We start from the raw sequence: 115,343 nt of genomic DNA, 5'->3' as shown, positions 1-115,343 counted from the left end.
AGAAAGTATTGGCAATACCGCCGCCAACAATTAACTGGTCACAAAGTGTAGATAAAGAATTTAAAACGTCGAGTTTAGTAGAGACTTTAGAACCTGCAACAATTGCTACCATCGGCTTTTCAGGTGTTTTTAGTGCACGGCCCAGTGCATCCAGTTCTGCTGCAAGCAGCGGCCCTGCTGCTGCAACCTTGGCAAAGCGCGCTACACCTTCTGTAGATGCTTCTGCACGATGCGCAGTACCAAATGCATCCATAACAAAGACATCACACAATGCAGCGTATTTTTGTGCCAGCTCAGGATTATTCTTCTTTTCACCTGCATTGAAACGTACATTTTCCAGTAAAACTACCTGGCCGGCCTGAACTTGAACGCCATCCAAGTACTCTGTAACCAACTGGACTTCCTGACCCAGTGCCTGAGACAGATAAGCCGCAACAGGAGCGAGTGACTGTTCCGGTTTAGGTTCACCCTCTACCGGACGACCCAGATGAGAACACACTATCACTGCTGCACCTTTTTCCAGCGCAGCCTGAATTGTCGGTAATGCAGCGCGTAGACGTGCATCGCTCGTAATCTCACCATTTTTTACAGGAACGTTTAAGTCTTCACGAATAAGGACACGTTTGCCTGTCAGGTCAAGGTCAGTCATACGCTGAAAGTTCATGTAATACTCTCTTTATGTATTTAAAAATGCCATCGATTTTAAATGATTATGCTTAAAAAGGTTAGCTTCTTTTGCATAAAAGCTAACGTTTGCCAAAGATTTGTTATGATAGATAAAGCCTGTCTATTTCCGAGTACTTATGTCTTTTCATCCTGATCCGAAGATTAACCGCTTAAATGTATTAGGTGAACCCTTGGCAAGCTGTTGCTATGACCCTATTACCGGATATTTCCGTAATGGTTTTTGCCATACTGCTGCTACTGATCTGGGCCAGCATACTGTTTGTGCACAGATGACATCTGAATTTCTAAGTTTTTCTCAAAAACTGGGTAATGATCTGATTACGCCCTTACCGGAAGTAGGTTTTCCCGGACTAAAACCTGGTGACTTCTGGTGTATCTGCGTAACGCGCTGGGTTGAAGCCTATCAGGCTGATATGGCTCCGCCTGTAAAAATTCATGCCTGCCATCAGGCAGTACTCAGTTATGTACCTTTAGATATTTTAATGGATTATGCAATTTGATGAAGCAGCCTCCTCTTATTCTGGCCTCCAGTAGTGATACCCGTAAAGCGCTGTTGAATCGTTTAGGCTTGCAGTATCGATGTATTTCACCAGATATTGATGAATTACCCCAGGGTGAGACACATGCAGATGAACTTGCAAGGAGACTGGCTTTTGACAAAGCTCATATTGTTGCCAGACTTTACCCTGAAGCAGTAGTGATTGGTTCCGATCAGGTAGCATGGCGGGAACATACACCCGATGATTTTATAGGTAAGCCCTTAACAGTTGAAAAGGCAGTGCAACAGTTGCAGGTCAATTCCGGGAAAACGGTCTATTTTAGTACGGGGCTGAGTGTACAGCAGCATTCCACAGGTTTTCAGCACACACTGGTAGAGCATTATCAGGTAAAATTCCGCACATTAAATCTGGCCGAAATTGAGCGATACATCGAACTGGATCAACCACTTCACTGTGCAGGTAGCTTTAAATGTGAAAGTCTGGGCATTAGTCTGTTTGAAAAGATGACGGGTAATGACCAGACAACTTTAATGGGCCTACCCATGATTCAGCTATGCCAGATTTTGCGCCAACTCGACTTCCAGATTCCCTAGCTAATTTTTTTAATATTTACAGGTTTTTCTATGTCCCAACCTCTAGCTGTCTTAGGCGGTATAACTGCCGAACAATTTTTAAGTGAATATTGGCAAAAAAAACCGCTACTGGTCCGTAATGCCCTGCCCGAAATTATCAATATTCTTGAACCGAACGATGTTAAAGAACTTGCGCTTGAAGAAAATATTACTGCCCGTTTAATCAAGCAAAAAGATAAAGATTCTAACCAGTGGTCAGTGAAATCTTCTCCCCTGATTAAAGGCGATTTCCAGAAAATGCCAAAACTATGGACCTTGCTGGTTCAGGCGGTTGACCATTATTCATTTGACCTCGCAGCCCTATGGAAAAAATTTCCCTTTATTCCACAGTGGCGCCGTGATGATATTATGGTGTCTTATGCGCCTAAAGGCGGTTCAGTTGGCAAGCATTTTGACTTTTATGATGTATTCCTGGTGCAAGGTTACGGTCACCGTCGCTGGCAGCTTGGGCAGATGTGCGATGCAGACACGGCTTTTGTTCCAGGTCAGCCTCTTAAACTGCTACCAGATATGGAGGTAAATTTTGATGAAGTACTGGCTCCAGGTGATCTGTTATATGTTCCGCCAGGTCTGTCTCACTATGGCGTAGCAGAAGATGACTGCCTGACCTTTTCCTTTGGTTTTCGCATGCCTAATATTGCAGATATGATGGATCGTGTGAGTGATAAATTTTCTGAAGACCAGTTACTCAGAAATCCGCTAACCGATATTCTGCGTGACCAGGCTACAGCAGCAGGCGAGATTACACCTGTTGAACTTGAGTACCTTAAAACAGAACTGCTTGCCCGTCTGCAAAACTCTACTGTACTTGATGATGCTATTATCAGCTTGATGTCAGAGCCGAAGTATCCGGAGAATATTCCTGAAGCGGAAGAGATCGGTACAGGTGATCTGGAAGAAGCTTTGGATCAGGGTTACATGCTAATGCTGGAACCTGCTTCACGCCTGCTTTATACAGATGAAGACAACCAGCTACTTTTTTGGGCAAATGGTGAAGCACTATATATTTCTGAAAGCTTTGCAGCCTATTTAAAGCGCCTTGCTGATGGTGAAATTCTGGTTCTTGATCAGAATTTAAATGATGAAGAAATACTTGAAGATATCGCACAACTATTGACTGACTCTATTTTGATGCTGCTTCCACCAGAAGAAGAGCAGAACTAATATTTATTTATAAAAAATAGCCAGACCTGTTCTGGTTATTTTTTTATCTGAAAAATTATCTCAGTTATCTTCTTATATGACTGAGAATGAACAAAACTCTCATTGAGAAATATAGCCCGGCTTGGCAAGTTGAATCTATTGAAAAATATTAAAAGGAAAGCTGAATATAATGGCAAGCCCAGCACAAACAATACGTCATAAGCTCCTCAATACATTTTTCTCAAGACATTCGGTCTGGTTCCTGTGCATTCTGATCGCATTAGGTATTACCATGCTTAGGCTATTCTATGAGCCACATTATATTTATTACTTCGTTTCAGATACCTTGCTTAACAGTGTCTGGCTAATCACAGCTTTGCTCAGCCTGCTGGGTCTCTATGATGTTTTGCAGAATCGTCACTCGATCTTAAAAAACTATCCGATTATGGGCCACTTTCGCTATATCTTTGAAGATTTTCGTCCAGAGATCCGGCAGTATTTTATTGAATCGGATCATGATGCACTGCCATTTTCACGGGTACAGCGCAGTCTAGTATATCAGCGTGCGAAAAATGAAAATTCAGATAAACCCTTTGGCTCAATTTTAGATGTCTATCAGGCAGATTATCGTTTTATTACTCACTCCCTGGCACCTTGCTCACCAGCAGATCCGGCCACTTTTCGTATTCAGATTGGTAATGAGCAATGTACTCAGCCCTATAGCGCTTCAATTTTCAATATCTCTGGCATGAGTTTTGGCAGTCTCAGCGCCAATGCAATTCTGGCGTTAAATCAGGGTGCCAAGATGGGTAACTTTTACCATGACACAGGAGAAGGCAGTATCAGCCCTTATCATCTGGAAAATGGTGGCGATTTGGTCTGGCAAATTGCCAGTGGTTATTTTGGCTGCCGGACGCTTGACGGACAGTTTGATGAAGGAAAGTTTGCTAAACAGGCACAACTTGAACAGGTTAAAATGATTGAACTCAAACTTTCCCAAGGCGCCAAACCGGGTCATGGCGGTATTTTGCCAAAGCATAAAATTTCTGAAGAAATTGCCCTGATTCGGGGAGTAAGTCGTGATCGTGACTGCATCTCTCCTTCTACCCACTCTGCTTTTCGTACACCGATCCAGATGATGCACTTTCTGCAAAAATTACGTGATCTTTCTGGTGGTAAACCAGTAGGCTTTAAGCTCTGTATTGGGCATCCATGGCAATTTATGAGTATTGTAAAAGCTATGCTGGAAACCAAAATTGTACCGGATTTTATTGTAGTCGATGGCTCTGAGGGTGGTACAGGTGCAGCACCAATTGAATTTAGTGACTACATTGGTACACCTCTGCGTGAAGGCTTACGCTTTGTACATAATACCTTGGTGGGTACCGGTTTACGTGATCAGATCAAGATTGGAGCAGCGGGTAAAATCGTCAGTGCATTTGATATTGCCAGTACATTTGCACTGGGCGCAGACTGGGTGAATTCAGGTCGGGGGTTCATGTTTGCAATTGGCTGTATACAGGCACAAAGCTGCCATACCAATCAGTGCCCGGTTGGGGTAGCTACACAGGACCGTGACCGACAAAAAGCTTTACATGTGCCCACCAAAGCTGAACGGGTTTTTAATTTCCATAAAAACACTTTGCATGCCCTGGCAGATATGATAGCAGCAGCAGGCTTGCGTCATCCTTCGGAACTTGATGCACACCATCTGGCACAACGGATTAATGACCGGGAAATTAAAAATTATGCCCAGTTGCATTATTTTATGGAGGAAAATGCCCTTATTAATAACCAGCTTCAGGATAAAGAAAATTTTTATTACCGCATGTGGCAAATGGCCAGTGCTCAAAAATTCTGAACTGTAAAAAGCTGAGTACATACATTCTTCACTTGGCTAACTTGATCACCATAAAACTCTATCTGAGGAAAATACGATGAGTAACTTGCGCTGTTATAAACAAATGCCTGTATGGTCTAATAAAACCCTTCCTCAGAATTTCCGCGAGAAACATAATACTCAAGAAGGGACTTGGGCTAAATTGACAATATTGCAGGGCGAACTGGTATTTGCCATGCTATCAGAAAATGGTGAAATAATTTCTGAAGAAACTTTTAATGCTAGTCATCAACCTTCCTTAGTCTCACCTCAAGCATGGCACAAAATTGTCTCTACCAGTTCCGATATTGCCTGCCAACTTGAATTTTTCTGTGAACCTGAGCGTTACTTTGAAAAGAAATATGGACTAGTACCAACGCATTCCGAAATACGTATGGCGAGTAAAATTCTGCACAGTGCAGGTACCGCACTTGATCTTGGTTGTGGTAGTGGCCGCAATACACTTTTTCTCAGTGAAAAAGGTTTTGAGGTCGATGCATGGGATATTAATGAAGCTAGCATCAATAAGCTTAATGAAATTATTGATGCAGAGAAAATTGATCATATTCACACTGAGATACGTGACCTGAACCAGAATCCCATTATTGAAAAACGCTATAACTTTATCTTTTCAACGGTTGTGCTGATGTTTTTACAGCCCGCTACTATTCCCCGACTTATAGAAGAAATGCAAAAAGCAACTCTGCCTGAAGGTTATAATCTGATTGTTGCGGCTATGGATACACCAGACTATCCATGTAATGTTGATTTCCCCTTCACCTTTAAAGAAGGAGAGCTCATTCGTTATTATACGGGTTGGAATATCTTACAATATAATGAAGATGTTGGTGAGCTACATCGGCTCGATGAGCATGGTCGCCGGATAAAATTGCGTTTTGCTACATTACTGGCAAAAAAGCAGGCTTGAATATAAAAGCATACTATTCACTAAAAACTACAAAGCCAGATCATTACTCTGGCTTTTTCAGAAGATTATATGACGCTAAGTTTTATTAGTACTTAATGCCAGATCATGAGCTTATTTATTCATAATAGTATTTTGAAGGTCTGGCATGTAGAAATGCCGGAATCAGCCCGGTAAGTGCAGCCCGAATATCAGCCCGCTCATTAATGAGTTGATGCGAACCCTCTTCAAGCATAAGCAGGGTCTGTAACCGGAATTTTCGCCGAATAAATTCAATGTTATAACGCCAGTCTACCGTCTGGTCCAGGGCTCCCTGAGCAAGCCAGACTGGTATTCGGCAAGCCGGTCGCTGCTCCATTTCCAGCATCCACCGCGACATCGCCAGAATCCAGTCCATACCCATCATACGGGGCTGTAAGGGATCTTTTAAGCGAATAAAGCGCAGAAATTCCGGATTATGGTTATTACGCCGGAAATGTCGAGGCACTTGCCGCTTGATACGCCGGATAATACCGAGGCCAACCGGGTTATGCCACCATGCTGTTTTTGCAGGTCGAATGAGTGGAGATAAAAGCAAAATACGATCAACAATCGGATTACGGCGTTGCTCAGCATATTCGAGCAAATGATGCATCCAGATTGCGCCTCCCGTACTCTGCCCAATACCTAACCATGGTTGCGGCAACTGGTCAGCCTGACGGACATACTGATATACGGCCAGTAAAACTTGCTGATAATGATCAAAATTCTGGATATTGGCCGGCGAACCGTCACTTAAGCCATGCCCTGGCAAGTCATATGTTATTACGCTGAAGCCCTGTTCAAGTATTTCACGGATGATTGGCTGGTAAATGCCACTGTGTTCAAGATAACCATGCAGCAAACAGACCGTACCTTTAATTTCAGCAACTCTCGGTTTAAAAACCTGTACATGTAATCGAAAAAGTGGCATGGGAACATAACCCTGCCATTGGTCACAGTCCAGCAGATTTAAACCATAAAGTTTGCGATAAGCTAAAATATCAACTGAGGGCTCATACGGGCGGTTCAGATTTAATGGTTCTAGAAGCTGTGAAGTAATTTCACGGCTAGGTATAGGCAAGTCAAGCTGGGTAAGTACATTCGGATTTAAAAACGGGATATCTGACATTAAGGTACCTCCCGGCAGCCACTTGAGCCAAATAGGATATCGCGAATTGTGGCCAGCATTTCGTAATTGGCACGGCGACTGTGATCATAATTCTGCCGGCTTGGACGCCAGTCTGTTAATTTTGAAGGCATAGGTGCTTCAACCGGTATGGTTTCTATACCGTTTAGTGCAAATAAACGGCGTGTACGTGGCATATGATAAACATCCGTGATCAAGATTACTGTAGGTGCCCCACCTTTTTTCTGTAAAAGCAATGAACTGAACCGTGAATTCTCACAGGTATTCATACTGCGGTTTTCCAGTAATTTTGCTTCTACATTTCTTTCTTTTAACCAAGCCTGCATATAAGGGGCTTCTACCCCGCTTAAAACAATGGGTAAATGGTATTGTTTTTCGACTTCCAGGGTTTTCTCGAGCCGCAAGCGGGTATATTTATTCACTACAATATCTTTCTGGTTATCAGCTAAAGTCAATCCGCCACCTAAAACAACAATTGCATAAGGTTTGCTGGAACTTGCCGGATAGACTGGTTCATTTTTTTCTTTTTGTATTTGGGCAATATCTTGATAAATTTCGCTTTCTACTGTCTCTTGCTGTTCAACCGGATGTGTCATCAGGAAATCTATATATTGCTCCATTAACACCTTGTTCTCTGCGCTATTCAATTGCAGAAGCTCACGCATGTCTTCAACCGAATCGGAGACTGGCTGTTCTTGTTCCTGTCCTTTTTTATCAACAGATGGAACCAGTAATGGAATAACCGGTTGGTCGTCCTTATCGTTTTCTTCTTTTTCCTGTTCTTCAATAATAATTTTTTGCAATGCTTTATAACGGGCCTGTAGCGTAGGCAAATCCTGTGCATTCTGGTTTTGCATAGACTGCTCCATCAGTTTTAAATATGCCTGACGGGCAATCCAGAGATTTGAACCAGGCTCTAGTTCCTCATATTCGCTCAGGGCGGCCATTTCCTGACTTTTTGCTGCCACCTGGTTGACTTCTACTGGCACAAAAGTATTAAGAGCCTTGACCACCAGCTGCGAATAAAAAGGGGTATAGATAAAAACCATCAAACAGCCGAGCAGTACAAATATGCCTGCGGCAAGCTGTACTAAACGCACCATCCAATGATACTGAGCCATAAACTGTTTATTCCGTATGTGAGCAAATCTGGGCTATTTCATTATAGAGTACCGGTTCCGGCTCGAGCATGATGTTAAATTTCTGATAAACATCGTGCTGTACCGCGCCGTATGTAGCTTTGATATCTTCTAATGACGCTTCAGCATAGTTGACCAAGACCAGTGCCTGTTTTTCAAACATGCCTACCTGACCCAGACGCTTGCCCTTCCATCCTGCCTGCTCAATCAGCCAGCCGGCTGCAATCTTGGCCTGACCAGTCAACTGGGGGTAATGCGGTAGTCTCGGGAATCGCACTGCCAGTTTCTGATAAGCCTCATTACTAATCACAGGATTTTTAAAAAAACTGCCGGCATTAGGATATTGTGCCGGATCAGGTAACTTACTTTGTCGAATATGAATAACCTGCTGTTGCAGGTTTTCGGCACTCTGATCACCTGCCATAGCCAGTTTCAGATCGCCATAATTCAGCTTGAGCTGCGGTGTTTTTAATAACCTGAATGTTACATGGGTAATAATGTAGCGATTTGGCTGATCTTTAAAAATACTGTGCCGGTATGAAAAACCGCAATCTTTAGCACAGATCGAGTCAAACTGGCCAGTTTCACGGTCATATACTTGTACCGATTCAATAAAATCCCCAGCTTCTACCCCATAAGCTCCAATATTCTGTACAGGTGACGCGCCAACTCGTCCTGGAATTAAAGCCAGGTTCTGTAAGCCATACAAGCGTTTTGTGGTGGTATAGAGTACAAACTCATGCCAGACCTGACCGGCACCCACCCTCAGGCTGCGGCTTTGTTCATCTTCATCTAAATACTCAATACCTTGAATATCAATATGCATGACCAGTGCATTAATCTTTTCAGGTAGAAGCAGGTTACTGCCACCAGAAAGTATAAGAATATTCAGCTGATTCTGGATAGCATATTGAACCGCAGCCGGAATCTGCCGAGTCTGTTCAATGTGAATGTAATGGGAAGCGACACTGTTAAGCTTTAAACTGTTAAAAGGTTTAAGTTGAATATTATTTTGAATCTGAATCACATCTAAACCTTTTAAATTACTGACCAAACTGACTTTTAAATACATTTATCCAGGCATGACTGCTTGATTCACACTGATCCAGTACCCGCTCAAAACCATCAAGCCCGCCATAATACGGATCGGGTAAAGCTTGCTTGGAATATTCAGGGTCATGCTCACTCATCAGAGCAACTTTTGCACGCAGGCATGTTTCGCCATATTCAAGACCAGCTTGATGCATTACTGCTTGTATATCTTCAAGATTCTGATGATCCATTGCCAGAATCAAGTCAAAATCAAGAAAATCTTGAGTCTTTAACTGACGAGCTCTTAACGTTGAGAGATCATAACCACGTTTTTTAGCATGCTTCTGACTCCGTTGGTTAGGTGCTTTACCTGGATGATAATTACTGGTGCCAGCTGAATCAACGATTACATTTAACTGATGCTCGTCACAATAATGCCTCAGGACAATTTCCGCTGTGGGAGAGCGGCAAATATTTCCTAAACAGACACACAACACCTTATACGGCGCTTTGGACGACATAACGACCTCAAGTACAGCTTTCTTTTGAAGAGTCTTATGTTAAGTTATTTACAGGATGAATCCTATAGAACTGCAAAACAATAATGTTCAATTTTTTAAAGAATTAAGGAAAACGTATGGGTCAATTTCAGTTTCAAACCGTTCCCAATATTATTGCTGGGCTAGGCTCAATTGAGAGACTCAAGCAAATCTTGATAGAGCAGAAGTCCAAAAAACTGTTATTGGTTACCGATCCGGGAATGCTGGCTCAGCAGCTTCATCAACCTGTTTTAGATATTTTACATAGCATTGGACTTGAATATAGTATTTATGCTGATGTACAGGCTGATCCACCAGAAGACGTAGTCCTGGCAGCCGCCCGTTTTGCCCGAGAAGAAAAAGCAGACATTATTTTAGGCTTTGGTGGCGGCAGCTCTATGGACGTTGCCAAGATTATTGCCCTGCTTGCGCATCCTGAACAACAGCAAAAGCTCCAGGAGATGTATGGTGTAAATCAGGTCCAAGGCGCACGACTGAAATTAATTTTAATTCCCACCACTGCTGGTACTGGCTCCGAAGTCACGCCTATTTCGATAGTAACCACTGGGGAAACAACAAAAAGTGGAATAGTATCACCTGTGCTTTTTGCAGATACTACTATACTCGATGCAAATTTCACCCGAAATTTACCGCGTCATATTACTGCAGCGACCGGTATTGATGCGATGGTACATGCTGTCGAAGCCTATACATCTAAAATTAAAAAAAATTTCTATGCGGATTTACTCGCAGTTAAAGCGCTCCAGATTCTTTATACAAATTTAAGACCGGTACTTGAAGATGGCCAAAATATGGAAGCCCGGCAGAATATGCTGGTCGGTTCAATGCTTGCCGGGCAGGCCTTTGCCAACTCACCAGTGGGTGCGGTACATGCCTTGGCTTATCCGCTTGGTGGACACTTCCATATTTCACATGGGCATAGCAATGCTCTGGTTTTTACTGAAGTCTTAAAATTTAACCTGACTTATGCCAAGCAGCACTATGCTGAATTGATGTTACATATTGAACCTAAAAGTAGTGGCTCAGTAGAAGGCCTCAGTGATCTGTTTATTGATCATATGCAAAATTATCTGGACATCACTGGTTTACCCTTGACTTTGCAATCACTCGCAATACCTGAGCAGGCTTTAGAACAGCTGGCACAAGATGCAGTATTACAAACCCGGCTATTACAGAATAACCCCCGTGAGCTGGGTTATGAAGATGCGCTCAATATATACCGAGCCATTTATTCATGAATAAGCCTGTAATTACCGAACGCAAGCATTTTAGATTTTTCTTGCCGATTCAGACTCGCTGGGCAGATAATGATATATACGGGCACGTCAATAACGTAACCTATTATAGCTATTTTGACACGGCGGCTAATTCGCTGCTGATTCAGAAAGCAGGGTTTAATATTCATCAATCCCCTGTAATTGGGCTGGTAGTTGATTCTGCTTGCAGCTTTTTTCAGGAACTGTCTTTTCCTGAAATAATTGAGGTTGGCGTAGCAATTGAACGGATTGGCCAATCTTCTTTAACATATCGTTTAGCGATTTTTAAACAGGGTCAGCAGCAAGCATCTGCACAAGGTCACTTTGTTCATGTGCTTGTAAATCGTGAAACACGAAAAAGCACTCCCATATCTCAACAGATGCGGGAGGATCTAGCCACTTATTGTTTATAAAACAATCATGATTTTAACTGGATATTTTGCAGCTCGGCATCAAAAAGATGAATTAAACTCTGAATTGCAGGCTCCTGCTGTAGTAATTCTTTTGCACGCTGGTACGCTTTTTCCTTGCGTACCGTTTGCATGATATATGGCGTGATCTGCTCAATTTCTTTGTATTCCACTTGAAACTGTGTATCAGGCCATTGCTCTTTCATGGCTTGCTCTAAAGCATGCTGGAGCTGAGACAGCATTCCTTCATATTGTTGTGGAATTTGAAAAACTGACAGGCCATTAATCGTGCCTGTCATCAGTCCATGCTGGGCCAGCTCTTGAACGGCAGGTGATAACTCGCTATTCCTAAACCAGTATTCCCATTTGTCTACAGTCCATTCATGCTCTAACTGCTGAGGTGTTAGTGTTAGAATATCCTGAGGCATCAAGTGACCAGAGTTTTCATATTGCTGAGCGCTAATACCAGCTTTTTCCAGCTTAGTATCAGACAATTCTTCATCAGAAAAACTATGAGATACCTGCTCAATCTTTCCCCCGGTTTTAAAGGACTCGGCTACAGGTAACTCAACAAATAAATCTTCCGCAGATATGGTAGGCGCTGTTTCACTCTGGCTAAGATCTTTTGGTATATCGGATTGGGTGTTTATTGCCAGTTCTGAAATGACTAGAGCATCAGGCTCAAGAAATTTAGTATCCAAAAGATCAGCAGAAGGCGCTACCGGTTTAGGCTGAACATTTAAACCTGCCTCATCAAACCCGACCAGCCCATCAGCCGAGTTTAAATTAAAGCTCAGCATTTCATTTGCTGCTGAACTTTCCTCAGTATTACTGTCCGGAACAGCTGATTTTAGCGGTTTTTTCTCAAAAGGTTTAGAAGAGTCTGCCGTAGTTTTAGACACAGTGTCTGGCTCTGCTCCAGCGAATGATAACTCTTCAGAAATAAAATTTGTCTCAGGCTCAAGTTTCTCTGCTAAAACTGTTACCTGTGGTTCAGACGAACGAGGTGCTGTATTAACTTCTGCCGATGCTGAAAAGCTACTATCAGAAACCGCCGGTCTAGAATTGTCTATTGATATTTCATCAGGTGCCAAAGGTCGAAAAGCTAACAGCCGTAAAATACACATTTCAAAGCCCTGCTCTTGCGTAACAGACAGTTGCAGGTCAGCTCGCCCCTTACAGGCAATTTGATAATACAGTTGCAGGTCTTGCGCTGAAATCAGGCGTGAGAGCTGTAAAATTTTACGGTTAATCTCATCACTGTATTTAAGGCCTAGGTCAGGCAAATATTGTAATAGAGCCAATTCGTGTAAGGTCGAAATCAACTGATCCAGAACAAGTGAAACATCCAGTGCCTGATGTCTAAACTGTAATAAAAGCTGGCTGACCCGGGCCTGATTATTCTGATGAATGGCCAAGATCAGGTCATAGATGATAGTGCGGTCAATGAGCCCCAGCATCTCTTTGACATCCTGATGGTGTACCTCACCCTGACCATAAGCAATAGCCTGATCTGTCAGGGACAATGCATCACGTAGGGAGCCTTGGGCAGACTCACCAATTTGCCAGATGGCGTCACTATCGGCATTAATCTCTTCTTTTTGTAAAATTCGGGTTAAATGTTCAGTAATCTCATCAACTGCTAATGGTCGCAAGGTAAATTGCAGGCATCGTGAAATAACCGTAATAGGTAATTTCTGCGGATCTGTGGTAGCGAATAAAAACTTTACATGCTCTGGCGGCTCTTCGAGCGTTTTCAGGAGTGCATTAAAAGAGTGAGTAGAGAGCATATGCACTTCATCGATCAGATAAACCTTAAAGCGTCCCTGAGTCGGTGCATAAGGTACATTGTCGAGCAGTTCGCGGGTATCTTCAACTTTGGTTCTTGAAGCGGCATCAATTTCAATCAGATCAATGAAACGGCCTTCATTGACGGCTTTACAGGTAGCACATACTTCGCATGGTGTAGAAGTAACACCGGTTTCACAGTTTAAGCACTTTGCTAAAATACGCGCAATTGTTGTTTTGCCTACGCCACGTGTACCTGTAAATAAATAAGCATGATGCAGACGGCCACGTTCTAACGCATTGGTCAGCGCCCGTGACACATGGCTTTGCCCGACCAGCTCATTAAAGTTGCGTGGACGATATTTTCGCGCAAGTACTTGATACATGTATGCTCCTTTTTGCCTGTATAAGCATACTGTTTTTTTGCAGCTTAGTGAATGAGCCGATGTCATCAATTGCTTTTAAAACGATAAGTCACTACTTTGCGTTTGAATATGAAAATAATTTTTAAAACCAGATACGCTTTTACATTTATGTATATTTAAAATTTCTGTGCTTTTAAACTATCAGGCAATCTTGTGAACACATAGAATAATGGCTGCAATTCGCTCCACACCTGAATAATATGGCTGTTCGAGTTCTTCACCAAAAATGTCCGGATCGATTTCCTGCCAGTGCCATGTAAATTTTGATTGTCCTTTAAACCACTCTTCAATTCGTTCCTGTAATATGCTTTGACCATTACGGATGGCAACCCCTGTATATAAAAACAAGTGTCCATTTCTGTAAAGATGAGTAACTCCTTGCTGCACAATATCAAAAGCCAGCTGTGCACCATCCATTTTATAGCCACCATGCCGGTACTGACGCCGCTCCGAGTCTACCAGGTAAGGAGGATTGGCAATAATCAAATCATATTGCTCATGAATTTCCTGATATAAATGACTATTTACTGCACGAAACTTTTCAATGCCCGAGAATTCTGCATGAAGTTCACTTAATAATAGAGCGTATGGATTAATGTCTACCAATGTAAGTTCTGGCTGAGGGTTAAATTTTTTGGTTGTTAGAATCGCAGTGGCTGCCGTACCCGAACCCATTTCCAGAATACTGCTCACAGAGAATTGCTGTTGTTTTAGGAAACAGTCTAAATGCAAATTGAAACGGTAGGTATCAGGTCCTAAGAAAACAGCATTCTGGCTAGTTGTAGGGTAACTGCTATGGATAAAAATCTCATCATTTAAACTTGAAACACGAAATTTGCAGCGAAACAGTTGCTCCTGCTGTTCAAGCAAATCATGATATTTCAATAGTTCAAATAAAGGTGCCTTGAGATCTGCTGCATAGAACCAGCGATTCCAGCCAAAAATATCTGCTAAAGTTTCTCCTACCGCCGCATGTCTTAAGACCCGTGAATGCGTTTCTGGCGTTACACTGATAAATTGATAAGCATTAGCTTTAAGATGTTTTAACAGATCTAATAAAGCCTGCTTTTTGGTTTGTAAATCTGAAAGCTCTATGTCCATATATGTCCTTTTATATTATTTTAATTCAAGAGAACCATCCTTTCCTGCCAGTAAGTACACCATCTGCACAGCGTAAAGCTTCTTGAGTAAGTGCCCACAAACGGTAATCTCCAGTCATGGAACCCATCTGGAAATTATGAGTATAGGCAAAACTCAAATTACGCTCAGGATCACACCAGGCCGCTGAACTGTTATATCCCATGTGTCCAAAACCTTGTTGGGCGGCCTTACCCAGCGTAAAAATCCGATGATAGCCCAAACGCCAGTTCATGGGTACAGGCATAACACGGTCGCGGGCAAAGCTCTGAATACTGCTGAGCTCCTGAAAAACTTCTGGTTTAATCAAGACCTTACCTTTCCACTGTCCATGATTAGCCAGCATGGCATAAATTTTTGCCAGACTATGCGCATCAAACACACCATTGGCTGCGGGAACCAAGGCCTGCAGGCCGGCCTCATTAAAGAAGCTAAAGTTTTTCATTCCTTTAGGAACCATAGCATCTTGGAAATCTTGAGGGTTCTGTCCACTCCAGTAAAACAGCTTTTCACTGAATGATGTTTTTCTTTTTGTTTTCTTTGATATTTGATTGTTATGTTCCTTCCAGACTGGTTTAGAGGCAGCAAAAGGACGAGCTACACGCTCCAGTTCAGTCAAGGGAAGACCAAAATATGCACCATCTAACCCAAGTGGTTCTACCAGATACTGTTGCATTAACTGAGATAAAGTTTGACCGGTAACTTTCTCAAGTAGCCCACCGACCAGCCAGCCAAAGGTTAAAGCCTGATAAGCAACGCCCTCTCCTGCTGAAAAACGCGGTTTAGCCTGCTCGAACACAGTTAACATATGCTGCCACTCAAGCATTTCTGCAGCATCATTAATCAGGTTGCGGATATCATATAAACCGCTTTGATGAGACAATATATGTCGTAGCGTCAGCTTATCTTTCCCTTGCTGTGCAAATTCAGGCCAGTATCGACCAATGGGTGTGTCATAGTCCAGAAAACCTTCACTTACTAGAATATGAGCCAAAGTGGCCAATATGCCTTTTCCGGTTGAATAGCATACTGCCAGCGTATCGGCTTGCCAGTTTTCAGTTGCAGATTTTTTGCCAGTATAAATATCAACAACTTTTTTTCCTTTAAAATAAACTGCTAACCCAGCCCCTCCGCTATTTAAACGGCTGGACTGCAATCGGCTAAACAGCTTTGCTAAATCTCTGAATTCAGATTGACATTCACCCTGATAATGCTGGTGTCCATGAAGAATCCATTCTTGAATGGCTGACATATCATTACTCTTATTTTTAATCTAAATATTTTAATTCAATACTTACTATAAAAAAGCCTGAGTTATGAAACTCAGGCTTAAAACTTACAACGCTTTAATACAACCCGCAACATGGGGTTTATGCGATTTGGCATTACAAATCAGGAATACTGTATCTTGGCCTTGCTCGGCAGAGAGAAGCTCTACCCGGGAAGGTAAATACATAGGTAATTTAAAATTCACATCGGCTTCATAAGCTTCTGGTAGTTCAAGACTTGCCAGTGCCCGAGCCTTACTCCACATACCATGTGCTATTGCCTGCTTGAAACCAAATGCCTTGGCTGTAACTGCATGAATATGGATCAGGTTGAAGTCTCCTGAGACTAGAGCATAGCGGCGTCCGGTATTTTCAGAAATATCCCATTTTTCTTTCAACTGATATTCGGGTTCCTGTTCAGCCTTTACCTTTTCAGCCGCTTTTACTGTACTTTTCTGGCGAACCAGATAGGTAGTCAGCCCTTCCATCACGACCTGATTACCAGCTTTAGCAGTAGTGATAAAGTCGAATTGTATACCTTTATCATGGGGTTTAAGTTCACCAAACCTGCAAGACAACGTCAGCTCTTCACTGGTATTGATGCTACGGGTTTGACGTACCATATTGCGAATATGTACCAGCCCCAGAATTGCAAACGGGAAAGCTTCCTGCGTCATCATATGCATTTGCAGACTTTGTGAAAGTACTGCCAGATAAATTGCAGGAACCTCTCCATTATTTTTAAAGCCGCACACTTCATTGTAGGCTTTCAGATGTTTCTGATCGATCTTAAGAGAGTCCACAACATATTCAACTTGTGGCAATACTTTCTCAGCTTTAGGCTTTTTAAAAATCAGTCCCTGAATAACTTTTGGATAAGCCAGATAAGGCTTAGGTAACTGGCTAAAATGACGTGTGTGCATACTCAACCTTCATCAATATCTTTTTTATAAATAAAATTCCCTCTCCCTTGCTCAGGAAGAGGGCCAGAGAGGTTTAAATCCACCTCTCCTTTTATACTGCTCTTCCCTTTAGTGGAAAAGAGTTTTTATGAAAAATTTACGCGCCTAACAGGCTTTGTCCACAGACACGCACAACGTTGCCATTTAGGCCTGTAGATGCAGTTGAGGCAAACCATGCTATCGTTTCAGCAACATCTACCGGTAACCCCCCTTGACTCATAGAGTTCATACGGCGTCCGGCTTCACGGATTGCAAATGGTATGGCTGCGGTCATTTGAGTTTCAATAAAACCCGGGGCAACTGCATTAATGGTAATCCCATTTTTCAGCAGTGGTGCGGTAAATTTAACCAGACCGATTACGCCTGCTTTAGAGGCAGCATAGTTAGTTTGGCCCAGATTACCCGCAATACCTGATATGGAGGATACGCATACAATACGGCCATTGTTATTTAAGCCATCATTTTCCAGCAGATAGTCATTAATACGCTCTGCCGCAGACAGGTTGATATTTAGTACCATGTCCCAAAGTTCAGGCTTCATATTGGCCAGCGTCTTGTCACGGGTCACACCGGCATTATGCACAATAATATCCAGACCACCTTTTTCTGCGGAAGCTGTCTTAATTTTTTCACCTGCATCAGCTGCGGTAATATCCAGTGCCAAAACTGAACCACCAATACTTGCTGCAACCCGCTCAAGGTCAGCTTGCTGCTGTGGCACATCAAGACAAATCACATGAGCACCATCACGTGCCAGTACCTGTGCAATCGCCTCGCCAATACCACGGCTGGCACCAGTTACCAATGCCACTTTGCCATCTAAAGGTTTAGCCCAGTTAACATTTATCACTTCAGCTTTAGATACACGGATTACCTGACCAGATACATAAGCTGAACGAGGTGAAAGCAGGAAACGTAGAGTAGATTCAATATTCGCTTCAGCGCCTTCATCTACATATACAACTTGAGCGGTAATACCTTTTTTGAATTCTTTGCCAACTGACTTAATAAAGCCTTCTAATGCGCGCTGGGCAATTGCCTGTTTTACTGTTTTGGCATGCTCAGGTGTAATGCCTACTACAATCACTCTGCCAGAAGTCTGAATCTGGCGGGCAACCGGATTGAAAAATTTATACAGTTCATTTAACTGCTCAGAGTTCTGGATTCCGGAAGCATCAAATACCACTGCCTTAAACTTGGACTCTTTATCGCCAGCATTAAAAGCACTGAGGTTCAAGCCGGTCTGGGCTGCTGCCTGCTGTAGTTCAGCATTATTACCTGCATAGCTATTTGCATGGATATTGTTTAAAACCTGTGCAATTTCACCAGACAATGTGCTTGAGGGTGCTGCACCTAAAAGTACTGCTCCTTTAATAACAGGCGCAGCTGACTCAAAACGGTCCAGCTGGATTGGCGATGGTAAACCTAGATTCTTGATGACAAATTTACCAATTGGAGATTTTGCAAATACCTGGTATTGATCAGTCATGTTTATTATCTCTCATACAATTTAATTTGAATGAACCTGGAGTTCTGTTGACTTTAGAAGTAATCTCAAACAGTTATATTTCAAAGGGTCCACCGGATTCTAGCAAAATAATACTTGAGTTACTGTTTTGATGTCTTGACCTGAAAGCTCCATGCAATGTCATTGTAGTCAATTCAGGCTATTCTATAATATGTTAATGTAACACATCAGAATATCGTAAACGTGCTTGGAAAAGCCTTATGACTAAAACAACTCAAGAAAATCAGGCGGTCGAGAATTCTGCTCGGGAAAACGTGTCAAATACATCAAAAACAGCATCACGTACTGCTAAAAGTACGACCGAATCTCCCAAAGCAGTAAAATCCACTTCTAGCCGTAGCAAAAAAACTGTCTCTACTGCAGCTAAAGTTACTTCGTCTAATCCATCTTCTGTTCAACAGGATCAAAACATGAGTCAAAACACAGTTCGCCGCGTTGCAATTATTGGTGGTAATCGTATTCCATTTGCACGTTCAAATGGTCCTTACTTTACTGCATCCAATACTGATATGTTAACCGCAGCATTAAATGGCCTTGTTGAGCGTTTTAATCTGCAGGGACAGCGCATTGGTGAAGTCGTTGCTGGTGCTGTTCTGAAACATAGCCGTGACTTTAATATGACACGCGAATGTGTACTTAATACTCAACTTGCACCTGAAACACCTGCTTACGACATCCAGCAGGCATGTGGTACTGGTTTACAGGCTGCCTTTTTGGTTGCAAATAAAATTGCCTTGGGCCAGATTGATGTAGGTATTGCTGGTGGTGTAGATACCACTTCCGACGCGCCAATCGCTTTTGGGGATGGCTTGCGTAAGGCCTTACTCGAACTCAATATTGCCAAAACTGCAAAAGACCGGCTAAAAGCCTTAACTAAAATTAATGTTAAAAACCTACTGGATGCGCCTAAAAATGGTGAACCACGTACTGGCTTGTCTATGGGTGAACATCAGGCGATTACTGCGCTCGAATGGGGAATTTCTCGTACTGCACAAGATGAACTGGCTGCATCAAGCCATCATAAGCTGGCTGCAGCTTATGAAGCAGGTTTTTTTGATGACCTGATTACTCCTTTTCTCGGTATTGAACGTGACCAGAACCTTCGTCCAGATTCATCTGTCGAGAAACTGTCAAAACTGAAACCTGTTTTTGGTAAAGGTGAGACAGCTACTATGACCGCAGGCAACTCGACTCCCCTAACTGATGGTGCGTCTGTTGTATTGCTGGCATCTGAAGAATGGGCAAAAGCTAACGGTCATGAAGTATTGGCTTATTTGACCTTTACTGAAACTGCTGCTGTTGATTTTGTTAACAAGAAAGAGGGACTGCTAATGGCACCTGCTTATGCAGTTCCACGTATGCTTGAACGTGCCGGTCTGAAACTTCAGGATTTTGATTATTATGAGATTCATGAAGCTTTTGCTTCCCAGGTACTTTCTACCTTAAAAGCATGGGAAGACCCAGCTTTCTGTAAAGAGCGTTTAGGACTGGAAGCGCCACTTGGGTCAATTGATCGCTCTAAATTGAATGTTAATGGTTCCTCACTGGCAGCAGGGCATCCATTTGCAGCGACTGGCGGCCGTATTTTGGCTACTGCTGCAAAACTGATTAATCAAAAAGGTTCTGGCCGGGTACTGATTTCAATCTGTGCAGCGGGTGGACAGGGTGTTACAGCAATTGTAGAAAAATAATTTCTGCTTTGTGAATGAATACAAGAAAGCCGCTTAATGATTAAGCGGTTTTCTTGTAGTTCCTTGTCTTAAAATCATAATAGCTGGTTTCTTACCACCCTATTCTATCTAAGGCATTTAATCTGGCTTTTATATAATATTTACAATGATCTTTAATTTTAATTATCTCTAACTTTAAGATCAAAACATGATAAAAATTTGTTTAACAGCGGCCTTCCTGTCCGAGACTTATCGATAATCTGGTGCATATCCCAGCCGCATTTCGATGCGGTCATAAAACCACTGGAAGATAAAAGTATATACCAATATACATAATGTCATACCAAGGTCCAGCAGAATAGCTTGGCCCAAGCCTATATTTAAAGCATAAGCCACCATTGGAATAGTCGCGAGCATTAAACCACCTTCAAAACCAACTGCATGACAAATTCTCACCTTAACTGTTCTTTTAAGCTGATGCCTGTGTTCAAATTTTTCAAAAAAATGATTAAAAATCATATTCCAGATCACTGAAGTAATTGCCATGACCACACCAAGTGTACCTGACACTTCCATTGGTACTTCAAATAGGAAACTTAGTGCAATCGCAATGATAATTAATAAAATAATTTCATAACTCAGCGCATGGATCAGCCTGCGCTTGGACAATAACATGACTTTCACCTACAAATTTATTGATAAGTTTATTTTATGTGCATAATATTGACTAATCTAATTAGCTCCTTTCATTTTTTTTGATAGATGAATATAAATCAAGACCAGCTCACTATTTTTAAAACAGTGATTGAAACAGGTTCTTTTTCAGCAGCAGCGCGAAAGTTGGGAAAAGTCCCCTCGGCTGTAAGTATGTCAATTGCAAATCTGGAAATTGATTTAAATCTTCAACTCTTCAAACGTAATGGGCGTGAGCCTGTGCCTACCTCTCAGGCTTGGGTGCTCTATGAAAAAACTGAACAGCTACTGGTTGAGATTAATCAATGGAAACAGCATGCCTTTGCATTAAGCAATGGCCTTGAGTCCTCTTTAACCATTATAGTGGTGTCGGAGCTGCTTTATACCAATTGGACTGATTATGTCAGTATTGTTGAAAAACAGTTTCCAGAACTGCAAATTAATGTTATTTCCGCACCACAAGAAGATGCTTTGCAGATGCTGATTAATCGTAGTGCCCAGCTGGCGCTTATGTTTGAGCGTGAACAGCTGGATAGTCGGGAACAGTTTATTGAACTCAAGCGTGAAGTCATCGTACCCGTAGCTGCCTATACTCATCGCTTGGCTGCTTCTAAACAGGTAACATTTGAGGATATTTTAAAAAGCAGACAAATTGTAGTCGCGAGTCGTGATCATCTGATTAAACCTGAACTGCTTTTTTCAAAACAATACTGGCGTACCGATAATCACTACTCAGCCTGTGCCATGATCAGCCGGAATTTGGGTTGGGGAATTTTGCCCCTAGAAATTTTTAATAAGAATGCACAGCTTGCCAAAGATTTAAAGATTCTGGAAATTGCCGATTTCACCCCAAAATTTGAATATTATGTCGATCTGGTCTGGAGCCGGGAAACTGAACTGGGCGCAGCTGCACGTTTTTTAATCCAGCATCTTCGAGAAAAGCGTTTAAATGTATAAGAAATATTTTGATTATTAATTTTCACTTTAGCCTGTCAGGCTTTGTGATATAACTGATTTCACAACTATTTTAATTTTAGACTTTGATAGCAATGACACATTCAGCATTAAACCAATTAAAAAATTTGACTACCGTCGTGGCAGATACGGGCGACCTTGAAGCTATTCGCCAATTTCGTCCTCTGGATGCTACCACCAATCCTTCGTTAATCACCGCAGCAGCAGCTCAGCCGGAAAACAGGACATTAATCCAATCTGCTTTTGAACAGGCAAAGCAGGAAAACTTTACTGAAGATGCCCTGATTGAACGTACGATTGATATTTTAACAGTTAAATTGGGCGTTGAAATTTTAAAACTAGTAGAAGGTCGTGTATCTACGGAAGTTGATGCTTCTTTGTCATTTAGAACAGAAGCTACAGTTAAAAAGGCTCATGAACTGATTGAACTTTATCAGCAGTATGGTATTGATAAAAAACGGGTACTGATCAAGATTGCCTCAACCTGGGAAGGGATACAGGCTGCCAGAATACTCGAAGCGGAAGGTATTCACTGTAATCTGACCCTGCTGTTTGGCCTGCATCAGGCTCAGGCATGTGCAGATGCCAAGGTTACTTTAATTTCACCATTTGTAGGTCGGATTCTGGACTGGTACAAAAAGTCTGAAGGCGTGGAAAGCTATCCAACTGAGCGTGACCCCGGCGTGCAGTCTGTGAAAAAAATCTATTACTATTACAAACAGCAAGGGATACAGACACAAGTTATGGGTGCCAGTTTCCGCAGTATTGACCAAGTGCTAGGTCTTGCTGGATGTGACCTGCTTACTATTGCCCCTTCTTTACTGAGCCAGCTTGAAGAAAACGACCGTGAAGTTCAGACAGCTCTAAGTATTGAACAAGCAAAACAGGCCGAACTGATTGAACGCCCGGCACAGACCCCAGAGAGCTTTGCCAGTGAACTGGACAAAGACCTTATGGCTTATCAGCTGCTTCTAGGCGGTATTGATGGCTTTATTAGTGCACGTCATCAGCTCAGTATCCAGTTACGCCAAATGTTTGGTATGGATGCTGAAATTAAGCCTTAAATCTTGTTTCTCTGCATTTTTACTGACCGCTTTTGGTTATAATAACCTCAAGCGGTTTTTTATTGCAGAGCATCGCCCGTGTTTGGTATTGCTGATCTGACCACCTATATTATTGGTACGGTCTTAATTATTCTTCTTCCCGGTCCTAACTCCTTATATGTTATGTCAATTGCTTCCCGTTACGGTATTAAAGCCGGCTATCAGGGCGCTTTTGGTGTATTTGTAGGGGATGTTATTCTTATGTTTTGCACTGTACTCGGCGCAGCCTCCTTACTTTTGGCTTTTCCGTGGGTGTTTACAGTGGTGAAAGTTTTGGGAGCCTCATATTTAACCTATCTGGGATTTAAACTCCTTAAAGCGAGTATCAGTACTTGGCGTAAAGCAGTTTATAACCGCCAGGTAGAAGCTGAGTTACAGACTATTTACCGTATTCGCCCTTTTCGAACAGCTTTAACCGTTAGCCTGCTCAATCCTAAAGCCATACTCTTTTTTCTTTCTTTTTTTGTTCAGTTTATTGATCCTGATTATCCTCATCCTGCGCTCAGTTTTATGACCCTCGCTATTATTTTACAGGTGACCAGCATGAGTTATCTGACCTTACTCATTTTTTCAGGTAGAAAACTTTCAGGCTTTTTTAGGCAGAGCCCGAAAATTAGTTCTGTCAGCGTGTTTCTGGTTGGTCTTTTATTTTTCAGTTTTGGAGTCAAGCTTGCTACTAGCAGTTTAACTTGAGCACTTTCTCATATAGAGAATAATTGTTGATTCTTATCATAAATAAACGTGAAAAATACTTTAAGCACTTATCTGACGAGCGTATGATGTCTGCATTTTAAACAATTTAATATAAACATTAATAAGTCATGATGCAGAAAATCCTTGAGGACATTTCAATACCTGCCATTTTTGCAGGTTTCATTACTTTTCTGGTGGGCATTAGTGTTTCAGCAGTTCTGGTTATACAGGCTGCTCAGATTTTAGGTGCAACTTCAGAACAGATCAGTTCATGGTTCTGGGCGTTAGGTCTGGGAATTGGTATATCCGGTCTTTTCCTTTCATGGAAGTTTAAATATCCGGTAGCAACCTCTTGGTCAACTGCAGGCTTGGCACTGATCATTGCAACAGGTAGCGGATATACCCTTTACGAGGCAATTGGTGCCTTTTTCATATGTGGCCTACTTACCGCAATCTTGGGTTTTTCAGGCGTATTCAAAAAAGCCCTGTCTTATATTCCTCAAAGTCTGACCAGTGCTATGCTGGCTGGAGTATTACTCAAATTTGGTATTGCACTTTTTGCCAGTCTGCAAACTAACTGGGGGTTTATTGTTTCTATTCTCGCGATTTATATACTCAGCAAGCGCATATGGCCACGCTATAGTATTGTGCTCACTGTAATCGGTGGTATAACAGTCTGTCCCCTATTTATGGAGTTTCATACGCCGGTCATACAATGGTCGTTAGCTCAACCCGTATGGATGGCCCCTGAGTTTAGCTGGTCAGCGATTTTAGGACTGGCCTTTCCTCTTTTTGTTATCAACATGGCTTCGCAATATCTGCCGGGTATTGCCATGATACAGAGCTATGGATATAAACCGCATATTAATCAGTTGATTGGCTGGACAGGACTGTCACAAACACTACTCGCTCCTTTTGGTTGTTATAGTGTAAATATTGCAGCAATCAGTGCAGCAATCAGTCTGGATGATCAGGTTCATCCTGATCCTGCAAAACGCTATATTGCCGGTATGAGCTGTGGATTTTTTTACATTCTGGTAGGACTTTTTGCAGCCACACTGACTAGTTTACTGATGTCATTTCCACAGGTATTTATTACTGCGCTTGCCGGTATAGCCCTGTTTGGTACTATTGGTCACAACATTGCTCTAGCTTTTCATGAGATAGAGGAACGAGAAGCAGCCCTGATGACCTTTTTATTTAGTGCATCAAGTGTACAGTTTTTAGGTATCGGCTCGGCATTTTGGGGTCTGACTTTTGGTATAATCGTTATGTTGGTCTTTAAATTTAAAACCAAAATAAAAGTTACTAAAGCTCGGTACACAGCAGACTAATGACCAACACTTGAAGAAAAAAGATTAATTACCAGTACACCGCCAATAATCATACTAATACCAATGATTGCGGCGGAGTCTAAAGACTGCTTGAAAAAGAATATGCCAATAAATGCAGTCAATACAATACCGACACCACCCCATATGGCATAAGCAATACCGATAGGGATAACTTTAGTGACTTGAGATAACAGATAAAAGGATAAAATATAAAACAATACCATAGCAAAAGTCGGGCCTAATTTGGTAAAACCCTTAGATTTAACCAAAAATGTAGTACCAATGACTTCAGAGATTATGGCTATAGCTAGCAATAAATAAGAAAGAAATACTGGATTCACCCATATTTACTCATTAAAAATATTTTAGATTTCACGCACTACCACACTTTTGGCCACTTTATCATGCCATCCCTGCTTTTTAGGATCAAAAGCTATCCAGATCAGACCAATAAGAAAAACCAGAGTAGCGGGTATATAACCAATATAGCGTAATATACTTTGTCCTAAAGTGAGTTTATTTCCCGTTTTTTCATCTAGAACCTTTAAGCGCATTAACATTTTGCCAGGCGTAGCCGCAGCAAATAGCCAGAACAGTACACTATAGAATATAGGAAAAATATAATTCATGAGTATGTCAAAATATAAGTTTTGTGGCTGATCACTTAACCCGGTAGCAAAGATCAAATCAAAATCCCCTGCATAGAAAATCCATGCAGCTGGAATAATGGCTAAAAACATAATTAGAGCATCTATAATAGTGGCGCCAAATCTGACCCAAAAACCGGCATACTCATATTTATAAGACATTTAGGCATTCTCCTTATATTTCAAATTTATAAGAATATAAATAATAAGTTTTATCCTAAAGGATAAATGCCTTTTTTCAAAGAATTGCAGAATATAACAATTAGTTTTGTTATGAGGCTGCTATAAAAAAGCATCCGAAGATGCTTTTTTCTCTAAAATACTGCTAATTAAACATCTGACCAAACGCATATATAACGATCATAAGCAGAAAGGCAGATGAAGAAGTTAATAATAATTCTAAAGCGTCCATAGTCCACCTTTTTCTTTGAAGTGGTATATTTTTTATACAGCACTACTTTCTCATAATCAATAACAAAAAGTGACAATATATTTCAATTATCTTATAAAGATTCTTATATTTGCTTATTTACCACCTTAATTTTTTCATAATTTTTATAAATATCTCTATTTCTTAAACTTAATCTAAAAAAATATTTAAATTAGTCTTTATTAATTCTTACTGTCATATTGTAAATATATATGTCTATCTAAAAATAAATTACTTTTTATTTTAAAAAATCTATTTTGCTTTTATTAAAGATAATATCTCCTTTATTAAGAGCATTAAAATATTGCTCAAATTATTTTAAATTTTCTTTTTACTCCTTTGATAAAAAATTTTTCTTTGCTCTGATTTTATTTTACTTTATTACCTGGGGAGAAATGATTAAGGATTGCCTCTGCATGATCATACTTTTTCTTAGATTTCAGATTTTGATCTAAAGGACTGGATTTAATCACTTCAATTAATTTCGCTAGCCATATTACAAACTCTTGGCTATCTAAACGGTCAGGAATACAGCTAAAATCAGTTTTTCCCAAGCTATTAGATGATATAAGTTCCATTTTGCTCAGGTCTTCATAATTTATTGGTAATTTGATAAATAACTTTTTGTCTTTTTCTAGTAGTTTCAATAAAAGTGCATTCAGATCTCCCAATGGATCAAAAGAGAATCCCTTTTCTTTACTTACACTTAAATAGATATTTTTAGCTATACGCAAGTTACGGCTCATAGTAGTCCTTTTTATTTCAGAACATGAAATAAAGTTACTATGTTTAAAGGTAATAAAAAATTTAGGTTTAACGTATTGAATGCTATGAAGTGTACCTAGCGTAACTACATGGTTCTAAAAATCCATTAAAGCAATTCTTGTTTGATGCTATTGAAAGTTTAAGTGAAGAGTATAGCGTTTATGTATTCTAAATATATTGTGTAATTTAATTAATAACTAAAAGATAGATAACCTTGTTTTGTACCAAAGGTTAACTATCTTTTCAGCTAATTCATAGTCAAGAAGGATGTATAAAATAAAAATTGACTACCAATATTATGAGTAAAATAATTGCAGCTACGAGATAGGCATTGATTGTATTGAAACTCTTGATAAACTTTAAAATATTCATAATCTTTTAATTTTACATACACTTATTTGTAACCAATATTTTAACAAATGGTAAAATAATGTATCAAGCTTTTATAATTTTTAGGAGAGAGTATGGCTATTTTTTAGCCTCAAAGATATAAAAATACAATCTTTAAAATTAAAGAACCTTAAAAATTAAAGTGTATATTTTTTATCACAGAGTAGTGAATTAACTTTTTCCAAATTAAGTAGTTATAATTTCCTAATATTCTTGTTGTCAGCGATTTAATATAATAAACAAAACGATAAGCCAAACTTTTCACTTTATAAAAGGACATAATATTATGATATATCAAAATATTTTAGCACCTATTGATGGTTCTTCAGTCTCTATGGCAGCAGTAAAGCATGCGATTACACTTGCTAAAACATTTCAATGTCAGCTTTCAATTATCAGTATTGTTGCGGTTGACCCTTTCAAAGGAATTGATTTTTATAGTGCCTTACCTAATTTAAAAGATTACTATCTGGCCGCTAAGGCCGAGGCAGAAAAGCTACTAGATGAAGTAAATCAATTATGTATTGAACAGAATGTAAAGGCCGATACGCGTGTTGTTATGGGTGAAATACCGTCAGTTGGCATACTTAAAATAGCCGCAGAAGTAAAAGCTGATCTGATTGTAATGGGTTCTCATGGACATAAGGGACTACAAAAATATATGCTCGGCAGTGTAGCGCAAGAAGTTCTCACCAATACTGAAACGCAAGTGATGATTGTTAAACAGTAATATCTTAAATTATAATAATTTTTTCTAAAATCTTGCTAAGGCTATATTATTTATATTTACTATAAAATGATGCTCCGGCAGTGCAACACATCCGGAGCATCATAATTACACATAATCCACTTTATATATTAAGCATGCTGCTTAAAGTTTCAGATACGTTTTTAGATTTAACCCGTCCCTTAAGCTGCTGTAAAGTAGCCTGAACCTGAGTACGTTGCGGCTCAGCCAGTGTATACCACCGTGACAACGACTGAAGCAGACGAGAGCCTACAATCGGATTTTTCTCATCTAAATAAGCTGCGAGGTCTACTAGATAATCTACACCAAAACTCCAGGTATTGACCGGATTTGCATTTAGACCGCCGCTGACCGAACGGATCCGGTTAGGTGTACCTAAATCATAATCTGCATGGGAGGTCAAATAACGTAAAGTCTCTTCAGTGGCTTTTGGATGAGCTGCCTGCACCATAAACCATTGATCCAAAGACAAGGCTTCATCTTTAAATCGATTATAGTAATCCTGAAGTATTTCCTGTGCCTGCGGTGCATCATGCCAGACCAACACACGTAAAGCGCCCAGACGCTCAGACATATTATGCGTATTTTGATACTGCTCACCTGCCCATGCAAATGCCAGCTCGTCACCTTGACGAGCCATCATCATCAACATGATATTTTTTAGTGCACGCTCTCCCATAGCTTGAGAAAAGTCCTGCTGTAAATCAGGATTAAGTGCCTGATATGTCTCTTGCCAGAATGAACCCAATTCACGGGCCAGTTCATTCAGTAAGGCTTCACGGCGCTCCTGAATAATGACCGGATTATAATCATGATCTATACGGCTACCCAGATAGTTTTCACTCGGCACATCGAGCAGTCGCGAAGCAAGTAACGGATCTTTCTGTACCATATCTGGCAGAGTATGGCGAATAGCCTCAATATAGATGTCGACCTGATGATTATCCAGCAAAATACGCTCAAGTAAGGTCTGGGTAGCTTGCCACTGGTTAAAGCCGTTAGTTTCATGCTGAATCAGAAAAGCCAGATCAGCATCGGAATAATCAAATTTCAAATTTACTGGCGCAGAGAAATTTCGCAGCAATGAGACAACCGGTTTTTCAGGAATATGGCTAATCTCAATCGAAGCTGTATCCTGATCAAACAGATAAACCCCATCTTTTACCTGATCTACAAATAGATCCGGAGATTGCAGTGTGTACTGCTCCCCTGTTTTCTGGTTAAAAAGCGCCAACGCGACTGGAATTGGAACTGATTTCAGGTTCAGATATTTTACGTTCGGCTTTATACTTTGCTTAAAGTTTAAACGGTAGGTTTGGGTTATACTGTTATATTCACCCTGTACCTCAAGTGTTGGTGTGCCGGGCTGGTTATACCACGTCAAAAATGCAGACAGATCTACACCTGAACCGGCAGTTAGCGCTGCAATCCAGTCTTCCACAGTAACAGCTTGACCATCATGACGTTTAAAGTACTCATCTGTTCCCAGACGGAATTTTTCTTTACCCAGCAAGGTTGCCATCATACGGTTAATTTCTGCCCCCTTTTCATATACGGTGGCAGTATAAAAATTATTAATTTCCACAAAATGGTCTGGACGTGGTGGATGTGACAATGGGCCCGCATCTTCAGGAAACTGATGCGATTTCAGTACAGCCACGTCATCAATTCGCTGTACAGCAGCAGACTGTAAATCTTCAGAGAAAGACTGGTCACGGAATACAGTTAAACCTTCTTTCAAACAGAGCTGAAACCAGTCACGACAGGTAATCCGGTTACCTGTCCAGTTGTGGAAATATTCATGGGCAATCACAGATTGCACCCGCATAATTGCAGCATCTGTGGTGTACTCTTCATCGGCCAGTACACAGGAAGTATTGAAAATATTCAAACCTTTATTTTCCATAGCCCCCATATTGAACTGGCTAACCGCCACAATCATATAGTTATCGAGATCATAGGCACGGCCGTAATGCTCTTCATCCCAGCGCATAGAATGCTTCAATGCTTCCATCGCAATATGGCACTTTGGAATATCTTTCTCTATAGCATAAATCTCAAGTGCAACATCTCGTCCTTCCGAGGTCACATAACGGTCTTTCAGAACTGCCAGATCACCAATTACGCAGGCAAATAAATAACTTGGTTTCTTGGTCGGGTCCTCCCAGATCGCGTAATGACGCTCTTCACCTGCTTCTCCGGTTTCAAGCAGGTTGCCATTAGCCAGTAGAACCGGATACTTTTTATCGGCTTCAACCCGTGTAGTAAAGACAGATAAAACATCTGGGCGGTCGGGATAATAAGTAATCTTGCGAAAACCTTCTGGTTCATTCTGGGTTACAAAGAGGTTGCCGGCTTTATAAAGACCCTCAAGCTGAGTATTACTTTCCGGATGAATAATTACACTGATCTGCAATGTAACCGTATCTGGTGCGTTTGAAATAGTCAGCTGTTCAGTATCTTGGTGATAGTCATCTGCTGAAAGCAGTTGGTCATTCATTTGAATCGATTTTAATTCCAGATCACGGCCTAAAAGTATCAGGTCACCTGCCGTTTGGCGTTGCACCACAAGAATTGAGTCAACCTGCGTATAATCATCATAGACCTGAATATCTAGCTGAACACTTTCAACCAGAAAAGCAGGCTTTTGATAATCTTTCAGATAGACCGTCTGGGTATCCTGAACAGGAGGTTGTGCTGCAATATTCATAGCTATTCCTTTTTTGACCGTATATCGGATCAGATCATTTTTATCAATACTTTTATCATACGCTGAACTTTAAACATATAGATACTCTATTCAACTTATGTAAGGCATGATTCAAGCTTTTCAATTCCTGAATGTCCAGTATTTGAGTAAATGAATATATAACTGATATCGTATTTATAGAAATATCTTTCAACCTTTGAATTAAAAGACCTGAAAGAATATCTCTACAAGTTTCGGCACCTTTTTCAGACAGGCTTGATATAATTCGTGCGAGCATCAGGCGATCGATTTTTGGAAAAAACACGGCATGAGTACCCTATATTCAGTTCTGCATAAACAGCTTGATGAAAGTACACCTTGCCCGTTATGCCGCGCCTCTATGTGGTGGGTAGAAGCAGAGCAGCATGAACAGCCTGTAGAGTTTCATGAGTGCAGCTTCTGTGAACACCGGCTTTTTAAACAGCAGCAGCATACCTGTCACTGTGAAAGCTGTGGTAAGTCACGCAAAAAAATACTAAAAGAAACACGACTACAGGAACAACGTAAATATAAAAATAAACAGACTACTGAAATTGGCTTAGATCAGCTTAATTTTTTGCAAAAACTGTTTTTATTGAGCTTGCTAGACGACCGTATTCAAGAAAATGTACCTCATGATGAATACATTCATTGGGATCTGATCAAATACCAACCTATTACTCCTAACTACTTCTTTCAGAGCAGTCTGCTTAAACAGCTGGTCAAAGATCAGGTACTGGTATGCAGCGAATTTAGTGATGAGGCACAAAGCTATTATATTAATGTACGCCTTGATGGTTATTCCGAGCCAAGTTTATTCAGCATTACCCAGCAACTCCGGTACTGGTTTTTAAATAATCTGAGTTTGGGAATTCCATTTAAAAGTAGTGATGAAGTGAAAGAAGCCTTATATCTGGTACTTTATCAGGAAATTGTCTGTTTTATGCAGCACTACTGCCGTACATGGGGAATACAAATTTCGGGTAATAAAGGTTTTGCAACCTTTTGCTACCGTTTAATGGACTCTCTGGCAGTGGGCCAGATTTATTATATGATCCAGAATGCCTTGGAATACCTGCATAAGCATAAAGCCTTACAACCCCGCAATGAAAATTTTATTAATACCAACTTGCTGAAAAAAACCCTACAACAGTATCGGGAACGTGGCTTACAGGAAAAATGGGAAACCTGTACTTTACCACGCCCATCCAATATCCCCTTTAGCAAGATGAGCTATATCCTGCTGTTTAAATTCTTGGGTTATGATGATCAGATCTTTATTCAGCCAGTCTGGAAGGCTTGGAAAAAAATTGCACCACGTCTCGAATTTTACTCAACTAAACGCTGTATGTACTGTGGTTCTCATGAACTTGATGTAGATTACGATACAGCAGAATATGTCAGTCTGTTCTGTCGTCAGTGCAAACATCAGGACCACTATTTTATCCGCTAGGTATCAGCGCATCATATTTAAAGATTACATCAAGGTAAAAAATGAGCTTTACTGAACAAAAAAATACACTCCTCCAGCAGGTTATACAGGCATGGACGCGATTACAGGAACAGCAACCCTTGGTACAATGCATTACTAATAGTGTCGCTACCAATTATGCTGCGAATATTCTACTGGCAGCGGGCGCTTCACCAGCCATGATTGATAACCCTTTTGAAGCAGAAAGTTTTGCAAATGTTACATCAGCCTTGAGTATTAATTTGGGCACACCGACGACTGAACAGATGCAGGCCATGCTGATTTCAGCACAAACTGTTGATCATAAAAGTACACCTTGGGTACTGGACCCTGTAGGCTATGGACCAGTTTTAAAATGGCGCAGTAGTATGGTTGATCAGCTCTTGGCATTTAAGCCCTCAGTCATCCGGGGTAATGCCTCTGAGATCAGCGCACTCGCTGGTAAGCAGGTTGAGGCTAAAGGCGTAGACAGTACCATAAGCAGTCATACCGTTTACAGACAGGCACAATGTCTGCTTGTGCATAGTGAGTGTATTGCCATTTCTGGTGAAGCAGATTTTATTCTGTCACGCGAGCTTGGACTGGTCATACAGGTCAATGGTGGTAGCTATCTACAACCTAAGGTTACAGCCACAGGTTGTGCGCTGGGCGCACTGATTGCAGCTTATAGTGCAGTTACTACACCCACTATTGCAGCTCTGGCAGCCCACTTGCATTTTGCTATTGCCGGCAAACTGGCATATGAGAAAATTGCCAGTGTGGGTAGTTTTAATGTGGTCTTTATGGATTATATCCACACTCTCAATAGTGAAATGCTACTACAATATGCTGATTTTCAGCTGATTGATTTCTAGATAGAAATTCCGGCTAAATATCTTCATATTGCCAATTTAATTCATATATTTTTAACAGTTTACTATCTGTTTAAGATAATTTTCTTTATCCATCTCTAATAACTGTACACACAGCTGGATCTGCAGGTCATTATCTGTCTTATAATAGTCCTGCTGTGTAAGCACATGCATTAAAGCCTCTCGGACCCGCTGTTTCTGTTCATTTGTACGGCCATTGAACAGGGAAAATTCAACATATATATATGCTTGTGAACTGTCTCCTTCACCAATCAGGAAATCTTCATTGCAATAAAGACGTGCCTTAATATCATTCGGCTGGAACAGTTTACTTTCAATTAATACCTGGTTAATCCGTTTAAGCAGTTTGGGACGGTCTAACTATTCTATATTTGCGGAATATTCAACAACAACATGTGGCATAACGCTTCCTGCTGGTTCTATATATAATAACTTTTGAATTTTTCAGGTTCATTCTATAAAAAGCAGGGCCAGACGGACCTGATCATAACCCATACGTGGACTGGTCGCTTCAACAATAGGACGTAATTTAATCGAACCATCATCATTAAAGTTTTCACTGCGCTTGCTCTTTTGCAAACGTTTATAAAGTTTGCGTACCTGCTCGACCACTTCCTCTCCCGGATGGGCAACTGAAATATCGAGTCCCTGTTCTTTATGCAAGCGTGCCAGATGATTGATCACCGTCGCTGCTGTTAAACCGCGTTCCTGTGCAATATCCTGAATATCATAACCATCTTCAAATAAAGCCTTGGTTTCATCAAGCGTAGCAGAACCATAATTCGGCTTATTTCCTGCTTTGGCAATTTTTTTCTCATTGCGCTGGATTTCGGTTTCATTAAGTGTACCACCACAATGCCGGATAAAAGCCTTATGCTGCGCTGTTAAATCTGTATCGGCAAAATGGGTCTCGGCTTCTTGAGAAAGTTCCTGAAAACGGCGATCTGCTTTAATAGCTAAACTGTCCAGTTCCAAAGCCTGGTCATTAAATCCTACCAGTTTCAAGCCTTCCAGTGATTTTAGCCGGGACAATGCCACATAACCTTGACCCTTTTCAAAAGTATGGCTCAGATTAATTTCTGCGGCTTCTAAAGTCATTCCTTGGCTTTTATGGATCGTAATAGCCCAAGCCAGACGTAAAGGAATTTGCTGAAAACTTGCAATAACCTTTCCGGCTTCATTTTCAATTGACCAGGTTTCTGGGGCAACAAGCAGTGTTGTATCATCGGTCAGCTTGACTTTCGGTAACAGGCCATGTTCATCATCTTCTTCAAAACCGATCACTTCACCCAAACTGCCATTAATATAGCCCAGATCAAAATTATTTTTTACAAACATCACTTTGGCATGCTTTTTTAAAGTGAGATTTTCGGGAGCGCGCACTGATGATTTTAAAGTCTCTACCAGCTTTTCATTACCGTCACATACAGCTTCAAACTGGTGTTCGTCGCCTTCGATGGCATTCAGATGCTGGTAGTTTAAGCTGTCTACATCCATATTGTGGGTATAGAGACGGGTAAAGGTTTCTCCAATATCATGCTGTCGGGACTTTTTTAAAGCCTGAATATGCTGCGGATGAATTCGCTGGGCACGTATTGCATTTAATACCTGATTCAGGACTTCGTCGTCCTGACGATGCTGCTCGGTCAGATAACAGACGCGGAACTTGGCTTCTACCCAGGCATCAGACATAAAGCAGAATTTATCACGATTACGCTCATCATTTTTGCCAACCGGGGGGAGCTGAAAAAAATCGCCTGCTGCAATCACCTGAATACCTCCAAATGCGGCGTCAGATTCTTTGAAGTATTTCAATACCTGATTAACGAGATTGAGCTGCTTCGCATGCAACATGGAGATCTCGTCAATAATCAGCACCTGCGCATTTTCAAGATGCTCCTTGAGGTATTTGCGCTCTTTCATGCGCTTTAGATCATCATCACTTAAAAAATCTTTAATACCGATGCCTGCCCAGGTATGAATGGTCATGCCATTCATATGTGTCGCGGCAATACCGGTTGAGGCAGTAATTGCTACCGGGACTTTTCGTGCTTTCAGGTAGTTAATGTACTGGTTGAGCGTATAGGTTTTTCCTGCACCTGCCGAACCTGTCAAAAAGACATTTTCACCCGCTTTCATCAGTTTAAGTGCAGTTTCTTGTTTCATAACCCGGATCATTTCATAAGAGCGTGCATAGCTTACCGGCTTTTCACTAAAAATTAAATCTGCCTGTCATGCAACAAATTCAAGTATTTGATTTTTAAATTTTTACCTTGGACAAAAAATGGTAGGTATTTGGTAGGTGCAAAAAACACTTAATTTTTTTAATACTATGCTTAAGGTGAGGGTCACCTGTAAACAACAATGATAGAAGAAGGAATCTCTTCATGGCTTTTAAAAATATTGCAGATCAAACTAACGGTTTTTATATTCCTTGTGTATCTTTATTTGGTCCAGGCTGTGCAAAGGAAATTGGTAGCAAAGCACAAAATCTGGGTGCAAAAAAAGCTTTAATCGTGACAGATGAAGGCTTATTCAAATTTGGTGTAGCGCATACGATTGCCGGCTACCTAACCGAAGCTGGAGTAGAAAGCCACATTTTTCCAGGTGCTGAACCTAATCCGACTGATATAAATGTGCATAAAGGCGTCGAAGCATACAATGAAAATGGCTGTGACTTTATTGTATCTCTAGGCGGCGGTTCTTCACATGACTGTGCAAAAGGTATTGGGCTTGTCACTGCTGGTGGCGGTCATATCCGTGATTATGAAGGTATTGATAAAAGTACCGTACCAATGACGCCACTGATTGCAATCAATACTACGGCAGGCACAGCATCTGAAATGACCCGCTTCTGTATCATTACCAATACAGATACCCACGTTAAAATGGCAATAGTTGACTGGCGCTGTACTCCCCTGATTGCGATTGATGACCCTAAATTAATGATGGCTAAACCTGCCGGCTTGACTGCTGCCACAGGTATGGATGCCCTGACTCATGCCGTAGAAGCTTATGTCTCGACTGCAGCAAATCCGATTACAGATGCCTGTGCTGAAAAAGCAATCAGTATGATTAGCGAATGGTTGCGTCCGGCAGTCGCCAATGGTGACAATATTGAAGCCCGTGATGCCATGAGCTATGCGCAATATCTGGCTGGTATGGCGTTTAATAATGCATCTTTAGGCTATGTACATGCTATGGCACACCAGTTAGGTGGTTTCTATAACCTGCCGCACGGCGTATGTAATGCCATTTTATTACCACATGTGTGCGAATTTAACCTGATTTCCTGCCCAGACCGTTACCGGAAAATTGCAGAACTGATGGGTGTAAATACTGAAGGCTTAACAGTGACTGAAGCAGCTTACGCTGCAATTGATGCAATTCGAGAACTTTCTACCTCAATTGGTATTCCATCAGGTTTAAATGAGCTGAACGTAAAAGAAGCTGATCTGGCTATTATGGCCGAAAATGCGCAAAAAGATGCCTGTATGCTCACCAACCCACGTAAGGCAACACATGCACAGGTGGTAGAAATGTTTAAAGCGGCGATGTAAGTCAATCCTCCAATCAGTGACTTGCTGTACGTTTAAGGAATATCAGTACTTTGATATTCCTTTTTTTAGCTTATACATTTTTGAGGTCGTTTCAGGAATTGACAAAATTGCTCATTTCATCAAGCATAAGGAAAATAACAACACCTTATAATCTTTCTTATGACTTCCCCAAAAACAGCAATAAACTACCAACCAGACGTGCTAGGTGAAGGCTACCAGCAGCTGCGCCTACATGTACAAGCTCATACCTCCGGCCCGGTAATTGCGACGTTAGTCCGTAAAAAGGCCGCTCAAGCTACCCGCAAGGCTGTGCTTTATATTCATGGCTTTCTGGACTATTTTTTCCAAACTGAAATGGCAGAGCAATTTAACCAGCATGGCTTTGACTTTTACGCTGTTGATCTGCATAACTATGGCCGATCATATTTGCCTCATCAGGAACTCTACCGTGTTAAAGAGCTAGAGGAATATGATGCTGAGATCACTCAGGCACTGCTACAGATTCAGCAGGAACAGCATGATATGGTCCTGCTGGCAGGTCACTCAACTGGCGGGCTGATCAGCACTTTGTATGCAGCTCATTACCCAGAGCATCCTCTAATTAAGGCTCTGTGGCTAAACAGTCCATTTTATGATTTTAACCTGTCAGCTATTGAGAAAAAATTTGGTTTGCCGGCGCTGAGTCAGGTGGCTAAATATTTGCCTAAATTACGCTTTCCAAGTGGCTTAAACCGTTGGTATGTCCCGAGTCTGCATCAAAAGTGGTATGGTGAATGGGTTTTTGATCTGAACTGGAAACCTCAGGCTTATCCAAAGGTTGAATTAAGTTTTATCCGCGCTATTTTTGAAGCACAAAAAGAAATTCATCAGGGCATAACAATCAGGGTGCCTGTACTGGTTATGCATTCTCACCAGACTAAGAATCCGAGACGCTGGAACAAGACTGCACTCAATAGTGATGTAATTCTGAATGTCAGAGATATCAAAAAATATGCACAAAAGATTCAGGGTAAGGTAACCATTCAAACTATAAAAAATGGCTTACATGATCTGGTGCTATCACAAAAACCTGTACGTATGCAGGTCTACAGACAATTGTTTGACTGGTTAGACGAACAGGAACTTTAACAGTTTATTGCTGTATTTCCCGGTATTTCAATACTAACTGATGGGCAGGATGGCCGGCAGGCAAGAGATCGGCCAGCCGTTCAATGGCGTCAATTGCTTCCGGGACGTGGGCAATATGCTTAAGCAGTACATCGCTCTGATTCGACTGGAAAATTGCTTCACTTAAACGTGATTCAAGACAGTCACGCCAGGCACATAAAAATGGGCTTTCGGTCTTTGCTAGGAAAATTCCACGACAGGCCTGAATCGCTGTTTCAACATAACCAGCGTCGAGTGCCTGTTCAGCCTGCAAAAAATCTGCTTCAACCTGCGCCAGCAAGCGATAAGGACGCGAACCCAGCATTCCCCCCAGTACATCACGTAATTGTGACATTTCTGCTTTTAAGGTTCCCATGCTGATCTTGCGCTCACCATAGAGTGCCTGATGCAAATTATCCAGATTTAAGCCTTGAGGACATAAAGCCAAAATGGCTAAAATCTCGATTTGCCGTGGTGTAAGAACCAGCCCTTTACCATTAAAAATAACTTTTGGTACAGCAAAGGCACGAATATACAAGCGCTGTTTCTGATGTTCAATCAAAGCAGTTTGAATAATCGATGCGCAGCGTTCTGCGGCCAGCAGCCCCAGACTGTTATGATGATCCCAGGTTGTTGATAAATCAATCACTCCCAGAACCTGTCTGGAATACGGATCAATCACAGGTGCTGCATAACAGACCCAGTCATGAATAGACTCCATATAGTGCTCATTAGAGAACACACAGGAAGACTGCTGGGTTTTTAAACTTAAAGCCAGCGCGTTGGTTCCTACAAGTTCTTCACGCCATTGCCCGCCTTCAACGAAATGCACTTTTTCTGCTGCATTACGCATTTGTCCACTCGATGCTGACCAGATAATTGTACTTCCGATGTCCCCTACCGCAATCACCATGGCAGACTGTTCAGCTACATGACGTAAATCTTCAGCACAATGTTCCAGCGCAAACTTTAAGGGATTAGCAGAGCCTGGAATATATTTTAAATCTTGCAAGGGCGCAGCTACCCGGCCTTTAGGTATCTCGGCTGTAGCCGAACGCTGCCAGGAACTAAGTATACTCTGACTGAGCTTCTGGGCATTTCCAGGCGATAGACTGCTACTGTGCCTAAGCTTTTCAATGGTACTACGTTGTTGCTGCAGGTCTTGTTTTGTAAACATTTGTACATTCCTTGCAAATTGTCACTTTTTCCAACCTTTCTCCAACCTTATTTTTTATATGCTAAATAAATAGTATGCGAAAGTAGCCTTATACCAAAGCGGTATAAAAATTCGCAGCTACACAAATTAAATTATAAGCAAAGGAAGATAAACATGCGTTATGCCGATCCTAATCAACCTGGTTCAAAAGTTCAGTTCAAAGCTCAATATGACAACTTCATTGGGGGAGAATGGGTAGCTCCGGTAAAAGGAGAATACTTCGAAAATATCTCGCCAGTCGATGGCAAAGTCTTTACTAAAGTTGCCCGCTCTTCTGTTGAAGATATTGAACTTGCTCTCGATGCCGCGCATAAGGCCAAAGAGCAATGGAATCGCTCGTCACCAACAACACGCTCAAACCTGCTTCTCAAAATTGCAGATCGCCTAGAAGCCAACCTTGAACAACTCGCTGTAGCAGAAACCTGGGATAATGGCAAGCCTATCCGTGAAACCCTAGCAGCCGACATTCCACTGGCAATTGATCATTTCCGTTATTTCGCCAGCTGTATCCGTGCTCAGGAAGGCGGAATTTCTGAAATTGATGAAGATACTATTGCCTATCATTTTCATGAGCCGCTTGGTGTAGTCGGCCAGATTATTCCATGGAACTTTCCCATCCTGATGGCAGCATGGAAGATTGCACCTGCGCTAGCAGCCGGTAACTGTATCGTACTAAAACCGGCTGAACAGACACCAGTCAGTATTCTGGTCCTGGCTGAACTGATCCAGGACCTGTTGCCGGCAGGTATTCTAAACATTGTAAATGGTTATGGTGTTGAAGTAGGACGCCCGCTTGCAACCAATCCGCGTATTGCAAAAATTGCTTTCACTGGCTCAACCCAAGTGGGCCAGATGATTATGCAATATGCAACCGAAAATATTATTCCGGTTACGCTGGAGCTTGGCGGTAAGTCACCAAACCTGTTCTTTGCTGACGTTATGGATCAGCAAGATGACTATCTGGAAAAAGCTTTAGAAGGCTTCACCATGTTCGCGCTGAATCAGGGCGAAATCTGTACTTGTCCGTCACGTGCCCTGATTCAGGAGTCAATTGCTGACCAGTTCTTGGAAATGGCCGTAGAACGTGTTAAACGCATTAAGACAGGCCACCCGCTAGATACTGACACCATGATTGGTGCGCAGGCCTCTCAAGAGCAGCAGGATAAAATTTTAGGATGTATTGCTACCGGACGCGAAGAAGGTGCTCAGGTACTGGTAGGTGGTGGACAGCGTAATGAGGTGGGTCAAGGCTTCTATATTGAACCAACGATCTTCAAGGGTGATAACAGCATGAAAATTTTCCAGGAAGAAATTTTTGGTCCTGTGCTGTCGGTAACTACTTTTAAAGACTTTGATGAAGCCATTAAAATTGCCAACGACACAATCTATGGTCTAGGTGCAGGTGTCTGGTCACGTTCAGCCCATACTTCCTACCGTGCTGGCCGTGCGATTGAAGCAGGTCGTGTCTGGACTAACTGCTATCACATCTACCCTGCTCATGCTGCCTTCGGCGGATACAAGAAATCAGGAATTGGCCGTGAAAATCATAAAATGATGCTTGATCATTACCAGCAAACCAAGAACTTGCTGGTAAGCTACTCAACCAAACCAGCTGGCTTCTTCTAGGAATTCCAAATTGATTTATTTTATTTACGGCTACCTCAGGTAGCCGTAAATCTTTTCCCATATTGAACTTTTACTAATTTATAAATCTAGCAAAATAATAAAACTGCTACTCAAACAGAATGGTATATCAGGCTTGGAAGCCTGCTTTAGATCTTGGTACTAAAATTGCTTTTATGACCAGATCAAACATAATAAAAAATGGAGTACATTATGAACAATCCAAAGATTGTCGATGCAACTGCTTCTTCTACCCTGCCCACCCAAGAAGAATACTTTGCCAAACGGCAACTTAAACAAGGTGCAGTCGGCTGGCTGCTGCTGGTCGGCTTAGGTGTTGCCTATGTGATTTCAGGAGATTTCGCCGGATGGAATTTTGGCCTCGCACAAGGTGGCTGGGGCGGTATGTTTATTGCGACAGTAGTAGTGGCAGTCATGTATCTGTGCATGTGTCTCTCTATGTCAGAAATGGCCACCATGTTGCCTACCGCCGGAGGAGGCTACAGTTTTGCCCGTACCGCATTCGGACCTTTTGGCGGATATCTGACCGGTACTGCTATTCTGATTGAATACTCTATTGCACCTGCAGCCATCGCCTGTTTCATTGGTGCATATTGTGAATCATTGTTTGGTGTGGGTGGCTGGATCATTTATCTGGTGTGTTATCTGGTCTTTATGGGCATACACCTTAAAGGTGCTGGTGAGGCATTAAAAATTATTTTTGTTATTACCGCAATTGCTGCTGTGGCATTGCTAGTCTTTATTATAGCCATGATCCCGCACTTTAACAGTGCAAACCTGTTTAATATTGCAGTATCTGACAAAGCCGGTGCCAGTGCTTTCTTACCGATGGGTTATTTAGGAATATGGGCTGCCGTACCTTATGCCATCTGGTTCTTTCTGGCAGTCGAAGGTGTACCGTTAGCTGCTGAAGAAGCCAAAGACCCAACCCGCTCCTTACCCCGTGGTCTGATTGGTTCAATGCTGATACTGGCAGCATTTGCCCTGCTTATTTTGTTTTTAGGTGCTGGCGCAGCTGGAGCAAACCAGTTAAAAGACTCTGGAGCTCCCTTGGTGGATGCCCTGGTTGCCGTATATGGTGAACATACCCGGCTTGCAGGTTTTGTCAACTTTGTTGGACTGGCAGGTCTGATTGCGAGTTTTTTCTCTATCATTTATGCCTATTCTCGTCAGATTTTTGCGTTGTCCCGTGCCGGTTATCTGCCAACATCTCTCTCTTTAACCAATAAAAATAAAGCTCCCTATCTGGCAATTATCATTCCTGGAATTATTGGCTTTGCCCTGTCCCTTACTGGTGAAGGTGATTTGCTGATTCTTATGGCTGTTTTTGGTGCGACTATTTCTTATGTTCTGATGATGCTTTCACACATCAAACTGCGTCTATCTCGTCCAGATATGGATCGGCCTTATAAGACTCCAGGTGGAATAGTGACATCAGGTATTGCTTTGATACTGGCCTTAATTGCAGTCATTGCAGGTTTTCTGGTTGATCCAAAAGTCTGGTTTATAGCAGCAGGAATTTATATAGCTTTTATTGTCTATTTTCTGGTTTATAGCCGCCATCGGCTGGTACAGGGAACACCTGAAGAAGAGTTTGAAAATATCAGAAAGGCAGAACAGGAACTTTAAAAAGGGATAGATTCTTATGCGTTATCAGACCACAATCGCTCAACAGAACTATATTTTTCCAGATCTAAAGACTCTGATGGCTAAAGCTTCACCGCTACGTTCGGGAGACGAACTGGCTGGAATCGCTGCGCAAAATGCAACCGAGCGAGTCGCTGCACAAATGGCTCTCGCTGAAGTTCCATTAAAAAATTTTTTAAATGAAGTGTTGGTCAATTATGAAACTGATGAAGTAACTCGGCTAATTATTGATGAACATGATGCACAGTCTTTTTACCCGATTGCACATTTTACCGTAGGTGACTTTAGAAACTGGCTGCTCAGTGCAGAGGCAACTACTGAAAAACTGCAGGCACTAAGCCCGGGTTTAATACCAGAAATGGTGGCAGCGGTTAGTAAAATCATGAGGAATCAGGATTTAATACTAGTAGCCAGCAAATGTGAAATTATTACCCGCTTTCGTAATACCGTAGGCTTAAAGGGCCGTCTTTCTACCCGTTTACAACCAAACCATCCTACAGATGACCTGCTCGGTATTTCAGCTAGTATCTTGGATGGACTCATGTACGGCAATGGTGATGCAGTCATTGGAATTAATCCTGCGACTGACAATTTACAGAATCTTTCTGAGCTTTTAAAACTATTGGACCATATCATTCAGGATTATCAGATTCCAACCCAGTCCTGTGTATTGACCCATGTCAGTTCAGGCATTCATCTGGCCAACCAGAATGTTCCGGTTGATCTGATGTTTCAGTCGATTGCCGGTACTGAACTTGCAAATCGAGGCTTCGGAATCTCACTGGCCATGTTACAGGAAGGCTATGAAGCCGCCTTAAGCCTTAAGCGTGGGACAATAGGGCAAAATGTCATGTATTTTGAAACTGGTCAAGGAAGTGCCTTGTCCAGTAATGCTCATCACGGGGTTGACCAGCAGACCATTGAAACACGGGCCTATGCGGTTGCACGCAAGTTCAATCCTTTTTTAGTAAATACTGTAGTTGGCTTTATTGGTCCAGAATATCTGTACAATGGCAAACAGATTATCCGTGCCGGTCTGGAAGACCATTTCTGTGGCAAGCTCATGGGTTTACCTATGGGGTGTGATATTTGTTATACCAATCATGCTGATGCTGATCAGGATGATATGGACACCCTGCTGACCTTACTGGCCACAGCAGGAATCAATTTTATTATGGGAATACCGGGTTCAGATGATGTTATGCTGAACTACCAGACTACATCTTTTCATGACGCTTTATACGCTCGCCAGCTTTTAGGATTACAGCCAGCACCAGAGTTCGCTCACTGGCTGGAGCAGCAAGGAATTCTCCGTCAGCAGCACCAACAGATTGAATGGGCAAAGCAAATGCCCGAACAGTTCTCCAGACTTCTAAAATCATAAGGAGAAATGATGAAACTTTATCCGGACACCCACTATTCTGCTGCCTTGCATGAAAATGACTGGGCACAGCTCAAACGTTTTACAGATGCCCGCATTGCCTTGGGACGCGCAGGTTGTAGTATCCCCACAAATGAGCTTCTAAAATTCCAGCTAGCACATGCACAAGCTAAAGATGCCGTGTTGTGTCAGCTTAATATTCCCAAACTTCAGCAACAGCTTGAGCAGTTAGAGTTAGAACACATACATGTGCAAAGCCAAGCCAGCAATAAAGAGCTTTACTTAAAACATCCTGATCTTGGCCGGGTACTGTCTGATGAATCGCGGACATTAGTCAGAGAATATGTAACAAAGTCAGCTCAAACATTCGATGTAGTTATTGTCGCAGGCGATGGTTTGTCCGCTTTGGCAATTGAAGAAAATGCCATACCTTTTATACAGTTAATGCAGCAGGAAGTGCAACAGCAAGGCTGGTCGCTTGCACCGGTCATTCTGGCTACAGGCAGTCGGGTTGCTCTAGGGGACGAAATTGCACAAACGCTTCAGGCCAGAATGTTGATTATGCTTATTGGTGAACGTCCAGGTTTAAGTTCCCCCGACAGTATGGGCGTTTATTATACCTGGCAAGCTAAAACTGGCTGTCAGGATTCTGCCCGAAACTGTATTTCCAATATCCGCCCTGCAGGGCTCTCCCTGCATGTAGCTGCTCAACGTTTAATAGCGCTTATGCAAAAATCAGCCCGGCTTCAACTTTCAGGTGTCCATCTGAAAGATGAACATACTCTAAATACTGAAATAAAAAATCAGTCTGTAAAATAACTTTTTTGACCTCTTCAATTATTCATTAAAAATAGTGCTCTGCTTGAGCACTAATTCGCCTTAGAATATTGCCAACCGAGAATACGAATTTAAACAATGTCAAAGCAATCTGTATTTCCTAAAACTATTTACGTTGTTCAACATGTTGCCTTTGAAGATCTAGGATCACTGGAAGATCTTTTTTATCAACTGGGGTATCGTGTACGTTACTTTGAAGCTGGCGTAGATGTGCTTGAACCGGCATTCTTACATGCAGGTCTAACCATTATTCTTGGCGGCCCAATTGGTGTATATGAAACTGAAGAATATCCGTTTTTACAGATCGAGATTGATCTTTTAAAGCAGCGGCTTGCATCCGAGCTGCCTACTATCGGTATATGTTTAGGAGCACAATTGATTGCCTATGCCTTGAACGCTAAAGTCTATGCAGGCCCGCAAAAAGAAATAGGTTGGAGTACACTGCTCTTAAATGAGACAGAGGATAATCCATTAGCACCTTTAGCAAATACGCCTGTTCTGCATTGGCACGGCGATACATTTGATTTACCGGCTGGTGCTACTTTACTTGCCAGTTCTACTTTATATAAAAATCAGGCTTTTTCCCTCGGCAAAAATATTCTGGCGCTACAGTTTCATCTTGAAGTTGCCGGAGATTCTTTTGAGCCTTGGCTGGTGGGACATACCTGTGAGCTAAAGCAGGCGAAACTCTCTATCAACCAATTGCGTGCTGACCATGAGCAATATGCAAATGAGCTTGAACAGCAGTGTGCACTTGTTCTTCAAAATTTCCTGAATGGTCTTGAACAAACAGTGAATAAATAAGTTCTTCTGGCAATCTATATTTTAAGATTTTTTATAATTTAAAATATAAAAAAGCGCCCGACTAGGCGCTTTTTCAGCATAGAAAACATCTATTATTTTTTAGGTGTTGCCTGAGCTACAGAAGCTTCAGTCGTAATTTGTACAGTGATTTTATCACCAACATTCGGGACATAGCTTGCAATTCCGAAATCAGAACGCTTAAATGAAGTCGTAGCATTAAAACCAATCGATTGAGCTTTGGTCATTGGATGCTCGCCCTGCTTATTTAACACAGCATCTAGTACAACTGGTTTAGCAATTCCTTTTACCGTCAGGTTACCGGTAATTTTAAAATGCTTCTTGTCTTTTTTAGGTTCGACTTTAGTACTTTTAAAGGTAATAGTTGGATATTTTGCAACATCAAACCATTCAGCCTTAGCCAAGTGTTCATCTAAAGCTTTTACATTCGTATTCAGGCTGGAAACAGGAATAGTCACATCTACAGATGAGTTGGCAGGTTTTGCGTTATCTACCTTAATTGTACCCTGAATATCAGAAAAATTGGCATACGGTGTAGAAAAACCAAAATGGTCCCAAGAAAACACTGTAGCAGTATGTGTTGGATCAATTTTATAATCCACCGGTTTAGCCATGCTTAAACTAGTTGTAACTGCAACTGCCAGACCTAAACCAAAAACTTTTAAAGATTTCATTTTTTATAACTCACTAGAAGAATAAACATTATTGTAGAGATTGAAAAATAAATTACAGTCTTATGCTTAAAACGTACCGTCTCATATATAGAACGTATAAAAATCATCATTATGAAGAAGAATTTAAATAACTCTTCTGCTCACTTAATTTAATCTTCACAGTAACAAAGAGTTAGTAAAATTCGTATATTTTTTGTTTTTACAATTCTAATAAGATGGTTAAATGTAGTTCACCAGATTTTTTTCTTTAACTCATCTCGAACCAGTCTTTTCTATTAATTTTTATAGTCTTCTATAAATTTTTGTCTCAGCTTCAAATATAATTCATGCTGTTTTGCCATATCCCATTTCTCTTTAAAAATACGTGCTGCCGCAGCTTTAATTGGATCCTCAGTGTCGCGTGGTAATGCCTGCCGGCCATGAGCGCCACTAAGACCTTTTTTGTCACTAGGCACAGGCCCCTGATATTTTTTCCCCCCTTTATGATTTGCATAGCGCCGGGCACGGGTATAACCCATCTGTAAAAATTTTCGGGCCATATCTGCGCCAACAAAATCTTGCTGCTTTAAATAGTCCAGAAATAGTTGATAAATTTTTTGACTGCTCTGCTCAGCCTTTTCAATATCAGCAAAGCGCCAGTGAGGCAAAATCTCGGATTTATAGGGCTCAACCAGTAAAACACCCTGCTCTCCACGGCCAATTTCATAAAGCTCAGGATGCTGACGAAAGTTAATCTTTTTAAAGTCGAGCGAATAATCAAAGCTATCTGATTTTACCCGGGCTGTTCGTCGCGGAATCTTTTTTTCTTGAGATGGCTGCTCTGTCATATTTTAAAATAATCTGAACTACTTAATTTATTTTTAAAATAGAAAACAGTCCAAATAAAGTAGTAATGCGTAAGTTATACTGGATTTACTCAGGCATACTTTTAAAACCAGAATAAAAAAGCGCCCTGATTTAGAGCGCTTTTTTATCTTACCCAAAGAATCAGGCAGTCAGTTCATTTACCGCAGCTACAACAGCTTCAGTAGTAATACCAAAGTACTTAAACAGGTCTTTAGCAGGCGCGGACTCACCATAGGTGGTCATACCAATTACTTTACCGTCCAGACCGACAAACTTCCACCAGTAATCCACATGTGCTGCTTCTACTGCAACACGGGCACGAATATGGGCAGGCAGGACAGATTCACGGTATACCGCTTCCTGTTTCATGAATTCTTCGGCACATGGCATAGACACTACACGTACACCTTCAAGCTGTGCGTATGCTTCCATTGCCAGGGATACCTCTGAGCCTGTAGCAATAATAATTGCTTTTAGCTCGCCTTTTTCTTTTGCCAGAACATAACCACCTTTGACTACATTCTGAATCTGTTCTTCAGTACGTTGCTGGAATGGCAGATTTTGACGGGAGAAAATCAAGGCAGATGGACCATCTTTACGTAGTAGAGCAGATTTCCAGGAAACTGCAGCTTCAACAGTGTCTGCTGGACGCCAGGTATTCAGGTTTGGCGTAGAACGTAACGAAGCAATCTGTTCGATTGGCTGATGCGTCGGACCATCTTCCCCCAGACCGATTGAGTCATGCGTATAAACATGAATGACACGTTGCTTCATGAGTGCAGACATACGTACGGCGTTACGTGCATATTCCATGAACATGAGGAAGGTCGCCACGTAAGGAATAAAACCGCCATGCAGTGCTACACCATTGGCAATTGCAGTCATACCGAATTCACGTACACCATAGTACACATAATTACCGGCCGGATTAGTCTGTATACCTTCACAGCCTTTCCATAAGGTCAGATTTGACCCGGCAAGGTCAGCAGAGCCACCTAACAGTTCTGGTAACAACGGACCAAATGCCTGAAGTGTGTTCTGGCTCGCTTTACGTGAAGCGATGGTTTCCTCTTTGCTGTTAACTTCCGCAATAAAGGCATCTGCTTTGGCAACAAATTCTTCAGGCAAGTCACCATTTAGACGGCGTAACAATTCAGCAGCTTCGGTTGGATATTTTGCCTGATACTGGGCAAAAACCTCATTCCATTCAGCTTCAGCCTGTTGACCTTTTACTTTAGCATCCCAAGCTTTATAGACATCTTCAGCAATAATAAAGTCTGTATCGGTCCATGCCATAGTCGTACGGGAGAGTGTGATTTCATCCAGTCCCAACGGAGCGCCATGACAGTCTTCTTTACCCTGTTTATTCGGCGAACCTAATCCGATAATCGTTTTACAGATAACTAAAGTTGGTTTCTGAGTTTCAGCTTTAGCTTCAATCGTTGCCTGACGAATAGCTTCAGTATCATGACCGTCTACACGTAACACCTGCCAGCCATATGCTTCAAAGCGTTTTTGTGTATCATCACTGAACCAGCCTTCAACTTCACCATCAATTGAAATGCCGTTGTCATCGTAATAGGCAATCAGTTTACCCAGACCTAAAGTTCCAGCCAGTGAACAGACTTCATGCGAAATGCCTTCCATCAGACAGCCATCACCTAGGAAACAGTAGGTATAATGGTCAACTACCTTAATATCATCTTTATTGAACTGTGCAGCCAATGTTTTTTCAGCAAGTGCGAAGCCTACTGCATTTGCAATACCCTGACCTAGAGGCCCAGTAGTTGTTTCAACACCTGGTGTATAGCCTAACTCTGGATGGCCCGGAGTTTTTGAATGCAACTGACGGAAGTTTTTTAGATCTTCGATTGAAAGGTCATAACCTGTCAAATGCAGAAGAGCATATTGCAGCATTGAGCCATGACCATTTGAAAGGACAAAGCGGTCACGGTTGGCCCACTGCGGGTTGGTCGGGTTGTGGCTCAAGAAATCACGCCAAACCACTTCAGCGATATCTGCCATCCCCATTGGCGCGCCTGGATGTCCAGAATTTGCTTTTTGCACTGCATCCATGGCGAGTACACGAATTGCATTTGCAATACGGCGTTCATTAAGGGGGGTTGTCATAGGTCAGATTCCAATAAATTCGTCAGAAAAAGAAAATGAATAGAGAATTATGCGATAGTGCATATTGTCTTAAAAAAACGGTTGAGGGTAAAGGGTGAAGACGGCATTTCTTGTTAAGTATTCTGCAAATGCCCTTTTATCATACGTATAAGGCACTAAAAGTCAGATATAAACAGGATATAAAGTACAAACATTCTTGCTTATGAAGAAAAATGCAATATTCATCACTAAATTATATAATGATGAATATTTGCTGTTTTCTTGGAACAGCTGGTGGAAGTTGCAGCTATTTCAGCTTGAAACAAGAGATTTTCATCATTTACAGCTAGTCCAAACGTCTAAGTCGATGTAACATATTCCGTCTTTTGAAATAACTGCGATAGGACTTTCATGCGCGAGTACGCTGTTTTTACTTCGGAATCTGTAAGCGAAGGCCATCCGGATAAAATGGCTGACCAGATCAGTGATGCCATTTTGGATGCAATCTTAAAAGAAGACCCATATGCGCGGGTTGCTTGTGAAACGTTAGTAAAAACGGGTGCAGTTGTACTTGCCGGCGAAATCACAACAACTGCCAACGTTGACGTTGAAGCGATCGTTCGCCAGACCGTCAATGGAATTGGTTATCATCATTCTGATTTAGGTTTTGATGGTTCAACCTGTGCTGTCATTAATATGATTGGCAAGCAGTCTCCTGAAATTGCTCAGGGGGTTGATCGCCAGAAACCTGAAGATCAGGGAGCAGGTGACCAAGGTTTAATGTTTGGTTATGCCAGTCGTGAAACTGACGTGCTGATGCCAGCACCTATTTCTTATGCTCACCGTCTGATGGAACGACAGGCAGAATTACGTCGTTCTGGTGCTCTGCCATGGTTACGTCCAGATGCAAAAAGCCAGGTCACCTTTGCCTATGAAAATGGCCGTCCGGTGCGTTTAGACGCGGTAGTTCTTTCCACCCAGCATGATCCGGAAATTACTCAGGCACAGCTAAAAGAAGCAGTACTTGAAGAAATTATCAAACCGGTGATTCCTGCAGAAATGTTCCATGTAGCAACCAAATTCCACATTAATCCGACCGGTATGTTCGTGATTGGTGGTCCAGTAGGGGACTGTGGTTTAACAGGTCGCAAAATTATTGTTGATACTTATGGCGGTATGGCCCGTCATGGCGGTGGTGCTTTCTCCGGTAAAGATCCTTCAAAGGTTGACCGCTCTGCTGCTTATGCAGGACGTTATGTAGCTAAAAATATTGTGGCTGCAGGTCTTGCTGAAAAGTGCGAAATTCAGGTGTCTTATGCTATTGGTGTTGCAGAGCCAACCTCTATTTCAATCAATACATTTAATACTGCCAAGGTTTCAGAAGAGCTGATCATTCAGCTCGTACGTGAGCACTTTGACCTTCGTCCTTATGGCATTACCCGTATGCTGAATCTGATTCAACCAATGTACAAGCAGACAGCTGCTTATGGTCATTTTGGTCGTGAAGGCTCAGATACTGCATTTACCTGGGAAAAAACAGACAAAGTAGAAGCACTTAAAGCCTCTGCTGGTCTTTAAAATTTACTAAGTTATCAGACAAGAAGCCAATTGATTTGAAATCAATTGGCTTTTTTATAGGTCATGCCCATACAAGCTGTAAAAATTTTGCTTAATTGCCCATCCTTTAGCGCAAAATCTCCTCACCTCTAAAAATTTATGATAACCCTACTGAGGCTTAGGCCAAGTATGAGCTGGTGTCCGGTCATGGTTGAGTACATCTAGCAAGGTTGTTTGTACAGGCACATCCTGATGGTCCTGAAAATATACCTGAACTACTGTAATCGTCATGACTACTGCCAGGCATGCAGTGATACAAAACATCCAGAACCCGAAAGGACTCCGAATGGAGTGAGAGCCGCAAGCAGGGCATTCTTTTTCTGTTGATGAGACCACTTTATTGCAACATGCACAATGATATTGGTACAACATAGGTATCCTCCTATTTTATCGTTTTTGTTATTGTGAGTTTTACACAACTGCTGAGTACAATAGGTATTACAACTATTATCTTATGGTAAAGAAATTGCAATTACAATGCATAAATTCTAGGCAATGGCATTTAAATCGACAGTACGATAGCAGCAATAACGTATGATAAAAATATTCAGTAATTTTACTCTTGATGAGAACTACACTATTTTAATGTTGGCATGATATTTTGTTAAACTGCCATTTTGCCAAAGGAGACCCCAGATATGGTCCAGCTAATCAGTAAAGGTGGCTTTCGTGAACGGGCAAACCGGAGCCAAAAGTATAAAAATTCCGAAAATTCACAGACCGCACTTCGCCCTCGTACCTATAACTGCGTTGCGCCATCAGCTGATGATCAACCTGAATATAAAGATGAAAAACCAGAAAATGATGTAATAAGTGAGATAGAGGATGAAGGTTAAAATAATTTCATTAAAAAACCGGATCATTAGATCCGGCTTATAAATTTATCGATAAATCATTTTTGTTTAACGTCTTTCAATTCTATTTTTTTAGCATCAGGTGTTACTTCACGTGCCTCGCCATCAATAATGGTAGAGTCACGCCCTCCTTTTCCACCCTGTTGGTTCTGCATATCCTGCATCTGTCGCATCATGTCAGCAAATGGATTCTGTCCGCTACCGCCCATATTCTGCATATTACCACCCATCATTCCACCCATCATTTTTTCAAGCATGGCCTGTTGACGTTTAGCCATAATTTTCATGAGTGCATCACGGAAAACTCTCTGTACAGCTGGAATCAAAATCAGCACTGCGAGCACATCTGTAATGAGGCCTGGAACAAGCAGTAAAAACCCGGCCATAATTTTTGGAAGATTATTAGTCAATGACGAATCTGCACTCATTTGCCCCATCTGCATTTGTTGCATCTGTGGCATTACACCGGCAGAGTATTTCCGGATAAGATTCATACCGATAAAAAAGGCAGCAATAAACCAGAAAAATACATACCACATACTGCCAACGAGGTCACCCACTCCGATCCAGACGAGTATTTCCAAGACCAAGACAGCAAAAACAGTAAGAAATAATTTCATGAAAATTAATCTAATCTCAACAAAATAAAGTGTGTAGCCTTCAGGTAATGCATCACCTTCAAGCTTTTTTAATACGCTTATGTAACAATAAGGGCATTATTCCTTTTTTAAAGTCCCAGTATGTCATTAATTATCGGTATTGATCCCGGTTCACGTTTAACAGGTTATGGAATCATTGAAAAAGAAGGAAATAAATTACGCTTTATTGATGCCGGTACTATTCGTACAGAAAGCCAGGATATGCCTGAACGCTTGAAACGTATCTTTGCAGGCATTGAGCGGATTGTGAAATTTCATGGACCAACAGAAGCCGCCGTCGAACAAGTATTCATGGCACAAAATCCGGACTCTGCTCTGAAACTCGGTCAAGCACGAGGTGCCGCTATTGCAGCTTTGGTTAATCTTGACTTACAAGTTGCAGAATATACGGCTAGACAGATCAAACAGTCTGTTGTCGGTTATGGTGCTGCGGACAAGGAACAGGTACAAATGATGGTAATGAAACTATTAAACCTCTCAATTCGCCCACAAGCGGATGCTGCGGATGCCTTAGCTGCCGCCATTTGTCATGCACATGCTTCTGGTAGCATGAGCAAAGTTGCTGTATTAAATGTGCTGGGTGGTATGGCTCGTGGCCGGAGCCGTAATAGTAGTCGACGCCGTTAAAATGATTTCTACTGGATAAGACATGAACCATTTAGAGTTACTCTTATACATCAGTAGTGTCGTCCTGATGATTATTATCCCCGGCCCGGTACTGTTATTGGTGGTTGGTACAGGCCTACAGGCCGGCTATCAAAAAGCTTTTAAAACTATTTTAGGAACTAATGCAGCTTCACTAGTACTGATTTTTATTTCAGCACTTATTCTGAAAGGTTTTCTTTCACTAAATGCTTCTTTTCTGGATATTTTGAAATGTCTAGGCAGTCTTTATATTTTATATTTAGGCTGGCAACTAATCCAAGACAGCAAACAGAAGCATCAGGCTGAAATCCAGATGTTGAACCCCAAATTCGGCGGATTTACTAAGGGTTTTCTGGTAGGTATTTCGAATCCTAAGGATATTCTGTTCTTTAGTGCATTTTTTCCACAGTTTATTCAGGTAATGCCAGAAATAAACCAGAGTCTATTTCTATTAACTCTGGTCTGGATAATTCTGGATTTTATGACCTTGAGCCTAGCCTATTTGCTATTTAAGCGAGTTAGCCGTTCTTTTGCATATCAGAGAATTCTACTGATATGTGGTATTTTACTGTTTACCATTGCAATATATGGCTTGTATAGCGGTCTAGGCAGTCTGCTCTAACGGTTTACCACCTGATAAATTGTCTGAGGCATATGCTGGGCCTGTAAGCCACGTTCACCACTTTGTGCCAGCATATCACCCGCTTGGGCATGCAGGCTGATAATCTCATGTAAATGAATATTGTCATGGAACTGTGCTTTTAGTGCGGCTATCATACCGGATAAAACATCTCCCATGCCGCCTGTTCCCATACCCGGATTACCTTCAGTGCAGATCCACAATTGCTGGCTTAATATGAGGCTGCCTGCACCTTTGAGTACCCATTGGCCGTGATATTTCTGCATCAACTGATGAATAGCCGCTATTCGGTCCGCTTCAACCTCACTGACTTTTACACCCAGCAATTTTGCTGCCTCACCCGGGTGGGGCGTCGCATAAAAATGAGTATCTAATTTGGCATTAGCTGCGGCTAAAAACCAGAGCGCATCAGCATCAAGTACCACTTCTAGCTGTTTAGCCTGTTTTAGTTCAGGAAACCATTGCTGAAACTGCTGACCTGCCCAGTTATCACGTCCTAATCCCATACCGAAGCAAACTGCATCGACTTGATTCAATATTTCACAAATAGAGTCTTTATTTAAGTCATGAATATCTTTAAGCATGATATTGGGAGAACGGGCCAGAATGGGACTATGATGTTTACTGTCACATACCACAGTAACCTTTCCGGCACCCGCAGCAAAAGCAGCTTCGGCTGCCATAATCACAGCTCCTCCCATATCGGCATGTCCGCCCACCACCAGCACATGGCCATAACTGCCTTTATGCCCTGAGGCTTGACGTTTTGGCAGTTGAATCTGCTTTGGACACAGGCTTGCTATTGGTTCCAGTTCATCATCTACAGGGATAAGAGATAAAAGTTGAACCTGACCAGAAAACTCTTTGCCCTGCCCGGTATATAAGCCGGCTTTTAAAGCCAATAGTGTACAGGTATGATCCGCCTTGACGGCACAAGGCAAGGGTTTCCCTGTATTTGCCTGTAAACCACTAGGCATATCAATTGAAATTTTCAGACCTGTTTTCTGGTTAAGACTATAGATAATCTTTTGCCAATCCTCATCCAGAATACGATTTAGCCCAATTCCAAATAAAGCATCAATATGAGAGTTAAAATATTCTGGAACATCGAAACTGTTATGAATTTTTATATGCTGCCTCTGTGCATATTGGATTGCCGAATGTAAATCTGCCGACTCTCCTGGCACAGCCGCGAAAATTTCAACATCATAGCCTGCGCCCGCCAGATAAGCTGCTACCAGATAGCCATCTCCGGCATTGTTACCCTGTCCGCACCAGACTGCAATACGCGGAGCAAGCTTTTTATACTGAAGGCACTGAATAATATACTGGGTCATTTGCCAGGCTGCTTGCTGCATCAGTCCAAAAGAAGAGTTTTTCTGGCTAAACCAGCGTCGTTCCCATACTTGAATTGCCTGGCTATGATACACTTGTTTCAGCATTATTTTTTCCTTCCTATCCGGTTTATGTCCGAATCTTTACCTTCCCGAAAAATTGATCTGGCACAGCTGGATGCCGAGGCACTCAAGCAATGGATCAAGTCTCAGGCACTTGATCTGGGCTTTGCCGACTGCGTGGTTGCCAAGCCCGATGCCCAGGCAGAAATGGCCCGTTTTCAGGAGTATCTGGATCGAGGCTATCATGCCGATATGGATTACTTAAAGGAAAATTTAGAAAAACGTGCTGATCCCACCCTGCTGGTACCCGGAACTAAAAGTATTATCTGTGTTCGCATGAACTATCTGGTAGAAACACCCAAACCGCGCTACGTACCCTATGAACCCAACTCGGCCATTATTGCCCGTTATGCTCGTGGCCGTGATTATCATAAAATCATGCGTGGACGACTTAAAACGTTAGCCAGCCGTATTCGCGACAAGGTCGGAAACTTTGAATCACGTCCTTTTGCAGACTCGGCGCCTATTTTTGAGAAATCGCTGGCAGAAAGTGCCGGGATGGGCTGGACGGGTAAACATACCCTATTAATTCATAAAAAATCCGGCTCTTTCTTTGTACTTGGGGAGCTTTTTACTTCGCTAGACCTGCCTTTTGATGAACCGGCAACTGCGCATTGTGGTTCCTGCTCGGCCTGTATTGATATCTGCCCGACCCAAGCTATTGTTGAACCGTATATGCTGGATGCACGTAAATGTATTGCTTATTTAACTATTGAGTATAAAGGTATTATTCCTCAAGAATTACGCCATGGTATTGGTAATCGGGTTTTTGGTTGCGATGACTGCCAGCTAATCTGTCCCTGGAATAGTTTTGCAAAAAAAGCCAACATAGAAGATTTTAATCCACGTAATGGTTTAGATAATATCAGCCTGCTGGAGCTATGGCAGTGGGATGAAGAAATTTTTCTTAAAAATACGGAAGGTAGCCCCTTAAGACGGACCGGCTACCAGAGCTTTAAGCGTAATATTGCAATCGGGCTGGGAAATGCGCTTTATACAACTGAAATTATAGCGCAGCTTGAACAGGCCAGATCAAAACATGATGAAATTGTAAACCATCACATTGACTGGGCAATTGAACAACAGATCAGCAAATCATAAGCTTTTAATTTTACGTCTCCTAACAGTTTCCCACATAAGCCCTACATTTCCATACTCTCGTTTATGGCATAAAAAAGATACCAAATGATTTTTGTGAAGAGGAATTTATCATGCATCAGCAAAATAAAGACCAGAATCAACATCAGCAGCCCCAAAACCAGCAACAGCAAGGCACCCCACAACCACCACAAAATACACATCATGAAGAAGACGACCGCGCGCTGAATAAACAGCATCGGGCGGATCTACAAAATCAAAATATTCATGGAAATCACCGTGAATAATTAAAATTAATATGGTAAAAACATTTAAATGAACAAAGTCCATGCGCTGGGCTTTGTTTTTTTATATTCCGTCATATTTTGCTAATGAAGCTGGCATCGGTTTTGCTTAATATGCACAGTAATGAACTATATAAATGACTAGGGACAGACATATGAGCAGCACTCGTCCGGTACGTAATGATTGGTCTCGAGAAGAAATTGAAGCTTTGTATCAGCAGCCTTTCTTGGATCTGATTTTTGAAGCACAGCGAATTCACCGCGAGAATTTTCAGCCGAATACTATACAAGTTAGCACGCTTCTTTCGATCAAAACCGGTAAGTGTCCGGAAGACTGTAAATATTGCTCACAGTCAGCGCATTATGATTCCAATCTTGAGGCAGAAAAACGTATTGCTGTAGAAAAAGTAATTCGTGAAGCCAAAGAAGCTTTAGAGTCTGGTTCTTCTCGTTTTTGTATGGGTGCTGCATGGCGTAATCCGAATGAACGTGATATGCCTTATGTACTGGAAATGGTTCGTGAAGTTAAGGCTCTTGGCCTTGAAACATGTATGACTTTAGGTATGCTGAATCAGTCTCAGGCAGAACGCTTAAAAGATGCAGGACTGGATTATTATAATCATAACCTCGATACATCCCGTGAATACTATTCTCATATCATCAGTACCCGTACTTTCGATGACCGTTTAGATACCCTTGACCATGTACGCCAGGCAGGAATGAAGGTATGTAGCGGAGGTATTGTCGGGTTAGGCGAAAGCAAGCAGGACCGTATTGGCTTACTACATGAACTGGCCACTCTTCCAGTTCATCCTGAATCAGTACCAATCAATATGCTGGTACCGATTGAAGGTACGCCTCTTGCTGATGTTGAAAAACTGGATGTCACCGAATGGATCAGAACTATTGCGGTTGCCCGCATTATCATGCCACAAAGTTATATCCGTCTTTCTGCCGGGCGTGAATCACTTTCCGATTCAGATCAGGCTTTGGCCTTTATGGCGGGTGCCAACTCCTTATTCTCTGGAGAAAAACTTTTAACGACACCAAATGCAGGTGAAGGCAAAGACCGTATCCTCTTTAATAAACTGGGGTTAAGTGCCGAGAAAGCCAAGCCAACAGTTGCTGAACTCAGTATAGATGCCATGTCAGCTTAAATAGATATATAAATTTAAAAAGCCCCAAACTGGGGCTTTTTTATATCTCTGCTTTCTAGGAAGACGTCAGTAAAACACCATAACTTGCATTAAGATAATTACCTTTACGAATCACATCACTACCTGCAGCATGATTCACTATTAACTCACCAGTCTGCACATCATAAGAAAAACTGTCGAAACTGTCCTGATGCTGACATAGCCAACAAAGCGTATCTGCAAGATTATCATCTACAATATAAGTTGCAGCTTTAAAATCCTTAGTCATGCTATTTCCTATCGCCTTTCAAATTTTAAAATTTTTGAATGAATTCAAGATAATTATAAAAAAGACTGCTGTCCGAAAACAGCAGCCTTTATAAAATTCTTCAGGTTTTATAATAAAAATCGAATTAGATTTGATTGAAACATACCAGGTTCATGGGTATCTTAAACCAATAAATATACATCTAGTTCCTATGATCTCCGCATTTACGACACTCTTTTACCTCATTAAATTCTGAGAACTGCTCATATTCATAGGCATGCATACAGAAGAGTTTTCTTAACAACTGAAACATAGTTTTGCTCCTTGTTACTATAGTTATGGTTTCTTCCTGAAACGGTATCGAAAGTTTGTTGTGTACTTTCAATTTATTTATTAACATGAATTAAACAAAAATCCAATATTATTTTTTAATTCACTATAAATAAATAAGCAATTGTTTTCATTTTGTTTTTGAAAAAACCAAAATCTAAATACTTAATTATTAAACAGTTTAAAATTACTTACTAAGCTTAACTTCTTAAAGAAATTTTTTATGGCAAGCTAATACTTTTCTTATCACCGCATTTATTTGCTTCGTCATTTTAATCTCCTAAATTTGATGAATAAAACAGCATCTCTCCAGTTTTTTTTGAGAAATGCTTGTGTTTACTTGAGAATTTAGCTAGTATTGCTATCGCAAAAATGCTTTAGATATAAGCATTTATAGGGCCTATAGCTCAGTTGGTTAGAGCAGCGGACTCATAATCCGTTGGTCCCGTGTTCAAGTCACGGTGGGCCCACCATATATTAAACCTCATAATTCGTGAATTATGAGGTTTTTTTATTAATGTTGACTTATATAACTTTATAAATTCCACTAATTTATTTTTTAATAAATTAATACTTTTAGTAGTAAATCTTTTAAAGTTTTTATATGACCAATTAAAGCAAAATTTATTTATAAACCAACTCATATTTTAATTTTGAATCTCATTAGCCTGTTATTCTTAAAAACCAAGATTATTCTAATCATTTAAAATCATTAAATTGGTTTATTTTAAAATACAGTCTGTTTTTAAGTTATCACTCAATATTTGATTTATTATTTAACTAAAAGGTCTTTTGATTATTTTTTTTCATATTCCACATAGATGTGCTTGGCTTGATCATACATAAATAGACTTTTGTAAGACTTCTTTGGCTGATCTTGGTCAATATAAGTCACTTCAACAGGATAATAAGTGTTCTGGTTATTAACCACTCTTAATGTTGATGTAACAATGGATGCAAACTCAGGACGATCTGCATAGTAACTTGATGTATCGTTACCCGCCGAGCCTATTTCAAGAACTTGAACTCTCCCGACATCAGGCAACAAGACCGCATACCAAGTCGAAATTTCTTGCCCCCCTGCACCTGTAAAAGTTGCAAGCGTATAACTTCCTATCATGTTCTTGCCAAACGGTCTTAAATTTTTCTGTAAGTCATGTTTAAAACTAACATACAAATGCCCACCGGCTGTAGGGATATCTTTCTGATTTAAAGCTGAATTGACTAACTGGAAATGGTTGTCCTGTTTTTTAAATATAAATAAATCTACTGTACTTGAGCAGGCTCGGCAGTCCTGAATGTATCCATTATTGATTTTTACTTTTTCAATAATAACCAGGTAACGAGTTTCACCTTGTGGATTTTTATATTCAATACTAGGATGAAAAAAACCCAATATATTTGGTTCAAGCTGTTGATAAGGGTAAGATTTAAAATAATCATTGAGTACGGGTGTCACATGCGCCAGAGGCTCATTGAGTATTTTAGGGTAAACCATTTGCACAATTGTATTTACAGACAGTGTTCCAGAAGAAGTCTTTAGAGTAGTGGTCGGTTTAGCAGTATCGATATAAGGTAAAACTGTTTGGCATCCAATGATCAACCCTGTATTTACACAGATAATTGCAGACAATAAATATTGTTTTTTCATTATATATTCCATCGTTGTTCTACAGGAATTAATAAAATTATAGGTGAGTTAAATTTTATCAATAAACAAAGAACCTTATAATATATTAAAATCCTTGTTATCCTTTAATACAAAGTTAAATATAATTTTTTAATAGCTTACTTAAATGTATTGCGCTATCAGTTTTATTATAATATTACACACAACCTATTGAAATATTATATTAAAAATAATTATATATTTTTAATATAATTTTTGATCTAGCTTAGTATTACAGTAATCACATCTTATAAAATAAACACTTAATTGTTCTAAATTTAAGCGATTTTTGCTCATAAAACTTAACTATCTAGAGCTATACACCTATAAAATAATAGATCTAAATACTCCTCAGTTGAAAAAAGGGTGTCATGATTATGGCTAAGCGTAAGCAAAACAGTGAGTTTTTTCAGGTTCGAAGAATTGGAAAACAATGGTGGGTTTGTCAGATTGATAAATTATCTTCAACACCAACTGTCCTTGTCAAAAAGGTTGAAAACTTAGCTACACAAAGTCAGGCAAATTGTATTGCTGATGATTATGATGAGCAATATCGGGTAGATCTCTATATTAAGGAAAAATGGCTGGCTACAAAGAACTGTTAGGCTCTTGATCTTTATATAAAGATAAAACAGGAAGATAACCGCTGTAACAGAGCATTTCCCAAAGTGCTTTGTTTAAAACAAGGTTAATTATTTGCGATGATGAGCTTCCAGGTAGATTTCAATCGCACTCCAGACACAGATCAGAATAAAAATAGCCAAACCAACGCCGATAAGCGTTAAAAACATAATCGCTTCCCCTTACAGTACTAAACAGTTTAGGCCCACCTGTTAGACTAAAGTCGTATACAGCCTGTTAATTTATAATTTTTTCTAAACAAATTACAAGTAATTTTATAATTTTAATTTAATTAATATAATTTTTTATGAGTTTAGCCTCTAAATTTTGGTTGTTTTAATGAGCCTAAAGCTCAGCTATTTTCTATGAATGTGCTCGCAAGACTAAGAGCTTAAAGTTGAAGCTGCAGTTTAATTAATTTGTTTTATCTAAATCTTCTCGTTAGAGCATCAGCTTCTAAAGATTTTTCGGAAACTTCGCTTAAAAGCTGGCAGTGGCCTGTTTTCAACAAATCAGTGGCTATGCTAACATTTCAACCCGAAATTTTAGTTTATAAAACTGGAGCATAATTCGCATGGCGGGTCATTCCAAGTGGGCCAATATTAAGCATCGCAAAGCAAAACAAGATGCAAGTCGCGGTAAAGTATTTACCAAATACATTCGAGAAATTGTAACGGCTGCTAAACTCGGCGGCCCGGACGCGGCCAGTAACCCACGTCTTCGTGCTGTAGTCGAAAAAGCGCTTTCAGTAAATATGACGCGTGATACAATTAACCGGGCCATTCAACGTGGTGCTGGTGGTGAAGATAATGATGATTTAAAAGAAATCACTTATGAGGGTTATGGCACAGGTGGTGTAGCTGTACTGGTAGAAACCATGACAGATAACCTAAACCGCACTGTTCCTGATGTTCGTCATTGCTTTAGTAAAACTAATGGTAATCTTGGAACTTCAGGTTCTGTGGCTTACTTGTTTACCAAACGTGGTGAAATCTCTTTTGATGATCTGTCACTTGAAGAAAAAATCTTGGAGGTTGCTCTAGAAGCTGGTGCGGAAGATATTGAAATTTCTGAAGATGAGATTTTAGTTATTACCACACCAGAGAACTTCGGTGACGTTCAGGATGCACTTAGTGCGGCCGGCTTGAAGTCAGACAATGCTGAGGTTGTAATGAGTCCTTCTACCAAAGCAGAAATTACCGATATTGATCAAGCTAAACAAATCATGAAAATGATTGATATGCTAGAAGACTTAGATGATGTACAAAATGTTTATACCAACGTTGAGTTTTCAGATGAAGTACTGGCTCAGCTTGATGCCTGATTAAATATTATTAAAAAGCGCCAGAACTGGCGCTTTTTTATTTTTAAGCTTTATACTTGCTCTGGAACTTTATTTAGCAAGTTATAACAATTAAACACTTTATATTCTTTAATTACAAAGCTTGAATGCAACGCTACAACATGCTCGATTTTCCCCATCCGTTTAAGCAGAAAATCGCTATAATTTTCCATATCGGTAGCAACAACTTCAAGAATAAAATCGGCAGACTGGCCGGTAACCAAAAATGCATTAATAACTTCAGGAAGCTCTTCGACTTCTTGCAGAAATTTTTCAAAGGTATCACTGTCATGTTTACTCAGGGATACTTGTAGCAAGACATGCAACTTAAAACCTAGTTTTTGAAAATTGATATCACGCTTGAGATTAGTCATCACCTGATTTTCAATAAGCTGTTTGATACGGCGGTGCACCGAGCTTACAGAAAGATTAATTCGCTCAGAGAGTTCATTTAAATTCAGGTCTTCGTGTGTCAATATTTCAAGAATTTGCTTGTCGAAACGGTCCAGTCCCATTCTGAGCTCCAGTCATACCGTATATTGAATCATGCTGTGGTACTTATGGTCAGATTTATTTTTATGATCAAATAAATTTTTAGGGTCAAGGGAAAACATGATACTGTTTCCTTCTAGTAGCTATACGTGGATAACCTATAGCCTGTTTTATAAACTTGTGGTTTATATAACTGAAGTCGAATTAAGACCTTGTGAGTTTAGTCAGTGCCCATCTCCCAATAAGCTGACCCTCTTTTCGATCCCTATCACACCCTGACTATTAATTTAACAGCGGCTGAGTCGAATTATTTCCCTTTAATCATTTAATTTCAATATTTTTAGAAAAAATTTCTCACTTTAAAGTCTATTCTTTAAAAACTTTACCAAATTAATGGCTTTTAAGTTTTTATATTCTCATTATTTTGTGTTTTTACAATATTTTTTATCCCTAAAAAATTGGAAAGCCTTGCGATAACAAGGCTTATATTACTTATATACCCAGCTACATTCCACGCCAGTCTACTCGGGCATTACGTTCTGTCTCATAAATACGCTGAATATATTGACCTAAAGGTAAATCAAGTAAATAAGACTGATAATTCATGAAGTCTTCCGTTCTGTTCTCTTCATGCTCATTTTCCCAAGGTGTTCCGCCAAGCTCAAGCAAAGGCGCCAGCATGGAACATACTGCGATATCGGCAAGACCTAAGCGGTCACCAACAAAGTAACGTCCTCCATTTTTGATCAATGCGCTATTTAGCTGTTCTATCAGCTCAGTCATTCTGGCTTTAGATTCAGTTACTTTTTCAGATTCGAGCTGGTATCCCTTGGTTACAAGCGTTTTGATTAAAGGTTTTGAAAATTTCTCAAACTGACGCATATACCCCTGTTCACCGAGCATGATTTCTAAAGGCTCATCGCCCTGTGATAGTGCTTGGGCCAGCCCCCAGCGACGGACATGCTCTCCGAGCTCAGAAGCAACATTATTGATCTGCAATGCCTGCTCTCGCAGCTCCGGGTCACGTCGCAGTAAACTGTGTTCAGGATAGGTCTCATCCAGATATAGGGCAATTTCTGTAGAGTCAGCAATCCAGTAGCTGTCATCTTTCAAAACAGGCAAGCTGTTCTGTCCGGTTCTCAATTGGGTAAAGGCCCGGTGAAAGCCTGGAATCAAATTATGCGCAACATAATCTAACTCTTTATGGTCGAGTAACCAGCGAGCTTTCTCACAAAAATGAGATAAAGGAAACTGGTATAAAGTACGCATAAAAACTCCGGATTATTTTTGTATTTTAACTGACTTTTAAATTAAGACCTGAATATCATTCTACTTTAAAACTGATGGTTCTAAAAATTCTGACCACCTGTTCAGATTTACTTCTTTTCTTATAGCCTTATCCCATCTGTTTTTATAGTTTTTTTTACCATAATTATGCCAATTACATATATAAGATAAATTTCAACCAGCTAAAAACTATATAATTTTAATTAACTTACTGATTTATATAAATCTGCTTTATCTGATTTTTTATAAATTTCAGCAGTTTTTTTCTTATAAGCTTTTAATGATAAGTTTCGCATAATAGCTGGTTTAAGTTTGCCAGATAATTCCTTTAAGTTCTGAGTCATCTTAGGAAGTTATAAAGATGACTCATATTACTCAAACTCCCGCTTATATTATAGAAAATGATCAGCAGGCCCTGAATGCAGCTTATCAGGTAGCTGATTTTGCCTTGAATACAAGAAATGAACGGGATCAATGCCGGATCTTGCCAATAGAAGAAATTGAACAGTTTAGTTTCAAAGGATTAGGTGGCATCCGTATTCCTAAAGCTTTTGGAGGCGCATTCGTTTCAAACAAAACACTTGCTCAGGTGTTCAGAATTTTATCTAAAGCCGATGCCAATGTCGGTCAAATCCCGCAAAACCAGATTGCCCTGCTCAACATGATTAATATGATGGGAAACGAGCAACAAAAAAATTTTATTTTCTCTGAAATTCTGCATGGCAAGCGTCTGGCTAATGGTGGCCCAGAGCGCCACACCAAAGACAGTAAAACACTAGAGACCACGCTTAGCGTTAAAGATGGCCAATATATTCTTAATGGTGAAAAGTTCTACTCGACTGGCAGCAGTTTTGCACACTGGCTTGCTATTAAAGCAGTTCATCCTGAAGGCCATGTCGTATTGGTAATTATTGACGCACAGGAAAAAGGTGTAGAAGTCATCAATGACTGGTACGGTTTCGGGCAGCGCACCACAGCTAGCGGCACAGTCCGTCTGAACCAGGTCAGAGTAAATCCTGATCTCATTTTTGATGAAAGAAAACTTTATGAAAAACCTAATTATCGCGGTGCTTATTCGCAGCTACTCCAGGTGGCTATAGATGTTGGTATTGCAGAGGCTGCATTTGCAGAAACTTTAACTGCTGTTCATAAAGCACGCCCTATTATTGACGCACAAGTAGAAAAAGCCAGCTCCGAACATTACACACTACAGGAAGTTGGTAAATTAAATATCTTGCTTGATGCATCTATTTTGCTACTGGATGAAGCAGCTGAATATCTCGATGAACTTGACCAGCATAAGACAGTTACAGCGGAGCAGGCAGCACAAGCTTCTATAAGGGTTGCAGAAGCCAAAGTTTATGCCAATGACGCTGCCCTACAGATCTCAGAAAAATTGCTCGAACTTGGCGGCAGTCGTTCCTGTCTATCCCAGCATCATCTGGACCAGTACTGGCGGAATGCCAGAGTTCATACCTTGCATGACCCAGTACGCTGGAAGTTACATGCCATTGGTAACTATTACCTCAACCAGGCTTTTCCTGCTCGTCATGCCTGGATTTAAGGAAATATCTTATGACCTCATATCAAAATTTTCATCTTAAAGAAGTTTTAGAAAATCAGACACATATTATCCAAAGTGATGAAGAAGCTTTGGCTATTGCACAGGATTTAAGTCAAAAGTTTAAAGCCGAGGCAGTTCAACGGGACCAAAACCGTATTTTGCCTTTTGAAGAGATAGAAGCCTACAGCCAGTCAGGCTTATGGGCGATTACCGTTCCCAAGCAATATGGGGGTGCAGAAGTTTCAAGTCTGACCGTAGCTAGAGTCATTGCCCTGTTTAGTGGAGTGGACGGTTCAATTGGACAGATTCCTCAAAATCATTTCTATGCACTGGAAGTCCTGCGTAATACAGGTACAGAACAGCAGAAACAGAAGTTTTACACAGAAGTTTTAAAAGGAGCCCGTTTCGGTAATGCACTGGCAGAATTCAAAACCAGATCTGCCGCTCATAAGCATACACAATTGATTGCTACGGGAAATAACTACGTAATTCAGGGGGAAAAATTTTATTGTACCGGAAGCCTTTTCGCACACCGTATTCCTACGCTAGTTACAGATGCAGAAGGTCGGGAATTTTTAGCTTTTGTAAAGCGTAATAGCCAAGGCCTTGAAATCGTGGATGACTGGAGTGGCTTTGGGCAGCGTATAACAGGAAGTGGTACGGTAAAATTTAATCACGTCGCTGTTGAGCAAGAGGATCTGATTGCCTTTGATACAGCATTCACTCAGCCCACCTTAGTCGGGCCATTTGCCCAGATTATGCATGCTGCAATTGAAGTAGGAATTGCCCGCGCTGCTTTTGAAGAAACATTGCAGCAGGTAAAACAGGCGCGCCCCTGGATTGACTCAGGACTAGATCGTGCTACTCAAGACCCCTTGACTCTGCTAGAACTCGGCCGTGTGGCTGCTGATGTACGTGCCAGTGAGGTTCTCCTCAAACAGGCTGCTCAGGCTCTTGAGGTAGCCCGTCCATTACCTACTGTGGAAAATATAGCACAGGCTTCAATTGAGGTAGCTAAGGTTCGTGCACATAGTACAGAAACTGCATTAAAAGCATCCAGCAAACTGATTGAACTGGCAGGTAGCCGGGGTAGCCAGTTAAAAAACGGACTAGACCGTTTCTGGCGTAATGCACGTGTCCATACTTTACATGATGCAGCGCGCTGGAAATATTACTTTATTGGACAATATGTATTGAATGGAGTTCTACCTCCACGCAGGGGGACATTGTAATGGCAAAGCAATTACCTAAACAGATTTTACTTAATGCTTTTGACATGAATTCAGCAGGACATATTAACCATGGGTTATGGACACATCCACGAGATCAATCACATCGTTTTAATGAACTGAACTACTGGACAGATTTGGCGAAAACTTTAGAGCAAGGATTATTTGACGGGTTATTTCTTGCAGATATTACTGGTGTATATGACGTCTATCAAAACGGTATTGAGCTGACCTTAAAAGAATCAATCCAGCTTCCCAGCCATGACCCCTCTACTCTGGTTTCAGCAATGGCCGCAGTTACCCAGAATCTGGGCTTCGGTATTACAGTAAATCTGAGCTATGAAACGCCGTATCAGTTTGCACGGCGTTTTGCCAGTCTAGACCATTTAACCCATGGCCGGATTGCCTGGAATATTGTGACAGGTTATTTAGATAGTGCTGAAAGATTAATCGGACAGAAAGGCTTGAAGCAACATGATTTACGTTATGCACAGGCTGAGGAGTTTCTAGAGCTTTGCTATAAATTCTGGGAAGGCTCTTGGGAAAATGATGCAGTTGTAAAGGATCGGCAGAACCGAATATTTACTGAACCGGCGAAAGTGCATTCAATCCGGCATCAGGGCCAATTTTACCAGAGTGAAGGAGTATTTCAGGTTTCACCTTCTCCCCAGCGCACCCCGGTCCTTTTTCAGGCAGGTGCTTCGCCACGTGGTCTTACCTTTGCAACTCAACATGCTGAGGCCATATTTATTGGAGGCGATAAACCGGAAAAAATTAAACAGCAGGTCGAGAAAATTCGGTCACTTGCCACTGCACAGGGTCGTGAAGCAGAAGCTATTAAAATTTTTATTGGCATTACTGTGGTTAGCGCTGAAACTGATGCGCTTGCACAGGAAAAACTGGCAGAGTATTGCCACTATGCCAGTCCTGAAGCAGGTCTTGCCCACTATTCCAGTTCTGTCGGCATTGATCTGTCCCAGTTTACAGAGCAAGAAACCATTCCCTATCAGCAAACTAACAGTATTGCTTCAGTCAACAATAAATTTAAAGAACAGAAAATTACAGTGGCAGATCTGAAAGACCAACATGTGCTGGGAGGACGTTACCCCCTCATTATGGGTAGTGGAGCAACTGTAGCGGAACAATTAATTCATTTAATTGATGAAACAGGAATTGATGGTTTTAACCTGACCCGTACGGTTGCCCCGGAATCCCATCAGGACTTTATCCGGTGGGTTATTCCGGAGCTGCAACAGCGCGGTCGCTACAAAACAGCTTATAGCGAAGGTACATTGCGACATAAGTTATTTCAGCAAGGTAACCTGCTTTCTGCACAACATCCGGTGCAACAGTTCCGATGTCTAACCCCGGCCTCTCCCGCCGAAATCCGTCCTATTCAAAAACAGCTTGCATAAAACATTTTAAAAATTTTTAGAGGTGCATGATGGCACAAACAGCAAAAACGAAATTCACTATTTTAGGGGCAGTATTGACCATAGTTATCTTAGGTCTTACTGGCTGGACGTTACAGAAAAAAACAGGTTCAGATGAACTGGTCATCGGGATTAGCCCATCGTTTGCAAAACCGTTACAAGTTGCAGCAGAAGAAGCCAGAAAAGAAGGACTTCATATTAAGCTTGTTGAATTCTCTGACTGGAACACGCCCAATATTACGCTAAATCACGGAGATATTGATGCCAATTTTTTTCAGCATCAGCCATTTTTGGATAATGCCATAAAAGAAACCGGTTTTAAGCTCAAAGCTTTTGCAGCTGGAGCAGCATCTCATGTAGGCCTGTATTCAAAAAAGTATAAAAGCTTTGATGAGTTACCACAAAATGCCAGAGTTGCTATACCAAATGATCCGGTAAATCAGGGTCGTGCTCTCCTGCTCTTGCAGCAAGCCAAACTCATTAGCTTAAAAGATGTAAACAATCATCTGTCCAGTTTACAGGATATTGCTGCAAACCCTAAAAATCTGCAGTTTATCGAAGTTGAAGGACCACAGACCGCACGTGCAATTGATGATGTTGATTTGGCTTTTGGCTATCCTCATTATTTACGTCTGGCAAAAACTGCTGATCCGGAAAGTGCACTGTTATTCGACAAAAATACCAACAAACGCTATGCCATCTTATTTGTAGTCCGTGATGATTACAAAGATAAAGACGATCAATTGAAAAAATTCGTGACTATTTACCAGAACTCCCCAAGAGTGCAAGCCGCTTTAGATGAGGATTTTGGGAAAAAACTCTGGTTCCCTGGCTGGAAGTAAGGAACAGATGATGACCTTATTAAAATCAGATTCTTATAAGTTCTGGCTAATTGGCCTGACAACCCTCTTAGTTATACTCGGTTTGGCTGCTTACCGTTTTAACAGTAATACTCTGCAGAAAGACACTTTAACAATCGGCATCAGCCCACCCTATGCCGATCTGCTACAAAGTGTGGCAGATGATATGAAAGCACAAGGTATTCAGGTCAAGCTGGTTGAGTTTTCAGACTGGCATGCACCCAATGTAGCTGTTCAGAACGGTGATATTGATGCCAATTTTTTTCAGCAAAGTGTTTATCTGAAAAATGCAATTCGTGAAACCCGGTTTAACCTGCATGCATTTGCACCAGGTACTGGAAGCCATGTGGGCTTATATTCAAAAAAGTATCAATCACTAGAGCAACTTCCTGTTCATGCTCGCGTAGTCATACCCAATGATCCGGTCAACTCGGCGCGTGCTTTAATTCTGCTTGCCCGGGCCGGCCTGATTGAAGTTAAAGATATTCAGAATGAATTAACTACACTTCAGGACATTATACGCAATCCTAAACAGTTACAGTTTATTGAGGTAGAAGGTCCACAAACAGCCCATGCCATAGATGAAGCAGATCTTATTTTTGGTTTTCCGCATTATCTGAAAATGGCAAAAGCAGCTAACCCGAAGGATGCTTTATTTTTAGATCCGATAGACAAGAAATACGCCATCTTGTTCGTGACCCGAACAGATTATCTAGATAAAGACCAGAAACTTGCCAGATTTGTACAAGCCTTTCAAACCTCAGAAAAGGTCAAAACGATACTGGATCAGGACTTTGGTCAAGGCATGTGGTTTCAGGGTTGGAAATAAGGAGAAGAATAATGGTGAGTTTTGGTTCTCATACTGAATTTACGGTTTCCCATATCAAGATCAGAAACCTCAACAAATACTACCAAGTACAAGGCAAATCTGTACATGCACTCAAAAATGTCAGTCTGGATATTCCTGAAGGTAAAATTTTCGGCATTATTGGAAAAAGCGGTGCCGGAAAATCCTCTTTGCTACGTACATTAAATGGTCTGGAACAGCCCAGTAATGGCAGTATTCATATTCACCAACAGAACTTGGCCAGTCTGGATCATGCGGAACTCATTCGGCTGCGTCAACGTATCGGAATGATTTTCCAGCACTTTAACCTGATGTCAGCTAAAACAGTGTGGGAAAATGTTGCCCTGCCTCTTAAAATATCAGGACATAAAAAAGCCGAGATTGAACTGCGTGTTAATGAGGCACTGGAACTGGTCGGTTTAAGCAGTAAAGCAGAAAACTATCCTTCACAACTTTCAGGTGGGCAGAAACAACGCGTCGGTATTGCACGTGCTCTGGTACACTGCCCTGAAATTTTATTATGTGATGAAGCAACCTCAGCTCTAGACCCGGAAAGTACCTCGGTCATTTTATCGTTACTCAAAAGAATCAATCAGCAAATGGGAATCACAATTGTCCTGATTACCCATGAAATGCAGGTTATCCGGGAAATTTGTGATCAGGTAGTTGTTATTGATCAAGGTGAAATTGTCGAGTCTGGTCAGGTATGGAGTGTTTTTTCAAAACCTGAACAGCCAATTACTCAAGAATTATTAACTCTAGAACAACTGGATTTACCATTTGCAGTGAATTCGAAGGTAACTACAGAGACTACACATACTATTTTAAAACTTTGTTATGAGTCTGCCATACACCACACACCAGATTTAAAAGCCATTCTTGAGCAGTTAAATGGTCCAGTTCACTTATATCAGGGCCATGTTGATACGATCCAGCAGCATCTGATCGGTTCACTGATTGTCGCTATACCCGACGTACAGTTAAATCTGAAGCATTTGAAAGAAGCGCTAAAACAATATATTGCCCACATTGAGGTACTTGGCTATGCACGACCAGCTCATTAACCTGCTTTTGACCGGCACTATCGATACATTAATTATGGTAGGCATATCTGCTCTTGCAGCTTTTTTAATTGGTTTACCGATTGCAATTATCCTGGTCAATACCAGTGAACATGGTATTTATCCATCACGGATGATTAATCAGCCCTTGGGATGGGTCATTAATATTACACGCTCTGTCCCTTTTTTAATCTTGATGGTAGCTCTGATCCCACTCACACGTCTTATTGTGGGTACCAGTTATGGCGTGTGGGCTGCTGTGGTGCCATTAACTATTGCTGCTACCCCGTTTTTTGCGCGTATTGCTGAAGTCAGTTTACGTGAAGTGGATCATGGTTTGATTGAAGCCGCACAAGCGATGGGCTGTAACCGTAAACAGATTATCTGGCATGTACTTTTACCGGAGGCCTTGCCCGGAATTGTGGCAGGTTTTACCGTTACGATGGTAACCATGATCAATTCTTCTGCAATTGCTGGTGCTATAGGAGCAGGCGGACTTGGTGATATTGCTTACCGTTATGGTTATCAGCGTTTTGATATTACGATTATGCTGGCTGTTATTTTGGTGCTCGTGATCCTGGTGATGCTTATTCAGGCAACTGGAGATGCCTTGGCCAGCCAGCTAGATAAGCGCAAGCTTTAAAACAATACAGACTTTCAGGGATTGTGAGATACCATGACTGACTTTGTCATGGCTTTCATGTAAAATCATCGGCAATTTCAGATAACAATTTTTGTGAGTCATTTCATGGGTTTTAATTGCGGTATTGTTGGCCTGCCAAACGTGGGTAAGTCTACCCTTTTTAATGCATTAACCAAGGCTGCCATTGCAGCAGAGAACTTCCCATTTTGTACTATTGAGCCAAATACCGGAATTGTACCTGTACCCGATCCACGTCTGGACAAGCTGGCTGCTATTGTAAACCCGCAACGTATTATTCCCACCACGATGGAATTTGTTGACATTGCAGGCCTGGTAGCAGGTGCATCCAAAGGTGAAGGTCTAGGTAACCAGTTTCTGGCGAATATCCGTGAAACTGATGCAATTGCTCATGTCGTACGTTGTTTTGAAGATGAAAATGTTATTCATGTAAATGGCAAGATTGATCCATTAGATGATATTGCTACTATTAATACTGAACTGGCACTGGCTGATCTGGAAACTGTAGCCAAAGCTATTTTGCGCTTAACCAAAGTTGCTAAAGGTGGCGATAAAGAAGCGGTAGCAACCAAAGCCGTACTAGAAAAAATTCAGCCTTTACTGGATGAGGGCAAGCCAGCACGTGCAGCAAATTTAGCTGATGATGAGCGCAAACTGGTACGTGGTTTTGGTTTACTGACGTTAAAACCAACCATGTATATTGCAAATGTGGCAGAAGACGGCTTTGAAAATAATCCGCATCTGGATGCTGTTCGCAAATTGGCAGAAGAAGAAAATGCCATTGTGGTACCTCTGTGTAACCAGATTGAATCTGAAATCTCACTTCTTGAAGATGAAGATCGCGCTGAGTTCCTAGAAGCAATGGGCATGGAAGAACCGGGTTTAAATGTAGTTATCCGTGCCGGTTATGCTTTACTGGGCTTACAAACCTATTTCACGGCAGGGGTGCAAGAAGTTCGTGCATGGACGGTTAAAGTTGGTGCAACTGCACCACAAGCGGCAGGTGTCATTCATACCGACTTTGAAAAAGGTTTTATTCGTGCTGAAGTTGTTGCATACAATGACTTTGTACAGTACAACGGTGAAGCTGGTGCCAAAGAGGCCGGCAAATGGCGTCTAGAAGGTAAAACGTATATCGTTCAGGATGGTGATGTTATGCATTTCCGTTTTAACGTATAAAAATATACCCAGTAAATTAATAAAAATGCCAGTTCATTAATATGACTGGCATTTTTATTAGGCCCTGCTAACTAAAGCCTTTTGTTCATAATTTTAATATACAGCTAACATATTCTTTTTATCTTCATCCAGTATTCTTTTTAATTAAACGTTCCAACTACATTTAAAACTCAATGAAATAGTGGAATAATCAAGTTTGCAGGGAGCAAACGATCAGGTCATGGAACAAATTATTTCAGTCATCTTTCCCATCTTTATTATTTTAAGTGTGGGTTATTTAAGCTTGCGCTTAAACATGCTAAATACTACGCATGTACAGGCAATCATCCAGTTTATTATTAAAGTTTCGCTACCCGCATTTTTACTGTACGCCCTCTCTACCCGTTCCTTTGATGAAATCTGGCAGATGCCTTATTTTCTAGGCTACCTGCTAGGTTCACTGATTTTATTCTTCAGTGCATATACACTTTATCGCCGATTCTTTAAGTTACCTCGCCATCAGGCTGCTGTGATTGGGCTGGGTTCATCCATGTCAAATACCGGCTTTATCGGTACAGCAGTACTCACCTTACTAATTGCCCAGGCCGCCGTCCCCTATCTGGCAATGACACTGGTGATTGAAAATATTATTTTACTGAGTCTGATGCTGATTTTGATAGAATCTTCAGATCAACAGGATAAGACTCTATCCACTATTATTCTTTCAACTTTGCAGAATCTTGCTAAAAATCCCATTATTCTTTCAATTATATTGGGCTTGATCTGCTCAGTTTATACCGTTCAGTGGCCTGTCTCGCTAGAGCTTCCATTAAAATCACTAGCTTTTACTGCGTCTCCACTTGCGATTTTTGTGATTGGTGCCAGTCTTGCAACATTGACCATAAAAGACCTTAGCAAAGATGTACTGATTGTATGCACTATCAAGTTATTGATTATGCCAATTGTAGTGACCAGTATAATTTATATAATGCCGGGAAGCACAGCGAAGATGGCTTATGCAGCTTTAATCCTTTCAGCTCTTCCTATGGCGACAGCATTTGGAATCTATGGGCAATTAAATGGCATTGCTGAGCAGTCAGTTGCGTCTGTCATGCTTAGTACCCTCTTATCTCTTGTGAGTATTGCCCTGATTATGCAATTTATTCCTTCACCTTTTTAATTTAATGTTTAGGCTAATCATTTAATAAAAAATAGCTCATATGTTGAGCTATTTTTTTTTAAATTACTTAAACGCCTTTCTTTTTTGGGTCGGTATTACCCAGTTCAGGATGATCAATTGCGCCCTTACACTGTGCCTTATCACGTTCATAATCAGCCTGTTTCTGACCAGCTTCTGAACCATTTTCAAGAATTTCTCGCGTCCAGATATCCAGACTACTCAATGCCTTACGGCAAAGGGCATATTTTCCTTCAGTTACTGAGTCTGTCATCTTGACATTAATTCGCCAGTCAGTGGTAAGCTGACGGATTGGTTTACGAACTTCCTGTTCCAGACGCTCTGTCTGCTTCTGATAAACCAGTGCATCAATCTCATTCATGAGTTTCCATGCCTGCTGGGCGTAACTGGTGGCATCATTGGTCAGTTTTGGAGCAGGTTTAATCTCGACTTTTCGCTCTGGTTCGTTTGATGAGTTGCTGCATGCCTGTAAGCCCAGCACGCTGATTAAAACAGGGAGAAGAAGAAATGAACGGTTTAAATGAGCCCGCATTTTAAGTCGCCTAAACAAACATTTTCCTCATATGCTAGTGAATTCGGGTAGAATACTCAATCTGCGTTTTGACCTATTGTTCAACTCTTTAAAAATTCCAGGGTGTATTGTGTCTGAACATGAAAGTTCCGTTTTGACTCAGGCCGGTTTTTGGCAAGGTGCCAGAGATAGCCAGGCCATTATGCTGACCTATTTACCTGTCTCGTTTGCCTTTGGCGTTTCTGCTACCCAGTTTGGGTTTACTGCCTGGGAAGCTCTATTTTTATCCTGCTCCATGTATGCTGGTGCCAGTCAGTTTCTTGTAGTTGCCCTGCTCGGCAGTGGTACATCAATCTGGATGACAGCACTGACTGTTATCGCTTTAGATATTCGGCATCTGCTCTATGGACCAGCCTTATACAACCTGATTAACCATCAGTTAAACCTGAAAAAGACCGCTGCCTGGGCATGGGGACTTACCGATGAGGTATTTGCCAGTGGCATGATTAAACTCTCCCAACGCCGACAGGAATGGTCAGAGTCATGGATGCTGGGCTTAAGTCTGTTTAGCTGGCTATCTTGGGCAGGTGGTTCATTTCTAGGGGGGATGTTCGCCAATCAGGTGAGTAATTTGCCACGCTTCTTGCAAGCGGCCCTGGACTTTCTATTACCTGCGCTGTTTTTAAGCTTTTTACTCGCGGCTTTTGAGAGAAAACATACTCTGGTGGTAGCAGTATGCTTAATTGTTTCGGCCTTAGCCTGTTATTTTATTAATCTTTCTGCAGCAATTTTTATCGGGATTATTGCCGGTATTCTGGCCGGACTGTTTAAGCATTACATCCTCAAGCAGCATGACGATTTAATGGAAACACTATGAATCTGGATATTATTCTGGTCGGTCTCGTCGTGGGAATTGCAAATTTCATTTCCCGTTTTGGCCCATTTTACTTCATTCAAAAGTATCAGCAGCAGAATCAGCGTCGTGGTGCAATCTGGTTAAAAATTGCGCTGGGGAGTATCGGTATTTCTGCTATTAGCTCTATGCTAGTAGTTGCTACATTGCCCCCCCTGATTGAAACACCTAATAAAAGCTTGGCCATGCTGGCGGGTCTCCTTGTACTGATCGGTTTATATTTTAGATTCAGGAAAATCGTACCAGCAACTCTGACCGCAGCCATTGTTTATGGATTGGTCTATACTTACATACCTGTCTAAATGAAATTTTCTTTTGATTGATCAGAAGATTACTTGATAAAAACTTAAGCTTTTCTTGCTGAAACACTTAACACGCGCATGAGTTCTGTTATGCTGTAAGTCCACTTTTGCAAGGATGATTCGCATGAGCGTGACTATCGGTACTCCACTTCAATCTTCAGCGGTCAAAGTCTTGCTGCTTGGTTCGGGAGAGCTAGGTAAGGAAGTCGTCATTTCCTTGCAAAGGCTTGGAGTAGAAGTACATGCAGCGGATCGTTATGAACACGCGCCAGCCATGCAGGCCGCTCATTTTTCTTATAGCCTCAACATGGCAGATCCCCAACAGTTAAAAGCACTGATTGAGCAAGTCAAACCCCAGTTTATTGTCCCTGAAATTGAAGCAATTGCTACGGAAGTTCTTCTAGAGGTGGAAGCTGGACAACAAGCTGTTGTCATTCCTTCTGCTAAAGCTGTTAACCTGACCATGAACCGTGAAGGCATTCGCCGCTTGGCTGCTGAAGAATTAGGCTTGCCCACCTCTGCTTACCGTTTTGCCGACTCTCTGGAGAGCTTTCGTGGTGCCTGTGATGATATTGGTTATCCTAACTTTGTAAAACCAGTCATGTCATCTTCTGGTAAAGGACAGTCCCGGGTAAAAAGTTTTGATGAAGTTGATGCAGCTTGGGAATATGCACAGACTGGGGGACGGGTAAATCAGGGTAAGGTCATTGTTGAATCACAAATCGATTTTGACTTTGAAATTACTTTATTGACTGTGCGTGCCAAGAATCCGCAAAGCGGCAAAATTGAAACCAGCTTTTGCGATCCGATTGGTCACCGACAGGATTCCGGGGACTATATTGAAAGCTGGCAGCCGCAGCCGATGTCACCTGTGGCACTTGAAGAGTCTAAACGGATTGCTGATAAAGTCACTGCGGCACTGGGTGGATGTGGAGTTTTTGGTGTTGAACTTTTTATCAAAGGTGATCAGGTCTGGTTTAGTGAGGTATCTCCCCGTCCACATGATACTGGGTTAGTTACCCTTGCTTCACAGTTCCAAAGTGAATTTGAGCTACATGCACGGGCTATTCTGGGCTTAGCTGTAAATACGGCGCGACACAGTGTTGCAGCCAGTGCTGTTATTTATGCTGGCCAAGATGGTTCTAACCTGTCATTTTCTGGTCTGGATCTTGCATTAGCTCATCCTTCTACAGACTTACGCCTGTTTGGCAAACCGGAAGGTTTTAAACGGCGCCGTATGGGTGTTGCTACTGCACGCGCAGCAACTATAGAAGAAGCACGTGAACTTGCGCAGCAAACAGCCGCACAAGTAATTGTAAACTCAAATCCATAAAGCTTTACTGCGGAACATGCTCATGATCACTACCTCGCCTCTGCTTAATTATGTCAAAAGCAATCATGATATTCAGGCCATTAATGTATGGCGTACTGATGTTGAAAAGCAGTTACAGGAGAGTTATGAAAATGGGCAGTCTATCCGTGACATTATTCTGGCCCGCTCCAATTTAATCGATGAAGCTCTGATCTTCTTATGGCAACACGCGGGACTCCACCAGACCGATCTTGGTCTGTTTGCTGTAGGGGGCTATGGCCGTCGTGAAATGTTGCCATACTCAGATGTCGATATCATGATTTTATCTGAAGACGATATCACTCCTGAACAGGAAAGCTTAATTTCTACTTTTATTTCTTCTCTTTGGGATGTCGGAAATTTTAAGCCAGGTATTAGTGTACGCACTATTGCCAGTTGTGTAGAACAGGCCACCAATGATTTAACTGTTGCTACTGCACTGATTGAAGCGCGGCTGATTACTGGAAATCAGCATCTGGCCAGATGGCCACGCCGGATTGTGTCACAGACCTGGACAGATAAAACTTTCTTTGATGCCAAAATGCAGGAGCAGGCAAAGCGTTATGCCCAGCATAATCATACAGAAAGCAATCTGGAACCCGATATTAAAAATGCGCCAGGCGGTATTCGTGACATTAACCAGATTGGCTGGATTGCTAAACGGCATTTTCGGGTTAATCGGATTTATGATCTTGTTCATCTCGGTTTTATTTCCGAATTTGAACTTGCTGTTCTGGAGGAAGCTGAAATTTTTCTCTGGGAAATCCGTCACCACCTGCACCGTCTGGTCAAACGTGATGAAAACAGGCTGCTATTTGATTACCAGCGCGAAATAGCAGCAAAATTTGGCTATGTTCATAAGGAAGGTGAATCTCCGAACTATCCGATTGAGCAGTTCATGAAGCGGTATTACCGTACTGCGCAGCAAGTTTCAACTTTAAATGAAATGCTACTGGCTTATTTTAATGAGTCTGTTATTACCCCGCGGCTACCAAGTTATGAGCGTAAAATTGAAGAAATCAATGAACACTTTAAACTGGTAGACGGTAAACTCGCAGTACAACATCATAAAATATTTTCGGAAAATCCAAGTGCAATTCTGGAGATTTTCTATTTACTGGCTAACCGGCCAGAAATTCAGGGAGTGCGTGCCCGAACACTTCGCCTGCTGACCCTAGCAGCCAAGCGAATTGACCAGAGCTTTCGTGATAATCCCATGCATCAAGCTCTTTTCATGGCAATTATACGCTCTCCCTACCGTTTATACGACACATTGGTGGCGATGAAACGTTATGGGGTGCTCGGTAAATACATACCTTCTTTTGGGAAAATTACCGGATTAATGCAATATGACCTGTTTCATATTTATACGGTGGATGCTCATACACTCCTGTTACTCAGAAATTTAAACCGCTTTAAAGAGCCAGAATTTGCGAAAGATTTTCCAGTCGTCAGCTCGGTTTTTCAGCGTCTTGCCCGTCGTGATATCGTATTTTTAGCCGCATTATTTCATGATATTGCTAAAGGCCGCGGGGGTGATCATAGTGAACTGGGTGCAGTTGATGCAATCGAATTCTGCCGTGCACATGGTTTTACTGAACGTGAGTGCAAAATGGTGGCGTGGCTCATCCAGAACCACCTGCTGATGTCATTAACTGCTCAAAAGAAGGATATTTCCGATCCGGATGTGGTTAAAGAATTTGCCGAAAAATTGGGTGATATGGAGCATCTGGATTACCTATACTGTTTAACAGTAGCAGATATTAATGCGACTAATCCAAAACTCTGGAATACGTGGCGTGCCTCATTAATGCGTCAGCTATATACGCATGCACGTGATGTAATTCGCACCGGCCTGGGTCGCCCCGTGGAATACCAGATGCTCATTGAAGATACCAAATTTGCAGCCAGTGAACTTCTGGTGGACGAGTTTGCCCTGGAAGAGGTAGAAAAGGTCTGGCAAGAACTGGGGGATGAGTATTTTCTCAAAGAGTCCGCGAATGAAATTGCCTGGCATACCCGTGCAATCCTGCAACATGGGGATAATCCAGCTCCTCTGGTATTGATGCGGGCACATCGTAAAGCTGCACAAGATGCTGTCCAGATTTTTATTTATACTCAAGATAAGCCAAATCTGTTTGCGACTACAGTTGCAGTACTAGACCGAATGAATCTCGATGTTCAGGACGCCCGAATTATTACTGCCACAAAAGCATTCAGTCTAGACACTTATGTAGTACTGGACCGTTTTGGAACCTTACTCACTGATGCTGAACGCAAGCAGACCGTTGCAGATGCGCTGGTTCAGGCACTCAGCCATGCCGACAATTACCCGGGGTTAATGCAGCGTCGTATTCCTCGTCAGTTGCGCCATTTTGATGTAAAAAATACTGTCGATATCACCCTAAATCCGGCTTTACAGCAAAACATGGTGGAAATTTCCACACTTGACCAACCTGGCTTACTTGCTAAAGTAGGCGGTCTGTTTATGATGCAGGGGCTGGATATTCATTCTGCCAAAATTGTCACACTCGGTGAACGGGCTGAAGATATTTTCTTTGTGACAAAGAAGGATGGCACGCCTATGAATGCTGAAGAAGCTCAGCTTTTTTCTGCAAAACTGAAATCAGCACTCGATGAAGCTTCAAGCCAAGTTATAAGCCAGCATTAAGTTACAACCAAACGGTATTTTTTCAATGAACTCAAGCTTGTCATTATTACATCCTTATCCTTTTGAAAAGCTTAATCAACTTTTTAAGGATGTAGTCCCTGCGGACCTTCCCTTGATTCCCCTCTCTATTGGTGAGCCCAAGCATCCTGCCCCTGATTTTGTAAAAAAGGCGATTATTGATAACTTTGAACAGCTTTCAACTTATCCGAACAGCAAAGGCTTACCTGAATTAAGACAGAGTATTGCAGACTGGTTAACTCGCCGCTTCCAGCTGAACACCATTAGTGCCGAAAATAATATTCTTCCTGTATCGGGAACGCGTGAGGCCATTTTCTCTTTCGTTCAGGCTTTGGTAAAACGAGAAGATACACCTTATGTGGTCATGCCGAATCCGTTTTATCAGATTTATGAAGGTGCAACCCTTCTAGCAGGTGCAAAACCATACTTCATTAACTGCACCCAAGAAAATAACTATCTGGGTGACTTTGACCATGTACCCAATGAGGTATGGGAAAAAACAGCACTACTGTTTGTATGTACACCAGGTAATCCAACAGGTGCGGTTTTGTCTAAAGATCAGTTAAAAAAACTGATTGCACTTTCAGACCAGTATGATTTTGTCATTGCATCAGATGAGTGTTATTCAGAACTCTGGTTCGATGAAGCACCCGTTGGCCTTCTTGAAGTCTGTGCTGAAATCGGACGTAATGACTATAAAAACTGTGTAGTATTTCATTCCCTGTCCAAACGCTCAAACCTGCCGGGAATGCGTTCCGGTTTTGTCGCAGGTGATGCCAACCTGCTTAAACCTTACCTGAAATATCGCACATATCATGGTGCAGCCATGCCCGTTCAACATCAGCTCGCCTCAATTGTGGCTTGGAATGATGAAAACCATGTAGAAGAAAACCGTAAGCTTTACCGGGCCAAATTTGAACTATTTCAAAATGAACTGGGGCATCTTCTGCCACTTCAAAAACCAGATGCAGGTTTTTATTACTGGTTAAAAGTAGACCATGATGAAAATTTTGCCAAAATGCTCATGGAAAAAGCACATATCAAAGTACTACCGGGACGTTACCTGTCACGTGAGACTCCGCAAGGTAATCCGGGTGAAAATCATGTACGTTTGGCCTTGGTTGCTGACATTGCTCAATGTGAGCAGGCTATTGAACGATTAAAGAGAGTACTTTAATCTTAATTTACTGAAAAAATGAAGGGCGATTAAATCGCCCTTTTATTTTTACTTTTACTGTGCCAATGCCCTTTCAATATCTTCTTCTAAAGCTTCAGGCTTACTGGTTGGTGCATAACGGTTCAGCACTTCACCATTTTTTCCTACCAGAAACTTGGTAAAGTTCCATTTAATGCCGTTGCCCAAAATTCCCTTACTGTTATTGGTTAAATAACGAAAAACTGCATGGGCTTCTGGGCCTTTTACATCAACCTTGGCAAACATTGGAAAACTGACACCGTAATTTTTCTGGCAAAATGCACCAATCTGGTCATTTGTCCCCGGGTCCTGTCCGCCAAACTGGTTACATGGAACNNAATACTTCTAATCCCTGATCTTTATACTTCTGGTAAACTTTCTCCAGACCAGCAAACTGCGGTGTGAAACCGCATTTACTTGCAGTATTAACAATCAGTAAGACTTTGCCCCGATAGTCAGCCATTGATTTAGTTTTTCCATCTAACAACTCAGCTTCAAACTGATAAATGTTGGTCATGGATAGGTTTCCTCATCACTTTTTTCTTGTGTTTTTAATTCGAGTGAAGCCGAATTTACGCAATAGCGCAGTCCTGTCGGCTGTGGACCATCTTCAAATACATGTCCCAGATGAGCATCACAATGATGACAAACTATTTCTGTTCTGACCATCCCATGACTTAAGTCTTCATGTTCTTCTATAGCAGTTGAATTAATCGGACGGAAAAAGCTTGGCCAGCCACACCCGCTATCGTATTTGGTTTCTGAAGAAAACAGTTCTGCACCACAGCAACGGCAGGTATATACCCCGTCCTGTTTACTGTTCCAGTATTTCCCCGTAAACGCAGGTTCAGTACCTTTTTGTCGCGCAATACGAAACTCTTCGGGTGATAACTCTCTTTGCCATTCTCGGTCTGTTTTATTGAGTTTTCCCATCATTAACTCCTTTAATTCTATGACATTCAATGTCATGCTTCAGTACTTTCATATTTACGCTAGACAACAAAAAATTTCTAGCTAAATTTCACCATAGATTGTGCTATTTCAGTTAATCTATTTTTCTCTTAATATACATATAATTGGATGAGATCATGTCCGTTTTAGGTAACACTACACCCCGCGAAATCAAAAAATCGTCTAAGCTTGAGCATGTTTGCTATGACATTCGTGGACCAGTGTTACGAGCCGCCAATGAAATGGAAGAACAGGGCCATAAAATTATCAAACTCAATATTGGTAACCCCGCCCCGTTCGGCTTTGAAGCGCCACAAGAAATCATTAATGATGTTGCCCTGAACCTGCCAAATGCAGTGGGTTATACCGATTCAAAAGGAATCTTTCCGGCACGTAAAGCGATCTGCCAGTATTACCAGCAAAAAGGTGTATTTGATGTCAGCGTAAAAGATGTCTACATTGGTAATGGCGTATCAGAACTCATAGTTATGGCCATGCAAGGTCTGCTAGATGATGGCGATGAAATGCTGGTGCCAATGCCGGACTACCCGCTCTGGACAGCAGCTGTTAATCTCTCTGGCGGCACAGCGATTCACTATAAATGTGATGAAGAAAATTTCTGGTATCCCGATATCGCTGATATGGAAAGTAAAATCACTCCAAATACCCGCGGTATTGTGGTGATTAATCCGAACAACCCAACCGGTTCGGTTTATCCGCGCCACGTACTTGAACAGATTGTTGCACTGGCAAAAAAATATGACCTGATCCTGTTTGCTGACGAAATTTATGACAAGATTATTTATGATGGAATTGAACATGTAGCCCTGGCAGCACTGGCAGGTGATCAGTTATGTGTCTCTTTCAATGGTCTCTCTAAAGCTTATCGTATTGCAGGTTACCGTTCAGGCTGGATGGCAATTACCGGTAATAAAAGCCGTGCAGTAGACTATATTGAAGGTCTGGATATGCTTGCCTCAATGCGTCTGTGTGCCAATCATCAGGCTCAATATGCAATTCAGACTGCACTTGGAGGCTATCAGTCTATTAATGACTTGATTCGTCCAGGCGGACGTTTATATGAGCAGCGCAATATTGCCTGGGAAATGTTAAATGAAATTCCTGGAGTTTTCTGTGTTAAACCGGAAGGCGCCATGTACTGTTTTCCACGTTTAGATCCAGCAGTGTATCCGATTGAAGACGACGAAAAATTTATGCTGGATTTTCTGCGTGCAGAAAAAGTATTGTTAGTACAAGGTACAGGCTTTAACTGGCCAACTCCAGATCATTTCCGTGTAGTGTTCCTGCCTGCCGAAAATGAATTACGCGAAGCAATCAACCGTTTAAGTCGCTTTTTGGCAAAAATGCGATAAGTCTGTTAAATAAAATAGTGTTCTGCATCTTTCTATTCGAAAGATGTAGAGCTTAAAATTGCTATATTCAGTTTTATCTCATTTATAGATTTATATTGAATAAAATTTTATATAGGATAAAAATTTATCAGATAAATATTTTTTATAAAAAATTATAAATAAACACATGATTTTAATAATTAAATTTTTTCAAATTTGAATTTTCAAAAGCACTTAATAAGATAAGGAATGACTTTATATTCACTATATTGCATATAGCTTTATTGGTATGATGCAGCTCATGAGTAGGTTCTAAATTTTATTGAGTTAAATAACATGCTGTAGTGATAGCAGTCAGTTTCTCTAATACAATAGAGTGTTAGAACAGACCACTACAAATTTCTTAACGCTTTAAACCGGTCTTCATTTCACGAGAGCGGTTGGTTTAAGCTTGATTTAATGATCAAATGTTATAATTTGTAAATTTAAATATATTAAATTTACCGGGACGAATACATGAAAAAGTTGCTTGGCCTTGTATTAGGCGTATCTGTAGGACTGGCAGGATGCTCAAAACCTGAACAGCCTGCAACTGAAAACGCTACACAGGATTCTGCTGAAGTTAAAACCGTAACTATGGCATCTACTGGTTCAGATGCAGATATCTGGCGCTACATTGCAACTCTGCCTGAAACTAAAGAAGCTGGCATTAAACTGGATGTTAAAAACTTCACTGATTATGTTGCCATGAATACCGCTGTAGCCAATAAGGAAGTCGACCTGAACGCATTTCAGTCGTATGCCTATATGGTCGCATATAATGCCAACAATAAAGACAAGATTGCACCGGTATCTACTACTTATCTAGAACCGATGGGTATTTACTCAACCAAAGTAAAGAAAGTTGAAGAGTTCCCAAATGGTGCCACCATTGCTATTCCAAATGATGGGGCAAATGAGTCACGTGCATTGCTACTGCTTCAGTCTGCGGGTCTGGTGAAATTAAAGCCCGGTTTTGACGAGGTACAGGGTACTCCTGCCGATATCGTTGAAAATAAAAAGCAGATTGTGATCAAGCCTGTCCAAATGGCAACTGCAGTCCGTGTAAAAGATGAAGTAGATGCCATAGTATTGGGCAATACTTTAGCAATGGAAGGCGGTTTAAATGTGCTTAAAGATGCTATTTATTATGAACCAATTGACCAGAGTACCAAAATGAATGTAAACATTCTGGCTACTGCTGCTGATCGTCAGAATGATCCTGTACTACAGAAAGTTGGCGCGCTATACCATACTGCACCGGTTAAGCAGTACATTCAGGAAAAATTTGGCGGTACTAAAGTCGATGTAAACAAGCCGGTAAGCTATCTTACTGACGCAAAATAATCATATAATTGCGATTAACAAACAGGCAAAGTGAACTTTGCCTGTTTTTTCATTCTTATACAGTATCTTGACGCTATGATCGAATTTAAGAACATCTCCAAACATTACCAGCTCAAGGGCCAGACTATTCGTGCCCTTGACCAGATTAACCTGCAGATACCAGATGGCAGTATATTTGGTATCATCGGTTATAGTGGTGCGGGTAAAAGTACACTCATCCGTCTGATTAACTTACTAGAACGTCCGGATGAGGGTCAGGTTATTATTCACCAGAAGGATTTCACTGCTCTGGATGCCCGTAAATTGCGTCAGGAACGTGCCAATATTGGTATGATTTTTCAGCATTTTAATTTGCTGCAAACCAAAACTGTAGCAGCCAATATTGAAATGCCGATGAGACTGTTGGGTTATAGCAAGGCTGAACGCGAAAAACGCTTAAATGAACTGCTCGACTTTATTGATTTAAAGCACAAACGAGATGCTTTTCCCGATGAGTTGTCGGGTGGACAGAAACAGCGGGTTGGTATTGCACGCGCTCTAGCAAATCATCCAAAAATTCTGCTTTGCGATGAAGCTACGTCTGCACTTGACCCTCAGACCACCCAGTCTGTTTTGCAACTGCTTAAAAAAATTAATAAAGAGCAAGGGATTACCATTGTGATGGTTACCCATGAAATGGATGTGATTGAATCAGTTTGTGATTATGTCGCAGTGATGGAACATGGTAAAGTCATTGAGACAGGCTCTACACTAGATATCTTCAGTCAGCCACAACATCCAACAACTCAGAACTTTATCCAAACTGTTTTGCAACAGCAATTACCGGTTAATATTCTAAATAATTTGGAAAACCAGAATCATCATAGTATTTACTGCCTGAAATTCCTGGGTAAGTCTGCTCAGGAAACGGTAGTTCAAGCTGTAATCAAAAAGTTTGACTTAAGCTTAAATATTTTGTTTGCCAATATGACTGAAATTCATGGGACTGTTATTGGACAAATGTTTATTCAACTTTTAGGTGACCCGGAAGTGATTCAGCAAGCTATTCTGTTTCTGGAAAATAATGGCGTGCAGGTTGAACAGTCAGGAGTGCAGGTATGAGAGACTTGATTGTTCAGTGGCTCACTAGCGTTACTGCGCCATTTTGGAAAAGCTCACTTTCAATTGACCAGTTCGTAACTGCTTTACAGGAAACCTTCCACATGGTGTTTTTTGCCATGCTATTTGGTTGTGTCTGGGGTTTTATTCAGGGTATTACTCTGGTGGTTACACGTCCGGGAGGTATTTTACCAAACCGGTTGATTTATCATGGTTTAAACCCTATTGTTAATGCGCTACGTTCCCTGCCTTTTATCATATTGCTTATTGCAGTCATTCCACTGACCAAGCTGCTGGTCGGAACTTCGATTGGAACATGGGCTGCTATCGTGCCTTTGACTATTTATGTAGGTCCTTATATCGGTCGGCTGGTTGAAACTTCACTGCTGGAAGTAAATGAAGGAATTATTGAATCAGCTCAAGCGATGGGAGCGACTCCCCTACAAATTATTTTTAATTTTATTTTGCCAGAAGCCCGTAGCTCACTGATCCTTAACCTGACCACAGCTACTATTAGCCTGATTGGTGCGACTGCAATGGCAGGTGCTGTTGGTGCGGGCGGCATTGGAGACCTGGCTATTTCTTATGGCTATCAGCGTTTTGATACCAGTGTAGTTATTTTAACAGTTATTGTTCTTTTGATTCTGGTTCAAATCGTCCAGATGCTCGGTGAATGGCTAGCCCGTCTCAGATAGGTTCAGGACTGATTAACCGCCCTCTATAGAGGGCTTTTTTCAGGTTTGCTGTTTGTTATAATCGTGCTATAGCTGTGATTAACCGGTCAATATTTATGATAAAAATATGATTAGTAATCTTTGCTTTTAGCATATGTACAGTGTCTGAGGCTTCTACATTACCTTATAGATTATGATACGAGTATAAAGGTAAATGTATTAGAGCTTAGACAGTCTGTAACGGCTTCTCAATTAACCAAACAGCTAGTCATCCAAAATATAAAAACTCAAAAAAATTACTCGAAATGTATAGGTAACTATGAATATTCAACTGCTCCTATTCCACACAAGGGGCTGTTTTTTGAAATATCTCCAGAAGATAACTCCCCTTTTTCTAAAAACTATTCAAAAGCAGAGACAGTATTAATCAACTCACTGATACTTAGGGCCGAGTTAGTCTGAACTGAAAAAATACAGCAGACCTTAGCGAAAAAACCTTGGTAAACAATCTTTCCATCTCAAGAGATTATATTCTTGCCAAGTTTAAAAAGGAGTTTTTTTAAATGCAAAAGGGATAAAAATTACAGGCACAGTAATACTGCTAACTTCTGCTGACCTGAAAGCTTATCTCAAGCATCCGGATGAGTACGTCCCTCCTTATTTTCCATATCTTGACTTTACTTTCAAAAATGGCAGGTTACGTGCTTTCGATATATGCCAAGGTATAACCTGTTAATTACTGGTACTTTTATTAGGAGGGTATATTTATAATGGAATTTCTGTCTTTCCATTTATAGCCCTGCTTAAAATGAAATTATAAAAGATTCTAATGTAGTAAATATTGAGCTATGCCGTTCACAAGAGCATGTTAAAATACAGGGCAGTTTAGGCAGGGTTGTTTTCTATGCAGTTTGTTCATCTTGGTATTCATACAGAGTTCTCGATTACAGAATCAATCGTACGTGTGCCTGATCTGGTTAAAGCTGCTCAAAAAGATGAAATGCCTGCTTTGGCACTGACTGATCTGTCTAACCTGCACGCAGCGGTCAAATTTTACGGAAAATGTTTGGGTAAAGGTATCAAGCCTATTTTAGGCTCAGAAATCCGCCTGAATGATGCTGAACATCGTATGACCTTATTGGCAATGACCAATACAGGCTGGCGAAACCTGACAGAACTGGTATCTGAAGGTTATATCCGCGGTCAACAGCTAGATATTCCCTGTGTACAAAAAGAATGGATACTGGACCAGAACCAGGATTTGATTGCCCTGCTCGGAATGAATTCTGATGTCGGTAAAATGCTGATTACCTCTAATCCTCAAAAAGCTGAACCTTTGCTGGAAGAATGGATCGCCAAATTTGGAAATCGGGTTTATTTAGCCCTAACCCGCACTAATCGTCCGGACGAAGATGACTTTATTATAGAAGCGGTGAAACTGGCCCAGAAGTATAATATTGGTGTAGTGGCACACAATGATGTGCACTTCATGACCCGAGACGACTTCGAAGCGCATGAGGCCCGGGTCTGTATTGCTGATGGTTATGTCCTTGGTGATAATCGCCGTCCGAAAACCTATTCGCCCGAACAGTATTTTAAGTCTTCTGAAGAGATGACCGAGCTGTTCTCGGATATTCCGTCAGCCATTGAGAATACTTATCATATTGCTAAACGTTGTAACGTAACCTTGCAACTGGGTAAGTACTTCCTGCCGGATTATCCGATTCCAGAGGGTTATACTATTGATACCTTCTTTGCGCATTTGTCCAAAGAAGGCCTCGAGGAGCGGTTAAATTTCCTTTATCCACCTGAGGAGCGTGATGAATACTGGCCGGAAATACGTAAGCCTTATGATGAACGTATCGAATACGAGATTAATATTATTAACTCGATGGGGTTTCCGGGCTACTTCCTGATTGTAATGGACTTCATTCAATGGTCAAAGAATAATGGCGTACCGGTAGGCCCTGGCCGTGGTTCAGGTGCAGGTTCTCTGGTTGCTTATAGTTTAAAAATTACTGATCTTGATCCGCTGCGCTATGAACTACTGTTTGAACGTTTCTTAAATCCGGAACGTGTTTCGATGCCTGACTTCGATGTCGATTTCTGTATCGCTGGCCGTGACCGTGTAATTGATTATGTAGCACGTACTTATGGTCGTGATGCCGTCTCCCAGATTGCTACTTTTGGTACTATGGCGGCCAAAGGAGCGATTCGTGATGTGGCCCGGGTTCTAGGTAAATCTTATGGACTGGCAGATCGTATTTCCAAACTGATTCCAACTAAACCCTTGGGCTTAAGTCTGGAAGAATCCTTGCAAGCTGAACCTCAGCTTAAGGATATTGTTACCAACCCATCCAACCCGGATTATGATGATGCTTCAGAGATCTGGGAAATGGCGCTAAAACTGGAAGGTATTACCCGTAATACCGGTAAACATGCCGGTGGTGTAGTTATTTCACCAACCAAGATTACCGATTTTTCTGCGGTCATGTGTGATGCTGATGGTACGGCGCGCGTAGCGCAGTTCGATAAGGATGACGTAGAAGCAGCAGGTCTGGTAAAGTTTGACTTTCTGGGTTTGCGTAACCTGACCGTGATTGAAGACGCAGTCAAGAATATCAATAAACGTATTAAAAGCGATAAACCTTTAGATATTGCTGCTATTCCACTTGAAGATAAAGACGCTTATCTGGTCTTTGCCAATGCCAATACCACCGCGGTATTCCAGTTTGAATCTGTGGGCATGAAAAAGATGCTCAAAGAAGCACGTCCAAGCAAATTTGAAGAAATTATTGCTTTCGTATCTTTATATCGTCCAGGACCGATGGATCTGATCCCTGACTTTATTCATCGTATGCATGGTGGTGAGTTTGAATATCTGCATCCTCTGCTTGAAGGCGTACTAGAGCCGACTTACGGGATTATGGTGTATCAGGAACAGGTCATGCAGGCGGCACAGTACTGTGCGGGTTATACGCTTGGTGGTGCGGATTTGCTGCGCCGGGCAATGGGTAAGAAAAAACCTGAGGAAATGGTTAAGCAGCGTAAAATCTTCATTGAAGGTGCTGCAAAAAAAGATATTGATGAAGCTACAGCCAACCATATTTTTGATTATATGGAAAAATTTGCCGGCTATGGTTTTAATAAATCGCATGCAGCTGCCTATGCATTAGTAGCCTACCAGACGGCATGGTTAAAAGCGCACTATCCAGCTGAATTTCTGGCAGCGGTAATGTCATCGGAAATGCAGAATACCGATAACGTGGTATTTTTGATTGATGACTGCCGAAAAAACAATCTGGAAGTTTTGCCACCTTCGGTCAATATGTCAATTTACCAGTTCCATGCAATTGATGAAAAAACTATTGTATATGGTCTTGGTGCGATTAAAGGCGTTGGTGAGGCTGCAATGCAGTCAGTGATTGATTCGCGTAACCAGCAAGGACCGTATAAAGATCTATTCGATTTCTGCCACCGCATTGATCTGAAGAAAATCAATAAACGTACTTTAGAAGCACTGATTCGTGCCGGTGCATTGGATTGTCTAGGTATTGAACGTGCCGACCTGATGGCACAGCTTCCAGAGGCAGTACAAGCAGCAGATCAGGCCCGTCAAAACCGTGAAACCGGGATTATGGATCTTTTCGGTGAAGTTGAAGAAATTCAGCGTAAACCAGCTAAACCTGTAAAACCCTGGAGTGACGAGGTTCGTCTCAAAGGCGAAAAAGACACTTTAGGCCTTTACCTGACCGGGCACCCTATTAATGTCTACCGGCCAGAACTCAAGTCTTTTGTTCCAAGTCGGCTGAATGAACTGACACCTACCCGTCGTGGCGTGACCACTGTATTCGCTGGTCTGGTAATCGATGTCGCCAATTTTCCAAACCGCGTCATGATCACTCTGGATGATGGTACAGCGCGTGTGGAAGTCAGCTGTAACCATGAGCGTTTCCAACGATTTAAAGATATTATCCAGCCTGAAAAAGTCGTAGTCATTGAGGGAGAAATTTATGAGCGCGAAGGTTATGAACGCCCGATGGCGCGTCTCAGCAAGGCTTTTAGCTTAAATGAAATCCGTCAGAAGCGAGCAAACAGCATCAAGATACAGCTGAGTGATGATCTGCTAGGCCCGGCATTGGGTCTGGAGTTGCAAAAAATACTTGCACCTTACTGTAATATAGATATGTACCAGCATATTCCGGTACAGCTATTTATAGAGCAGCCCTATGCTACAGCAGAGCTACATTTGGGTCCAAGCTGGAAAGTTGCCCCACTTGATGAGTTGCTGGCAAAATTGCGTGATTATTTTGGCAAGGAAGCTCTGCATATCGAATACCAGGTCAAATCCAAAGCTGCGCGGGTAGTAGAGCCCGTGCGCCCGGTACATACAGCTTCCCCCGCTTCAAATGATATAAGCATGGATGAAGCTTTAGAACTTTATCAGGCTGAAGTCAGCCAGTATTCTTGATACAAAAATTGGATATCCTATGAGCAGTTTTGATAATGCTTTAATCTCAGAGCATTTATCCCATGTCCGAATTGTAATGGTCAATACCACACTTCCGGCTAATATTGGCAGTGCTCTGCGTGCCATGAAAACAATGGGTCTTTGCCGACTGGTTCTAGTCGCTCCAAAAACTTATCCACATCCGGATATTGATGCGCTGGCAGCAGGTGCACAGGATCTTATTGAACAGGTCCAGATTGTCGAAACACTGGAAGAGGCCATTCAGAACTGTCATGTGGTATTTGGTACCAGTGCCCGCAGTCGGACCATCCCATGGCCACTGTTAGATGCCCGCCCGGCAGCACAAACCTCTATGCAGGCAGTTGTCAGTAAACAGCAGGAAATTGCGGTAGTATTTGGCCGTGAAGACCGTGGCCTGACCAATGAAGAGCTGGCACTGGCCAATTATCATGTCACTATTCCAGTCAATACAGATTATGGCGTACTTAATGTCGCTCAGGCAATTCAAGTAATCTGCTATGAAATGCGTATGGCTACACTGGAGCTGATGGATACTCCACCTCAAGAAACCAATCAAATGCCGGTAGCTGGCAAGTCTATGATGGACTGGGATGAGCCGTTGGTTACACATGAGCAAATGGAGCAGTTTTATCCCCATCTAGAAAAAATGCTTGAAGAGATTGAATTTTTAGATCCCAACAATAAACGCCTGTTACCTTTACGCTTGCGTCGCTTATTCGGACGTATACAATTAGATCGTATGGAATATCATTTATTGCGTGGCATTTTTAGTCGGGTGCAGGCCTTGAACAATGGCACATGGAAAAAGTCGAACAGCCAAAAGGAGCAGCCAGATGCTTAAGCAGCTTAAAGAAGATATTAAGGCCGTATTTGCCCGTGATCCCGCTGCCCGTAACACATTGGAAGTATTAACGACCTATCCAGGTATTCATGCATTAATTATGCATCGGGTAGCCCATGAACTGTGGAAGAAAGACTGCAAGGGTACAGCCCGGCTTTTATCTTCATTCAGCCGCTTTGCCACTGGTATAGAAATTCATCCGGGTGCAAAGATTGGCCGACGCTTTTTTATTGATCATGGTATGGGTGTAGTGATCGGTGAAACAGCAGAGATTGGAGACGATGTTACTCTTTATCATGGCGTTACTTTAGGCGGCACTACCTGGAATAAAGGCAAACGTCATCCTACACTTGAAGATGGCGTAGTAGTCGGTGCAGGTGCTAAAATTCTTGGACCATTTACTGTGGGGAAAAATGCCAAAGTAGGCTCGAATACAGTAGTTACAAAGGCTATACCTGCAGGGGTTACAGCGGTAGGCGGACCGGCACGTTACATTTTTAAAGATAAAGAAGCTCAGGATAACGAACAGGAAGCGCGTCGTCGTTCTTATGCAGAACGTATAGGTTTCCAGCCTTATGCCGCCACACAGGAACAGGCCGATCCTATTCTTGAAGGTATGCGTGTATTGCTGGACCGTATTGAATATAACGAGAAACGCATGAACACCTTATGTCAGCGTTTATCGCTACTTGACCCGACATTTAAGCGTTCAGCACAAAATGAACAGCACCCATTTAGTGAAGAAGAGTTAAAGATTATTGAAGAAGTGCGCCGTGAATGCGAAGCACAAAGTACCCAGACCAAAGCTTGAGCTAAATTAAAACATATACTCACAAGCTGGACATTGCATGTTTGCATAGGATTTTTTAGACTGGCAAACGTGCTTCTCTTATGTAGATAACAATTAACGGAAGAATTATATGACTTTTAAGCCACTGGCCTGTGCATTGATTGCTACTTCATTTCTTACTGCATGTTCAACCGGACCAGTAAAACAGAAAGTAAACAATGAACCGGTCGTCTTTACTGAACCTGAAATTTCTCCACCATTTTATGCACTAAACCCGTTTGATTATAATGCTCCGCCTCCATTTGAAGTTGCGCTAAAAGCAGCCGCAGCACAGCCAGTTACCAAGCTTCAGGTCACAGACCCAACCACTGGCCAGACTACGACCCTTGAAACCAATAAACTTATTGTTCCAATTATCAACAGTAATCAGCGCGCCATGAAATTTGCTGTACTGGCTGGTGAAAATGAAATTGATATTACTGAAATTGATGACTTTCTACAGCTGGTAGAAGGTAAGGCACGCCATTATCCACCACGCTTTACCGAACGTCAGGAACGTCGTGGTTTTGAAAATAAACTTAAAGAGGTTAGTCAACGACTCGATACACTGGCAGCTAATCCAAATGCTTCATTCGATGTATTAATTCGTGCTTTCAAAGCAAGTGTAATGGCACGCAATCTGGACCTGGGTAAAAACTATACGACTCAGTCACTAGTTTATGCACAGCGTATTTTACGTATTAATCAAGATGATCCAGAAGCCAATTTCTGGTTTGGCTTTGCCCTGTCTGAAGGTGGCGGTCAGCGTGAAGCGATTCCATATCTGGATAAAGCAATGAAATTTGGCGTACAGGAAGCTTATCTTTCAGCAGCTAATAACTATATTGCAATGGAACAGAAAAAGAATGCGACCACAACTCTAAAAAATTACAAAGTAAAATATCCGCAAGAAGCCGAAGTTGCTGACCGTTTGATTGAAGAAATTGACAAGCGGGGCCGCTGGAATGTCTGGCAGATATTAAATATAAATGTTCCTGCCACTCCATCTGCACCTGTAGCCACAGCAGCTCCAGGTACTGCCACTCCTGCACAACCTGCCTCATAACTCTCACACATTTTGCACAATTTAGGCTGCTTCGGTAGCCTATTTTTATAGGGTTTGAATTGAAAACAGCCAGAATTCACGTATGATTTAATTGAAATTATCTTGTTGATTCTTCAGCCCATGTTTAGAAATAAAATAAATAGAATCTGGCTATTATCTACCCTATCCGTTGTGCTGCTCAGCGGTTGCCAGGTGGTCAGTGTTAAACAGCAAGCATTGAATATCAGTATCGCAAATGAACGCGATAGCATTTTAACCCGTGACCGGATGAGTGAGGCCAGTCTGAACGTATTGTCCATGACGGGACGTGAAGCTGAGGCCTGTACTGAGAAGCCGGATGAGTGTATTAAAGAACTCGAGCAGATTCCACAGATCATGGATGAGCAGATGCTTTCCGCTGCTAGTGAGATATATCTGGCAAAGTCGCTTGAACTTTCTGGAGAAGCCGAATGCACAGCACCAAAGAGTAAAGGTGACTCAACTAAAGCTATTGAGAAGCGAAAATTACAGGAACAGAATTACAATCATTGTCTGGATCAACAGCTGAATCTGCTGGACAAAAGCATCCGTTATAGCTATGCCTATCTGTTTAAAACAGAACGCCATCCTGAAGACCGGATTTTTGATAACCGTCAGGTGCAGATTCGTGATTTTTATAACCAGGCGCTAGCAAAGCTGGTCACAACTTATAGTTTACGCCATCCTAGTAAAACGGTTTCACCCCAAATCAAGGTGGGTAAAAGTATCTACAGTATTAATGTAGATCAATACCCACAGCTTAAAAACCAGCCACTAGAACAATTGCTTTCAAGTTATAACCTTAACTTCTCAGGGCTACGTTCAATTAACCGTCGTGACGGTTTTGGCTCTGAGTTTGTTGTAGTATTACCACAGGAAGAGCGCAAGGAAGTAGATAAATATATTCTTGATCCAATGAACTTTTCTTATGAAAACGGCGTAAATCCGAATATTCATAAGGCTCGCTATCTAGCAGTAACTATTACAGCTCAGCCAAAGACAGAGAGCAGTATAGAAGAAATATTAAACAGTCCGCACTTTCAGTTAAATGTATATGATCCTTACAGTACTGAGAAAGTTAAAGTAGGAGGTGAAAACTATCCACTTGCGGCCAACTTTTCTGCACCTTACGGTTTGTGGCTGGCTCAGAACAATCTGGGTATTGCGGCTTATCTTACCCTGCTTGACCGGCGACAAGATTTAACTATGCCGCATTTATACATGCTTGAGCCCTATAACCCGGACAAAAAAGTGATCGTACTGGTCCATGGACTGGCCAGCAGTCCAGAGGCTTGGATTGCAGTAACTAACGACATTATGGGTGATAATGTATTACGTGAACACTATCAGGTATGGCAAGTTTTCTACTCTACCAATATGCCAATCATTGAAAGTCGTTTCCAGATCTATGCCTTGTTACAGCAGGCTTTCAAGAATCTTGACCCAAGTGCTCCCTCTGCTAAAGATGCGGTTCTGATTGGTCATAGTATGGGAGGTATTATTAGCCGTTTACTGGTAAGTCAGGCTGACCTTTCAGAAACAGCACTTCAGAAAATGAACTCTTACCAGCTGGTACAGTATCGAAATGAGCCCATGATTCGCGAGCGTCTACGCCTGCAACCTATCAATAATTTTACTCGCGCTGTATTTCTGGCAACTCCTCATAAAGGAACTAGATATGCTGATCGTTGGTTTACCTTGGCAGCACGTAAAATTATCCGCATACCAGGTACTTTCGTAAATGCAATTGGCGAATCATTACGAAATGATGACTTGAGTATTAAGGATATCTTACAGCAGGTTGATCGCTCACTAATTCAGAATGGACCAAGCAATTTAAGCTATAAATCTAAATTTATTGACTTGACTGAAGATGTGATGCCTGTTGATGGTCTGGTATATCATTCAATTCTTGGAAATAATACAGACAGTCAAGATCCAAATGTGATTACAGACGGTGTAGTTACCTATCAAAGTGCTCACCTAGAAGGCGCGGCCTCTGAAAAAATCTTTAAAGGTGGCCATTCTATTCAAATGACGCCAGAAACTATTCTTGAACTGCGCCGTATTCTAAGACAGCATTTAACTGAACTGGGTCTTTACCATCCTGATGAAATAAAAATTGAGTCACCCTGAATGTAAACTTATAAAAAATGGGCTCTTAAAGGCCCATTTTTTTTGCTCTACTGAATTTCAAGCTTTCATTTTTCTTAAGGTAAGTATCTGTTCGCTGCGTCCAAAAGGCCCTTGGGTATCGTGTAATACAGCGCTAGTTAAACCGATACCATCTTCTCCATACTGTTGTACAGCTTCTATGCCCAGCCATTTTCCTTGTGGAATACGGTATAAATGCAGCTGCAAGTCCAGGTTTGGAAAACCCTATTCAAAATTGCCTTCCTGACGTGGCACTATTCCATTCGCTGTATCAACCATCCCGAGTAAACGAACAAAATCAGTAGTAGATTTATCATTAACCATATCAAGTTCATTTTTCAGCCAGACCGTACCTTTACCTGCCCGGTGGTTTTCATCGGTACGTGCCTCGATACTTTCAATATAACCACCTGGCCAGCGCTTCATACCATCCCAAACGGGTAGCGATTCAGGATGTGTGACAGATTGATCTTCAATTCCTGCCACTTTTGAAGAGTCAGCTTTCAGCATACGCCAAGCACGCGCCACAATACAGGTCTTCCCTTCAGCTTGCATTTCTGCTTCGATCAGCTCAATCGTTTTTCCAGGACGAATGACACGAGAAGTAATTGAAAAATCACCAAAATGGATGAGTCCAAAAATATCCAGACTAATTCGACCGATACGCATATCATCACGTGGCATAAACTGTTCCAGTTCAGCACACATAATTCCGGTTGCAGGCGCCATATGCTGTTCATGCGGATTCCATGCACCTTGCGCATGCCGATTAGAGCTATAGAATGTTGTAACCGTACCGTCCTGATTCTGTTTACGCTCAAGTAACTGATAATAAGCTGACATAAATTTCCTTATCCATTTTTAGTTTATCTTGCCCACATATTTTCTGGGTATTTGAGGCTTGGTAAAGTAAATAGCTGTATTAATAAAACACACATAGTTTTAGCCCACTAACTTTCATAATAAACATAACTGCTTGAAAAGTGTTAGGCAAAAAACTGCACTTTTACTGTGTTTTATGACTCAGGAGTTCTAAAAATTAGAATCAATATTTTTACGTGAACCTACCCATTTCAAAAAATTGTAGACGTAAATATTTATAAAAACAGATTTTTATACTTAGGCTATTTTAAAAATTTATTTCTATATAATTAATTTTATATTTATAAATATAGAATTCTAAGATGAACCATTGGATTACTATAACCGCTCGACAAATAAAATTCCGTTCAGATGATCAATCTCATGTTGTATGATCCGGGCGGGGAAACCTTTATATATTGTTTCTACTGGTTCACCCTCTAAAGTTAAATAACACAGCTTAACTGTCTCAGCCCGCTCTACAGTACCCCGCACATCCGGTACACTCAGGCAGCCTTCCTCTCCCAGACTAGTTTCTCTAGAAAATTCTAATATTTCCGGGTTCACCATCACTACTGCCTCCATTTCCGGTGCATCGGGATAACGTGGATTAGAGCGTGATGCCACAATAATAATACGTTTAGAGATATAGACCTGTGGTGCTGCAATTCCTACTCCATTTTGCTCAAGCATAGTCGTGTGCATAGCTTGAGCAAGCTGCCTTAGCCATTCAGTGTTAAATTCATTTTCTGAAACTTCTGCAGCTTTTAAAGTTAAAACTTTTTCACCACGCTGGGCTACTGGCAAGCTGATACTCATCCCTCTTTCTCCCTGCGATTAATAGACATTTATTATTTTGATTTACAATAAATTAAAAATGACGGAAGCAGCTACATTCCCTCTTCAATTTCTCGTATTATAAAATAAATATAGAATATTATCGGTTAAGTTTATGACCGCTACACAACTGTTGCTTGGAGTGCTCTTTAGCTCTATTGGTTTAGGCTATTTCTTATATGGCAGGAAACAGAATATGACTGTTCCCTTAGTCTGCGGCCTGACATTGATCATTTTTCCCTATTTTGTAGAGAATCTTTTCCTGTTGGGCGGTATTGGTTTAGTGCTTGCCGTTTTACCTTATTTTCTGCGTTATTAATTTTTAAATATAATAGAGTTCTTGACAGATTCATCTATTTTTAAGCCATTAATAAAATTAAAGGCCATTTTTTAAGCTTGGCCTTTAATCCTTTTAGTAGTTTAAAAAGTAAATCCAAGATTTAAATTAATACGGTATAGCCATTTATCACTATTTTCAGAAGTAGCTGTAGTAAAGCCTGTTGCATTGGTTGAGCCTCCAATAATATTAGCATTTCTTCCCAGAGTGTAATCTGCCCAGATCATAAATGGTGACGCAATAAACATCATTCCTGTTGTATTCATTTGTGAATCGGACCAGTCATTACGAGCTTTATCTAAATAGCTATAATCGTTATAAAAACGAATAGCTTTTAATTTCCCAAAATCTTTAACCGGCAATGTGTAGGCCAGATTTAAACTCGTAACTGTACCTTCAGAGGCTATAAAGTATGCCGGCGTTAAACCGTTTGCCCCCATCAAAGTCATATCACTATTTACACCATCCGGATTTTTAGCATCGTACTGATAGTGAATGACCGAACTTTGTAAGTTAAAGCGCTTATAGTTGTTTTCAGTATGCAAACCGATTGCATAATATTTGCCGTCTTTATCGGTAATATCATTATGTAATTGTGCAATTGCACCTGATATACCAAACTCCTGTTTACCAAAATCAGTTTCTAACTTGCGAACAATGCGAGTATTAACCTGATGACGTTTTTCATTTTGATAGGCTTTTTGAGATGGAAATGCATTCCCTGCCAAGTCATCATAAGTTGCACTCTCAGGTGAATAACGCAAGTTCGTTTCTAACATTTGCGGGTAATAACCGAGTTTTACATCCCAATCTTTGTCGTGATAATTCCAGTTAATCCCCGGTGCAATATTGTTGCCATAACCTAAAAAAAATGGAATGTGGTAAGTCCAGCCATTTTGCGGATAGGGATAAATCGTAAAAGGTTTATAAACCAGACCCGCTTCAATGCTGTTATTGACATCTAGGTTATAACCAACATATGCCTTTTCAATTGATGTTTTTTCCTGATCCTGAATGATATAACTCGCGTTTAGATATGCATCATCAAAAGTACCTTTTAAATCAATTCTAAAAATATCAAAATCAAGTTTACCTATTCCACGGTTAGGGCTATCCCAACTCTCATAGCGCTGATTTAAACGAACCAATCCACCTAACTTTAATGAGTCGGTGCCGTCAGCACTTTTCCATTCAAGCAATGAATCTTTTGCAAATACATTTACACTTATCCCCAGCGTAAGCGGTGCAATGAATGCCATGATTAATGAAGTCTTTTTCATCTCTACATCCTTGATTGAGTTCCAGCGTCCTGCTGGAACTTTATTTGCTTTACCTGTAAAACTCCGTTTTTATTGTTTTTTAGACAAAAAAATTTATCTAAAAAAAGGATGGCTTAGCAGCTTCCATCGCATATGTACTAAACCATCCAAACTGGTTAATACAATTTCTTTTGCGGTGGACCCGCGAAGTTTAATGGTCCAATCGAGTTCATATCGAGTTCAATCACGGTTGGCCCTTCAAAAGCGACAGCCTCTTGAATAACCGTTTTAAACTCTTCTGCACTACCGACTTTCCAGCTCTTCACACCCATTGATTCGCCAAGAAGTTTGTAGTCAGGTGTATGCAATTCATTGAAATACTGGCGGCCACCAAAGTAATTATTTTGAATGCCACGCATTACGCCATAACCACCATCATTCATAATCATTAAGACCATGTTGGTGTTTTCTTGCACCATGGTTGCAATTTCGCCAATACCAAGCATTAAGCCGCCATCGCCGACTAAACCAATTACTTTTTTTTCAGGGTTAGCAATCGAAGCACCAATTGCTGTTGCAAGGCCTAAACCAATTGCACCCGCAAGTGAGTGGATGTTTTGGTTTGGTGCTTGTACTGGGAATAAACGACTGCCCCATGTACTACCCGACATGGTAATGTCACGTACAAAAATGCCGTCTTGAGGTAAAGCTGCACGTAAGTGATCACAGATCAAAGCATATTGGTCAATTTGTTTACGCAGTGCATCAATTGCAGCCTGTTTAGCAGTCACTACAGCAGCATCGTAATCGGCGTCAACTTTTGAAGTTCCTTGAAGCTGTTCTAACACACGTGTTAAGACATCTTTGGCATCGCCACAAATGAAGTTCCGAATTTTGTAATTACGTTGCTGAGCCATTGGGTTAGCATCCACCTGAATAATGTTTTCAGGAAATTCAACCGAATAAGTTTTAGTTTCATTACTACGTAAACGAGAACCCACCACAACCATCAGGTCAGCATCTTTTAATAACTGCTCAACACCCGCCGAGTTATGGAAAGCACCTAAACTACGTGGATGATCATCTGGCAACACCCCACGAGCATGAGTCGATGAAACAACCGGAATACCTAAATCTGCAATTGCTTTCACTTCAGCAACGCTATTTAAAGTTCCACCACCAATCCAGAAAATCGGGTGTTTTGCTTTTTTGATTTCATTAACAAGAAGATCAATTTCAGCTTGTTCTGCCTGTGGCAATTCAAGTGCTTTCACTGGGCCTAAATTAAGTGGTAAATCAATTTCCGCTGCCTGCACATCAATTGGTAGCTCGACACTGACAGGTCCCATTGGAACAGTCGTTGCGACACGGATGGCTTCACGTATTACACCAACAGCATTGTCTGGACTGGTAATGCGAAATGCCGCTTTGCTTGATGCACGTAAGAATGTAAGTTGGTCTTTGGTTTCATGAATGAAACTTGCATCACGATCGAGATATTCACGCTCAACCTGACCTGTTAAATGCAATACAGGGCTACCCGCATTCATTGCTTCAATGAGTGAACCCACCGCATTACCTGCCCCAGCACCGGTACTGGTTAAGGCTACACCTAGGCCTTTAAAGCGTGAGTGTGCATCTGCCATGGTGACCGCACCCGCTTCACCACGGGCTGCAACAAAGCGCATTTTTTCACGGCGCCCTACTGCATCGGCAATGGGTAAATTGTGAATGGAGATAACACCATAAATACTATCAACTTGGTGCGCTTCTAAAACTCTTGCGATTGCTTCGCCTACATTTACACGTTCAGTCATGTCTGTTCCTCAAAATTTGTTTTCAGTCCTTGAATTTATTAATCGCACCAAGGGTTAGGCTGTTCATTCAGCCCCATATAAATACTCTTTTGTTGCATGTACGATAAAATGCCCAAACGGCCTTTCTCGCGCCCGATTCCACTGTCTTTAAATCCACCAAACGGTGCACTAATCGAGAACTTTTTGTAGGTATTAATCCATACCGTTCCCACTTCTAAGGCACGTGCTATACGCCAAGCCTTACGATAGTTTTCAGTCCAGATACCTGCGGCAAGACCAAAACAACTGTCATTGGCTTGCTTAATTAAATCTTGCTCGTTGTCATATTTCATAACGACTAAAACAGGGCCAAAAATTTCTTCCTGACAGGTTTGAGCACTATTATTTAAGCCCGTGATGATGGTTGGTAAGTAATAGCTTCCTTTGGCATAGTCACCAGTGGTAAGTGCCTCACCACCAATCAAAACTTGACCACCTTCGCTTTTGGCCAGTTGCACATAGCGATCAACTGACTGCAAATGTTTGTCATTGACCAGTGGCCCTAAGTGCACACCCGCTTGTTCTGGATGGCCCACACGTAAGCCTTTGGTAATTTCAACCAAACGCGTTAAGAACTGATCGTAAAGACTGCTATGAATAAACAAGCGAGAACCTGCGATACACGCTTGGCCTGCCGAGCTAAAAATACCGTACGCTACACCTTTAGCAGCCAGTTCAACATCTGCATCAGGTAAAACGATGGTTGGTGACTTACCACCCAACTCAAGTGAAGTGGTAATCAGTTTATCTGCGGCAATGTGTGCCAAATGACGACCCGTGGTTGTCCCACCTGTAAAAGAAATTTTTCGAACTAATGGATGTTGAGCAATGGCATCACCAATCACTGAACCACGCCCCACTAACACACTGAGTAAACCTTTTGGTAAGCCAGCTTCTTCAAAAATTTTGGCAAGCTCTAAAGCAATCAGTGAAGTCGCTTCTGCAGGTTTTAACACCACTGCATTTCCTGCTGCCAAAGCTGGAGCAAGCTTTTGAACTTCACTCGCAATTGGAGAGTTCCAAGGGGTAATGGCTGCCACAACGCCCACAGGTTCATGTACGCTCATGGTCATAAAGTCTGGAGCACGCTGAGTGGTGAGCTCATCATTCAACGTTTCACAAGCCGCCGCAACATAGCGTGCAGTTGCCGCCGCGCTCATCACCAAACCACGAGTTTCGGTTAAAGGCTTACCATTATCGCGGGTTTGTAGTTTTGCTAATTCATCTACACGCGCTTCAATAATGTCTGCAACTTTGTAGAGAATACGTGCACGCTCATGCGGCAAGCTGTTTCTCCAGCTCGGTTGACGCCAAGCCTGATCTGCCTTTTCAATTGCTTCATTTACATCTTCAAGCGTTGCTGTTGAAAGCTCAGCGTTTACCGACTGATCTGCCGGAAACAGGCTTTGAATGACTGCACCACGGCCTAATCGCCATTCACCCGCAATATAAATTTCCTTTGCCATGATCAAATCCTTCTTAAATCTGTATTGCTTCTACACTGTTGCGACAAGCACGAATCACGCTAAGCGCAGCCAAAGTTGATGTTTTGGGGTTACTTGGTAACGGCACGCCCACCAGTTCAATGGTCATTTGTCCAAAGCCACCTTCTGCCACAATGGTGTGTTTGTTTTTGTTGATGGTTGGATCAACAGTTAACTCAACCATGGTTTCATCCATTCCAAGCCCTGCAAGTGCAATGGTTGCTGCAACATTGGCGTTGGCAGGAAATTTCATGGCAGCTTCACGGGCAGTTCCTGTAAAAAAGACCGTAGGTTCTGAAACATGGTCTAAATCGACTAATTGCTCTGCATAACTGCCCTTCCAACTTTTTGGACTTTTACAGCCTTTATAAGTGACCTTTTGCAAGCCACCTTCTTTAGCAGCAGAAATACCGTCAATACCTGCGATAGCCCCTGCAAGTAAATGCAGATGGGCATCATTTTTTTCGGCAGTTTGCTTAAGCTGAACCAAAAACTCGCTATCGGCTAAAGTACCCACCGAAATCAGACCAATGGTCCAGCCTTTCGCTAAAACTTTTTGAGCATGCTCTTTCACTGCTGCTTGACCTGCCACCTCAATGACATAGTCTGGTGTACCATCACATTGCTCAATATCTGAAATCACCTGAATGTCAGATGAGACTTGTGATTGAACTTTCTCAATGCTGCGAGATGGCACGACAATCCATTTGAGTTGCAGATCTTGAGGCAAATGGGCATACACTTCTGCTGCCATTGCACCAAAACCAATCATCATCAACTTTTTCATGACAGCACCTGATATTTATAAATGTTTGTTAAAACCACCTGAGACATCTATTGCCGAACCTGTGGTGTAAGATGCCAATGGTGATGCCAAGAAAACTAAAGCACGTGCAGGCTCTTCCGGGCGGCCTAAACGCTGCATTGGGATACCACGGTTTTTTGCGATATTGCCGGTCCACTCTTCCCATGACAGATTTAAATCTGAACGGGTCTCATAACGGCGTTTCCACTGCGCAGATTCGACCATACCGAGTAAAATCGAGTTCACACGAACGCCATATTGAGTAAATTCATGTGCCAAAGAATGGGTTAAATTCAACAGTGCAGCGCGTGCAGATGAAGTCGCAATCATGTGCGGTTCTGGTTGCAATGCCAGCAACGAGTTCACATTGGTAATTGAGGCATTTGCCGACTGTTTTAAGTCATCAAGAAAAGCCCGTACCGGATGTAATACACTGAAATATTTCAGCTCAATTTCTTTCATCCAGTCTTCATCTTGTGTGTTTTCAAAATTTGAAACACGACCTTGCCCAGCATTGTTAATGAGCATATCCACGTTGCCCAAATTGAGTTTGACCTCTTTGGCAAATTGCTGAACATCTTCTTTTTTCAACACATTACATGCTTTGGTAAAAATATTGGCATATGGAAATTTTTCTAAAATATAGTGCTTAGAAGCATATAAACGTTCTTCATCGCGACCACACCAAGCAACTCATGCACCCTCTGCAACCAGTATTTCAACAGCAGCCAGCCCAATCCCAGATGAGCCACCGGTAACAACTGCAACTTTTCCTTCAACTTGGAAGCTCATAATCCTTAATCTCTCTTACGATTGTTCCTGAATCGTCAACATAATTTGGTAAAATGCTTGCGGTTGGTCGACATAACTTAAATGTCCTGCATCTTCTATGACGAAGCGCTGTTCCAACTGCAATTCCTGAGCAAGCTCTTGTATACCTAACGCAGGAGTGATTTGATCTTGCTGCCCTGCAATCACTGTGCATGGGACTTTTAAATCGGTTAAATAATTACGTATTTCGTCATATGCCAGTAAGTACGATGCATGGGTGAAACCTTGTAGGGTCAATTGCTGCATCACCTCTGAAACTAAAGCTAAGGCTTGTGGCTCTTGTTTATAAATCAAATGAGGTCCACGGCTTTGGGCCATTCCTTTAGCACCGAGTTCTTTCAACATTTTTGGTCTTTTTTCAAAAACCTGAATTTGTGTCTGTTCATCGTGGCGTTGATAGCCTTGCGCCAAGTTAGCGACCACCAAGTGTTTCACTCGCTCTGGGTAAAGTGCAGCAAATGCACTGGCCTGTAAGGCACCTAATGAGTGTCCCACCACTATTGCTTTTTCAATTTTTAAAGTATCGAACAATGCTGCCAAACGCTTTGCGTAGTCGGTCGCATTCGGTTGATCCGTTAAAAGTTCATCTGATTTGCCATAGCCCGGTGCGTCCCAGGCAATGACATGAAAATGATGAGACAGCACTTCAAGTTGGTTTACCCATGAAGCAGAACCGGAACTAATGCCATGCAACAGCACAAGGTATTCGCCCTGACCAGCTTCGCGATAGGCTTGTTGCTGGCCTTGAACATTGACCGTTTTCACCGGAAATTCTGCTAACTTTTCAATGAGTGTCATCATTTTTAATTCTTTCCTTTCATTCACTTCATCAAACAATTAACGTTTGATTTGAGACAATGGATGCTCTGGTGGATAGTTAGGAATTGTTGGTTTACCTGTTCCCAACATCACGCACATCAAGGCGTCTTCTTGACCTGGGTTAAACAAACCACGGTAGATCCCCGGTGGAATTGAAATCAGGTCACGCTCTTTTAAACGGGTTTCAAATTTTTCGCCGTTGTGCTCAATGAACAAATCAATTTCGCCGCGAAGCATAAAAAACACTTCTTCAACATCATGGTGAATGTGCAAAGGACCTTCACACTGTGGTGGTAGAACCATGGTTGAAAACGTAAAGTTTTCTGCTGGAACGGTGTTACCGTCATTTGCAACACCTGTTGCACCCGTACCCATGTAACGCATTTGTGCACGGCGATATTTAGGGTCGTAATCTGCCTGGAACTTCAAGGCATCAAAGTCATATTTACGTGTCTCAAAGCGAGCAATACGCGTGTTTAACCAATCTTCTAAAGAAGCACCCTCTGGTTGTGCCCACGATTCGAATTGTTGTGTAGTCATTTTTAAACTCCTATACAGTGAATTAATAACGTTTTAAAAGAGGAACCAAGAACAACGACCCAATGACAGCGACTGCAGCCAAGAAGGTAATTCCTAAATTAAAACTATGTGTTTGCATCACGATGTAACCGATCAGTACAGGCGCAATTGCACTTGCAAAATTACCTAAACCGTTAAATATTCCACCTGCAGTCGCCCCTACATTTGAGGTCGTTACTCTTGCAAGCAGAGCAAATACCGCTGCTACTCCAAAACCCCAAGCCATGGCACTTAAAGACATCGCAGCAATGATCAGAATTGGATTAGTCATCAGAACCATGACATACATAAAGATTCCGGCTACCAGCAAACCGCTAAAGACCTGAACAGCACGTCGCCCCAGTTTGTCTGAAAGAAATGCGCCAATGATTTCACCAACCAGCATGGCAATAAACGGAAAGCTTGAATAAACACCAAACTCTTTAAGATTAAAGCCCTTATCCTGGATGAGATAAGACGGGACCCAACTATTTAATCCCCAGAGATAAGTCATTAAGGCGATATTGAATATGCATACCAGCCAGAACGAACTGTTCTGTAACAGGAATTTAGTGTTTGCAATATGTCCTTGAAAATTGATGCGCTTAGCGCCAGATTCTAGTTCAATGGTTTTCTTGAGTTGCAGATTACGTAATCCAAATACAATAGCCAGTAAAGCAACAATCGTAAGTCCAGCCATTACAAAGAATGTGGTATGCCAGTCGTGATTAGCCAGTACCGCGGCAGTGATTGGAAAGCCTAGAAATGCGCCAATTGGAGTACCAAGTAAAAACATGGTGGAGGCGCGTGCCTGCTGCCGGTCTGTATAGGTCTGTTTAACGATGGTATATGCCAGCGCAAAGAGTGGTCCTTCTGCAAGCCCCAACAATACGCGTAGAAATAACATTCCTGCGTAGCTGGTGGTAAATCCCATAAAAAGCATGAGTATGCCCCATGCAGCTACGCTCCAGAACAGCATTTTTTTAGGATTAAAAATATCGCCCAGAAAACTCAAAAATACAGATGAAAAACCATAAGCCAGCAAGAAACTGGTCATCAGCCAGCCCAGCTTTGCCTTGTCACCTGCGATCCCCATCGCATCCTGGAAATGCGCATCGGAAAACAAAACTGCGATACTGATCTTGTCGAAAAATGCCAGTACCACGCATACCATCAGGACAAAAGCTGGAAGCCAGTGCTTTAATCCATTTTTTTCTTCATTACTCATATGTCTTTCCTTGAGTCTAGTAATGAGTGCCGGATTCAATGTTTAAGGTTTTAATTTCATGACATTAAATTCAGGATCTTGTAATTGTTCAGGGTTAAGCTGGGTTTCAGACTGAATCCAGCGTTTTGCCAGTTTGACCAGTTTGGAATCATTAATGGCAACCATATTCAGTAAACGATTTTCATGGTCCAGATATAAATAGCTCACCTGGTTTTCACCACCTTGACGAATGATTACTTCTTTAGTTTTTTCAGGTTGATAATTTCCTAAAATCTGGATATTAAAGTGATACTGATCCGACCAGAGCCATGGAATATCGTTATATTCAGTTGCTATTCCGAGCATTGACTTGGCGGCTGCAATCGCCTGATTCTGCGCATTCGCCCAAGACTGAATGCAATAGCCCAAACCCGGATGGATCGCGACGTCTCCTGCGGCATAAATGTCCTGATCTGAAGTTTGCCCAAAACAGTTCACTACAATCCCATCTTTCACATTCAGACCTGCGTTGCTGCCCAGCTCTTTTGCAATTTCTGCACCAGCTCCTACAACGACACAATCAAAGAGTTCACTGGCCTGAGGATAATTAACAACCTCTACTTTTTGCTGATACGCCTCAACCAGATGCAAGTGCTTACTCTTTAAATGAATCACCGTGCCTTGCTGTTCATGAATCTGTTTTAAAACACTGGAAAGCTCTGGACTGACACTACGTGCACACAACCGGTCTCCATATTCAAAAACATGCACTTGCTTGCCCTGTTTTCGCGCAGTAGCGGCGATTTCAAGACCAATCCACCCACCACCCACCACTGCTACCTTATTTGCCTTTTCTAAACGTTCAGCCAAATATTCACAGTCCTGCACATTTCGTAAAGTCAGTACATTAGGAATAAACTGCCAGGTTTTTACTGGTATCCGTGCTCGGCTGCCTGTAGCAATCAGTAACTTGTCATAAGGTAGAGTTTTACCATCTTGCAGTATGACCTGTTTGTGCTGACGGTCTAGCTGCGTAGCAAAAGCCGGTTTGTGCCACTGAATATTAAAGCTCTCAATTTGATCAGCTGAGAATAAGCTTAGGCTTTCATAATCAGCCTCTCTAGACAGGACCTGTTTAGACAGAGGTGGCCGCTCATAGAAGACCTGTTCTTCATTAGAGACCACATGAATTTCACCCGAAAACCCATTTTGGCGTAATGTGCTTACGGCCCAGCCAGAAGCCTGCCCGGCTCCCACAATTACAATTCTTTCCATGATTCTGCTCTCCTTGGCTCAGGCATTTTTTTACAAAGACTTCACCTGACGGCGAGTAGTGTTATCCAAACCGCCTTCGATTGCCCATTCGGTAAAAAGTTCAAGGCAGTGTTCTTCTGTACGTGGCTGCCATTCTTCTGTCAAATAGTCATCGTTAGTGTAATACTCAAATGCACCGCCCAATGGTGAGTTGACGTACCAGAAATAAGCAGAAGAAATTGGATGACGTCCTGGCCCGATAAAAGTTGACCACTCTGAACGGTTCATATGTAAACCGCCCCCAATTACCTCATGAATATCACGAACAACAAACGCAACGTGGTTCAGGCCAGCAGGTTTATTTGGAACACTGAGCAGGAATAAATCATGGTGATAACCTTCACCGCGACAACGTAAGAATGCACCGCGATTTTTGTAGGCATCAGATAAATGAAAGCCTAATTTTTCAATGTAAAACTTCTCGGTGGTTGCCAGATCAGGCGTAAAAAATACAACGTGTCCAATTGCTACCGGTTGTCCTTTTTCATAAACTGGGCTTGCTGCATTGACACGTTGAATATTACCGTACTGGTTAATGCCTTCCGTTTTAAGTTCTGGTACTTCTTTTACAAAACTTTGTTCAAAACGAATGGTCATACCATTGGGGTCAAGACACTGAACTGTCGTTTCAGTACGTTTAAAACCGTCTACATCGGCCAAACGAGCTGCCAAGTCTTCAAGGTCTTGAAGACTATCAGCACCCCACGTGACTTCACGTAAAGTTGAACCTTGCTCAATAGCAGATGGCAAACGGTCATCATCACAATTAAATAAATAAATTTTGCTACCGTTTTGAGTCTGGTATAAGTCTGCACCTTCAATATCTGAAGTACTTTGGCTTAAACCAAAATCTGCCAAAAACTTGTTTGAAGCGGCTCTATCTTCAACTCCAAACTTTAAAATCTCGATCCCTGTAATCATTTGACCACTCCTTAGTTAAAGACAAAACCGCCATTGACCGGAATATTTTGACCTGTCACAAAAGAGGACAAATCCGACAGTAGATACAATGCTGTTCCATTTAAATCTTGGGGAAGTTGCTGACGTTGAATCGCTCTTCCGTTGATATATAAATCATGACGTTCTTGAGGCACATACTCGGTTGCCTCAACCAGAGTAAGGCCCGGAGATAAGGTGTTGACACAGATATTAAACTGACCCAACTCTCTTGCCATTGAACGTGTCATGGCAACAATTGCACCTTTACTCGCCACATAAGCCATCAGGTTTGGCGCACCCCAAAGTGCTGTATCTGACGCAACATTAATAATCTTGCCGGCGGCCGATTGCTTTAAATGTGAAACGCATGCCTTACTAATGAGCCATGTGCCTTTCACATTAATCTTCATGACCTGATCCCAAAGTTCAGGATCGTAATCAATCATATTTTTTCCACCAACATTGGTTGCAAGCGCTGCACAGTTCACAAGACCATCTAGTCCTTGTAATACTTCCATGCTTTTTGCGACAGCATTTTCAATAGAGTCTGCATTGGCAAGGTCAACTGTTACTGCATGAACATTGAGTCCTTGTTTTTGTAAGACCTGTGCTTCTTGTTGCACGAGGTCAGACAAAATATCTGCCATTACGACTTCAGCACCAGCCTCAGCAATGGCTTGAGCAAAATCTCGGCCTAAACCACGTGCAGCACCAGTCACTAAAACTTTTTTGCCTTGCAACAACGCTACATTAGCCATGAGCTTCTTCCTGCATCTCGATACGGTTTGATGCATTTAACGCAGCAATTTTCTTTAATTGCTTCTCGGCTTCTTTCTTCATTAAACGGCGTAAACGTGCAAGACCCACATCGTGTTGATAGAGGAATTCTTTTTCACGGGCATTTGGCGCAAGGTTTTCTAAAATAATTCGGTCTTGTTCCAATACATCCCAATGCAACTGTTCTAAATGATTGCGATATAAGAAACGCCATACATTACGTTGCCAGCAACTCACCTTACGGCAGCGCCAGAAAAATACGCGAGTATTGTTGGCATCAATTGGCGTTGCATAACCTACAATCCAGAATTCGCCACCTGGGCCAAATTGTTTGCGGTATGGAATTGAAAGACGTAACCAGCTTGCACCTGTTGAACCATATTCAACCCAGTCAAAGTTCACACCGGTTTGACCTTCTTTTTCAAAAACAAAGCCATTATCGGTCGTGCGGTGTTTCATCTCTGCAGTACGTTCACCATCTGCCATTGAGTGCGATGTCGCGTGTAAATAGGTCCCATGCATTGGGTCCATCACGTTATCAATCGCGTATTGATGGTTTACTTTCCAGTCTGCTTGGCAAAGGAATGAACTCCACTCTTCGCTTGCAAGTTGCTCTGGAAACTCAAGCGGCGCTGGTTGTTCATTTGCATCAATACCAAACCAGATAAAGATTGCGCCATGTTGCTCAATGACAGGATAGTTCTTTAAACATTTAGTACCAGTCATTGGACATTCATGAACGGCTGGCACATCAGCAACAACACCGTCAGCACGAACTTCAACACCGTGATACCAGCAAGCAACTCGGTCACCCAAATTCCAACCCAGTGAAAGACGAGCACCGCGATGTGGACAGCGATCTTCAAGCGCGTGAACCTGACCTTCAGCATCACGCCAAACTACAATATTTTCGCCTAAACGAGTAATTCCGACTGGATTAGCAGCGACTTCCCAACTTGCTAAAACCGGGTGCCATTGGTCACGTAAACCAAGTTCTAAATATTCTTCAGCGCTTTGTGAAGTTGATACGATTGCGTTCATTTTATTCTTCCCTGAATCAATAACCTAAACGTTGCATTTCTTCTGTAAAGCTTGCAGAAGTCCATTCATCACCAGATTCACAACGGAAACCCTGTTGATTAAGGGCAGAAACAACCTCATCTAACTCAGTTGCGCCCGCAGAAAATGCCTGAATCAAGTTTTTTACAAAGTCTTGTTCGTAGAGAGTTGGTTCTTTATAACGTGTCTGCCAAACCAACAATTCAGATTGACCTGGAACTTGAATATTGTTGATACCTGCTTCGGTTGCTGGCGTTGCATGAATCCAGCTTGCCAACTTTTCATTAAATGTCTTCATTGTTCTGCTTCCTTGTACATGTGAGGACTAGAGTTGAATTTGAATATCCTGTCCTTCAACACGAACCGGGTACGTACATAGGTTTCTACACCCTGGTCCACTTTTTAGCTCACCTGTCTGAATGTCAAAAATTGCTTCGTGCAATGGACATTCAACAGTCTGATCTTCGATAAATCCTTCGGTTAATAAGGCATACGCATGAGGGCAAACATTTTCGATAGCAAAGTAATTTTCATCGACAAAAAAAACACCAATTTTTTTCCCTTCAATTTCGATGGCTTTCGGCTCATCTTCGCTAACGTCACCCTGCTGACAAACTGAGATCCAACTCATACCTTGCGTCCTCATTTTGTTTTGTATATAAAACAATATTTAATATAAGAAACTTTATAAAAGAATACCCTTAAATTATTTTTTATGTCAAATTTTATATTTTACTAATAATCAAATATTTAATATTTTTATTAAAATAATTTTGTTTTAAATAGAATCAAAAGTTTTATATGTGAAAATTGTTTTAATTATTCTTTAACATTACAATGAATCTGAAACTATATTAAAATTTACTGGTTTGAGTAATTTCATCATGACTGTTGCACTAGACGATACAACTGAAGACCTTTCAAACAATAAGAATGAGGAACGATATCTGGTACCAGGCCTAGTCCGAGGGCTGGCTGTTTTGCAGGCTTTTAATCAGGAAGCAAGTGAAATGACCATCTCTGAAATTGCAGAGATTCTAAATGTGAACCGTTCGAGCGCTTTTCGCCTGATCTACACGCTTGAGGCATCAGGTTATCTTAGAAAAGCCAGCGCCAAGACCTATGCCCTAGACTCAAAAGTTATGGAGCTCGGATTTAACAGCTTGTCCAAACTTTCGCTGACCGATCTTGCTACACCTATTATGAAAGAACTGCGGGACCAAACTCAGGTTGCTGCACATCTGTCTGTTCTTGAAGGAACACACATTATTTTTATTCATAATGTTCAGGCTATTGGGGCATTTACGAGTACTTTACAGGTGGGAACCCGATGGCCAGCCCATGCTACAGTAATTGGACAATATCTACTTTCAAGTTTGCCTGAGAACGAGGTACGGCAGCGTTATAGCAAATTTCAGGACTGGAAGTCCTTTTCCGAGCGCACACCCAAAAATTTAAAAGAGTTACTAGCTAGACTTGATTTAGTACGTGAACAAAAATTTATGGTGAGCTGGGGTCATTTTAATCATGATATGGCTGCCTGTGCTGCTCCTATCTTTAAACAGTCTAAACAGGAAATGGTTGCAGTTTTATCAGTGAGCTGTCCTCTTAGTACTTATGATGAAAATGTATTTAAAGACGAAATTGCGAATCTGGTTACGGCCTCTGCCAATAAAATTTCAAAATTTATTTATTGATCTCAAGCAAGTTATATCATCGCTGAATCTTCTTCTATTTATATATATAGTACTTTAAAGACGTTTCTGCAAAAACTGGATAAAGTTCTGGAAAAATCGGATAGAGGCCAAATGGTAATCGCGGTTCAATCAAGAAAAGCGCTGATTGAATGGAGTATTATAAAATGGCCTCACGTAGCGTAACTGAATGGCAGGATTTCGTTGCAGGATGCATTGATTTTCGTCCAAATGACGGGGTTTTCCGTATAGCGCGTGATATGTTCACGCAGCCAGAATTGTTTGATCTTGAAATGGAATTCATTTTTGAAAAAGTATGGATTTATGCCTGTCATGAAAGTGAAATTCCCAATAACCATGACTTTCTAACTGTCCAGATTGGCCGACAGCCTATCATCATCAGCCGTGATGGTAAGGGTGAACTGCATGCTATGGTTAACGCCTGTGAACATCGTGGAGCAACCTTAACCAGGGTTGCCAAAGGCAATCAGTCTACTTTCACCTGTCCGTTCCATGCCTGGTGCTATAAGTCCGATGGTCGTCTGGTTAAGGTTAAAGCACCAAGTGAATATTGTGAAGATTTTGACAAATCCAGTCGTGGTCTAAAGCAGGGCCGGATTGCCAGCTATCGTGGTTTTGTATTTGTTAGCCTTGATGTGCAGGCTACAGATAGCCTCGAAGATTTTTTAGGTGATGCCAAAGTATTTCTCGACCTGATGGTCGAGCAGTCACCTACCGGTGAGCTGGAAGTGTTACAGGGTAAGTCGGCTTATACTTTTGCAGGTAACTGGAAACTGCAAAATGAAAATGGCCTAGATGGCTATCATGTCAGTACTGTTCACTACAATTATGTTTCAACTGTACAGCATCGCCAGCAGGTCAATGCAGCCAAAGGTAGTGATCTTGATACTCTTGATTATAGCAAGCTGGGTGCGGGTGATAATGAAACTGATGATGGCTGGTTTAGCTTTAAAAACGGTCATAGCGTTTTATTTAGTGATATGCCGAACCCGACGGTCCGCCCTGGATATGAAACAGTCATGCCCTATCTGGTCGAGAAATATGGTCCAAAGCGTGCTGAGTGGGCAATGCACCGTCTCAGAAACTTAAACCTCTATCCAAGTCTGTTTTTTATGGACCAGATCAGTTCGCAGTTACGAATCGTACGCCCGGTCGCCTGGAACAAGACAGAAGTAATCAGTCAGTGCATTGGGGTTAAAGGAGAGTCAGCTGAAGCTCGCCGTAACCGCATTCGTCAGTTTGAAGATTTCTTTAATGTATCCGGCCTAGGCACTCCCGATGATCTGGTCGAGTTCCGTGAACAGCAGAAAGGTTTCCAAGCACGTCTGGAACGCTGGAGCGATATTTCACGTGGCCACCATACGTGGTGTTATGGCCCTACCCAGAATTCACAGGACTTGGGTATTGAGCCTGTCATTACCGGGCGTGAATTCACACATGAAGGACTTTATGTGAACCAGCACGGTCACTGGCAACAGTTAATGTTAGACGGCCTAAAAAAGAAAGCTTTAAAACTGCATGATATTACTTATGAAAATCATACTGTAACGGATGAGGTGTAATCATGTCTCAAGAACTCCATTTCGCCGTTTCTCAATTTCTTTACCGTAAGGCAGAGCTTTGTGATGCCTATGAATGGGAGGCCTATCTCGAGTTATATGATGAAGACAGCGAATATCATATTCCACAGTGGATAGATGACCATACCTATGTACAAGATCCAAATCAGGGCTTGTCTTATATTTATTATGCAGACCGTTCAGGACTAGAAGACCGGGTATTCCGTATCCGTACAGGTAAAGCAGCATCTGCAACTCCTCTGCCACGTACTTTGCACAGTATTAACAATATACGGGTCAAGATGCTTGAGGATGGTTTAATTCAGGCAAATGTTGTCTGGCAGACCCTCTACAACCGTCAAGGTCTGGAAGGCTGTTTCTACGGACATGCAACTTATATTCTGCGCAAAACTGAAGAAACGTTTCGGATCCGTCGTCAGCACACTGTTTTGCTTAATGACAAGATTGATTCCGTACTCGACTTTTATCATGTATAAGGAGTGACACATGGGGCATTCTGTTGCACTCAACTTTGCAGATGGTAAAACTTTTTTTATCTCGGTAAATGATGACGAGCTATTGCTGGATGCGGCTGTTCGTCAGGGAATCAACCTCCCTTTAGACTGCCGTGAAGGTGTATGTGGCACCTGTCAAGGACAGTGTGAAACTGGCATTTACGAGCAGGATTATGTTGATGAAGATGCGTTAAGCGAGCGGGATCTCGCTGAGCGTAAAATGCTGGCTTGTCAGACCCGGGTCATGTCAAATGCTGCTTTTTATTTTGACCATAACTCAAATATCTGTAACGCAGGTGACACGCTCAAGCTTGCCACCACAGTCACTGCTGTTGAGCTGGTTTCTGAAACAACTGCAATTTTACACCTTGATGCCAGCACACATAAGGAACAGTTACAGTTTTTGCCAGGACAATATGCACGCTTACAGATTCCAGGCACACCAGACTGGCGCTCTTATTCTTTTGCCAACCGGCCAAATCACTCTAACCAGCTACAGTTTTTAATCCGGTTGTTGCCGGATGGAGTAATGAGCAATTACTTACGTGAGCGCTGTGAGGTTGGTCAAATCTTAATGATGGAAGCCCCTTTAGGCAGCTTTTATTTGCGCGAAGTAGAACGTCCACTGGTTTTTATCGCTGGTGGAACCGGACTGTCAGCCTTTTTGGGTATGCTCGACAATATCGCAGAACAGCCTAACACACCTGCCGTTCAGCTATTTTATGGTGTAAATAGTGAGGCTGATTTATGTGAACAGCAGCGGCTGCAGAGTTATGCTGAACGTATTCCCAACTTTAGTTATCAGCCGATTGTGACTAAAGCTTCAAGTACATGGACAGGAAAAACTGGCTATATTCAGGAGCATTTAAATAGAGACCAGCTCGCTGAGCAGGCATTTGATATGTATTTGTGTGGTCCTCCACCCATGATTGAGGCAGTTAAAAGCTGGCTGGATATTGAAGAGTTGCAGGATTATCGGATTTATAGCGAAAAATTTTTACAGAGTAATACCAGCCATAGCCCATAAAACAAGTTGTACCAAGGAAAGATAACAACAAGACGTTTTTTCAGAGGCTGATCTCTCGTCAGCCCCTGTTAGTGTCTTATACATACTTAAGGAGTGATAGTATGAACCGTCAACAAATTGATGCGCTCGTAAAACAAATGAATGTCGATACTGCCAAAGGCCCGGTCGATGAGCGCATTCAGCAGGTCGTCGTCCGCCTGCTCGGGGATCTGTTCCAGGCTATCGAAGACCTCGACATCCAGCCCTCTGAAGTCTGGAAAGGCCTCGAATACCTGACCGATGCAGGTCAGGCCAATGAACTCGGCCTGCTCGCTGCCGGGCTCGGTCTTGAACACTACCTCGACCTGCGTGCCGATGAGGCAGATGCCAAGGCCGGTATCACTGGCGGCACTCCCCGTACCATCGAAGGCCCGCTCTATGTGGCCGGTGCCCCTGAGTCTGTCGGCTTTGCCCGTATGGATGACGGCTCCGAGTCCGACAAGGTCGACACCCTGATCATTGAAGGCACAGTT

The 115,343-nt window shown here is 41.6% G+C and carries 104 protein-coding genes, 1 tRNA gene and 3 pseudogenes (1 of these 108 running past the window's edge); 61 read left to right on the top strand and 47 right to left on the bottom strand.

Going from position 1 to position 115,343, the window contains the following annotated elements:
• Nucleotides 1-664 carry the 5' portion of a phosphoglycerate kinase gene (locus tag B3X18_RS14215; RefSeq protein ID WP_005026252.1) on the bottom strand. 524 nt of this gene lie to the left of the window's left edge, so only the first 664 of its 1,188 coding nucleotides appear in the window; it begins with the start codon at nt 662-664; its stop codon lies off the left edge, out of view.
• 139 nt (nt 665-803) lie between these two features.
• On the opposite strand from B3X18_RS14215, the gene B3X18_RS14210 reads away from it, so the two are divergent.
• The 5 genes from B3X18_RS14210 to tehB all read left to right on the top strand — a co-directional run bounded on the left by B3X18_RS14210 (nt 804) and on the right by tehB (nt 5,769).
• Nucleotides 804-1,187, top strand: coding sequence for a DUF2237 family protein (locus tag B3X18_RS14210; RefSeq protein ID WP_005026254.1), 384 nt, complete (start codon nt 804-806; stop codon nt 1,185-1,187).
• Entirely contained in the window at nt 1,187-1,780 is a 594-nt protein-coding gene (locus B3X18_RS14205) for a Maf family protein (RefSeq protein ID WP_017400600.1), read from the top strand. The genes B3X18_RS14210 and B3X18_RS14205 overlap by 1 nt, the downstream gene beginning before the upstream one ends.
• Nucleotides 1,781-1,810: 30 nt before the next feature.
• Nucleotides 1,811-2,983 (top strand): cupin domain-containing protein, encoded by a 1,173-nt coding sequence (locus B3X18_RS14200; RefSeq protein WP_005026259.1) that lies wholly within the window; start codon nt 1,811-1,813, stop codon nt 2,981-2,983.
• Nucleotides 2,984-3,152: 169 nt separating this feature from the next.
• A complete protein-coding gene (locus tag B3X18_RS14195; protein ID WP_017400601.1) occupies nt 3,153-4,823 on the top strand; it encodes an FMN-binding glutamate synthase family protein in 1,671 nt (556 codons plus the stop codon).
• Between the two features lie 76 nt (nt 4,824-4,899).
• Complete coding sequence (gene tehB / locus B3X18_RS14190) at nt 4,900-5,769, top strand: SAM-dependent methyltransferase TehB (RefSeq protein ID WP_017400602.1); 870 nt, start codon at nt 4,900-4,902, stop codon at nt 5,767-5,769.
• Nucleotides 5,770-5,884: 115 nt separating this feature from the next.
• Here tehB and B3X18_RS14185 read toward each other — a convergent pair whose 3' ends face one another.
• From B3X18_RS14185 to B3X18_RS14170, 4 genes are read right to left on the bottom strand one after another with little or no spacing between them, the layout of a single operon-like run.
• The gene (locus B3X18_RS14185) at nt 5,885-6,916 is read right to left on the bottom strand and encodes an alpha/beta hydrolase (protein ID WP_017400603.1); all 1,032 of its coding nucleotides are present in this window, start codon (nt 6,914-6,916) and stop codon (nt 5,885-5,887) included.
• On the bottom strand, nt 6,916-8,055 hold the full coding sequence (locus tag B3X18_RS14180; RefSeq protein WP_017400604.1) for a YdcF family protein: 1,140 nt from the start codon (nt 8,053-8,055) through the stop codon (nt 6,916-6,918). The genes B3X18_RS14185 and B3X18_RS14180 overlap by 1 nt, the downstream gene beginning before the upstream one ends.
• 7 nt (nt 8,056-8,062) lie before the next feature.
• Nucleotides 8,063-9,145: a UDP-N-acetylmuramate dehydrogenase gene (gene murB / locus B3X18_RS14175; RefSeq protein ID WP_017400605.1), complete on the bottom strand. Its 1,083-nt coding sequence runs from the start codon at nt 9,143-9,145 to the stop codon at nt 8,063-8,065.
• Complete coding sequence (locus tag B3X18_RS14170; RefSeq protein ID WP_017400606.1) at nt 9,117-9,626, bottom strand: low molecular weight protein-tyrosine-phosphatase; 510 nt, start codon at nt 9,624-9,626, stop codon at nt 9,117-9,119. The genes murB and B3X18_RS14170 overlap by 29 nt, the downstream gene beginning before the upstream one ends.
• Before the next feature lie 116 nt (nt 9,627-9,742).
• Between B3X18_RS14170 and B3X18_RS14165 the strand changes: the two genes are divergently transcribed.
• Nucleotides 9,743-10,903 carry an iron-containing alcohol dehydrogenase gene (locus B3X18_RS14165; protein ID WP_005026271.1) on the top strand — a complete coding sequence of 387 codons (1,161 nt, stop codon included), beginning with the start codon at nt 9,743-9,745 and terminating at the stop codon, nt 10,901-10,903.
• Nucleotides 10,900-11,334 (top strand): acyl-CoA thioesterase, encoded by a 435-nt coding sequence (locus B3X18_RS14160; RefSeq protein ID WP_005026273.1) that lies wholly within the window; start codon nt 10,900-10,902, stop codon nt 11,332-11,334. Before B3X18_RS14165 ends, B3X18_RS14160 begins: the two co-directional genes overlap by 4 nt.
• 5 nt (nt 11,335-11,339) lie before the next feature.
• Here B3X18_RS14160 and dnaX read toward each other — a convergent pair whose 3' ends face one another.
• The 5 genes from dnaX to B3X18_RS14135 all read right to left on the bottom strand — a co-directional run bounded on the left by dnaX (nt 11,340) and on the right by B3X18_RS14135 (nt 18,400).
• Nucleotides 11,340-13,505 carry a DNA polymerase III subunit gamma/tau gene (gene dnaX / locus B3X18_RS14155; RefSeq protein WP_005026276.1) on the bottom strand — a complete coding sequence of 722 codons (2,166 nt, stop codon included), beginning with the start codon at nt 13,503-13,505 and terminating at the stop codon, nt 11,340-11,342.
• Between the two features lie 180 nt (nt 13,506-13,685).
• On the bottom strand, nt 13,686-14,645 hold the full coding sequence (locus B3X18_RS14150; RefSeq protein ID WP_005026279.1) for a methyltransferase: 960 nt from the start codon (nt 14,643-14,645) through the stop codon (nt 13,686-13,688).
• Between the two features lie 25 nt (nt 14,646-14,670).
• Nucleotides 14,671-15,933: a serine hydrolase domain-containing protein gene (locus B3X18_RS14145; RefSeq protein ID WP_286935762.1), complete on the bottom strand. Its 1,263-nt coding sequence runs from the start codon at nt 15,931-15,933 to the stop codon at nt 14,671-14,673.
• An 84-nt stretch (nt 15,934-16,017) separates the two neighbouring features.
• Nucleotides 16,018-16,872, bottom strand: coding sequence for a MaoC family dehydratase (locus tag B3X18_RS14140; protein WP_005026283.1), 855 nt, complete (start codon nt 16,870-16,872; stop codon nt 16,018-16,020).
• Between the two features lie 136 nt (nt 16,873-17,008).
• Complete coding sequence (locus tag B3X18_RS14135) at nt 17,009-18,400, bottom strand: 3-oxoacyl-ACP reductase (RefSeq protein ID WP_005026285.1); 1,392 nt, start codon at nt 18,398-18,400, stop codon at nt 17,009-17,011.
• 239 nt (nt 18,401-18,639) lie between these two features.
• On the opposite strand from B3X18_RS14135, the gene B3X18_RS14130 reads away from it, so the two are divergent.
• Entirely contained in the window at nt 18,640-20,130 is a 1,491-nt protein-coding gene (locus B3X18_RS14130; protein WP_005026287.1) for an acetyl-CoA C-acetyltransferase, read from the top strand.
• A 228-nt stretch (nt 20,131-20,358) separates the two neighbouring features.
• On the opposite strand, the gene aceI is transcribed toward B3X18_RS14130, so the two are convergent.
• The gene (gene aceI, locus B3X18_RS14125; RefSeq protein ID WP_005026289.1) at nt 20,359-20,784 is read right to left on the bottom strand and encodes a chlorhexidine efflux PACE transporter AceI; all 426 of its coding nucleotides are present in this window, start codon (nt 20,782-20,784) and stop codon (nt 20,359-20,361) included.
• A gap of 87 nt (nt 20,785-20,871) precedes the next feature.
• Here aceI and B3X18_RS14120 point away from each other — a divergent pair, with 87 nt between their 5' ends.
• The 4 genes from B3X18_RS14120 (at nt 20,872) to B3X18_RS14105 (ending at nt 24,907) form a co-directional block, all read left to right on the top strand.
• A complete protein-coding gene (locus B3X18_RS14120; protein ID WP_005026290.1) occupies nt 20,872-21,759 on the top strand; it encodes a LysR family transcriptional regulator in 888 nt (295 codons plus the stop codon).
• 92 nt (nt 21,760-21,851) lie between these two features.
• Nucleotides 21,852-22,841 (top strand): transaldolase, encoded by a 990-nt coding sequence (gene tal / locus B3X18_RS14115; protein ID WP_005026292.1) that lies wholly within the window; start codon nt 21,852-21,854, stop codon nt 22,839-22,841.
• Nucleotides 22,842-22,919: 78 nt separating this feature from the next.
• Nucleotides 22,920-23,573: a leucine efflux protein LeuE gene (leuE, locus tag B3X18_RS14110; RefSeq protein WP_005026293.1), complete on the top strand. Its 654-nt coding sequence runs from the start codon at nt 22,920-22,922 to the stop codon at nt 23,571-23,573.
• Between the two features lie 131 nt (nt 23,574-23,704).
• The gene (locus B3X18_RS14105) at nt 23,705-24,907 is read left to right on the top strand and encodes a benzoate/H(+) symporter BenE family transporter (protein ID WP_034670891.1); all 1,203 of its coding nucleotides are present in this window, start codon (nt 23,705-23,707) and stop codon (nt 24,905-24,907) included.
• Here B3X18_RS14105 and B3X18_RS14100 read toward each other — a convergent pair.
• The 3 genes from B3X18_RS14100 to B3X18_RS14090 all read right to left on the bottom strand — a co-directional run bounded on the left by B3X18_RS14100 (nt 24,904) and on the right by B3X18_RS14090 (nt 26,730).
• On the bottom strand, nt 24,904-25,248 hold the full coding sequence (locus B3X18_RS14100; RefSeq protein ID WP_034670854.1) for a DMT family transporter: 345 nt from the start codon (nt 25,246-25,248) through the stop codon (nt 24,904-24,906). The genes B3X18_RS14105 and B3X18_RS14100 overlap by 4 nt on opposite strands.
• Nucleotides 25,249-25,272: 24 nt before the next feature.
• The gene (locus B3X18_RS14095) at nt 25,273-25,716 is read right to left on the bottom strand and encodes an RDD family protein (protein ID WP_034670852.1); all 444 of its coding nucleotides are present in this window, start codon (nt 25,714-25,716) and stop codon (nt 25,273-25,275) included.
• Nucleotides 25,717-26,352: 636 nt separating this feature from the next.
• Entirely contained in the window at nt 26,353-26,730 is a 378-nt protein-coding gene (locus B3X18_RS14090) for a hypothetical protein (RefSeq protein ID WP_005026301.1), read from the bottom strand.
• Nucleotides 26,731-27,425: 695 nt separating this feature from the next.
• Here B3X18_RS14090 and B3X18_RS14085 point away from each other — a divergent pair.
• Nucleotides 27,426-27,869 (top strand): universal stress protein, encoded by a 444-nt coding sequence (locus B3X18_RS14085; protein WP_005026303.1) that lies wholly within the window; start codon nt 27,426-27,428, stop codon nt 27,867-27,869.
• Nucleotides 27,870-27,990: 121 nt separating this feature from the next.
• On the opposite strand, the gene pepN is transcribed toward B3X18_RS14085, so the two are convergent.
• A complete protein-coding gene (gene pepN / locus B3X18_RS14080; RefSeq protein ID WP_017400617.1) occupies nt 27,991-30,597 on the bottom strand; it encodes an aminopeptidase N in 2,607 nt (868 codons plus the stop codon).
• 307 nt (nt 30,598-30,904) lie between these two features.
• On the opposite strand from pepN, the gene B3X18_RS14075 reads away from it, so the two are divergent.
• Both B3X18_RS14075 and thiM read left to right on the top strand, forming a co-directional pair.
• Nucleotides 30,905-32,068 (top strand): hypothetical protein, encoded by a 1,164-nt coding sequence (locus tag B3X18_RS14075; protein ID WP_005026308.1) that lies wholly within the window; start codon nt 30,905-30,907, stop codon nt 32,066-32,068.
• Nucleotides 32,069-32,109: 41 nt separating this feature from the next.
• Nucleotides 32,110-32,940 carry a hydroxyethylthiazole kinase gene (gene thiM / locus B3X18_RS14070; RefSeq protein ID WP_005026310.1) on the top strand — a complete coding sequence of 277 codons (831 nt, stop codon included), beginning with the start codon at nt 32,110-32,112 and terminating at the stop codon, nt 32,938-32,940.
• Nucleotides 32,941-32,991: 51 nt separating this feature from the next.
• Here the strand turns inward: thiM and B3X18_RS14065 are convergent, their stop codons facing one another.
• Nucleotides 32,992-33,303: a 5-carboxymethyl-2-hydroxymuconate Delta-isomerase gene (locus B3X18_RS14065; protein ID WP_227548705.1), complete on the bottom strand. Its 312-nt coding sequence runs from the start codon at nt 33,301-33,303 to the stop codon at nt 32,992-32,994.
• Between the two features lie 105 nt (nt 33,304-33,408).
• Nucleotides 33,409-35,124 carry an AAA family ATPase gene (locus B3X18_RS14060; protein WP_016801289.1) on the bottom strand — a complete coding sequence of 572 codons (1,716 nt, stop codon included), beginning with the start codon at nt 35,122-35,124 and terminating at the stop codon, nt 33,409-33,411.
• Nucleotides 35,125-35,345: 221 nt separating this feature from the next.
• Between B3X18_RS14060 and mdh the strand changes: the two genes are divergently transcribed.
• Complete coding sequence (gene mdh / locus B3X18_RS14055; RefSeq protein ID WP_005019926.1) at nt 35,346-36,518, top strand: iron-dependent methanol dehydrogenase; 1,173 nt, start codon at nt 35,346-35,348, stop codon at nt 36,516-36,518.
• A 159-nt stretch (nt 36,519-36,677) separates the two neighbouring features.
• Nucleotides 36,678-37,646, top strand: coding sequence for an alpha/beta hydrolase (locus B3X18_RS14050; RefSeq protein ID WP_034670601.1), 969 nt, complete (start codon nt 36,678-36,680; stop codon nt 37,644-37,646).
• 4 nt (nt 37,647-37,650) lie between these two features.
• Here the strand turns inward: B3X18_RS14050 and B3X18_RS14045 are convergent, their stop codons facing one another.
• Complete coding sequence (locus B3X18_RS14045; protein WP_005026318.1) at nt 37,651-38,841, bottom strand: transcriptional regulator; 1,191 nt, start codon at nt 38,839-38,841, stop codon at nt 37,651-37,653.
• A 153-nt stretch (nt 38,842-38,994) separates the two neighbouring features.
• Between B3X18_RS14045 and B3X18_RS14040 the strand changes: the two genes are divergently transcribed.
• The 5 genes from B3X18_RS14040 (at nt 38,995) to B3X18_RS14020 (ending at nt 45,193) form a co-directional block, all read left to right on the top strand.
• On the top strand, nt 38,995-40,506 hold the full coding sequence (locus tag B3X18_RS14040; RefSeq protein ID WP_005406368.1) for an aldehyde dehydrogenase family protein: 1,512 nt from the start codon (nt 38,995-38,997) through the stop codon (nt 40,504-40,506).
• A gap of 210 nt (nt 40,507-40,716) precedes the next feature.
• Complete coding sequence (gene eat, locus B3X18_RS14035) at nt 40,717-42,153, top strand: ethanolamine permease (RefSeq protein WP_026444052.1); 1,437 nt, start codon at nt 40,717-40,719, stop codon at nt 42,151-42,153.
• Between the two features lie 16 nt (nt 42,154-42,169).
• Nucleotides 42,170-43,555 (top strand): ethanolamine ammonia-lyase subunit EutB, encoded by a 1,386-nt coding sequence (locus tag B3X18_RS14030; protein WP_034670607.1) that lies wholly within the window; start codon nt 42,170-42,172, stop codon nt 43,553-43,555.
• Between the two features lie 9 nt (nt 43,556-43,564).
• Nucleotides 43,565-44,371, top strand: coding sequence for an ethanolamine ammonia-lyase subunit EutC (eutC, locus tag B3X18_RS14025; RefSeq protein ID WP_005026328.1), 807 nt, complete (start codon nt 43,565-43,567; stop codon nt 44,369-44,371).
• A 96-nt stretch (nt 44,372-44,467) separates the two neighbouring features.
• Entirely contained in the window at nt 44,468-45,193 is a 726-nt protein-coding gene (locus B3X18_RS14020; protein WP_034670609.1) for a glutamine amidotransferase, read from the top strand.
• Between the two features lie 92 nt (nt 45,194-45,285).
• On the opposite strand, the gene B3X18_RS14015 is transcribed toward B3X18_RS14020, so the two are convergent.
• The 3 genes from B3X18_RS14015 to tkt all read right to left on the bottom strand — a co-directional run bounded on the left by B3X18_RS14015 (nt 45,286) and on the right by tkt (nt 48,861).
• Nucleotides 45,286-45,885 (bottom strand): YceI family protein, encoded by a 600-nt coding sequence (locus tag B3X18_RS14015; RefSeq protein WP_034670612.1) that lies wholly within the window; start codon nt 45,883-45,885, stop codon nt 45,286-45,288.
• A gap of 275 nt (nt 45,886-46,160) precedes the next feature.
• Nucleotides 46,161-46,712, bottom strand: a complete 552-nt coding sequence (locus B3X18_RS14010; protein ID WP_005026340.1) for a DUF4385 domain-containing protein — start codon at nt 46,710-46,712, stop codon at nt 46,161-46,163.
• A 160-nt stretch (nt 46,713-46,872) separates the two neighbouring features.
• A complete protein-coding gene (gene tkt, locus B3X18_RS14005) occupies nt 46,873-48,861 on the bottom strand; it encodes a transketolase (protein WP_034670613.1) in 1,989 nt (662 codons plus the stop codon).
• Nucleotides 48,862-49,251: 390 nt separating this feature from the next.
• Between tkt and metK the strand changes: the two genes are divergently transcribed.
• Nucleotides 49,252-50,418, top strand: coding sequence for a methionine adenosyltransferase (metK, locus tag B3X18_RS14000; protein WP_005019905.1), 1,167 nt, complete (start codon nt 49,252-49,254; stop codon nt 50,416-50,418).
• Between the two features lie 147 nt (nt 50,419-50,565).
• Here the strand turns inward: metK and B3X18_RS13995 are convergent, their stop codons facing one another.
• Complete coding sequence (locus tag B3X18_RS13995) at nt 50,566-50,829, bottom strand: hypothetical protein (protein WP_005026343.1); 264 nt, start codon at nt 50,827-50,829, stop codon at nt 50,566-50,568.
• A 266-nt stretch (nt 50,830-51,095) separates the two neighbouring features.
• On the opposite strand from B3X18_RS13995, the gene B3X18_RS13990 reads away from it, so the two are divergent.
• Nucleotides 51,096-51,293, top strand: coding sequence for a hypothetical protein (locus tag B3X18_RS13990; protein ID WP_005026350.1), 198 nt, complete (start codon nt 51,096-51,098; stop codon nt 51,291-51,293).
• 56 nt (nt 51,294-51,349) lie between these two features.
• Here B3X18_RS13990 and B3X18_RS13985 read toward each other — a convergent pair whose 3' ends face one another.
• Nucleotides 51,350-51,931: an FxsA family protein gene (locus B3X18_RS13985; protein ID WP_005019894.1), complete on the bottom strand. Its 582-nt coding sequence runs from the start codon at nt 51,929-51,931 to the stop codon at nt 51,350-51,352.
• A gap of 120 nt (nt 51,932-52,051) precedes the next feature.
• Between B3X18_RS13985 and ruvC the strand changes: the two genes are divergently transcribed.
• Both ruvC and B3X18_RS13975 read left to right on the top strand, forming a co-directional pair.
• Entirely contained in the window at nt 52,052-52,597 is a 546-nt protein-coding gene (ruvC, locus tag B3X18_RS13980) for a crossover junction endodeoxyribonuclease RuvC (protein WP_286935758.1), read from the top strand.
• 22 nt (nt 52,598-52,619) lie between these two features.
• Nucleotides 52,620-53,237, top strand: a complete 618-nt coding sequence (locus B3X18_RS13975) for a LysE family translocator (protein ID WP_005019892.1) — start codon at nt 52,620-52,622, stop codon at nt 53,235-53,237.
• Here the strand turns inward: B3X18_RS13975 and B3X18_RS13970 are convergent.
• Complete coding sequence (locus B3X18_RS13970) at nt 53,234-54,697, bottom strand: bifunctional ADP-dependent NAD(P)H-hydrate dehydratase/NAD(P)H-hydrate epimerase (protein ID WP_034670614.1); 1,464 nt, start codon at nt 54,695-54,697, stop codon at nt 53,234-53,236. The genes B3X18_RS13975 and B3X18_RS13970 overlap by 4 nt on opposite strands.
• 24 nt (nt 54,698-54,721) lie before the next feature.
• On the opposite strand from B3X18_RS13970, the gene queG reads away from it, so the two are divergent.
• The 3 genes from queG (at nt 54,722) to bioB (ending at nt 57,251) form a co-directional block, all read left to right on the top strand.
• On the top strand, nt 54,722-55,813 hold the full coding sequence (queG, locus tag B3X18_RS13965) for a tRNA epoxyqueuosine(34) reductase QueG (RefSeq protein ID WP_005026358.1): 1,092 nt from the start codon (nt 54,722-54,724) through the stop codon (nt 55,811-55,813).
• A 110-nt stretch (nt 55,814-55,923) separates the two neighbouring features.
• The gene (locus tag B3X18_RS13960) at nt 55,924-56,097 is read left to right on the top strand and encodes a hypothetical protein (RefSeq protein WP_005019882.1); all 174 of its coding nucleotides are present in this window, start codon (nt 55,924-55,926) and stop codon (nt 56,095-56,097) included.
• Between the two features lie 152 nt (nt 56,098-56,249).
• Nucleotides 56,250-57,251: a biotin synthase BioB gene (bioB, locus tag B3X18_RS13955; protein ID WP_005019880.1), complete on the top strand. Its 1,002-nt coding sequence runs from the start codon at nt 56,250-56,252 to the stop codon at nt 57,249-57,251.
• A gap of 55 nt (nt 57,252-57,306) precedes the next feature.
• On the opposite strand, the gene B3X18_RS13950 is transcribed toward bioB, so the two are convergent.
• Nucleotides 57,307-57,519, bottom strand: coding sequence for a hypothetical protein (locus B3X18_RS13950; protein WP_005026360.1), 213 nt, complete (start codon nt 57,517-57,519; stop codon nt 57,307-57,309).
• A gap of 705 nt (nt 57,520-58,224) precedes the next feature.
• Between B3X18_RS13950 and B3X18_RS13945 the strand changes: the two genes are divergently transcribed.
• A tRNA-Ile gene (locus B3X18_RS13945) sits at nt 58,225-58,301 on the top strand.
• 323 nt (nt 58,302-58,624) lie between these two features.
• On the opposite strand, the gene B3X18_RS13940 is transcribed toward B3X18_RS13945, so the two are convergent.
• On the bottom strand, nt 58,625-59,479 hold the full coding sequence (locus tag B3X18_RS13940; protein ID WP_005026362.1) for a hypothetical protein: 855 nt from the start codon (nt 59,477-59,479) through the stop codon (nt 58,625-58,627).
• A gap of 395 nt (nt 59,480-59,874) precedes the next feature.
• On the opposite strand from B3X18_RS13940, the gene B3X18_RS13935 reads away from it, so the two are divergent.
• Entirely contained in the window at nt 59,875-60,102 is a 228-nt protein-coding gene (locus tag B3X18_RS13935) for a hypothetical protein (protein ID WP_005405020.1), read from the top strand.
• 590 nt (nt 60,103-60,692) lie between these two features.
• Entirely contained in the window at nt 60,693-61,442 is a 750-nt protein-coding gene (locus B3X18_RS13930; RefSeq protein WP_005026364.1) for a YebC/PmpR family DNA-binding transcriptional regulator, read from the top strand.
• A gap of 50 nt (nt 61,443-61,492) precedes the next feature.
• On the opposite strand, the gene B3X18_RS13925 is transcribed toward B3X18_RS13930, so the two are convergent.
• Both B3X18_RS13925 and B3X18_RS13920 read right to left on the bottom strand, forming a co-directional pair.
• Nucleotides 61,493-61,975: an Lrp/AsnC family transcriptional regulator gene (locus B3X18_RS13925; RefSeq protein ID WP_005019868.1), complete on the bottom strand. Its 483-nt coding sequence runs from the start codon at nt 61,973-61,975 to the stop codon at nt 61,493-61,495.
• Between the two features lie 481 nt (nt 61,976-62,456).
• Nucleotides 62,457-63,221: a glutathione S-transferase family protein gene (locus B3X18_RS13920; protein WP_034670618.1), complete on the bottom strand. Its 765-nt coding sequence runs from the start codon at nt 63,219-63,221 to the stop codon at nt 62,457-62,459.
• 379 nt (nt 63,222-63,600) lie between these two features.
• Between B3X18_RS13920 and B3X18_RS13915 the strand changes: the two genes are divergently transcribed.
• The 9 genes from B3X18_RS13915 to B3X18_RS13875 all read left to right on the top strand — a co-directional run bounded on the left by B3X18_RS13915 (nt 63,601) and on the right by B3X18_RS13875 (nt 73,232).
• Nucleotides 63,601-64,803, top strand: coding sequence for an SfnB family sulfur acquisition oxidoreductase (locus tag B3X18_RS13915; protein ID WP_005026370.1), 1,203 nt, complete (start codon nt 63,601-63,603; stop codon nt 64,801-64,803).
• 11 nt (nt 64,804-64,814) lie between these two features.
• Complete coding sequence (locus tag B3X18_RS13910) at nt 64,815-66,035, top strand: SfnB family sulfur acquisition oxidoreductase (RefSeq protein WP_005026372.1); 1,221 nt, start codon at nt 64,815-64,817, stop codon at nt 66,033-66,035.
• On the top strand, nt 66,035-67,447 hold the full coding sequence (locus B3X18_RS13905; protein ID WP_034675676.1) for an LLM class flavin-dependent oxidoreductase: 1,413 nt from the start codon (nt 66,035-66,037) through the stop codon (nt 67,445-67,447). The genes B3X18_RS13910 and B3X18_RS13905 overlap by 1 nt, the downstream gene beginning before the upstream one ends.
• 29 nt (nt 67,448-67,476) lie before the next feature.
• On the top strand, nt 67,477-68,307 hold the full coding sequence (locus B3X18_RS13900) for a MetQ/NlpA family ABC transporter substrate-binding protein (RefSeq protein ID WP_005019862.1): 831 nt from the start codon (nt 67,477-67,479) through the stop codon (nt 68,305-68,307).
• A gap of 10 nt (nt 68,308-68,317) precedes the next feature.
• Nucleotides 68,318-69,154 (top strand): MetQ/NlpA family ABC transporter substrate-binding protein, encoded by an 837-nt coding sequence (locus tag B3X18_RS13895; protein WP_034670622.1) that lies wholly within the window; start codon nt 68,318-68,320, stop codon nt 69,152-69,154.
• 11 nt (nt 69,155-69,165) lie between these two features.
• Nucleotides 69,166-70,236, top strand: coding sequence for a methionine ABC transporter ATP-binding protein (locus B3X18_RS13890; RefSeq protein ID WP_034670624.1), 1,071 nt, complete (start codon nt 69,166-69,168; stop codon nt 70,234-70,236).
• Nucleotides 70,217-70,876 (top strand): methionine ABC transporter permease, encoded by a 660-nt coding sequence (locus B3X18_RS13885; RefSeq protein WP_005019858.1) that lies wholly within the window; start codon nt 70,217-70,219, stop codon nt 70,874-70,876. The genes B3X18_RS13890 and B3X18_RS13885 overlap by 20 nt, the downstream gene beginning before the upstream one ends.
• Before the next feature lie 105 nt (nt 70,877-70,981).
• The gene (gene ychF / locus B3X18_RS13880; protein ID WP_005026380.1) at nt 70,982-72,073 is read left to right on the top strand and encodes a redox-regulated ATPase YchF; all 1,092 of its coding nucleotides are present in this window, start codon (nt 70,982-70,984) and stop codon (nt 72,071-72,073) included.
• A 220-nt stretch (nt 72,074-72,293) separates the two neighbouring features.
• Nucleotides 72,294-73,232 carry an AEC family transporter gene (locus B3X18_RS13875; RefSeq protein WP_005404483.1) on the top strand — a complete coding sequence of 313 codons (939 nt, stop codon included), beginning with the start codon at nt 72,294-72,296 and terminating at the stop codon, nt 73,230-73,232.
• A gap of 67 nt (nt 73,233-73,299) precedes the next feature.
• Here B3X18_RS13875 and B3X18_RS13870 read toward each other — a convergent pair whose 3' ends face one another.
• On the bottom strand, nt 73,300-73,782 hold the full coding sequence (locus B3X18_RS13870; RefSeq protein ID WP_005019855.1) for a hypothetical protein: 483 nt from the start codon (nt 73,780-73,782) through the stop codon (nt 73,300-73,302).
• A 181-nt stretch (nt 73,783-73,963) separates the two neighbouring features.
• Here B3X18_RS13870 and B3X18_RS13865 point away from each other — a divergent pair, with 181 nt between their 5' ends.
• The 5 genes from B3X18_RS13865 to dapC all read left to right on the top strand — a co-directional run bounded on the left by B3X18_RS13865 (nt 73,964) and on the right by dapC (nt 80,193).
• The gene (locus B3X18_RS13865; protein WP_171053894.1) at nt 73,964-74,638 is read left to right on the top strand and encodes an AzlC family ABC transporter permease; all 675 of its coding nucleotides are present in this window, start codon (nt 73,964-73,966) and stop codon (nt 74,636-74,638) included.
• Nucleotides 74,635-74,976, top strand: coding sequence for an L-valine transporter subunit YgaH (gene ygaH / locus B3X18_RS13860; protein WP_005026392.1), 342 nt, complete (start codon nt 74,635-74,637; stop codon nt 74,974-74,976). Before B3X18_RS13865 ends, ygaH begins: the two co-directional genes overlap by 4 nt.
• 115 nt (nt 74,977-75,091) lie before the next feature.
• The gene (gene purT / locus B3X18_RS13855; RefSeq protein WP_171063306.1) at nt 75,092-76,309 is read left to right on the top strand and encodes a formate-dependent phosphoribosylglycinamide formyltransferase; all 1,218 of its coding nucleotides are present in this window, start codon (nt 75,092-75,094) and stop codon (nt 76,307-76,309) included.
• 22 nt (nt 76,310-76,331) lie between these two features.
• Nucleotides 76,332-78,998 (top strand): [protein-PII] uridylyltransferase, encoded by a 2,667-nt coding sequence (gene glnD, locus B3X18_RS13850; protein WP_005019843.1) that lies wholly within the window; start codon nt 76,332-76,334, stop codon nt 78,996-78,998.
• A 25-nt stretch (nt 78,999-79,023) separates the two neighbouring features.
• Nucleotides 79,024-80,193 carry a succinyldiaminopimelate transaminase gene (gene dapC / locus B3X18_RS13845; protein WP_005026394.1) on the top strand — a complete coding sequence of 390 codons (1,170 nt, stop codon included), beginning with the start codon at nt 79,024-79,026 and terminating at the stop codon, nt 80,191-80,193.
• A gap of 54 nt (nt 80,194-80,247) precedes the next feature.
• Here dapC and B3X18_RS13840 read toward each other — a convergent pair.
• Together B3X18_RS13840 and msrB are read right to left on the bottom strand one after the other, a co-directional pair.
• A pseudogene (locus B3X18_RS13840) lies at nt 80,248-80,728 on the bottom strand (glutathione peroxidase).
• Nucleotides 80,725-81,144 (bottom strand): peptide-methionine (R)-S-oxide reductase MsrB, encoded by a 420-nt coding sequence (gene msrB, locus B3X18_RS13835; RefSeq protein WP_005026396.1) that lies wholly within the window; start codon nt 81,142-81,144, stop codon nt 80,725-80,727. Before msrB ends, B3X18_RS13840 begins: the two are co-directional and overlap by 4 nt.
• A gap of 155 nt (nt 81,145-81,299) precedes the next feature.
• Here msrB and B3X18_RS13830 point away from each other — a divergent pair, with 155 nt between their 5' ends.
• The 9 genes from B3X18_RS13830 to B3X18_RS13790 all read left to right on the top strand — a co-directional run bounded on the left by B3X18_RS13830 (nt 81,300) and on the right by B3X18_RS13790 (nt 95,054).
• Complete coding sequence (locus tag B3X18_RS13830; protein WP_017400622.1) at nt 81,300-82,535, top strand: pyridoxal phosphate-dependent aminotransferase; 1,236 nt, start codon at nt 81,300-81,302, stop codon at nt 82,533-82,535.
• A gap of 495 nt (nt 82,536-83,030) precedes the next feature.
• Nucleotides 83,031-83,900, top strand: coding sequence for a MetQ/NlpA family ABC transporter substrate-binding protein (locus B3X18_RS13825; protein WP_005019838.1), 870 nt, complete (start codon nt 83,031-83,033; stop codon nt 83,898-83,900).
• 75 nt (nt 83,901-83,975) lie between these two features.
• Entirely contained in the window at nt 83,976-85,001 is a 1,026-nt protein-coding gene (locus tag B3X18_RS13820) for a methionine ABC transporter ATP-binding protein (protein ID WP_034670681.1), read from the top strand.
• Nucleotides 84,998-85,693 carry a methionine ABC transporter permease gene (locus B3X18_RS13815; RefSeq protein WP_005019833.1) on the top strand — a complete coding sequence of 232 codons (696 nt, stop codon included), beginning with the start codon at nt 84,998-85,000 and terminating at the stop codon, nt 85,691-85,693. Before B3X18_RS13820 ends, B3X18_RS13815 begins: the two co-directional genes overlap by 4 nt.
• 883 nt (nt 85,694-86,576) lie before the next feature.
• Nucleotides 86,577-90,143 carry a DNA polymerase III subunit alpha gene (gene dnaE / locus B3X18_RS13810; RefSeq protein ID WP_034670629.1) on the top strand — a complete coding sequence of 1,189 codons (3,567 nt, stop codon included), beginning with the start codon at nt 86,577-86,579 and terminating at the stop codon, nt 90,141-90,143.
• A gap of 19 nt (nt 90,144-90,162) precedes the next feature.
• Nucleotides 90,163-91,005, top strand: a complete 843-nt coding sequence (locus tag B3X18_RS13805) for an RNA methyltransferase (protein ID WP_026444047.1) — start codon at nt 90,163-90,165, stop codon at nt 91,003-91,005.
• Nucleotides 90,998-91,816: a serine O-acetyltransferase gene (gene cysE, locus B3X18_RS13800; protein ID WP_005026406.1), complete on the top strand. Its 819-nt coding sequence runs from the start codon at nt 90,998-91,000 to the stop codon at nt 91,814-91,816. The genes B3X18_RS13805 and cysE overlap by 8 nt, the downstream gene beginning before the upstream one ends.
• Before the next feature lie 109 nt (nt 91,817-91,925).
• The gene (locus tag B3X18_RS13795) at nt 91,926-92,900 is read left to right on the top strand and encodes an ABUW_2363 family tetratricopeptide repeat lipoprotein (protein WP_005406450.1); all 975 of its coding nucleotides are present in this window, start codon (nt 91,926-91,928) and stop codon (nt 92,898-92,900) included.
• Nucleotides 92,901-93,020: 120 nt separating this feature from the next.
• Nucleotides 93,021-95,054 carry an esterase/lipase family protein gene (locus B3X18_RS13790; RefSeq protein WP_034670631.1) on the top strand — a complete coding sequence of 678 codons (2,034 nt, stop codon included), beginning with the start codon at nt 93,021-93,023 and terminating at the stop codon, nt 95,052-95,054.
• A gap of 57 nt (nt 95,055-95,111) precedes the next feature.
• On the opposite strand, the pseudogene B3X18_RS13785 reads toward B3X18_RS13790, so the two are convergent.
• Nucleotides 95,112-95,915: pseudogene (locus B3X18_RS13785) on the bottom strand (thioesterase family protein).
• A 357-nt stretch (nt 95,916-96,272) separates the two neighbouring features.
• A complete protein-coding gene (gene def, locus B3X18_RS13780) occupies nt 96,273-96,752 on the bottom strand; it encodes a peptide deformylase (protein ID WP_034670636.1) in 480 nt (159 codons plus the stop codon).
• 133 nt (nt 96,753-96,885) lie between these two features.
• On the opposite strand from def, the gene B3X18_RS13775 reads away from it, so the two are divergent.
• Nucleotides 96,886-97,089, top strand: coding sequence for a hypothetical protein (locus B3X18_RS13775; RefSeq protein WP_034670639.1), 204 nt, complete (start codon nt 96,886-96,888; stop codon nt 97,087-97,089).
• Nucleotides 97,090-97,190: 101 nt separating this feature from the next.
• Here B3X18_RS13775 and B3X18_RS13770 read toward each other — a convergent pair whose 3' ends face one another.
• The 14 genes and pseudogenes from B3X18_RS13770 to B3X18_RS13705 all read right to left on the bottom strand — a co-directional run bounded on the left by B3X18_RS13770 (nt 97,191) and on the right by B3X18_RS13705 (nt 110,646).
• Nucleotides 97,191-98,387, bottom strand: a complete 1,197-nt coding sequence (locus B3X18_RS13770; RefSeq protein ID WP_034670641.1) for a hypothetical protein — start codon at nt 98,385-98,387, stop codon at nt 97,191-97,193.
• Nucleotides 98,388-98,542: 155 nt separating this feature from the next.
• Nucleotides 98,543-100,183 carry a thiamine pyrophosphate-binding protein gene (locus B3X18_RS13765; RefSeq protein ID WP_005026422.1) on the bottom strand — a complete coding sequence of 547 codons (1,641 nt, stop codon included), beginning with the start codon at nt 100,181-100,183 and terminating at the stop codon, nt 98,543-98,545.
• 38 nt (nt 100,184-100,221) lie between these two features.
• A complete protein-coding gene (locus B3X18_RS13760; RefSeq protein ID WP_005026423.1) occupies nt 100,222-101,688 on the bottom strand; it encodes an aldehyde dehydrogenase in 1,467 nt (488 codons plus the stop codon).
• Between the two features lie 13 nt (nt 101,689-101,701).
• The gene (locus B3X18_RS13755; protein WP_000735778.1) at nt 101,702-102,493 is read right to left on the bottom strand and encodes an aspartate dehydrogenase; all 792 of its coding nucleotides are present in this window, start codon (nt 102,491-102,493) and stop codon (nt 101,702-101,704) included.
• A 15-nt stretch (nt 102,494-102,508) separates the two neighbouring features.
• Nucleotides 102,509-103,303 (bottom strand): annotated as a pseudogene (locus tag B3X18_RS13750) (SDR family oxidoreductase).
• Nucleotides 103,304-103,318: 15 nt separating this feature from the next.
• The gene (locus tag B3X18_RS13745) at nt 103,319-104,143 is read right to left on the bottom strand and encodes an alpha/beta fold hydrolase (protein WP_286935755.1); all 825 of its coding nucleotides are present in this window, start codon (nt 104,141-104,143) and stop codon (nt 103,319-103,321) included.
• A gap of 36 nt (nt 104,144-104,179) precedes the next feature.
• Nucleotides 104,180-104,701 (bottom strand): cupin domain-containing protein, encoded by a 522-nt coding sequence (locus B3X18_RS13740; protein WP_002117566.1) that lies wholly within the window; start codon nt 104,699-104,701, stop codon nt 104,180-104,182.
• 22 nt (nt 104,702-104,723) lie between these two features.
• A complete protein-coding gene (locus B3X18_RS13735; protein WP_005019812.1) occupies nt 104,724-105,947 on the bottom strand; it encodes an MFS transporter in 1,224 nt (407 codons plus the stop codon).
• Nucleotides 105,948-105,989: 42 nt separating this feature from the next.
• Nucleotides 105,990-107,201: an NAD(P)/FAD-dependent oxidoreductase gene (locus B3X18_RS13730; RefSeq protein WP_005019811.1), complete on the bottom strand. Its 1,212-nt coding sequence runs from the start codon at nt 107,199-107,201 to the stop codon at nt 105,990-105,992.
• 30 nt (nt 107,202-107,231) lie between these two features.
• The gene (locus B3X18_RS13725) at nt 107,232-108,161 is read right to left on the bottom strand and encodes a VOC family protein (RefSeq protein WP_005019810.1); all 930 of its coding nucleotides are present in this window, start codon (nt 108,159-108,161) and stop codon (nt 107,232-107,234) included.
• Between the two features lie 11 nt (nt 108,162-108,172).
• A complete protein-coding gene (locus B3X18_RS13720; protein ID WP_005019809.1) occupies nt 108,173-108,937 on the bottom strand; it encodes an SDR family oxidoreductase in 765 nt (254 codons plus the stop codon).
• A complete protein-coding gene (locus tag B3X18_RS13715; RefSeq protein WP_005019805.1) occupies nt 108,930-109,997 on the bottom strand; it encodes an aromatic ring-hydroxylating oxygenase subunit alpha in 1,068 nt (355 codons plus the stop codon). Before B3X18_RS13715 ends, B3X18_RS13720 begins: the two co-directional genes overlap by 8 nt.
• Nucleotides 109,998-110,013: 16 nt before the next feature.
• Complete coding sequence (locus B3X18_RS13710; RefSeq protein ID WP_005019803.1) at nt 110,014-110,313, bottom strand: recombinase-like helix-turn-helix domain-containing protein; 300 nt, start codon at nt 110,311-110,313, stop codon at nt 110,014-110,016.
• Nucleotides 110,314-110,340: 27 nt separating this feature from the next.
• Complete coding sequence (locus tag B3X18_RS13705) at nt 110,341-110,646, bottom strand: non-heme iron oxygenase ferredoxin subunit (RefSeq protein WP_002117586.1); 306 nt, start codon at nt 110,644-110,646, stop codon at nt 110,341-110,343.
• Nucleotides 110,647-110,899: 253 nt separating this feature from the next.
• On the opposite strand from B3X18_RS13705, the gene B3X18_RS13700 reads away from it, so the two are divergent.
• The 5 genes from B3X18_RS13700 to B3X18_RS13680 form a co-directional block, all read left to right on the top strand.
• The gene (locus B3X18_RS13700; RefSeq protein WP_005019800.1) at nt 110,900-111,712 is read left to right on the top strand and encodes an IclR family transcriptional regulator; all 813 of its coding nucleotides are present in this window, start codon (nt 110,900-110,902) and stop codon (nt 111,710-111,712) included.
• 164 nt (nt 111,713-111,876) lie between these two features.
• The gene (gene antA / locus B3X18_RS13695; RefSeq protein ID WP_005026432.1) at nt 111,877-113,292 is read left to right on the top strand and encodes an anthranilate 1,2-dioxygenase large subunit; all 1,416 of its coding nucleotides are present in this window, start codon (nt 111,877-111,879) and stop codon (nt 113,290-113,292) included.
• Nucleotides 113,293-113,294: 2 nt separating this feature from the next.
• Entirely contained in the window at nt 113,295-113,786 is a 492-nt protein-coding gene (gene antB, locus B3X18_RS13690; protein WP_005026433.1) for an anthranilate 1,2-dioxygenase small subunit, read from the top strand.
• A gap of 10 nt (nt 113,787-113,796) precedes the next feature.
• Entirely contained in the window at nt 113,797-114,831 is a 1,035-nt protein-coding gene (antC, locus tag B3X18_RS13685; protein WP_005026435.1) for an anthranilate 1,2-dioxygenase electron transfer component AntC, read from the top strand.
• 101 nt (nt 114,832-114,932) lie between these two features.
• A partial coding sequence (locus B3X18_RS13680; RefSeq protein ID WP_286935731.1) for a dioxygenase occupies nt 114,933-115,343 on the top strand: 411 nt, incomplete at its 3' end.

It is taken from the genome of Acinetobacter sp. UBA6571 (assembly GCF_002434085.1).
GTDB lineage: Bacteria > Pseudomonadota > Gammaproteobacteria > Pseudomonadales > Moraxellaceae > Acinetobacter > Acinetobacter radioresistens.
Note: the sequence above shows the minus strand (reverse complement) of the source record. Positions and strands in the feature narration are given on the sequence as shown.

What these genes read in the sequence shown, in the direction of transcription:
- B3X18_RS13915 (WP_005026370.1), top strand. Translation starts at nt 63,601, where the DNA reads ATGACTCATATTACTCAAACTCCCGCTTATATTATAGAAAATGATCAG.
- dapC (WP_005026394.1), top strand. Translation starts at nt 79,024, where the DNA reads ATGAACTCAAGCTTGTCATTATTACATCCTTATCCTTTTGAAAAGCTT.
- B3X18_RS14135 (WP_005026285.1), bottom strand. Translation starts at nt 18,400, where the DNA reads ATGACTGATCAATACCAGGTATTTGCAAAATCTCCAATTGGTAAATTT.
- B3X18_RS13805 (WP_026444047.1), top strand. Translation starts at nt 90,163, where the DNA reads ATGAGCAGTTTTGATAATGCTTTAATCTCAGAGCATTTATCCCATGTC.
- B3X18_RS13885 (WP_005019858.1), top strand. Translation starts at nt 70,217, where the DNA reads ATGCACGACCAGCTCATTAACCTGCTTTTGACCGGCACTATCGATACA.
- B3X18_RS13935 (WP_005405020.1), top strand. Translation starts at nt 59,875, where the DNA reads ATGGCTAAGCGTAAGCAAAACAGTGAGTTTTTTCAGGTTCGAAGAATT.
- ychF (WP_005026380.1), top strand. Translation starts at nt 70,982, where the DNA reads ATGGGTTTTAATTGCGGTATTGTTGGCCTGCCAAACGTGGGTAAGTCT.
- B3X18_RS13825 (WP_005019838.1), top strand. Translation starts at nt 83,031, where the DNA reads ATGAAAAAGTTGCTTGGCCTTGTATTAGGCGTATCTGTAGGACTGGCA.
- B3X18_RS13920 (WP_034670618.1), bottom strand. Translation starts at nt 63,221, where the DNA reads ATGCGTACTTTATACCAGTTTCCTTTATCTCATTTTTGTGAGAAAGCT.
- B3X18_RS13950 (WP_005026360.1), bottom strand. Translation starts at nt 57,519, where the DNA reads ATGACTAAGGATTTTAAAGCTGCAACTTATATTGTAGATGATAATCTT.
- B3X18_RS14060 (WP_016801289.1), bottom strand. Translation starts at nt 35,124, where the DNA reads ATGAAACAAGAAACTGCACTTAAACTGATGAAAGCGGGTGAAAATGTC.
- B3X18_RS14210 (WP_005026254.1), top strand. Translation starts at nt 804, where the DNA reads ATGTCTTTTCATCCTGATCCGAAGATTAACCGCTTAAATGTATTAGGT.
- eat (WP_026444052.1), top strand. Translation starts at nt 40,717, where the DNA reads ATGAACAATCCAAAGATTGTCGATGCAACTGCTTCTTCTACCCTGCCC.
- B3X18_RS13875 (WP_005404483.1), top strand. Translation starts at nt 72,294, where the DNA reads ATGGAACAAATTATTTCAGTCATCTTTCCCATCTTTATTATTTTAAGT.
- B3X18_RS14160 (WP_005026273.1), top strand. Translation starts at nt 10,900, where the DNA reads ATGAATAAGCCTGTAATTACCGAACGCAAGCATTTTAGATTTTTCTTG.
- metK (WP_005019905.1), top strand. Translation starts at nt 49,252, where the DNA reads ATGCGCGAGTACGCTGTTTTTACTTCGGAATCTGTAAGCGAAGGCCAT.
- B3X18_RS13720 (WP_005019809.1), bottom strand. Translation starts at nt 108,937, where the DNA reads ATGGCTAATGTAGCGTTGTTGCAAGGCAAAAAAGTTTTAGTGACTGGT.
- B3X18_RS14050 (WP_034670601.1), top strand. Translation starts at nt 36,678, where the DNA reads ATGACTTCCCCAAAAACAGCAATAAACTACCAACCAGACGTGCTAGGT.
- B3X18_RS14020 (WP_034670609.1), top strand. Translation starts at nt 44,468, where the DNA reads ATGTCAAAGCAATCTGTATTTCCTAAAACTATTTACGTTGTTCAACAT.
- B3X18_RS13775 (WP_034670639.1), top strand. Translation starts at nt 96,886, where the DNA reads ATGACCGCTACACAACTGTTGCTTGGAGTGCTCTTTAGCTCTATTGGT.
- B3X18_RS14015 (WP_034670612.1), bottom strand. Translation starts at nt 45,885, where the DNA reads ATGAAATCTTTAAAAGTTTTTGGTTTAGGTCTGGCAGTTGCAGTTACA.
- B3X18_RS13795 (WP_005406450.1), top strand. Translation starts at nt 91,926, where the DNA reads ATGACTTTTAAGCCACTGGCCTGTGCATTGATTGCTACTTCATTTCTT.
- queG (WP_005026358.1), top strand. Translation starts at nt 54,722, where the DNA reads ATGTCCGAATCTTTACCTTCCCGAAAAATTGATCTGGCACAGCTGGAT.
- antA (WP_005026432.1), top strand. Translation starts at nt 111,877, where the DNA reads ATGGCCTCACGTAGCGTAACTGAATGGCAGGATTTCGTTGCAGGATGC.
- B3X18_RS13890 (WP_034670624.1), top strand. Translation starts at nt 69,166, where the DNA reads ATGGTGAGTTTTGGTTCTCATACTGAATTTACGGTTTCCCATATCAAG.
- B3X18_RS14040 (WP_005406368.1), top strand. Translation starts at nt 38,995, where the DNA reads ATGCGTTATGCCGATCCTAATCAACCTGGTTCAAAAGTTCAGTTCAAA.
- B3X18_RS14140 (WP_005026283.1), bottom strand. Translation starts at nt 16,872, where the DNA reads ATGCACACACGTCATTTTAGCCAGTTACCTAAGCCTTATCTGGCTTAT.
- B3X18_RS14105 (WP_034670891.1), top strand. Translation starts at nt 23,705, where the DNA reads ATGCAGAAAATCCTTGAGGACATTTCAATACCTGCCATTTTTGCAGGT.
- B3X18_RS14170 (WP_017400606.1), bottom strand. Translation starts at nt 9,626, where the DNA reads ATGTCGTCCAAAGCGCCGTATAAGGTGTTGTGTGTCTGTTTAGGAAAT.
- murB (WP_017400605.1), bottom strand. Translation starts at nt 9,145, where the DNA reads ATGTATTTAAAAGTCAGTTTGGTCAGTAATTTAAAAGGTTTAGATGTG.
- tal (WP_005026292.1), top strand. Translation starts at nt 21,852, where the DNA reads ATGACACATTCAGCATTAAACCAATTAAAAAATTTGACTACCGTCGTG.
- B3X18_RS13960 (WP_005019882.1), top strand. Translation starts at nt 55,924, where the DNA reads ATGCATCAGCAAAATAAAGACCAGAATCAACATCAGCAGCCCCAAAAC.
- B3X18_RS13820 (WP_034670681.1), top strand. Translation starts at nt 83,976, where the DNA reads ATGATCGAATTTAAGAACATCTCCAAACATTACCAGCTCAAGGGCCAG.
- B3X18_RS14145 (WP_286935762.1), bottom strand. Translation starts at nt 15,933, where the DNA reads ATGTCAGCCATTCAAGAATGGATTCTTCATGGACACCAGCATTATCAG.
- B3X18_RS13970 (WP_034670614.1), bottom strand. Translation starts at nt 54,697, where the DNA reads ATGCTGAAACAAGTGTATCATAGCCAGGCAATTCAAGTATGGGAACGA.
- ruvC (WP_286935758.1), top strand. Translation starts at nt 52,052, where the DNA reads ATGTCATTAATTATCGGTATTGATCCCGGTTCACGTTTAACAGGTTAT.
- B3X18_RS13870 (WP_005019855.1), bottom strand. Translation starts at nt 73,782, where the DNA reads ATGCGGGCTCATTTAAACCGTTCATTTCTTCTTCTCCCTGTTTTAATC.
- B3X18_RS14095 (WP_034670852.1), bottom strand. Translation starts at nt 25,716, where the DNA reads ATGTCTTATAAATATGAGTATGCCGGTTTTTGGGTCAGATTTGGCGCC.
- B3X18_RS14195 (WP_017400601.1), top strand. Translation starts at nt 3,153, where the DNA reads ATGGCAAGCCCAGCACAAACAATACGTCATAAGCTCCTCAATACATTT.
- B3X18_RS14180 (WP_017400604.1), bottom strand. Translation starts at nt 8,055, where the DNA reads ATGGCTCAGTATCATTGGATGGTGCGTTTAGTACAGCTTGCCGCAGGC.
- B3X18_RS13865 (WP_171053894.1), top strand. Translation starts at nt 73,964, where the DNA reads ATGCTGACCTATTTACCTGTCTCGTTTGCCTTTGGCGTTTCTGCTACC.
- B3X18_RS13985 (WP_005019894.1), bottom strand. Translation starts at nt 51,931, where the DNA reads ATGAAATTATTTCTTACTGTTTTTGCTGTCTTGGTCTTGGAAATACTC.
- B3X18_RS14030 (WP_034670607.1), top strand. Translation starts at nt 42,170, where the DNA reads ATGCGTTATCAGACCACAATCGCTCAACAGAACTATATTTTTCCAGAT.
- B3X18_RS14185 (WP_017400603.1), bottom strand. Translation starts at nt 6,916, where the DNA reads ATGTCAGATATCCCGTTTTTAAATCCGAATGTACTTACCCAGCTTGAC.
- B3X18_RS13740 (WP_002117566.1), bottom strand. Translation starts at nt 104,701, where the DNA reads ATGACTACACAACAATTCGAATCGTGGGCACAACCAGAGGGTGCTTCT.
- msrB (WP_005026396.1), bottom strand. Translation starts at nt 81,144, where the DNA reads ATGGGAAAACTCAATAAAACAGACCGAGAATGGCAAAGAGAGTTATCA.
- eutC (WP_005026328.1), top strand. Translation starts at nt 43,565, where the DNA reads ATGAAACTTTATCCGGACACCCACTATTCTGCTGCCTTGCATGAAAAT.
- thiM (WP_005026310.1), top strand. Translation starts at nt 32,110, where the DNA reads ATGAGCTTTACTGAACAAAAAAATACACTCCTCCAGCAGGTTATACAG.
- B3X18_RS14200 (WP_005026259.1), top strand. Translation starts at nt 1,811, where the DNA reads ATGTCCCAACCTCTAGCTGTCTTAGGCGGTATAACTGCCGAACAATTT.
- B3X18_RS13715 (WP_005019805.1), bottom strand. Translation starts at nt 109,997, where the DNA reads ATGAACGCAATCGTATCAACTTCACAAAGCGCTGAAGAATATTTAGAA.
- aceI (WP_005026289.1), bottom strand. Translation starts at nt 20,784, where the DNA reads ATGTTATTGTCCAAGCGCAGGCTGATCCATGCGCTGAGTTATGAAATT.
- B3X18_RS13990 (WP_005026350.1), top strand. Translation starts at nt 51,096, where the DNA reads ATGGTCCAGCTAATCAGTAAAGGTGGCTTTCGTGAACGGGCAAACCGG.
- B3X18_RS13995 (WP_005026343.1), bottom strand. Translation starts at nt 50,829, where the DNA reads ATGTTGTACCAATATCATTGTGCATGTTGCAATAAAGTGGTCTCATCA.
- B3X18_RS14205 (WP_017400600.1), top strand. Translation starts at nt 1,187, where the DNA reads ATGAAGCAGCCTCCTCTTATTCTGGCCTCCAGTAGTGATACCCGTAAA.
- B3X18_RS13765 (WP_005026422.1), bottom strand. Translation starts at nt 100,183, where the DNA reads ATGACTGAACGTGTAAATGTAGGCGAAGCAATCGCAAGAGTTTTAGAA.
- B3X18_RS13730 (WP_005019811.1), bottom strand. Translation starts at nt 107,201, where the DNA reads ATGGAAAGAATTGTAATTGTGGGAGCCGGGCAGGCTTCTGGCTGGGCC.
- B3X18_RS13940 (WP_005026362.1), bottom strand. Translation starts at nt 59,479, where the DNA reads ATGAAAAAACAATATTTATTGTCTGCAATTATCTGTGTAAATACAGGG.
- B3X18_RS13895 (WP_034670622.1), top strand. Translation starts at nt 68,318, where the DNA reads ATGACCTTATTAAAATCAGATTCTTATAAGTTCTGGCTAATTGGCCTG.
- B3X18_RS14150 (WP_005026279.1), bottom strand. Translation starts at nt 14,645, where the DNA reads ATGGACATAGAGCTTTCAGATTTACAAACCAAAAAGCAGGCTTTATTA.
- cysE (WP_005026406.1), top strand. Translation starts at nt 90,998, where the DNA reads ATGCTTAAGCAGCTTAAAGAAGATATTAAGGCCGTATTTGCCCGTGAT.
- B3X18_RS13710 (WP_005019803.1), bottom strand. Translation starts at nt 110,313, where the DNA reads ATGAAGACATTTAATGAAAAGTTGGCAAGCTGGATTCATGCAACGCCA.
- B3X18_RS14045 (WP_005026318.1), bottom strand. Translation starts at nt 38,841, where the DNA reads ATGTTTACAAAACAAGACCTGCAGCAACAACGTAGTACCATTGAAAAG.
- B3X18_RS13755 (WP_000735778.1), bottom strand. Translation starts at nt 102,493, where the DNA reads ATGAAAAAGTTGATGATGATTGGTTTTGGTGCAATGGCAGCAGAAGTG.
- dnaX (WP_005026276.1), bottom strand. Translation starts at nt 13,505, where the DNA reads ATGTATCAAGTACTTGCGCGAAAATATCGTCCACGCAACTTTAATGAG.
- bioB (WP_005019880.1), top strand. Translation starts at nt 56,250, where the DNA reads ATGAGCAGCACTCGTCCGGTACGTAATGATTGGTCTCGAGAAGAAATT.
- antB (WP_005026433.1), top strand. Translation starts at nt 113,295, where the DNA reads ATGTCTCAAGAACTCCATTTCGCCGTTTCTCAATTTCTTTACCGTAAG.
- B3X18_RS13910 (WP_005026372.1), top strand. Translation starts at nt 64,815, where the DNA reads ATGACCTCATATCAAAATTTTCATCTTAAAGAAGTTTTAGAAAATCAG.
- mdh (WP_005019926.1), top strand. Translation starts at nt 35,346, where the DNA reads ATGGCTTTTAAAAATATTGCAGATCAAACTAACGGTTTTTATATTCCT.
- B3X18_RS14165 (WP_005026271.1), top strand. Translation starts at nt 9,743, where the DNA reads ATGGGTCAATTTCAGTTTCAAACCGTTCCCAATATTATTGCTGGGCTA.
- B3X18_RS13905 (WP_034675676.1), top strand. Translation starts at nt 66,035, where the DNA reads ATGGCAAAGCAATTACCTAAACAGATTTTACTTAATGCTTTTGACATG.
- B3X18_RS14085 (WP_005026303.1), top strand. Translation starts at nt 27,426, where the DNA reads ATGATATATCAAAATATTTTAGCACCTATTGATGGTTCTTCAGTCTCT.
- B3X18_RS13975 (WP_005019892.1), top strand. Translation starts at nt 52,620, where the DNA reads ATGAACCATTTAGAGTTACTCTTATACATCAGTAGTGTCGTCCTGATG.
- tehB (WP_017400602.1), top strand. Translation starts at nt 4,900, where the DNA reads ATGAGTAACTTGCGCTGTTATAAACAAATGCCTGTATGGTCTAATAAA.
- B3X18_RS14120 (WP_005026290.1), top strand. Translation starts at nt 20,872, where the DNA reads ATGAATATAAATCAAGACCAGCTCACTATTTTTAAAACAGTGATTGAA.
- B3X18_RS13925 (WP_005019868.1), bottom strand. Translation starts at nt 61,975, where the DNA reads ATGGGACTGGACCGTTTCGACAAGCAAATTCTTGAAATATTGACACAC.
- def (WP_034670636.1), bottom strand. Translation starts at nt 96,752, where the DNA reads ATGAGTATCAGCTTGCCAGTAGCCCAGCGTGGTGAAAAAGTTTTAACT.
- B3X18_RS13830 (WP_017400622.1), top strand. Translation starts at nt 81,300, where the DNA reads ATGTCCGTTTTAGGTAACACTACACCCCGCGAAATCAAAAAATCGTCT.
- B3X18_RS13760 (WP_005026423.1), bottom strand. Translation starts at nt 101,688, where the DNA reads ATGGCAAAGGAAATTTATATTGCGGGTGAATGGCGATTAGGCCGTGGT.
- B3X18_RS13900 (WP_005019862.1), top strand. Translation starts at nt 67,477, where the DNA reads ATGGCACAAACAGCAAAAACGAAATTCACTATTTTAGGGGCAGTATTG.
- B3X18_RS13700 (WP_005019800.1), top strand. Translation starts at nt 110,900, where the DNA reads ATGACTGTTGCACTAGACGATACAACTGAAGACCTTTCAAACAATAAG.
- pepN (WP_017400617.1), bottom strand. Translation starts at nt 30,597, where the DNA reads ATGAATATTGCAGCACAACCTCCTGTTCAGGATACCCAGACGGTCTAT.
- B3X18_RS13735 (WP_005019812.1), bottom strand. Translation starts at nt 105,947, where the DNA reads ATGAGTAATGAAGAAAAAAATGGATTAAAGCACTGGCTTCCAGCTTTT.
- glnD (WP_005019843.1), top strand. Translation starts at nt 76,332, where the DNA reads ATGATCACTACCTCGCCTCTGCTTAATTATGTCAAAAGCAATCATGAT.
- B3X18_RS13705 (WP_002117586.1), bottom strand. Translation starts at nt 110,646, where the DNA reads ATGAGTTGGATCTCAGTTTGTCAGCAGGGTGACGTTAGCGAAGATGAG.
- B3X18_RS13930 (WP_005026364.1), top strand. Translation starts at nt 60,693, where the DNA reads ATGGCGGGTCATTCCAAGTGGGCCAATATTAAGCATCGCAAAGCAAAA.
- B3X18_RS14075 (WP_005026308.1), top strand. Translation starts at nt 30,905, where the DNA reads ATGAGTACCCTATATTCAGTTCTGCATAAACAGCTTGATGAAAGTACA.
- B3X18_RS13745 (WP_286935755.1), bottom strand. Translation starts at nt 104,143, where the DNA reads ATGATGACACTCATTGAAAAGTTAGCAGAATTTCCGGTGAAAACGGTC.
- B3X18_RS13725 (WP_005019810.1), bottom strand. Translation starts at nt 108,161, where the DNA reads ATGATTACAGGGATCGAGATTTTAAAGTTTGGAGTTGAAGATAGAGCC.
- tkt (WP_034670613.1), bottom strand. Translation starts at nt 48,861, where the DNA reads ATGACAACCCCCCTTAATGAACGCCGTATTGCAAATGCAATTCGTGTA.
- B3X18_RS14010 (WP_005026340.1), bottom strand. Translation starts at nt 46,712, where the DNA reads ATGACAGAGCAGCCATCTCAAGAAAAAAAGATTCCGCGACGAACAGCC.
- B3X18_RS13815 (WP_005019833.1), top strand. Translation starts at nt 84,998, where the DNA reads ATGAGAGACTTGATTGTTCAGTGGCTCACTAGCGTTACTGCGCCATTT.
- B3X18_RS14130 (WP_005026287.1), top strand. Translation starts at nt 18,640, where the DNA reads ATGACTAAAACAACTCAAGAAAATCAGGCGGTCGAGAATTCTGCTCGG.
- ygaH (WP_005026392.1), top strand. Translation starts at nt 74,635, where the DNA reads ATGAATCTGGATATTATTCTGGTCGGTCTCGTCGTGGGAATTGCAAAT.
- B3X18_RS14090 (WP_005026301.1), bottom strand. Translation starts at nt 26,730, where the DNA reads ATGAGCCGTAACTTGCGTATAGCTAAAAATATCTATTTAAGTGTAAGT.
- B3X18_RS13770 (WP_034670641.1), bottom strand. Translation starts at nt 98,387, where the DNA reads ATGAAAAAGACTTCATTAATCATGGCATTCATTGCACCGCTTACGCTG.
- dnaE (WP_034670629.1), top strand. Translation starts at nt 86,577, where the DNA reads ATGCAGTTTGTTCATCTTGGTATTCATACAGAGTTCTCGATTACAGAA.
- antC (WP_005026435.1), top strand. Translation starts at nt 113,797, where the DNA reads ATGGGGCATTCTGTTGCACTCAACTTTGCAGATGGTAAAACTTTTTTT.
- purT (WP_171063306.1), top strand. Translation starts at nt 75,092, where the DNA reads ATGATTCGCATGAGCGTGACTATCGGTACTCCACTTCAATCTTCAGCG.
- B3X18_RS13790 (WP_034670631.1), top strand. Translation starts at nt 93,021, where the DNA reads ATGTTTAGAAATAAAATAAATAGAATCTGGCTATTATCTACCCTATCC.